Genomic DNA, 109286 nt, shown 5'->3' with positions numbered 1-109286 from the left:
GCCCCTCAGACTCAGGCCGAGGGTGTGGCCACTGCGTTGCGCAAGCGGATGTGCAGTTCGCGCAATTGCTTGTCGTCAACGTTTGACGGAGCGCCAGTCAACAAGCACTGGGCACGCTGGGTCTTGGGGAAAGCAATCACGTCACGGATCGACTCGGCCTTGGTCATCATGGTGACGATGCGGTCGAGGCCGAAGGCCAGGCCGCCGTGCGGCGGAGCGCCGTACTGCAGCGCTTCCAGCAGGAAGCCGAATTTGACCTGCGCGTCTTCCTTGCTGATCTTGAGCGCGTCGAAAACCTTGCTCTGTACCTCGGCGCGGTGGATACGGATCGAACCGCCACCCAGTTCCCAGCCGTTCAGCACCATGTCGTAGGCCTTGGCGATGCAGGCACCGGGGTCGGTGACCATCAGGTCCTCATGGCCATCCTTGGGCGCGGTGAAGGGATGGTGCACGGCCGCCCAGCGGTCGTTCTCTTCGTCGTGCTCGAACATCGGGAAGTCGACCACCCACAGCGGTGCCCAACGATCTTCGAACAAGCCATTGGCCTTGGCGAACTCGCTGTGACCCACCTTCAGACGCAGGGCGCCGATGGCGTCATTGACCACCTTGGCGCGGTCGGCGCCGAAGAAAATCAGGTCACCGTCTTGCGCGCCGGTGCGAGCCAGGATGTCGGCCACGGCCTTGTCGTGCAGGTTCTTGACGATCGGGCTTTGCAGGCCTTCACGGCCCTTGGCCACTTCATTGACCTTGATCCAGGCCAGACCCTTGGCGCCGTAGATCTTGACGAACTCGGTGTAGCTGTCGATCTCGCCACGGCTGATCGAAGCGCCACCGGGCACGCGCAGCGCGACCACGCGGCCGCCCTTGGTGGTGGCGGGGGTCGAGAAGACCTTGAAGTCCACATCGCCCATCACATCGGTCAGCTCGGTGAACTGAAGCTTGACGCGCAGATCGGGCTTGTCGGAACCGTACAGATGCATCGCATCGGCGTACTTCATCACCGGGTAGTCGCCCAGTTCCACGTTCAGCGCCTTGTTGAAGACGTGACGAATCATGCCTTCGAACATGGACCGAATCTCTTCTTCGCCCAGGAAGGAAGTTTCGATATCGATCTGGGTGAACTCGGGCTGACGGTCGGCGCGCAGGTCTTCGTCGCGGAAGCACTTGGTGATTTGGTAGTAACGGTCGAAACCGGCCACCATCAGCAACTGCTTGAACAACTGCGGCGATTGCGGCAGCGCGAAGAACATGCCGTCGTGCACACGCGAGGGCACCAGATAGTCGCGCGCGCCTTCCGGTGTGCTCTTGGTCAGCATCGGGGTTTCGATGTCGACGAAGCCGCGTTCATCCAAGTATTTGCGCACTTCCATCGCCACGCGGTAGCGCAGCATCAGGTTGTTCTGCATATAGGGGCGGCGCAGATCCAGCACGCGATGCGTCAGGCGCGTCGTCTCGCTGAGGTTCTCGTCGTCCATCTGGAACGGCGGCGTGACGCTGGGGTTCAGCACTTCCAACTCATGGCACAGCACTTCGATCTTGCCGCTGGTGAGGTTGGCGTTCTCGGTGCCGGCCGGGCGCAGGCGCACCTTGCCGACGATCTTCAGGCAGAACTCGTTGCGGACCTCTTCGGCCACCTTGAACATATCGGCGCGATCGGGGTCGCAGACGACTTGCACCAGACCTTCGCGGTCGCGCAGATCGATAAAGATCACACCACCGTGGTCACGGCGACGATGCGCCCAACCCATCAAGGTAACGACTTGGTCCTGCAGCTTCTCGCTGACTTGGCCGGCATAACAAGTTCTCATGGGATTACTCCAGTATTCGTTGCTTCTCAAGCGCGGCAATGCTGCGTCGCTTGCACAGGTTTTGGATTCTTGGTGAAGGCGCTGTGGCAGGCTGCTTTGAAAGCCTTCAGGGTTGAGCGCTTGCCGGGGCACTCAACCCGGCTGATTTCGTTGAGCCGCGGCAAGCTCATGGTGATCGCCTTCGGGCGCCACCACCCCCATCGAGATGATGTGCTTGAGCGCAGCATCCACACTCATCCTCAAGGGCCGCACACTGCTCTTGGGCATCATCAGGAAGAAGCCCGAGGTGGGGTTCGGCGTGGTCGGCACATACAGGCTGACATGCTCCTCACCCAAGGCCTCGGCCACCTCGCCGCTGGGCTTGCCGGTCACGAAGGCAATCGTCCAACTGCCCTGGTGCGGGTACTGCACCAACACGGCCTCACGAAAGGCATTGCCACTGCTGGAAAACAGTGTGTCGGAGACTTGCTTGACCGAGCTGTAAATGCTTTTGACGATCGGGATGTTGGAGAGCAGGCGGTCCCACTGCTTCAACCACCACTGGCCGAAGATATTGGCCACAAACATCCCGGTCAGGGCCATGCCGCCGACCAGAATCAAGACACCCAGGCCCGGCACATGGCGCAGATCGCCAATGCCTTGACTCATCGAGGCCGGCAACAGCGCCTGCGAGGCCGTCAACAAAGAGGCGAACACGCCGTCGATGATGCCCAACACCCACAGCAGCACCCAGATGGTGATGGCCAGCGGCAGCCAAACCAACAGGCCGGTGATGATGTACTTTTTCACAAGGGTCCTAGGCTGAGGGCGTCAATGACAGGCGCAGGAGCCGCCACAGGCCGTGGACGAAGAGCCTGAAGCACTTGACGAAGAGTCGCTGCTGCTGGCCGCCGGCGCTGCGGCGGCTGCATCCGCAGACGGTGCAGCAGCGGTTGCGCCCGTGGCCGCGCCGGTCGCGGCGCCTGCGGCGCCACCCTTGAAATCGGTGACATACCAGCCCGAGCCCTTGAGCTGGAAGCCAGCGGCGGTGATCTGCTTTTGAAACGCTTCGGCGCCACAAGCGGGGCATGTGCTCAGCGGTGCGTCAGACATTTTCTGAAGCACATCCTTGGCGTGACCGCATGTACTGCAGCGGTAGGCATAGATCGGCATGGTCTTAGAACCCGTTGATCAAAAAGGCGAAATTATAGGGGCGAGACCGCCGCAAGCCGCCTCGAGAGCTGAGGAAGCGCCCCCAAGCCGGTCCTGAGATCTGGGCATTTGTGCCCAATTCAAGCCGAAGCTTCATCCGGCAAGCCGGCGACATGGGCCTTGTGTTCGTGGCGATTTTTCAGCCACTGCGGCGCCAAACTGCCCAACACCATGCCCAGCACCGCGGCCAGCAAGCCCGCCAATTGCTCGGGGAAAACTTCGCCCAGCGGATTGATCTGAGGCATGAACGCGATCCAGGTGCCGATACCGGCCACCATCGACACGATGGCGCCTTGCGTGCTGGCGCGCTTCCAATACAGGCCAAACACCAGCGGCACAAAGGCGCCGACCAGGGTCACCTTGTAAGCGGAGGCGACCAATTCAAAAATCGAGGTGCCCTTCATTGCGATCGCATAAGCCAGCACCAGGCCGGCAAAGATCACGATGGTGATGCGCATGGCCTTGAGCTGTTCACGGTCGCGCATCTTGGGGCGCAGGTTTTTCAGAATGTTTTCCACAAAGCTGGTGGCTGGCGCCAACAAGGTGGCCGAAGAGGTGCTCTTGATGGCCGACAGCAAGGCGCCGAAGAACAAAATCTGCATAACCAAGGGCATCTTGGACAGCACATAGGCCGGCAATAGCTTTTGGTAATCATCCCGCGCGATGTCCAAGGCCTCCTGCCCCATCACGATCACCGAACTGGCGACGATGAACATGGGCACAAAGGCAAACAGGATGTAGCTGACGCCGCCGATGACAGCGCCGTTGCGGGCGGTTTTTTCGTCCTTGGCCGACATCACGCGTTGGAACACGTCCTGCTGCGGAATGCTGCCCAGCATCATGGTGACGGCGGCGCCAACAAACATGGCGACATCGGTGAACTTGGGCTCGGGCCAGAAGCGAAACAGATCGCGGCTCTGCGCCATCGCCCACACCTTGTCGGTGCCACCGGCCAAATCAGCGGAGAATATCGCGATGATGGACATGCCCACCACCAACACAATCATCTGAATGAAGTCGGTCCAGGCCACAGCCAAGAAGCCGCCGACCACCACATAAATCAGCACCGCCAGCGTACCGACAATCATGCCGGCGGTCTCGCTCATTGCACCTTGGGTCAGGACCGAGAACACCAGGCCCAAAGCGGTGATCTGCGCCGCCACCCAGCCCAGATAGCTGAGGATGATGGCCACCGAGCAGGCCACCTCGACGCCCTTGCCGTAACGCTGGCGGTAGAAGTCGCCAATCGTCAACAGGTTCTGGCGATAGAGCTTGGTCGCAAAAAACAGGCCGACCAGGATCAGGCAGGTCCCCGCACCGAAGGGGTCTTCCACGATCGCGCCCAAGCCGCTTTGCACAAACTTGGCCGGAATCCCCATCACCGTCTCGGCACCAAACCAGGTGGCAAAGGTGGTGGTGATCACCATGATCAGCGGCAGGCTGCGCCCGGCAATGGCGAAATCGCTGGTGTTCTTGATCCGGGTGCCGGCCCAAATGCCCAGGGCCAGGGTCCCCAGCAGGTAAATCACAACGAAGATGATCAGCGTGGTGTTCATGGCAAAGACTTCTACAGAGGGCCGGAGTCAAACAAGAGCATGAATGAAGACGCCGCAATGGCCGGCCGGCAAGAGCCGGGCACGGCATCGACAAGCATCTGGAGGACGGCGCGCATTATCTTCGAACGCCAAGCGTGCACACGGCGCTTCAATGCCCTTAGAAAAAGTGCACGCGCATCAAGACTTGCGCACCCAAAAGGCCCAGCGTGAAACCCACCGCTCCGTACAAGAGCGCCTGCAGCAAGCGATTGGTTCGGCGCTGTTCCGCGATCAAAAGGCTCAAGGCCTTGGCCTCATGTGGCGAGGCCTGGTTCTTCAAGGCGTCATGCAAGAGGCGCGGTAACTCGGGAAACAACTGCGCATAGCGCGGTGCTTCCTTCTTGATCTGATTCACAAAGGCGCGCCAACCGACCTGCTCATTCATCCAGCGCTCAAGGAAGGGCTTGGCGGTGGCCCACAAGTCCAGCTCCGGGTCCAGTTGCCGACCCAAGCCCTCGATATTCAGCAAGGTCTTTTGCAGCAACACCAGCTGCGGCTGAATCTCAACATTGAAGCGACGCGAGGTTTGGAACAAGCGCATCAGGACCTGCCCCAGGGAAATATCCTTCAGCGGACGGTCGAAATGCGGCTCACAGACCGCGCGCACAGCACTCTCCAACTCATCAACGCGGGTACCGGCAGGCACCCAGCCCGAGGCGATATGCAACTCGGCCACGCGTTTGTAATCACGCTGGAAAAAGGCAATGAAGTTTTGCGCCAGGTATTCCTTGTCGACCTCGGTCAGCGTCCCGATGATGCCGAAGTCCAGGGCGATATAGCGACCAAAGGTGGCGTGATTCAGGCTGACCTGAATATTGCCGGGGTGCATATCGGCATGAAAGAAACCATCACGGAACACCTGGGTAAAGAAGATCGTGACACCGTCGCGCGCCAGCTTGGGGATGTCGATGCCAGCATCCTTCAATCGATCCAACTGCGAGATCGGCACGCCGTGCATGCGCTCCATGACGATCACATCGGAACTGCACATATCCCACATCATCTCGGGCACCATGACCAAGTCCAGCCCGGTCATATTGCGACGCAGCTGCGCAGCATTGGCCGCCTCGCGTACCAGATCAAGTTCGTCGTGCAGATAGTTGCTGAACTCCGCCACCACTTCGCGGGGCTTCAAGCGCCTGCCGTCGGCCGACAAACGGTCCACCCAGACCGCAATGGTGCGCAGCAGGGCCAAGTCGTCGTCAATGGTGTCGAGCATGCCGGGACGCAAGACCTTGACCGCCACCTCGCGGCCATCCTTCAAGGTGGCAAAGTGAACCTGTGCGATCGAGGCACTGGCCACCGGCTCGGCATCGAAGCTGCCAAACAAGTCCTCGACCGGTCGGCCGAACGCTTTTTCTACCAAAGCGCGTGATTCCGCCGCGGGAAACGGCGGCACCCGGTCCTGCAATTTGGCCAGCTCTTCGACCATGTCTTCTGGCACCAGATCGCGCCGGGTGGACAAGACTTGACCGAACTTGACGAAGATCGGCCCCAGATGTTCCAGCGCCAAGCGCAAGCGCACCCCACGTGGCTGTTCCCAGCTGCGTCCGAAAGAAATGGCTCGCCGCAACAGGCGGAAACGCCGCCGCCGCAGGCCCGACAGAGCCAACTCATCGAGCCCGAAACGCAGAATCGTCCAGACGATGACGAACAGGCGCGCGAAGTACCTCATGCAGCGCCGCGTCCAGCCGTGCCGCGGGCGGCAATGCCACGCGCCAGGGTCGCCATCGCCGCAGCCGAGGCTCGCCCCCAAGCCGCTAACTGATGGGCAGCCGCCGGGCCAATCAAACTGGCCAGGTCGTCCTCGATATCCCAGCGCAAGTTTTCCATCAACCAGCTGATCTCGCCGGCAAAGGCCGCGTCGCCCTGCACCGCCACGCGCGGACGCTCGCCCAGCAGCGAGCCCAATGCCATCATGGCCGGATTGGACGCGTCGAGTTCGATCTTCAGTGCCTCGGCGCCCGCCAGGGTGCTGGGCTCAAGTCGCTCGAACAGGCCCGCGGGCGTCACCCCCAGCACCAGATCAGGCGCCGGCGGCAATATCGAGGGCCAGCCCTGCAGATGGAAAACAACAAGACGACCCGCAAAAGGCCGCAAACGACCCATCGCATGGGTTTCACGGGAAATGACATGATTGAGCAACAGGATCATGCGATCCTGTACAGCCGGCGTCATTGAGGCAATCCAAGTTTGAATCATGCCGGGATTGTAGGCAGTCGAGAGACTCCAACGAGCTAGGGGCGAGCACAGGGAAAGCCAAGCATCCTTTGAGCGAGAATCAGCGCCAAAATTCGGTGGAGAAGATGCAGGTGGCTGTCTCAGCACCACAAAGTCTGTTGTTGAGAAGAATTGTTTGCGCACAAGCCAAGCCGGCAGCAAGGAGCGAGGGGAACGATGTTCGAGGATAGAAGTTACAAAAGAACGTTTTACAGCGCACCACAGTCCATCGAGTCCCTGATCGCCGCTTTTTTGGAGCCCAGCATCATCGTGCTGTGCTACCTGGCTGTAAGCACCTTCTTTGGTGAACCCATCCTGCGCTCCAGCCTGACTTTGTGCCTGCTGGTCTTCGCACTAACCTTCCCCGGTCGCAACCGCTTTACCGAAAACAGAATCAGTGCGGTCATCGACGTGCTGGGCTCTTGGCTGGCCCTGCTGGTGATCCTGGCCCTGTGCGGCTATGCCACCAACAGCATGGGGTATTTTGAGGACCAGGTCCTGTACTGGTGGGCCGGACTGACGCCCGCCTTGCAAATCGTGGCCATTGAACTGGGGCGATTTGAACGTCGCCGGCGCGCCGAAGCGACCAGGCGTGGCGCGGTCATCGTCGGCGGCGGCCCGCTAGGCGCCAAGGTTGCGCGTGCGCTGCGCGACGGCCCCGACAAAGGCATCGACTTCCTGGGGTATTTCGATGACCGCCAAGATGAGCGCCTGCACCCGGAAGCGGCCAACCATTTGTTGGGTATGTTGAAGGACTTGAGCGACTACGTGCGCAAGCACAGCGTGCGTGAGGTCTATATCACCCTGCCACTGGGTTCACAACCCCGCATCGTGCAGTTGCTGGAGCAAATTCAAGGCACCACCGCTTCGCTGTTTTTTGTGCCGGATGTGTTTGGCATCAGCATTATTCAGGGCCGCCTGCAAGATATGAATGGCGTGCCGGTGGTGGGTATTTGTGAAACCCCCTTCACCGGCACCAATGATTTGGTCAAACGGATCAGTGACATTGTGCTGGCCAGCCTGATTCTGATTTTGATTTCCCCGATCCTGCTCTTGATCGCCATTGGTGTGAAACACAGTTCGCCGGGGCCGGTGATTTTCAAGCAGCGCCGCAATGGACTCGACGGTGAGGAAATCATCGTCTACAAATTCCGCTCGATGAAAACCCAGGACAATGGTTCTGTGGTCAAACAAGCGACCAAGGACGATGCGCGCATCACCAAATTTGGAGCCTTCATTCGCCGCACCTCGCTGGATGAATTACCGCAATTCATCAATGTGCTGCAAGGGCGCATGAGCATCGTCGGGCCGCGCCCGCATGCCGTGGCGCACAACGAGGAATATCGCAAACTGATCAAGGCCTATATGGTCAGGCACAAGGTCAAACCGGGCATCACGGGTTGGGCGCAGGTCAATGGTCTGCGCGGCGAAACCGATACCATCGATAAAATGAAGGCGCGCGTTGAATATGACCTGGAATACCTGCGCAACTGGTCGCTGGCACTTGATTTGCAGATTATTGTGCGCACCGCTCGCCTGATGCTCTTCGACCGAAACGCCTATTGATTGCTTTTTGCAGCCACTTTGGCGCAGAAAAACCTTACCGTCGCCCCTATTCCCTAGGAATTTCATGTCCCTCGTACAACGACGACTGATTCAACTGGCAGCCTCCTTGGCGTGCGGCCTGATGGCTCATGCCCCGGTGCATGCCGACGCTAACCCCTATTACTTTGGCGGGTCGCTGGCGCTGAACCATGTGTCGAATATCTATCGCACCTCGGCCGCGCCCAATGATGACAATGTCGCCACAGCCAGTTTGCTGGCTGGCATCAATCAGACCTTGGGCCGCCAGCGTTTGTTTGCCGATGCGTCTATCAACACCAATCGCTACAGCAAAAGCTCGGACCTGAACTATGTGGGCTACACGCTCAAGGGTGGCCTCGATTGGTCCACGGTAGAGCGCCTGTCCGGCACCATCAGCGTCAACAACAGCCGCAATCTGAGCACGTATAACGAACGCGGTACGACCCAGATTCGCAAGCAAAACATTGAAGACAACAAGCAATTGGACGGGGTCGTGCGACTCGGTCTGGTGACGCGTTTCTCGCTCGAGGCCGGTGCCGGCTATCGCACGCGCAGCTTCAGCGCCAGCGAATACGACGCCTACGAATTCAGCCAGAACCGCTACTCCCTGGGTTTGGTGTATCAGGCCAGTCCGGATCTTCGTCTGGGTGTGGCCGGCCGTCTGACCCGAGACCACTACCCGGCCTATAGCCGAGAAGGTTTGGTGCTCATCAACGGCAAGCCGGTCTTGGTCTCTATTCCGGTCGAAGCCCGCGAATTCGAACGCAAGGACCTGGACTTCACTGGTCGCTGGGTGCTGAGTGGCGCCAGCAGTTTGGATGGTCGCATCAGCACCGGCCGCTCGTACGCGAAGGCGGGCGGCGGCAATGACTTTTCCGGTGTCACCGGCGCGCTGACCTGGAACTGGCAGCCGACCGCCAAGTTGACCGTCTCTAGCACGATCAGCCGAGACACAGGCTTGGAGTCCTCCTTCATCAACGCCAACACCAGCGCCGACCGCGACCGCCTCAGCAATGCCCTGCAAGTCAACGCCAACTACGAATTGACCGGCAAGATCTTTCTCAATGCGGGCATCAGCATCGTCAATAGCGATGCGAGGAACAGCACCCAGACCAGTTCTGTCGACGAGTTCGACCGCGACAAGGCCTTCAACCTGGGCTTGCGCTGGCAATACTCGCGCGGCATCACCCTCGGCTGCCAATACAGCAAGTCCTCGCGCGACAGCGACAGCGCCCGACAAATTTATGCCTACGACGCCAGCAACTACGGTTGCTACGGCCAGATCATTCTTTATTGAGTCATGAGCGCACCCACCATATTGCTGACCGGTGCCACCGGCTATATCGCATCTCACACTTGGTTGGCGCTGCAGGCGGCCGGCTACCAGGTGGTCGGTCTCGATAATTTCATCAACAGCTCGCCCGAGGTGCTGAACCGCCTGGCTCGGCTGAGCGGCCAAACGCCGGTATTTGAGCAGGCAGACGTCTGCGATGCTTCGGCCCTGAATGGCGTTTTTGAGCGTCACAAGCCTGCGGCGGTCGTGCATTTCGCGGCTTTCAAGGCGGTGGGAGAGTCCACCAGTCAGCCCTTGATGTACTACCGCAACAACCTCGGCGGGCTGGTCAATACCTGCGAAACGATGCGCAAGCACGGTTGCCAGCGCATCGTCTTCAGCTCCAGCGCCACCGTCTACGGCGTGCCTGAATCTTTGCCACTGCGCGAAGATGCCGCCCTGTCCGCCGTCAATCCCTACGGCGCCACCAAGCTGATGGGCGAAACAATTCTGCGCGACCTCGGTGCAGCCGATCCCAGCTGGCAAACCGCGGCCTTGCGCTACTTCAACCCAGTCGGCGCACATGAAAGCGGCTTGATCGGCGAAGACCCGCGCGGCACGCCGAACAATTTGATGCCCTATGTGGCCCAGGTTGCCGTTGGCCGCCGCCCTCGCCTGCAGGTCTTTGGAAACGATTACGACACCCCCGACGGCACAGGTGTGCGCGACTACATCCATGTCCTCGATTTGGCGGCAGGGCATGTCGCCGCGCTGAACTTCCTGCTTGGCGGCACGCAGTCCATCACCAGCAACCTGGGCACCGGTCAAGGCTATAGCGTGCTGGATCTGGTGCGCGCCTATGAAGCAGCCAGTGGTCGCCCCGTCCCCTACGACATCGTCGCGCGTCGCCCGGGCGATGTGGCGGCCTGCTACGCCGACCCAACCTTGGCCAGCACCCACCTAGGCTGGCGAGCTCAACACGGGCTGGCCCGCATGTGCGAGGACAGTTGGCGTTGGCAGCGCATGAACCCCAACGGGTTCAGCGCAGTCTAACTTTTACATCCTTTTCCAAGCACTCCATGACACCCATCCAAGTTCAACCGGTCATCATGGCCGGGGGCAGCGGCACCCGACTCTGGCCCTTGTCGCGAGCCGGCTACCCGAAGCAGTTCCTGGTGCTGTCTGGCAATAGCAGCCTGTTCCAACAAGCGGCAAACCGTTTGGCCGCGCTGGGCTCAAACGACATACAACTCGCCGGACCGGCCATTGTGGGTAATGAAGAGCACCGTTTCCTGGTGCTGGATCAATTGCGTGAAACAGGAACGGACCCCAGCGGCGTGCTACTCGAGCCCATGGGGCGTAACACCGCACCCGCACTGACCCTGGCCGCACTGCATGCGCAGGAAAGCGGCGCCGACCCGGTGCTGGTGGTCACACCGGCGGATCAGACAGTCACCAATGGCGCCGCCTTCACAAGCGCCCTGCAGCAGGCCATCCGCCAAGCGGCAGATGGTGCCATCGTGATCTTGGGCATTACCCCCGACCGGGCCGAAACCGGCTATGGCTATATCCGCACCCAAGCGGACGGAAGCGAGCTATCGGTGGCCGAGTTTGTTGAAAAGCCCGATGCCGACACTGCTGCGCGCTATGTCGCAGCCGGCAACTATTTCTGGAACAGCGGCATGTTTGTGCTGCGCGCCAGTGTCTGGATGAAGGCTTTGGAGCGCTTCCGCCCCGATATCGCCGCCGCGACGCAAAGCGCTTGGGCTCAACGTCAGGTCGACGTCAAATTTATTCGACCAGGCAAAGCCGAATTCGCTGCAATTCCATCGGAATCGGTGGACTATGCAGTGATGGAGCGTTGCCCAGGCAGCGACATTCCCTTGCGTATGGTGGCGCTGGACGCGGGATGGAACGATCTAGGCGCCTGGGAGGCCGTTTGGCAAGTGGCGGACAAGGACGCCCAAGGCAATGCGGCCCAGGGCGATGCCATCTTCAGCGACTGCCAAAACACCTTGGTGCATGCCACCAGTCGCTTGGTCAGCGTGGTTGGACTGCAGGATGTCGTGGTGGTTGAAACACCTGATGCCGTGCTGGTCAGTGATCGCGCCCGCAGCCAGGAAGTGAAAAAAATCGTCGCCCGGCTCGACGCCGAAAAACGCGGCGAACAGACCTTGCACCGCAAGGTGCACCGTCCCTGGGGCTGGTATGACAGCATCGACTCCGGAGACCGCTTCCAGGTCAAGCGCATCATGGTCAAACCGGGTGCGACGCTGAGTCTGCAGATGCACCACCACCGCGCAGAGCATTGGATTGTGGTTTCCGGCACGGCTGAAATCACCAATGGCGACAAAGTTTTGCTGCTGAGCGAGAACCAAAGCACATATATCCCGCTGGGGCAGACTCACAGGCTGGCCAATCCGGGTAAGGTGCCGCTGGAAATCATCGAGGTACAGTCCGGCGCCTACTTGGGCGAGGACGATATCGTGCGTTTTGAAGATACATACGGCCGCAACTAAGGCCAGATCTCGTCACATTCATAAGGAATTGATTCATGAGCGTCATTGCCGTCGTCGGTTTGGGTTATGTTGGCCTGCCTCTGGTCATCGAATTTGGCAAGCATGGTCGCACCATCGGCTTTGATATCGCCAAGGACAAGGTCGCCAAGTGCCAAGCCGGCACCGACCCCTCGCGTGAATTGAGCGATGAGGAAATGAGCCACTCGCCCCACGCAATCTATAGCCATGACCCCGCCTGTTTGGCCGAGGCCGACGTCATCATCGTGGCCGTGCCGACACCGGTCGACGAGGCCCATATTCCGGATTTCAGGCCACTGATTGGCGCCAGCACCAGCGTTGGCCGCCATATGAAGAAGGGCGCCATCGTTGTCTATGAATCGACCGTCTACCCCGGCGCCACCGAAGAGGTCTGCATTCCGGTGCTGGAACGCGAGTCGGGTCTGAAGTGGAAGCAGGACTTCTTCATCGGTTATTCACCCGAGCGAATCAACCCGGGCGACAAAGAACACACGCTCACCAAGATCCTGAAGATTGTCTCGGGCGACACCCCCGCCACGCTGGACACCGTGGCCAAGGTTTATGAACGTATCATCGTTCCCGGCGTGCACCGCGCCGCTAGCATCAAGGTTGCCGAGGCCGCCAAGGTGATCGAAAACACCCAGCGCGACCTGAACATCGCCTTGATGAACGAGTTGTCCATCATCTTTGACAAGATCGGTATCGACACCTCCGAAGTCTTGGAGGCTGCTGGCACCAAGTGGAATTTCCTCAAATTCAAGCCGGGTCTGGTCGGCGGCCACTGCATCGGCGTCGACCCCTATTACCTGACGCACAAGGCCGACATGCTGGGCTACCACCCGCAGGTTATCTTGGCCGGCCGCCGCATCAACGACGGCATGGGCAAGTTCATCGCCGAGCAAACCATCAAGCAGATGATCGCGGCCGGCTCCCCCATCAAAGGCGCCAAGGTCAATGTGCTGGGACTGACCTTCAAGGAAGACTGTGCCGACCTGCGCAACTCCAAGGTCATCGACATCATCACCGAGTTGAAGAGCTACGGGGTCGAGGTGATCGTCACCGACCCGGATGCCGATGCGGATGAAGCGGTGCATGAGTACGGCGTGCGCCCAGTGACTTGGGAGCAACTGCCGAAGGCCGATGCCATCGTGGCAGCCGTCGCCCACAAGAGCTACAAACAACTGAGCGCGAGCGATCTCGCCGCGAAACTGGTTAACGGCGGCGCCTTCATCGACGTCAAGGCCGCATTCGATCAACAAGCGTTGCAAAATGCTGGCTTGCGCGTTTGGCGTCTTTGATCACTAGCCGAGTTTTTCCATGACCATCCTCGTCACTGGCGGTGCCGGCTTTATCGGCAGCAACTTCGTATTGGACTGGCTCAAGGTCTCTGACGAGCCGGTGGTCACGCTGGATTCATTGACGTACGCCGGCAATCTGGAAAACCTGGCCAGCCTGGCAGGTGACGCCCGGCACACCTTTGTTCAGGGCGATATTTGTGACGCTGCCCTGGTCGCAAAGCTGCTGACCGAGCACCGCCCGCGTGCGCTGATTCATTTCGCCGCCGAAAGTCACGTGGATCGCTCAATCAGCGGTCCCGGTGCTTTCATGCGTACCAATATCGAAGGCACCTACACCTTGCTTGAGGCGGCTCGCGCCTATTGGACCGATTTGGGCAGCGAGGCCAAGGCGGGCTTCCGTTTTCATCACGTCTCGACCGACGAGGTCTATGGTTCGCTATCGGCGGAGGACCCGCCGTTTGCAGAGACCAAGACTTACGAACCCAATAGCCCCTATTCGGCGAGCAAGGCGGCCAGCGACCATCTGGTGCGAGCTTGGCATCACACCTACGGCCTGCCGGTGCTGACCACCAATTGCTCGAACAACTACGGGCCCTATCACTTCCCCGAGAAGCTGATCCCGCTGATGATCGTCAATGCATTGGCAGGCAAGCCGTTGCCAATCTATGGCGACGGCAAGAATGTGCGGGACTGGCTCTATGTGACCGATCACGCCGCAGCCATCCGCGCCGTCTTGGCCGGCGGCCGGCTTGGCGAAACCTACAATATCGGCGGCTGGAACGAGATGACCAATCTGGACATCGTCCACACCGTTTGCGATTTGCTGGACGAACTGTGCCCAGACTCAAGCGGCAGCTACAAGCGCCTGATCACCTACGTGAAAGACCGCCCCGGCCACGATAGGCGTTATGCGATCGATGCACGCAAAGTGGAACGCGAACTCGGCTGGCGTCCCGCAGAAACTTTTGCCACCGGCATTCGAAAAACCGTCGAGTGGTATCTGGCAAATCCGGCTTGGGTGCAGCGGGTTCAGAGCGGAGCCTACCGAGACTGGGTCGCTCAGCAATACCAAACCTGAGCCGCGCATGAGAATTCTGCTGCTCGGCAAGAACGGCCAACTGGGCTGGGAACTACAACGTGCGCTGGCGCCCTTGGGAGACTTGATCTCCCTGGATCGAAGCGAGGGTGGTGATCTCGCTAACGACGAATTGCTGCGGGCCACCATCAGGCAAGTCGCCCCACAGATCATCGTCAATGCCGCCGCGTATACCGCCGTGGACAAGGCGGAGAGCGAACGCGAACAAGCCTTCCAGATCAATGCCACGGCACCCGCCCTGCTGGCGTCCGAAGCACGCACCATGGATGCGCTGCTGCTGCACTACAGCAGCGACTATGTGTTTGATGGCAGCGGCGATCATGCACGCGGCGAGGATGCCGTCACTGGTCCCTTGAGCGCCTATGGCAGCAGCAAGCTGGCCGGAGAAGAGGCCATCCGCACCAGTGGCTGCCAGCATTTGATCCTGCGCACCAGCTGGGTCTACGCGGCACGCGGCGGCAATTTCGCCAAGACCATGTTGCGCCTGGCGGCTGAAAAAGATCAGTTGAGAGTGATCTCAGACCAAATCGGCGCCCCAACCGGCGCGGATTTGCTCGCAGACTTGAGCGCCCACATGCTGAAGGCCACGCAAGCGAATTCAGATTTATCTGGCACCTACCATGCCGTGGCCGCGGGCGAGACCAACTGGCATGCCTATGCACGGCATGTGATTGAGTTTGCCGGCGCACGGGGACGAACCCTTCGCGTCGCGCCCGATCAAATTGAAGCGATCGCCAGCCGCGACTATCCAACGCCGGCCCAGCGCCCCTTGAACTCCCGTCTTTCAAGCCGGAAACTGCAGCACAACTTCGGGCTTTATTTGCCGCACTGGCAAGTTGGTGTCGACCGTATGCTGGACGAAATTCTCTGATCTGGAGGCTGATATGGCCATGAAGCAACGCAAGGGCATCATTCTGGCCGGAGGTTCCGGCACCCGCCTGCACCCCGCCACATTGGCGATGAGCAAGCAATTGCTGCCGGTCTATGACAAACCGATGGTCTATTACCCGCTTGCATCGTTGATGTTGGCCGGCATTCGTGACATTCTGCTGATCAGTACACCCCAAGATGTCCCCCGCTTCGAGGCCTTGCTGGGCGACGGCAAGCGCTGGGGTCTGAACATCAGCTACTGTGTGCAACCCAGCCCCGATGGCTTGGCGCAAGCCTTCATCCTTGGCAAAAGATTCATCGATGGCGCGCCAAGTGCCCTCGTTTTGGGCGACAACATCTTCTATGGTCACGACTTTCAGGGCCTGCTCGGTGATGCCAATAGCCGAAGCAGCGGCGCTTCGGTCTTTGCTTACCATGTGACCGACCCCGAGCGCTATGGCGTGGTCGAGTTCGATGCCAATAAAAACGCCCTGTCCATCGAAGAGAAGCCGCCCCAGCCGAAAAGCAATTACGCCGTCACTGGCCTCTACTTCTACGATGAGCAGGTCTGCGAGATCGCAGCCGCCATCAAGCCCAGCGCGCGCGGAGAACTGGAGATCACCGACGTCAATGCGCAATACCTGCGCCAAGGGCAATTGCAGGTTGAGATCATGGGCCGCGGCTACGCTTGGCTGGACACCGGCACCCACGACAGTCTGCTCGAGGCCGGCCAGTTCATCGCCACGCTTGAAAAGCGCCAAGGGCTGAAGGTCGCCTGCCCGGAAGAAATCGCCTTTCGCTCGGGCTGGATCAGCGCCGAACAATTGGCCGCGCTGGCCAAACCGCTGGCCAAGAATGGCTACGGCCAGTATTTGCAGCGCTTGCTGACGGAACAAGCTTTCTGATGAAGATTACCCCGACCTCCTTGCCCGAGGTACTGATCGTCGAACCACGTGTGTTCGGCGACGCCAGAGGCTTCTTCACCGAAAGCTGGAACGAGACCGCCTTCAATCAAGCGGTCGGCCAAGACGTCCGGTTTGTCCAAGACAACCACTCCCGCTCAGCGCGCGGTGTCTTGCGTGGCCTTCACTTCCAGCGGCCGCCGCATACCCAAGGCAAACTGGTCCGCGTGGTCAGTGGTGCGGTCTTCGATGTGGCCGTCGATATTCGCCGCTCCAGCCCTAATTTCGGCCGCTGGGAAGGCGTCGAACTCAGTGCTGAAAACCACCGGCAACTCTGGGTGCCGCCGGGTTTTGCGCACGGCTTCCTCGTCCTGAGTGAAACGGCTGACTTTTTCTACAAAACGACCGATTACTACGCCCCCCAGTGTGAAGGCGCGGTGCGTTGGGACGACCCCGCGATCGGCATCACATGGCCCAACACCGGTGTGCAGGCGCTGTTGGCAGACAAGGATGCCAAGGCCCCCTTGCTGGCCGATGGTCACGTCTTCGATTGATTCACCGCCTAGATAGCAAAGAATAAATCGGCGATAAGGTCACTGGCTTCGATCCCGGGGGCCTCATCATCCGCCTTACGAACGCTTCTTCATTGCGGGATCAAGCCCCGGCCAATGCCGTAGTGTTCAATGCCCAAGGCCTTCATCAGACTCGGCTCGTATTGATTGCGCCCATCGAACACGACAGGCTGTTTCAAGCTTGTTTTGATGAGGTCGAAGTCGGGGCTCTTGAATTCTTTCCATTCGGTCACCAGCAACAAGGCGTCGGCGCCCTCGAGGACCTGCTCGGCCCGCTCGCAAAAACGCAGTCCGTCCAAATCACCCAGAATGCGGCGCGCCTCAAGCATCGCGACCGGATCGTAAGCCGCCACCGTGGCGCCGCGACCGAGCAATTCCCGCACGATCACCAAGGCCGGCGCCTCGCGCATATCGTCGGTATTCGGTTTGAACGCCAAACCCCAAAGCGCAAAACAACGCCCGCTCAGGTCAGCACCAAATCGCGCCACCACCTTGTCGACCAAGAGCATTTTCTGCCGCTCATTGGCTTCCTCGACCGCGGTCAAAACACGCAAGGGAATGCCCTCGCCTTGTGCGGCTTGCACGAGGGCCTTGACGTCCTTGGGGAAGCAAGAGCCCCCATAGCCGGCACCGGCGTACAAAAAGCTGTAGCCGATGCGAGGGTCGGAGCCAATGCCGCGACGCACCAACTCGATGTCGGCTCCGACCTTCTCGGCCAGCAAAGCCATTTCATTCATGAAACTGATGCGCGTGGCCAACATGGCATTGGCCGCGTATTTGGTGAACTCGGCGCTGCGCAGGTCCATCACGATCATGCGGTCATGGTTACGCGTAAACGGTGAATACAGCGCGCGCATGAACAGGGTCGCCTGCTCATCATCGGAGCCCACGATGATTCGGTCCGGCTTTAGGAAGTCCTCGACGGCGGCGCCCTCCTTAAGGAACTCCGGATTCGACACGACAGCGAAGGCTAGATTCGAACCGCGCTTTGCCAGTTCCTCCGCCACCGCTTCCCTCACCCTATCCGCCGTACCTACCGGCACCGTACTCTTGTCAACGATGACCTTGTAGTCGGTCATACGTGAGCCGATCGAACGAGCCGCCGCCAACACATATTGCAAATCAGCCGAACCATCTTCGTCGGGCGGCGTACCCACACCGATGAACATGATGCTGCCGTGATGGACTGCCAAATCCACATCGGTAGTGAACTGCAAGCGACCTGCCGCCACATTGCGCCGAACGATCTCGAGCAAACCCGGCTCATGGATCGGAATCTCGCCAGCATTCAGCACGCGGATCTTCTCTTCGTTCACATCCAAGCACACCACATGGTTGCCCATTTCGGCCAGACACGCGCCGGTGACCAAACCCACATATCCAGTGCCAATGGCGGTAACCTTCATTGCTCAATTCCCTTTGCTGGATGACTTCATGTTAACCCCCGAGCATCTGCATCGACACATGGCGGAAGGTCAAGCGGTGACCAAATCGAAAAGCAATCACAGCCTAGCTGCACTCTGTGTAGCTGCGATGAAGCCGTAGTCGCCAGGTCCAGAGAAATTACTTCGACAATGGCGTCATGACTGCACCTATACCAGCATCACCGATAGACGGCCCCAATGAGTTAGCCATCGATCCCGCCAGCCTAGTCTCCAGTTGCTGCCCCAATTGCGGCAGCAAATTGACGTCGCCCCTGCCCAAATACTGTGGCGATTGTGGGCAGGAAACCAATCTTCGCGCGCCCAGCCTGTTGGAGTTCATTCAACAACTCGGCGGCGCCTATATTTCAACCGAAGGCGCGCTTTGGCGCACGCTTTGGCGCCTACTGCTCTTACCGGGCCAATTGACGAAAGAATACCTGGCCGGTCGGCGTAAGCGGTATGTTTTACCTCTGCGCCTTTACCTGACCATCAGCGTTCTGGCGCTCTTGTCACTGCGCATGGTGACCAGCGCAAAGATTGAAGCCGAAACACCCACCATTGACAAGACCTCGTCATCCCACGCCATTGGCCTGAAGAACGGCGACACCGCGAACATTCATATTGGTGGCCTGGGTGGCTACAAGGCCGGCCTGAAAGACGGCGTGTTCTTTTGCGAGAAGCTGCCTGCGGCCATGTGCAAGCGACTCGAACGCCGCCTGGCCGTTGATCATGCTTCCATGATCAAAGAATGGGTGCAGTTGTCCGAACGAGCGCTCAATAATCTAGGTGCCACCATGTTTGTGCTGCTGCCCTGTTTTGCAGTTTGGCTCAAGCTGCTGTTCTGGGACCGGCGCCTGCATTACACCGAACACATGATCTTCGCCCTGCATCTGCACGCATTTTGGTTTTCAATGCTGTTGCTGATGTTGACGCCCTGGGAAGCCCTGACGGTGCTGGCTGCGATAGCTGCGGCCTTGTATCCAGTGATTGCCCTGCACCGCGTCTACCAAACCCGCTGGTGGAGCACCTTGCTGCGAGCCTTTTTGCTGATGATTTTGAACGTCAGCAGCATTGCTTTCGTCCTGGCCTCATTTGCCCTGCTGACGCTGGTGACTTGAATAGATAGTCGCCCCTAACAAAACCGACACATGGGAAGGGTCGCCGAGCCGCACAATCGCCCTCGCTACTTGACCCTTCAACCTGGGCGCCACAGCGATGAATACTCCGACCCCGAAGAAGCGTTCACGGCACTTGCTGCCTTCTGACTTACGAGGCGTCGCCCTGCTAGCCACCCAGGCGACCGCCGGCGTGACGCGCATGGTTGAAGGTGTGCATCAATCGGTGTGGGACCGCTTAGGCGCACCTGGCGGGGCCCAACCCGGCCAAGCACGGGGACTGACCGGTCTCGCCTATCGCAGTGTGCACGGCGTCAACCATTGGGTCGGTAAAGGGCTGGACATGGCGCTGCGGCGTCTAGAGCCGCTGCTGGCCAAGGGCATGGATCCAGCGACCGAAGAAACCGCCCAACGCGCGGCCCTGTTGGCCGCCTTGAACGGGGTCATGGGCGACCACCTGCTGACCAGTCATAACCCATTGGCCACGCCCATGAGTTTTCGCTGGGACGGGCGCCCCTTGGACTGGCAGCAATTGCCCACCGATTTGCCGCGCAATGGCAAAGTCCTCCTGCTGATTCATGGTCTGTGCATGAATGACCTGCAATGGCACAGCCAGCACAAAGGGCACCCGATTGATCACGGCCAGGCCTTGGCTCAGGCATTGGGCTACTGCCCGGTTTATCTGCGCTACAACTCGGGGCTGCACACCTCGCAAAACGGTCGAGAGTTGGCGCAGCAACTGCAAGCCCTGCGTGAACAGTGGCCGGTCCCGCTCGAAGAAATAACCATCATCGCCCACAGCATGGGCGGGCTACTGGCCCGTAGCGCCTGCCAGATCGCCAACGAACAGAAACTGAGCTGGCTGCCACTGCTGAAAAACATCGTTTTCCTGGGGACACCCCATCACGGCGCACCGCTGGAGCGAGCCGGCAATTGGATCGATGTGCTCTTGGGCAGCACACCCTTCACCGCCCCCTTGGCCAAATTAGGCCATCTACGCAGTGCCGGCATCACCGATCTGCGCCACGGTTATGTGCGGGATGAGGACTGGTCGGGTGGCGACCGCTTTAAGCGCAAGCCCGATCGGCGCCTGATCACCCCATTACCCGAAGGCGTGAACTGTTTTGCCGTAGCTGCCACGCTGGCACCCAAGCGAGGCACCTTGGCCAACCGACTGATCGGCGACGGCTTGGTGCCATTGCACAGCGCACTGGGCGAACACGACGACCCCAGGCGCGACCTCGGTTTCCCGAAGTCAGCGCAACTGGTTTGTTATCGCATGAACCATATGGAACTTCTCAGCGATCCGCTGCTGACGCGCCAAATGCAGGACTGGTTGCAACACAACTTGCAAGCCGCCGCCACTTAGCACCAGGGATTCCGAGCTCAGAGCGAGCGCAGCAGCTTCTGCACCTCGGCCTGACCGCCATACTGCTTGCCCGCCTTGGCCAGTCGCTGCAGTTCGGCGTTCGCCTGCACCTTATCGCCGGCCTTCAGGTACAACTTGACCAAGCGCATGCGCATCTCATGATTCTCCGGCTGCAGGTCCAGCGCCTGTAGCTGAGCGCTGATGGCCTTGGGTATTTGCTGCTCGGACTCCAACACCATCGACAGCGTGTCCAAGAACTCAGGCTGCTTGGGATTCAACTGATTGGCCTTTTCGATCAGGGCCAAGGCGCCCGGCTTGCCCTGCTTCATCAGCAACCAAGCCATATTGTTCAGGGCCGGCGGGCTCTCGGGCTGCAGCTTCAAGACCACGGCAAAACGCGACTCGGCCGACGCCAATTGCTCCTGCCGCAACTCCTCGCTGCCCAGATAAAAATGGAACACCGCGTCCTTGGGGTGATCCTTGATCCAACTCGCTGCGAATTTTTCAGCCTCACCCTTGTTGGTCTGCACCAAGGCGTGATGCAGCTTGCTGGCCAAGCCCGCCGCAGCATCGGCATTGAACTCGGCACCACCGGCCGCCAGGCTTTGCCGGTAGAACGTTGCGGCAGCGGCCCAGTCCTTCTGGGCGGCGCGCACATCGCCCTCCAGGCTCAGACCGACGACCTTGCCCGCCTCTTGTTTTTGCATCAAGGCCGCAGTTGCCTGAGCCCCCTTGTAGTCCGCTGCGGCCAACTGCACCTCACCCAAGCGCTTGCGCGCCACCAGATAGTCGGGCGCCAACTCCAAGGCGCGCTTCAAGCTGGCCGCCGCGGATGGCAGGTTCTTCAAAGCGACATAGGCCTCGGCCACCCGCATATGCGGCATCGGCGAGCGAGGCATCACGCGCGCCAATGCATTGAAGGACTCTGTGGCTTGGTTGTACTCGCCGGCCAGCATGCGCACGCGCCCCTGCACCTCCAGCAACTCGGGCGCCTCGGGCAGCACTGCGATGCCCTTTTGGGCCGCAATCTGAGCCGCCTTCAGATCCTTGTATTTCAGATGATGATCGACCAAGGCCACCCGCGGCGCGGCATCATTGGGCTTCAGTGCGATGGCCTTTTCGATCAAGCCCGTCACTTCATCCTTGCTCGCGCCGCCCAATTCCTTCAATTCGGCCAGAGCCAGATGAGCCTTGACGTTATCGGGTGAGGACTTCAGCAAGGTCTCAAAGCGCGCCTTGGCGGCATCTGGCTTTTTATCGGCCATATCCAAGGAGGCCAGCAAGGCGGCCGCCGGGTAGAAGCCGGGATCCAGGCTCAGCGCCTTTTCGAAATTCTGCCGAGCGCCCGCCACATCCTTGCGCGCGAGTTGCACCAGTCCACGTAGATTGGCAGCAATCGGCCGCTTCGGTTGTTTGCGCTCCAGCACGTCGATGGCGGACAAGGCCTTGTCCAATTCACGCCGCTGCAGATGCGCACGGATGATGGCGATATCGGCCACCGAACTCGGGTCGCTGTCCGAGATCGCCTTCAAATCGGCAAACACCTCGTCGGACTTGGCATTGTTCGCCTTGCCCAAAATCAGCTGTGTGCGACTGCGGCTGTCTTTCGGATTCAGTTTGGCGGCCTGGGCAAAATAGCCTTCGGCCTTCTTGCTGTCGCCGTTCTGTAAATAGGCCTCACCGGCCAGCGAGTAGACCTGCGCATCGGGTGTGCCGTTCAGCAGCAGCGGCTGAATCGCGGCCACCGCCTTGGCCGGGCTGGAGTTGAGCAGATAGATCTGTGTCAGCATGCGTCGCGGCGCCGACAGATTGGGCGCCAGCTTCAAGGTCTTGGACAACCATTCCTCGGCCTGCGGAAAGTTCTTCAACTCATATTCAATGGCGCCGCCCAATTGCAAAGCCAAGGGGCTCTCGGGTGCCATCTGCAGCAGTTGATGCACAGGCGCTTTCGCGGCCGCATAGTCCTTGCGCGAGTAGGCCAGCAGGGCCTCAAAATAATAGGTCTGCGGGTCCTTGGGCAGAGCCTCTTTGAGTTTTGCGAGATCGGCGGCGGCAGTTTCCAGTTCGCCCGCCTCGATCCAATGATTCAGCAGGCCGGCATGGGCGGCCACATCGACCGAGTTCAGCGCCAGTGCCTGGCGATAGGCCGCAACCCCGTCTTTGGCGTCGAAGCCTGAGGCCCCCGACTTGATGCTGCCCAACACAATATCGCCCTTCAGGCGCCAAGCTTCGGCTTGCTTGGGATCGCGTTTCAGCAGGCCATCCAGACCCTGCAACGCGGCGGCCACATTGCCTTCACGCAACTTCATGCGCACCTGCAACAGGACGGCGGGCGTGTAGTCCGGCACCGCCTTGAACGCCACATCCAGCGCCGCATTGGCCTTGTCCTGTGCGCCGGTACTGACATAGGCGGTGGCCAGGGATGTCTGCAAATCGGCTCGCGCCTGCGCATCTTCGAGCTTGGTCTCGGCGAAGCTTTCAATCATCGGCTTGAAGGCCTGCAGGGCCAGTTGGGCCCGCGCCAGGGCGGGCGCCACACGGGTCATTTCATACTTGGCGGCCATGGCCTTGCGCAGTTCCACCTCGGCCGAGCGCGGATCACCAACATCCAAAAAGGCCTTGCCCAAGAGGAAACGCGCCTCGCCGGCCTCCGGGCTCTTTTGCAAGGCATTCTTCAACTGGATGATGGCGGCCTTGTTGTCGCCCTTGTCCAGCAAGGTCTTGGCCGAACCGATCAGCTTGTCATAACTCTCACCACCGCAGGCCGCCAAAAGGCTGACGGCAAGCAGGCTGGGGGCAATTTTCTTGAACAAGAAAGTGGTCATGTGGGGCGACAAAGGCAGAAACAAATGGAGAAGTCAGACCCGACTAGGCCGGTCCGACGGCAATGCCGCAAAAGTATAGGCGTCGCTAAACCGGCACAGCGCACCGGTTTTCCCACCCTGCGGCAACAATGCACGGCCAGGACCGCCCAGACCACCCAAACGGCCCCGATGCCCTCGCCGCCCCTGGCGTGGTCCGCGCAAATGCTGCGTTACCTCTCAGACCCCGGGCAGTCGGTAGGTTTTGAACTGATCACGCAACTTCAGCTTTTGCAACTTGCCGGTCGCCGTGTGCGGCAACTCAGGCACGAACACCACGTCATCCGGGACCTGCCATTTGGCAATGCGCCCTTCAAAGAACTCAAGCATCTGCTCGCGCGTCAACTCGGCGCCGGGTTTCTTGACCACCAGCAGCAAAGGCCGCTCGTCCCATTTCGGGTGAGCGCAAGCGATCACCGCCGCCTCATGCACGGCCGGGTGGGCCATTGCCACATTTTCCAAATCGATCGAGCTGATCCACTCACCGCCGGACTTGATCACGTCCTTGCTGCGGTCGGTGATCTGCATAAAGCCATCGGCATCGATCGTGGCCACATCGCCGGTCGGGAACCAGCCGGCCTCGCCATCAACGCTGACCAGCGGCGACTCCTCGTGGCCGAAATAACGGCTGATCACCCAGGGCCCGCGCACCACCAGATTGCCGGCGCTGGCTCCATCCCAGGGCAAGGACTTGCCGTCATCGTCGATGATGGCCATGTCAACGCCGAAAATCGCCTTGCCCTGCTTGGCCAGCAAGCGGCGCTGCTCCTGCAGCGGCAGGCGCAACTGCTTGGCCGACAGCTTCGACGCCGTGCCCAGCGGCGACATCTCGGTCATGCCCCAGGCATGAATCACATCGACCCCGTACTCATCCTGCAGCGTCGCCATCATGGCCGGCGGGCAAGCGGAACCACCGATCACCGTGCGCCGGAAGCTGCTGAACTTCAGCGCATTGGCTTTCACATAGGTCAGCAAGCCGAGCCAGATGGTCGGCACGCCGGCGCTGAAGGTCACGCCCTCACTCTCAAACAGCTCATACAGCGACTTGCCGTCCAGATGCGGGCCGGGCATGACCATTTTGCAGCCCACCACCGCACAGCTATAGGGCAAGCCCCAGGCGTTGACGTGGAACATCGGCACCACCGGCATCACCACATCGCTGGCCGAACAGCCCAGCCCATCCGGCAGTGATGCAGCATAGGCGTGCAGCACGCTGGAGCGATGGCTGTAAACCGCGCCCTTGGGGTTGCCGGTCGTGCCCGAGGTGTAGCAGATGCTGGAGGCGGCATTCTCATCAAACTCGGGCCAGCGGTAGTTGCCATCCTCCGCGGCGATCAAGTCCTCAAAACACAGCAAACCGGCCAAGCTCGTCTGGGCCGGCATGTGGGCCCGGTCCGTCATCAACACATAGTGCTTGACGCTGGGCAGATGCTCGGCCAGCTTTTCCACCAAGGGCAGAAAGTTCAGATCAAAGCACAGCACCGAGTCCTGCGCATCATTGGCAATCCAAGCAATTTGCTCAGGGAACAAGCGTGGGTTGATGGTGTGACAGACCAACTCAGAGCCGGAGCTGCCGTAATAGATTTCCAAATGCCGATGGCCATTCCAGGCCAACGTCGCCACCCGATCGCCAGGCCGGCAACCCAGCCGGGCAAAAGCCTGCGCCAACTTGCGCGAACGCAACTCGGCCTCGCGCCAGTTGTAGCGATGCAGATCGCCCTCGACCCGTTTGCTGACGATCTCGGTATCCCCCGCGTGCCGCGCCGCATGCTTGAGTAGCGAGGAAATCAGCAGCGGCATCGTCATCATTTGACCCATCATTGCCATTCGCTTGTCTCCAGTTGTTTTGGTCTGTTGGCGAGGCGGCCAGCACCTTGTGCAGGCATCAGCCTGGCGCTCGACTCAGTCTAAGTCGCCAGACCCCACCCACATAGTCTCCGGGCTGACACAAGAATGGCAACAGGGCTAGGGGTATTCACCGCCCCGCCCAGCAACAGGTCGGCCTCGGCGCCCCGGAATACCCCCTGGGCTGCCATGCCGGCGGCCGCTCGCTACACTGCCGCGATGTTGCCTGCCCCTCCCCTCGAAACAGCCCTCCACCCCGGCCTTGACTCCGCGTCCGGCGCCCCGCCAATGCCCTCACAGTGGCTGAACCGTTATGCCAGCCTGGGGTCCGACTTCTATACCGAACTGGCGCCCACCGGCATGCCCTCGCCCACCTGGGTGGCGCACAACCCTGACTACGCCGAGCAACTCGGTTGGCCCAGCGATTGGTGGCTGCGCGAAGACTGGCAGGCACTACAGGTCTTGAGCGGCAATGCCTCTTGGCCCGGCATGCGGCCGCTGGCCAGCGTCTACAGCGGCCATCAGTTTGGTGTTTGGGCCGGGCAGTTGGGTGATGGTCGCGCCCACTTGCTGGGCGAGTTCGAGACGCCCGCGGGCCCCATGGAGATCCAACTGAAGGGCGCCGGCATGACGCCCTACTCGCGCATGGGCGATGGCCGCGCGGTCTTGCGCTCGTCGATCCGCGAGTTCCTATGTTCCGAGGCGATGGCCGGCCTGGGCATCCCGACCACCCGGGCCTTGGCCATCACCGGTTCGACCGCCCTGCCGGTGCGGCGCGAGAGCGTCGAGACTGCCGCCATCGTCACCCGTGTGGCGCCCAGCTTTATTCGCTTCGGCCACTTCGAACATTTCGCCCACAGCGATCGGCCGGCCGAATTGCGCCGCTTGGCCGACTTCTTCATCCAGCATCACGCGCCCGAGTGCCTGGGCTCGGCCAATCCCTATGTGGCCCTGCTGGACAAAGTGACGCGCCAGACCGCCACGCTGCTGGCCGACTGGCAGGCGGTGGGCTTCTGCCACGGAGTGATGAATACCGACAATATGTCGATGCTGGGCCTGACGCTGGACTACGGTCCCTTTGGCTTTATGGACGGCTTTGACCCTGGCCACATTTGCAACCACTCCGATCACCAGGGCCGCTACGCCTTTGCACGCCAGCCAAATATGGCCTTCTGGAACTTGCACGCCCTGGCTCAGGCCCTGCTGCCGCTGATGGACGGGCCACGCGAAGCCGCCGGCGAGACCTTGCTGCAGGCGCTGGAAGCGTACAAGTCTGTCTTCCCTGCGGCCTTGCTGGCGCGCATGCGAGCCAAGCTGGGTCTGCAAACGGAGCAAGACGAGGACCGGACCTTGATCGACGACTGGCTGCGCTTGATGGCGGCCTCGCGTGCCGATTACACCCAGTCCTTCCGCCGACTGGCCTCGCTGACCCAGACCGACGACCCGGCGCGGCTGCGCGATCTTCTCATCGATCCGCAAACGCTGGCCGATTGGCTGCTGCGCTACCGCGCTAGGCTCCAAGCCGAGCACAGCATCGACGCTGATCGCACGCTGCGCATGAAGGCCGTCAACCCCGCCGTGGTGCTGCGCAACCATTTGGCCGAGGGCGCCATCCGCCTGGCCCAGCAAGGCGATTTCAGCGAAACCGAGCGACTGCTGAAAGTTTTGCAGCGCCCCTTCGACGAAGCCTTGCAGCCCAGCGATGCCGCGCTCCCGCCCGACTGGGCCCAAACTCTAGAGGTCAGCTGTTCATCATGAGTGAAAGCAACAAGAAATACCCGGTTCAGAAGACCGACGCCGAATGGCGCGCCGAACTGGACCCCATGCAATACCAAGTGGCCCGCCATGCCGCCACCGAACGCGCCTTCAGCGGCAAGTACTGGGACCATTTTGAAAAGAACGGCCTCTACAAATGCGTCGGCTGTGGCACGCCCCTGTTCGAGCCCGACACCAAGTTTGATGCCGGTTGCGGCTGGCCCAGCTACTGGGCACCGGTCAATGCCGAGGTGATCGAGCGGGTGGTTGATCAGTCGCACGGCATGGAGCGGGTCGAAGTGCGCTGCAATCAATGCGGCTCGCATCTGGGCCATGTCTTCCCGGACGGCCCGGAGCCCACCGGCGAGCGCTTTTGCATCAACTCGGCTGCGATAGACTTCGCCACCAAACCCTGAGGGCCTTGCGGGTCAGACCGCCCGAGCGCTACGGTGTGACGCTCCGACCCCGACTTTCTTTTTGATGCCCGCCCCGAATGAAGCTTTTTCTCGACTTTCTGCCGCTGATCCTGTTCTTCGGCACTTTCAAGTACGCCGAGTCGCACAAGGATTGGGCCTCGGCCTTCGCCAGTGAGCATTTCGGCTTCATGGTGTCGGGCGGCGTGGTCGGGCTGGAGGAAGGCCCGGTGCTGCTGGCCACCCTCGTGGTGATGCTGGCCACGCTGACTCAGGCGCTGATCATCAAGTTGCAGGGCAAAAAAATTGATCTGATGCTGTGGATCAGCCTGGGCCTGGTCGTCACCCTGGGCGGTGCCACCATCTGGTTCCACAACGAAACCTTCATCAAGTGGAAGCCGACCGGCCTGTACTGGGCCATGGCCCTGGTGTTCTGGGCCTCGCAGGCCTTCTTCGGCAAGAACCTGATCAAAACGATGTTGGGCGCCGAGCTTGAACTGCCCGGCTTCGTCTGGCAAACCTTGAACCGCGCCTGGGTGCTGTTCTTCGCCTTCATGGGTGTGCTCAACATCTATGTGGCCTACAGCTACTCGACCTCGGCCTGGGCCAACTTCAAGGCCTTCGGCACCACCGGCCTGATCCTGGTGTTCACACTGGCACAAGGCATTTACCTGAGCCGACACCTGCCCGAAGCCCCGGCCAAGGATGAGCCCGCCAACAAAGAAGAAGGGCTCAAGCCATGAACACCACCAGCCACGACACGCCTCCCAGCCCCCCCCGGGCCAGCATGGCCGAGATGGAAACAAGGCTGCGGGCCAGCCTTGCGCCCACCCAGTTCAAACTGCAGGATGACAGCCACCAACACGCCGGCCACGCCGGCGCCAAGGAAGGCGGCCACTACAGCCTATTCATCGTCAGTGCCGGCTTTACCGGGCTTAACAGAGTGGCCCGCCATAGGCTCGTATATCATTGCCTGGCAGAGTTGATGCAGCAAGGCATCCATGCGTTGGCGATCGATGCCCGCGCGCCGGAAGAAGCCTGAAACACCGACTCCGAAGACCGTCTTACCCTCAAGCGCCCTTCAAGGCGCCATTTTTTTAGCCCAATAAAGCGCCCATCTCCATGAAGAAGAATTTGTTCGCCGCTGTGGCCCTGTCCGCCGCCTTGCTGCCTCTGTCGGCCAGCGCGCAAAACATCGCCATCGTCAATGGCAAGCCGGTGCCCAAGGCCCGCGCCGAGCAGCTGATTGCCCAGGTCACCAAGACCGGCCAGCAGCAACGTAGCCCTGAACTGGAGGCCCAGGTCAAGGACGAAGTCGTGCTGCGCGAAATCTTCATCCAGGAAGCCGAGAAGCGCGGCATCCCGGCCAGCGCCGACTACAAGGCCCAGATGGAAATGGCCCGCCAGAGCATCCTGATCCGTGAGCTGTTTGCCGACTTCGCCAAGAAGAACCCAGTCAGCGACGCCGATGCCAAGGCCGAGTACGACAAGTTCAAGGCCCAGAACAGCGGCCAGGAATTCCGCGCCCGCCACATCCTGGTGGAAAAGGAAGACGAAGCCAAGGCCTTGATCGCCCAGATCAAGGGCGGCGCCAAGTTTGAAGATCTGGCCACCAAGAATTCCAAGGACCCCGGCTCGGCCGCCAATGGTGGCGATCTGGACTGGGCCAATGGCAACAGCTATGTGAAGGAATTCACCGAGGCGCTGAGCAAGCTGCAAAAGGGCGAGATGACCCAAGAGCCGGTCAAGTCGCAGTTCGGCTATCACATCATCAAGCTGGAAGACACCCGCGAAGCCCAATTCCCCGCCTTCGACGACGTCAAGGCGCAAATCGTGCAACGCCTGAACCAGCAAAAGGTCGGCGCCTACCAGCAAGAGCTGCGCAGCAAGGCCAAGACCGATTACAAGTTCGCCAACTAATGACCTTGCGGGACAGACCTTGCCGCAAGCAAGCTCTGTCCCCAACTGATTCAGTGCCCTCCCTGCGGCGAGGCCTTGCCAAACAAGACCTCGCCCTCAAGTGCTGCAACCCTGCCAACCCGCGCAGCGCCCTGATCGGCGGCGCGGGTTTTTTACTGTCCAAGACGACCTAGGAATATTTGCGTGTCTGCATCCCGTCTGGCTCGTCGAATACTGCCACACCCGGATACCCTGGCTCAAACCAAGGGGCTGAAGTGGCTGGGTCACTATCTTGCGCCCAGGCCTTGGCTGTGGGTGGCGCACCGCCGCCGCGTCGCACTCGGCGTGGCCGTGGGGCTGGCGGCCGGCGTGATTCCGCTGCCCACCCAGATGGTGCTGGCGGCCTTGCTGGCCATCGTCTGCCGCGCCAATGTGGCCGCGGCCATTGCCGCCACTTGGCTGACCAATCCCTTCACGCTGGTCCCGATCTGGAGCCTGGCCATCGCGCTGGGCCGGCTGGTTTCGGGCCACACCGGGCCGATTGCCACACCCGAAATGCTGGCCATCGACTGGGCACAGCCATCCAGTTGGTGGCCCTCGCTCTGGGCCGGCATCCAGTCGCTCGGCGAGCCCTTGTTGATTGGCCTGCCGCTGGCCGGCTTGGTGCTGGGCACGCTGGCCTATGTGGTCATCTACTTCGGCTGGTGGGCCGTCATCAAGGGTGAGCGCTGGCGGCGCCTGCGCAACCGCCGCTAGACGGCCATCGACTACGACTCAGACGCCGGTGGCGTCGGTGACCTCGGCGGCCAAGCCACCAGCCTCGATGCGCAATTGCCGCTGGCAGCGCTGGGCGATGGCGATGTCATGTGTCACCAGCACCAAGGTTGTGCCGACCTCGCGGTTCAACTCGAACATCAACTCCATCACCGCCGCGCCGGTGGCGAAGTCCAGGCTGCCGGTCGGCTCATCGGCCAAGAGCAGGGCCGGCCGCATCACAAAGGCCCGCGCCAGAGCCACCCGCTGCTGCTCGCCACCGGAGAGCACGCGCGGGTAATGGCCCAGACGCTGAGACAAGCCGACGCGCCCGAGCATCTGCGTGGCCAGCGCCCGCGCATCGCGGTCACCACGCAACTCCAGCGGCAGCATGACGTTTTCCAGTGCCGTCAAATTGGGCAGCAACTGAAAACTCTGAAACACAAAACCCAACTCGGCACCGCGCACCGCGGCACGCTGGTCTTCATTGAGGGCAAACAGGTCCTGCCCACGCAAACGCACGGTGCCGCTGCTGGGCGTATCCAGACCGGCCAGAATCGCCAGCAAGGTGCTCTTGCCGGAGCCAGATGCGCCCACGATGGCCACCGATTCCTGCGCCGCCAGGGTGAAAGAGATGTCGTGCAGAATCGTCAACTCGCCGCTGGCGTCTTGCACGCGCTTGCCGACCTGATCGACCTCAACAATATTGACTGCCATTGAACGGAAACCCTGGTGAAGACACTGAGACGACGAGATTGTTGCGCGTACTTTAGCGCCTTGGCCCTGACGGCCGTATTCACCAGCACGGGGTCAGGTCTTGCTCAGGCCGCAGCGGCCAAGGAAGCCCCCTTATTGCTCGTGGTCGGGGACAGTCTGTCGGCCGAGTACGGGCTGACGCGCGGCCAAGGCTGGGTGGCCCTGATGGAGCAACGCCTGCGCGAGCAAAAGCGGCCGCATCGGGTGCTGAATGCCAGCATCAGCGGCGACACCACGGCCGGTGGCCGGGCCCGTTTGGGCGCCCTGCTGCAACAACACAAGCCCTCCATCGTCGTGATCGAATTGGGCGGCAACGACGCCCTGCGCGGCCTGCCGCTGGCTTCGACGCGGGAGAATCTGCTGGCCATGAGCCAAGCCGCCAAGGCGGCCGGCGCCAAGGTCGTGATCGTCGGCATGCAGGTGCCGCCGAATTACGGCGCCAGCTATGGGCGCGAGTTTGCCGACCTGTTTGCCCAAGTGGCCAAGGCCGAAAAGGCGGCGTTGGTGCCCTTCTTGCTGAAAGGCGTGGCCGACCGGCCGGATGCCATGGATTGGTTCCAGGCCGATCGCATCCACCCGCTGGCCAAGGGCCACCCGCTGATGCTCGAGCAGGTCTGGCCGGTCTTGAAGCCTTTGCTCTAACAGGGCCGCTGAACTGCCGGCTCGCGCCGTTCAGCGCTCCGCCTCGCCTCGGCGGCGCTCACCGCCAGGCTTTTGCCCGTCTTCGGCGCGGCCGCGCCTCGGCCCAGCATCGTCTTGGCGCGGAGCTTGTGGCTGCGCCTGCACCGGCCTGGCGGGCTCCATCTGAGGGCGCGGCACCTGCGGCATGGCGGGCGCCTCCATGGCGCGCGGCCGCTCAACTTGGCGCTCGACTGGGCGCTCCGGGGGGCGCTCAAAAACGGGAGCACGACTGGGGCCGGCATTGCGATCAGGCTGCGCAGCTTCCGCCGCACGCTCGGTGGCGCGACGAGTCTGCTCGGCTCGCTCCAGGCGCTCGATACGGTCGGCGCGCTCGGCTCGCTCGAGGCGATCTGCTCGCTCAGCACGGTCAGCGCGCTCAATGCGATCAAGGCGATCACGCGACTCGTCCCGGTTCGGCTGCGGATTCTGCGGAACGGGCGCACGCTCGGCATCGCGGCCTCGCCAAGCCGAATCGGCCGGACGCGGGCCCTGCGCATCACCGCGCGTTTCTGGCCCGGGCCGGGGCGCGCTCACCGCGGGCGCGGTGCCCGGCAGCGTGGCTGCGGCCGGCGGCATCACCGCCAAGCCAGGGGCGCGTTGCGGTACGCCATCTTGCGTCGCCCTTTCGCGGTCTCGTTCACGTTCGCGCCGGCCGAGATTCTCGCTACGCCAAGCCATATCGGCCGGTGGACGTTGCACGTTCGACTCCACGACCGGGCGGGCAGGCATCACAGTCGCCAAGTCCTGGCGAGCCGGCGCTGAGGGCAGCGGTCGCACCGGGCCCAACTCCTTGGCTGGCATTGCTTGCACCCCAGCGCCCTGCCCCGGCAGATAGCTGACGGCGCCGCTCACTTCAAAATTGCTGCGCGGCTTCCTCACCGTCACCGGGTCCGGGTCGACATTGATGCGGTGCTTGTAGGCCGGGCTGTGCTGATAGTGCGGCACATAGACCTCACGCGGCGCCAAGGGGTACCAGCCATAGTGCGGCCGTGGCGGACGGCCCCCGCCGATATTGATGCCGATGCTGACCGAGGGGCCACCGACCCAAGCCACCAGGGCCGGCGCGTAGACCGGCCGACTCACATAGACGCCCGGCGACCAGCACCAGCGCCCACCCCAGCTGACCCAACGGCCATAGTGAAACGGTGCAAAACCCCAGGGCGCATCATCCACCCAGGTCCAGCCCCAATGGCGCGACCAGGCCCAGCGGCCATGGCGGTACGGCGCCCAGCCCACCGCGACCACGCTAGGAATCCAGACATTGCCATATTCTGGCGAAGACTCCCAGCGGCCATGCCGATCCAGGTCCTCGGCGCCAGTCATCTCGGGCGACACATAACGTTGACTGGCCCCGGAGGCAAAGCTATCGCCTTCGGCCCGGCTTTGCGCCAGCATCCAGTCACCAAAACCGTCGCCGCTCAGGCGCTGACGTTCGGTGCGCGGGCCACCGGCCCACCAGAATTCGGCCTGCTCGCCGTCTTGCAGCCAGACCGGCTGGGTGGACTCGCCTCGATTGAACTCAAAGCGATTGCGCCCCTGGAAGGTGTAGGCCCGGCTGCCGCGGTCAAGTTGCTCGACCCGGAACAAGCCCTCGCGCTCGGCGTAGAACATGCCCTCACGGGTCTGCACCTTGTACTCATTGACGGCCTCTTGCGAACGCAAGCGCAGGCCCAAATCGCCCTTGGCCAAGAGCAGCAAGACGCGGCCCTCGTCCAGCTGAGTGAACTCGAGGTCACTGCGCTCGTCCAGCCACAAGCTGCTGGAGCCGACGCGCAAGCTCACCCGAGCGCGCTCATCGGTGCGCAGGCGGTCGCCCTCGGCCACTGTTTGGTTGCGTGTGACCCGAACCCATTCCTTGGCCTCAGTGTCAAACAACCAAGCATCGCCAATCACCTCGGCCACGCGGCCGGCCCGTGTTGGCGGATCGGCCAGCGCCGGGGTGGCGGCAAACGCGACCCACATCAAGGCGAACAGACCCAGCACGGACAGGTACTTTTTCAAAGCGGCAGCAAACATGGCAAGCTCCTTCACTGGCCCTCAACGCTTGCCGAGCCTCCACCGCCGACCTGCTTTACAAACTATTGCAAAGCACCCACCCCGCGCCTCAATCGTCGGCGTTCGGGTCCAAGGCCGGGAACAGCACCGAGGTGTAGCCAAAGCGGCTGAAGTCCTTGATGCGCATCGGGTAGAGGATGCCTTGCAAGTGGTCGCATTCATGCTGCACCACCCGCGCATGAAAGCCCTCGGCTTCGCGCTCAAAAGGCTGGCCCTCGGCGTCCAGGCCGCTGTAATGAATGCGCTCGAAGCGATCCACCACGCCACGCAGGCCCGGCACCGACAGGCAGCCCTCCCAGCCTTCCACCTGCTGATCGGACAGCGGCGTGATGACCGGGTTGATCAAAATCGTCGGCGGCACCGGTGGCGCTTCCGGGTAGCGCTCATTGCTTTGAAAACCAAAGATCACCAACTGCAGATCCACGCCGATTTGCGGCGCAGCCAGACCCGCGCCATTGGCGGCCTTCATCGTCTCGAACATATCGGCGATCAAGGCCTTCAGGGCCGGGGTGCCAAATTCGGTCACCGGCTGGGCCACGCGCAACAGGCGTGGGTCGCCCATCTTCAGGATTTCATGTACGGCCATGCGGGTTCCTCTGAGCTATCGTTCGGATCATTCTAAGGAGCCGCCCCGTGACCGACACCGCCGCCGACTTTCTCGAGCCACTGGGCCAAGGCGTCTATGCCATTGACACCGGCTTCCAGCGCCCGCGCTTTGACGCGGCCTATTTGATCGTCGAAGCGGGCCGCGCGGCCTTCATCGACACCGGTACCAACCACGCCGTGCCGCGCCTGCTGGCGGCGCTGGCCTCCTTGGGCCTGGGGCCCGACTGCGTCGACTGGGTCATCCCCACCCATGTGCATCTGGATCACGCCGGAGGTGTGGGCCTGCTGATGCAATCGCTGCCGCAGGCGAAGCTCTTGGTGCACCCGCGCGGGCTGCGGCATTTGATCGACCCGAGCGCGCTCTACCTGGGCGCGCTGGCCGTCTATGGTGAGGCGGAAATGCAGCGTTCCTACGGTCGACTGGTTTCGGTGCCGGCCGAACGCGCTCAGGCCAGCCACGATGGTCAGACCATCGATCTGGCCGGTCGCCCCCTGCTGCTCTTGGACACACCCGGCCACGCCCGGCACCACCATTGCATTTGGGACGCACGCAGCCAAGCCTGGTTCACCGGCGACACCTTTGGTCTCAGCTACCGAGAATTCGACTCGGCGCAGGGCCGCCCTTGGCTGTTACCGACCAGCACCCCGGTGCAGTTCGACCCAAAGGCCTTGCGGGCCTCGGTGCAGCGGCTGCTGACCTACGCGCCGCGCTCCATGTATTTGACGCATTACGGCCGCATCGGCAGCTCTGCACAAGAGGTGGCGGCCTTGGCCGAACTGCTGTTAGGCCAGATTGATCAGATGGAGGCGCTCGGCCTGTCGCTGCGACAGTCACAGCCCGAAGCGGCAGCGCGCCACACCCAACTCAAGCAAGGCCTGCAGACGATCTATCTGCAAAGCCTGCGGGCGCATGGCTGCGACTTGCCCGAACAGCGTCAGCTGGAGCTGCTGGCCATGGACATCGAGCTGAATGCGCAGGGGCTGGCCGTGTGGCTGGACAAGCCGCCGGTCTGAATCAGGGCCTAGCCATCAGGCAAGCGCCGCTGAGCCGAGGCCGAGCGGCGGGCCGTCTCAGACCTTGTAGTAGTCCCGGTACCAGGCCACGAACTTGGCCACGCCATCCGGCACCGGCATGGCGGGACGGAAGCCCGTCCACGCAGCCAACTCTTCCACGTCTGCGTGGGTGGCAGGCACATCGCCGTCTTGCAGCGGCATGAAGTTTTTCTGCGCTTCTTGGCCCACGGCTTTCTCGATCGCTTCGATGAAGGCCATCAACTGGATCGGGTCGTGGTTGCCGATATTGAAGACGCGGTACGGCGCGTTGGAGTGCGCCGGGTCGCTCTTCACCGGGTCATAGCCGGGCTCAGGGGTGGCGACACGGTCCAAGACGCGCACCACACCTTCGGCGATGTCGTCGATGTAGGTGAAGTCGCGAATCATCTTGCCGTGGTTGAACACATTGATGGGCTTGCCCTCAATGATGGCCTTGGTGAACAAGAACAAGGCCATGTCCGGCCGCCCCCAGGGGCCATAGACGGTGAAGAAACGCAGGCCGGTGGTCGGCAGGCGGAACAAATGGCTGTAGGTGTGCGCCATCAGCTCATTAGCCTTCTTGGTGGCAGCGTACAGACTCACCGGATGGTCCACGCTGTGATGCTCAGAGAACGGCATCAAGGTATTGCCGCCATACACGCTGGAGCTGGAGGCGTAGGCCAGGTGCTCCACCTTGTTATGCCGGCAGCCTTCCAAGATATTGGTGAAGCCGACGATATTGCTCTCGATGTAGGCGTGCGGGTTCTCAATCGAATAACGCACACCGGCCTGGGCCGCCAAGTGCACCACGCGGTCGAACTTCTCGGTTGCAAACAGCTGGGCGATGCCGTCTTTATCGGCCACGTCCATCTTCACAAAGCTGAAGCCTGGCAGCGGCGTCAAGCGCGCCAGACGGTCATGCTTTAGCTGCGGGTCGTAGTAATCATTGAGATTGTCCAGGCCGACCACTTGGTCGCCACGGGCCAGCAAGAGCTGGCTGACATGCATGCCGATAAAGCCGGCCGCGCCGGTAACGAGAACTTTCACGCAATCTCCTGGTTCATGGGCTTGTGTTTTTTCGCCCGCCTGCCCTGTGCAACAGCCGCATTGGTGTCGCAGCCCGGCATTCTCGCCGAGAAGTATGACCACAACCCGTCATCAGCCGCGCAAGCCCGCCCCGGCGCCGTGAAGCCGATCACGCGAGCAGGCTTGTCTTTGCCATCAAGCCTACACAAGCCCCCCATAGAATGGCCGGCCAAGAGGAAAGAACCAACACACAACAACCGGATGCCCATGCAGGCATCTGCACCCAGCGAGAACAACAGCTCATGACCCAGCCTTGCATTCACCTGATCGCCGGCGCACGCCCCAACTTCATGAAGATCGCGCCCATCGTGCGGGCACTGCAGGCCGACGGGCGCCTGGCCTGGAAAATCATTCATACCGGTCAACACTACGACCGTGATATGAACGATGTGTTCTTTGAGGAACTCGGCATCCCCTCCCCCGATGTGCGCCTGGGTTGCGGTGGCGGCAGCCACGCTGAGCAAACCGGCAAGATCATGGTCGCCTACGAGGCCCTTGTGGCCGCCGACAAGCCCGCCGCCTGCCTGGTGGTGGGCGATGTGAACTCCACCGCCGCTTGCTCCATCGTCGCCAAAAAGGCCTGTATTCCCGTGGCCCACGTTGAAGCCGGCCTGCGCAGCGGCGACATGAGCATGCCCGAGGAAATCAACCGTTTGGTCACCGACGCCATCACCGACTGGTTCTTCGTCACCGAGCCCAGTGCCACCGAGCATCTGAAGCGCGAAGGCCGCGACATGAGTGTGGTGTACGACGTCGGCCATGTGATGGCCGACAACGTGCTCTACCAAGCCGACAAACTCAGCAAGACCGCCGACACCAGCAGTTATGAAACCGACGCCTACAAGCGTCAACACGCCCGCTACGGCGTCGTCACCCTGCACCGCCCCAGCAATGTGGACAGCGCCGAAGCGCTGGAGCGCATCGCCACCGTGCTGCGCGCCGTCTCGCCCGAACTGCCGCTGGTGTTCCCGGTGCACCCACGCACCCGCGCCAATATCGAGAAGTTTGGCGTTGACCTGGGCGACAACGTCACGCTGATGGGCCCGCAAGCGTATATGTCCTTTCTGCACCTGTGGAAAGACGCCGTCGTGGTGCTGACCGACAGCGGCGGCCTGCAAGAAGAAACCACCGCCCTGGGCGTGGCCTGCATCACCATGCGCGAGAACACCGAGCGCCCCATCACCGTGGACGAAGGCAGCAACGTCCTGGCCGGCACCGACCCCAATGTCATCATCCCGCTGGCAATGGACGCCATCAAAAACGGCGGCAAACGCGGCCGCCGCCCCGCCCTGTGGGACGGCAAGTCGGCCGAGCGGATTGTGAAGATATTGGCTGAGAAGCTAGCGGGCTGAGAGCGCGGGCCTCACCCCTCACACAATGGGCAGCCGGCGCCTTTCTGCTGCACCGTTTGAATCACCTTGTTGCTTTTTGATTCATCTCTAAAGGCCGAAACGCGACCTTTCTCACTCAAGAAAAAGCCCTGTTTGCCGACAATGGCCAACAGGGCTTCTTCTTTTGCCGGGCTGAGTTTCATGTCCTGGACGAGCACGCAGTTGGATGAGTCCCTCTCCTGCCAAATCTTGGCAAATTTCTCAGAGGTCCTACACCATGCAGTATCCAGTTCCAGGCCCCAAAGCGCCGTTCCCGCGCGTCACAACGTCGAGCATTCTGAGTGTCATTGCAGTATTGACCGCATGCGGCGGAGGGACTGGATCAGACAATGCCGACAAGTCATCGGCAATGATCCAACCTTTAGCTGAAACAGCTGCATCTGCGGCGTCGGCAGAGAGCCCCGCAAGTGCGGCAAGTGATTCACAGACAAGTGCAGCGGCATTACAAAGCCCGACTGACACCACAAGCAGCCCTAGCGCAACGATCCAAGCGGCCAAAGTGCCCTCTCCAGCCCCTTCGACTGCAACAGCCAAGGCAAGCGCACCCGCCAACGGCAGCCTGCTATCCGTCAAGCCAGAACAGACCATTTCGACAGCACTGCCAGCAATTGGCAAGAACACAAGCATTGCGCCAGCACCGACACCGACACCGACACCGACACCAGCACCAGCACCAGCACCAGCACCAGCCGGTAAGGTTGCAACTCCAGCGCCTGCCCCAAGTATTGGATTGCCGCCTATTCCGCCCACACTGCCCAACACTGGATCCGCAACGATCAATGCAATCCCAGTTGTTCCTGCTATTGCTAACACTCCTGCAGAAGCGGAAAACAAATCGCCAAGTAATACTCAGTTGCCTGCACTTGGAGTTGAACAACGCGCTCTGTCTGCAGCCAAGCCACTAGCCGCGGCTGACATCTTTGCGCAGATAGATCCGACCAACACCTTTCGAAGCTCCGGCTGGATCTGGAGCGTCGAATGTGCCGGGCTAGCAAAAGGGGCCATTGACGTCCCAGAAACAGGTATCCAAGGAAATGACTTGGGCAGTGGACTAGGAACGCTTCGCTTCGGAAAGACCTCAGATCCGGATGCACCCAATAGAAAAGTGTTGTTGTTCAGGGCCAATAAGAATGACCCACTTCAGGCCGGCGCACCAAGGTGCGAACTGGGCGTTTCGCCAACCCAAGCGGGTAAGCTTCAAATTGGCAAAGATTTTTGGTTTGGCTTTGGCGTTCGCCTTGACAAATGGGTGACTGGGCCAGAAGAGCAAATCATTGCGCAGATCCACCAGCCTGTAGGAGCGCTCGCGGGTAACCCGATCTTTGCCTTATCCGTTTTCGGAGACAAATTGGTCATCAATGCGAGATTCAATAACAACAAATCCTTCCTCAAAGAAACAACAACGGGCGTGACCCTCTGGAGCCAAGCCGCACTCCCCACCAAGGCTTGGACCTATTTCGTCATCAAGGCAAAGATCTCATCAGATACGGCAATAAACCCGTATCTTCAAGTCTGGAGAGATGGCCAAAAAATCGTGGACTACAAAGGCGCATTTGGCTACAACGCCCCAGAAGCCATTCCATTTGCAAAAATTGGCCACTATCAATGGGGAGGCAGCGGAAATATATGGCCAGATAACGCGGCCACCAAGACTGTTCTATTCCGAACACCAACCTTCGTGAATGAGCTAGCGACAAATCCAAAATATCAAGAAGTAGACATTCGCGAGCATGTGCGAGCTCGATAAGCCGCAACAAGAACAGAGGAATTCAACGACCAAACCAAATACACACTGCCGCACTGCAGCTTAAATACATAAACCCACACTATCCATTCCAACAAAAAAAGGCCGCTCAGCGGCCTTTTTTGCGCAACCGCACCTTCAAGCAGCATTATTGAGCCGAGATCAAGCGCCGAAATAAGTTCCTTAGCTCATATAGCTTTTTCTCAAAATACAAGCGAGCCAAATAGTGATTCGGAAGGGTTCCGCCGTAAACCTGAGGCCAATACTTCGCCCTCAATTCATAAGTAATGCGATTATTCAACTCGACCGAGGTCTTATTTCGACCTTTCGGATTAAATGTCACTTCGTAGACCGCATCAGGCACAACGCGAACCTGACTACCTGAAACCAAGCAGCGCAACCACAAATCCCAGTCCTCAAACATATCCAACTCACGGAATCCTCCGACCTGCAGGAACTTATCGCGCCTGACCAAAGTGGCGACTATCAAATAGTTTTGCTCCAAAATTGGGTATGGTGGCAATGGGGCAGGAGGAGCCTTCGGGGATCCGTTGACGACAAAACTGGTAGATGGTTGCAAAAGGCAATCCAAGCCGCCGTAAAGTCGGATTGCTTGTTGCATCGCGGCCAAATATCCCGGTGCAAGCGAATCATCGGCATCCAAGAAAAGAAGCCATTCGCCTTGCGCATTTTTTGCAGCTTCATTTCTTGCTGCGCAAAGCGTCGCCCCATGAATAAGTTGCAGGTCTTTGGGTTGTAGAGACTGCGCCAATACCGACCTTGCCGCAATTTTCGCCTTTTTCCGCCACTCTTCAGCGCCAAAGGTCGCAATCACAACTGAAATACTGCAATCGAGATTCATCTCCATGAGGACAAAAACTTTTCTGTTAACACCTACGCAAACACACAATTACCACAATCCGGCCTTCCGCCAGTAATTTCTAACGCCCTTGCAGGACAAGTTTCTACCTCTTTCTTCCATTAAGAAGGCAAGCGCCGAACTGGGGGCAAGCAACCCCGACTTGATAATTCTCTTCTCAACCTCGCTTTAGCACGCTCAAACAATTTCGCAAGCAAACCTAAACCAAAATACTTGGGAGAAAAATCAACAGTGCGTTTTTGCAACTCACCATACTGAGCTTGGATCCGCGTCAACTCTCCTTCAGGATTGACGCCATCCGCCTTGAGTTTTGCGTACCAGGCGCCGCCCGTGAGGTTGATTTCCTTGCAATGACTGACAGCCAAGGAATCAATGACAGTCAAACGCAAGCCGGCAATTTTTGCTTGAGCGCAATAGGCTAGATCAATACCCCAGGTGCTTTTTGAAAGAGCAAACGTCGGAAGCACCCGAGCCATTGCTTCTCGACTGAATACAGGGCACATCACTTCCACAAATCCGACCTCACGACTGGAACAGAGTGGATTTGTCAACAAAAACGGAAATGTGTGATAGGAACCCCAGGTTAATGATGGCTGCGCCACATCCAATGGCCCTTGAATCATTGCGTCCGCCAGATCCTCAAGAGGCCACTTAATATCAATATCGTCATCGACAAGAAAATAGTAACGATAATTCGACAATACTATCGAACCATCCTCCACCAAGTCCTTGAAGTGTGAGTACTTGTTGTACCCGCCAGCCACAACTCGGAACACCGATGGATCCTGAAGCCCATCGACATAGGAGCTGACCAGCACATCGACCCTGGCACGGTCATAAGCCCACTCCCGGTGCAAAGACTTATGACCGGCTCGCACAAATACCAAAAGATCCTTCATGTGCCGCCGCTCCGATTCACTCAGGCAAGGCTTGGCTGCTGGGCAGGCCAAGCTACATCAATCAACTGCTTGGTCTGGCGAATATTGCCACGACTGGATGCACCGAAGACCACCGATTCCATTTTTGGCAAGTTGCAAACATAGTCGATCGCCTCCTTAGGAGATATCGCTCCCGAGGCCAAAATTGACATGGCGACCGGGCGGAACTTCCGGGTAGCCAAAGTCTTTTCGTACAACTCAATGCCACCGCACATCCGGAAGCCGATTTTATTGATATTGGAGCAAATAATCGGATTCTCAATACCCAACTCATCCAGCACATCCAGCAGAGCCGGCGTATTCATGGTGATAAAGCCGGCTTCAGCTCCATATTTATTCTTGACGTGGTCATGGAAGATCTTGAATGCCTCCTTCATGCCAATGCCTAACAGCAGGTCAGTGATCACGTTCTGCATGAAAATAACCGGCGTTTTCAGGCCATGGAACATTTTCATTTCTGCATCGATCAGCAACTGCAGAATCGCCTCGATATCCTTATTGGCCAGTGCCAGGCCGCCCTTGAGCATTGCGCCCATCGCACCATCGTCCGGCAGAAATTTGCGCAATGCGTCGATCATGCCGTGCTCGGTCACTGCATTGGCATATTTATGCGCATATGGCATGCAGGGGTAAAACTGGTAGTCCGGATACTTGGCCTGATTAGCGCGGAAGTAGTCGCAGATTTGCTCCACTCGATCATGAGTCGTGCACATAAAGGTGCGAATGCCTTCTTGATAAGCCGAATCCAGCACATCAATAACGGCCTTCAAATCTTGAAAACGCATCTGCTGCGCTCTCGCCTTTTCTTCGGACATATGATTCACGCCGAAGAACTGGTTATCACCAAATAAAACGCGGTCCATAGCTTGCTGATTTCCTTGAATATCGCTCATATCTTGCTCAACCGAAAATGCGGGAGATCAAACCTTTGGGAGCAGCCGCTGTAGCGCTCACCAATGGCGCTCCGCCACTCACGGAGCCACGTTCGCTTTCAGCCAAGATCATGGCGACTACGCGGTCGGCATCCAAGGCCGACTTGAAGCTGTTTTGGCCATCAAGCCGCTTGGCCTCGCAACTCTTGACGAAGTAGTCGATCTGGGCCGAATACTCTTCACCGCGCAGGTAGTACCAAACCTCTTGGGTCAGGTCGGTGGTGTAACGCACGGTCCAACCCTGCTTGAGCTCTGGCAGGGCCGCACTGGGGTCGCGCAGATAGATCTGGCACTCCTGGCGATCTGCAGTCACCCGCCCATTCGTTCCCCACACCGAGATCTTGGTGCTCATCTTGCGAAAGCTCTCATCGCTCCAGTTGACACAGAGCTGGCCGCTGGCGCCGGATGCGTAGTTCAAGGAGCAATAGACCTCGTCCTCCACATCGCGGGAAAACACCCCATGGCGCACCACGCCGCTCACCGAGCTAGGCGTGCCGGCAATAAAGTTGACCAAATCGAGCGCATGGCAGGCGTAGTCATAGAGAGCGCCGCCGCCCTCATTCTTTGCCGAGCGCCAAGTGCCACCCTTGGCCTTCAACACCACTGGCCCATAGGCTTCCGCCCGGACGTGATGAATGGTGCCCAAGGCGCCCGAGTTCACGATACGTGCAGCCTCTTGGAAGGCTCCAACAAAACGGTAGTGGTAGCCCACTTGAGTGACCAGGCCCTTGGCTTCAGCCAATGCCACCAGTCGCTCACCGTCTTGCACGTCGAGAACGAAGGGCTTCTCGCAAAAAACATGCAGGCCCTTTTCGAGCGCCTTTTGCACCATGCTGGCGTGCAGCTTCGACGGGGTTGCGATCAGTACCGCATCGAGTTGCTCTTCAGCCAACATGCGGTCGAAGTCTGCATAGCACTTCAGGCCCGTATGTTTGGACAACACATCGGTCAAGTACGCCGTGCTGTCGCAAGCTGCTACCAAGTTCACCTGAGGGTGGGCTCGCACGATGGCCAAGTGAGACAGACCCATCTTGCCAAGACCAATCATTCCTATCCGAATCACGGTAATCCTTCCATTCTGTAAAAAGATGAACTCAAGTGGCGCTGTCAACCGATCAGGGTTTGCGAACGACCTGAGAGATGAATTGATTCAAACCCTGGATCAAGGGCTGAGAGGTTTGGTTCAATTTGCCCGGGCCGGCCATCTGTGCCGACTCCTCAATTCGATGGAGCAAGTCAGCCTCGTTTTCGACAATGCAAACCCCGGCCTTCTTCACCAGCCATTGCGCCGTGGCTTCTTGATGGTTGCTGGTGACCTCAGCGAGCGCCACCCGTCTGGGCATCATCAACAAGGGCCGGCCCATCTCAGATGCAGTGATCACCGTCCCCATGCCTACGTGAGAAACGATCAGATCACACCATTCAAAGCGCTCTCGGTAAGCACTGGGAGACAACATGCTGCTCCAAGGCATGTGTTTGGGCTCAAAGGCATCAGCACCAATCTGCGCAAAGAACTGATCCTTCGGTCTTTGCGCCGCCCATGCATCCATGGCCTTGACCAAGCGGTCAAAGGGCAGCATCGATCCCACGGTCACAAAGACCTTCATATCACGCTCCCCATGAACTGAGGGCCGCCTTCTTTGGCCAGGTGCTCCCATTGCGTCAGCCAAAGATCGGCGCTGCTGCCGGCCTTGCGGCCCGACAAAGACAACTCTTCGACATTGGCAACGCTATCAATCCAAACCGTGCACGATCCCACCAACAACTTTGCCAAACGCAAGGCCAACATGCCGGGCATGGACCCGGTCGTCACCACGACCTCTGGCCGGTACTTGAGCATGAGGTAGGCCAAGCCCAACAAAGTTCGCGGCAGGTTCCAGCGGTGCAAGCGACTGACGTCCGGCACCCATGCGAAATCATGGCCCGCCACATCCTCTTGGTAGTAAGGCTTCACGCCCACAAAGACGAGGCTGAACTCGGCAAAAGCCGGACGCAAACGCATCATTTGCGTCCAATGCCCCCCCCCTGAGGCCACCAGCATGACCTGGCGCCTGCTTTGCTTTCTTTTCATCAACCCACTCTCTAGTTTTCGACCACCGAGATCGCTATCCCAAACAAGACAAAGTCCGCACAAAATGCGTTGATGCTTCGCCGGATTCTCTCAAGCTCGTGTGACATCAATTTGTGCACGTGCTGCGTCACTTCATCGTTTCACCGCCATGCCTTGCTCCCGCCTACAGCGCACTAAAAGCGCATAGCAAGCAGAACTATGCCGCATGCCTCAGGTCCTCATAGACAGCGGACAACTTGGCCACCACCACCGGTACATCCATCGCCGCAACATCCAAACGAGCGAGGGCAATCATGCGCTGCCGTGCGACCTCGTCGGTCAGGCTTCTCAACAAGACTTGAGCCAAGGCTTCAACCTGTCCGGGTTCTACCAAAAGGCCGTTGATCTCGTGCTTCACGATGTCCGGAATGCCGCCCACTCGACTGGCCACTACCAACTTACCAGCGGCCATGGCCTCCAGGATGCAAACAGGCAGCCCTTCAAAATATGAGGGCAGGACCAAAGTGTCACAGGCAGCAATTGCGCGCGCTTTGGCCGCACCGTCGACCCACCCCAGCAACTCAATCGCGGAGCTCAACCCCAATTCTTCAGCCTGCTTCGCCACCTCTTCAAGATGGCCATCACCTGCCACAAGCAATCGAGCCCTTGGCAAGGCCTCCCGCACCTGCACCATGGCTTTCAAGAGATCAAAGATGCCTTTCTTCTTTCGCACCCGACTCAGAAACAAAATCGTCGGCACCGCAGCACGCTGCATACCTACCGTCGCCGGCACTTCCACCGGATTGGCCAAGACCAACAGCTTGAGCTGAGGCAATAGCGTCCGCAACTGCCGCTCCCAGCCCTCGGTCAGCACGATGACCTGAGTCGCCCTTTCCAGAACGCGGCGGGCCCACCATTTACGAAGAGAACCGCATTCGTCTGCGTAGTAATTTGCAAACTCGCCGCTGTGAATGTGAAAAAGATAAGGCACCCGAAACAGCCCCGCGCAAAAAGCCAGCACCGACTTGCGCCACAAACTGCCTCTAGCGGCGCTGTGCAAATGCACCAGCGCCACCCGGCCTCTCAACAAAAGCCAAAGCAAACGCCGAAGCGTGCCGCCGAAGCAGCGCAATTGAGTCAAAAACTTATGCGCACGAAAGCTGGACAAATAGGCCACATTCGCACGTTCAAACAAGCCTGCAGACTTGTAAGACTGAACAACCGCCGACATGCCTCCTTTGGCATCGAGGCCGGGACCAATCATGACGACAAGTTTTTCATCAGCGCGCATTGATTCCTCTTTCGCTAACTCCGAAAACCGGCGGCCCAGCGTTTGTGCCAGTTTGCGAACATGACCACACACCAAAGCCGCTCAGCGAAACCCGGGCTGCCCTGCATATGCTTTTGCCAGACCGCTTCGACGGCCTCGCAATTCAGTACGTCTCGCAGTTCTTTCTGGGTATACCGAATCGCTTCATCCACCATGCCGCGCAATTCCTGCCGCATCCAAGGCCCAACCGGCACCGAGAAGCCTTGCTTGGGCAAATCGACCAATTCTTTCGGCACATACTTGAACAAAAGTTCTCTGAGCACGGCCTTGAGCTGCTCTGGCCCGGCCTTCAGATCGGGGTCAAGTTGCCAAGCCAACTCAACCACCCTGTGATCAAGCAAAGGACTGCGTGCTTCCAAGGAGGCGGCCATCGTGGCCCGGTCCATCTTGACCAATAAATCCCCGGGCAAGTAATGCAAAGTTTCCCAAAACTGCATGCGCTCCGAAGGCTCCAAGCCCAATTCGGCCGCCGCCTCGAAGGCCTGGTCGCTGCGTACAACAGGCAATAAGTTGGCAGCCAGCGGTGGCTTGTCCCAGTAGGTCAAGAACATGCGCTCGCGCTCCTGATGAGTCACGCTGCTCAGCGCCCGCGCCAACTTCTGAACCTTGGAGCCGATCAGACGGGGTCGGCGTTTGTGCGGGATTAACTGGGTCAACCCGTGCCAAAGGGGGTCAGGACTGTTCTTCAGTGCAAGACTCAACGCTCGCCGAACCGCGATCGGCAAAGCATACAAATGCCGCATCGCCCCCTGCTCACTACGGTAACGCACATAACCGCCAAAAGCCTCGTCACCGCCATCGCCGGTCAAGGCAACAGTCACGTGCTTACGCGCCAGCGCCGCCAACAAGGTGGTCGGGATCTGTGACGCATCGGCAAATGGTTCGTCGAAAACCTCGGGCATGCGCTCCACCACGTTCAGCGCATCACGTTGGGACACGTACAACTCGGTATGCTGGGTGCCCAGATGTTCAGCCACCCGGCGCGCCACGGGCGCCTCATCGTGCGAGCTTTCCTCAAAGCCGATCGAGAAGGTTCGCGTCGGCTGCTGCGCATGCTCCTGCATCAGTGAGACCACCAAGCCGGAGTCGATCCCGCCCGAGAGAAAGGCGCCCAAAGGCACATCGGCCAACATGCGTTCCTGGGTCGCCGTACGCAGCACGCTCAAAAGGCGTTCCTGCGCCTCGACGGGGTCGCTGATGCGGGCTTGCCCAGGCTGGTTGATGCAGCCCGCCAGAGTCCAGAAGGCTTCGCTGTGCGACTCGCCTTGCGCATTCAAGGTCAGCAACTCTCCGGGGCTGACCTTGATGACCTCTTTGAAGATGCAGAGGTTTTCCGCCACATAGCCGTAGCGGAAAAAGCCCTCAACCCCTTCCGGCGACAGTGTGGGCCTAAACCCTGGCAAGGCACTGAAGGCCTTCAACTCCGAAGCGAAAGCCAGGCCTTGAGGCGTGCGCAGCAAGTACAGCGGCTTCTTGCCCAAACGGTCGCGGCATAAATGCAAGGCCTGCTCTTGCCGATCCCACAAGGCAAAAGCAAACATGCCTGCAAAACGCTTCACCGCAGCCGCTACGCCCCATTGCATGAAAGCGCTCAGCATCACCTCGGTATCGCCAGTCGAGCGGAACTGATGGCCCAAGGCCAGCAACTCTTCACGCAGGCTGCGGAAGTTGTAGATCTCGCCGTTGAAGACGATCACATAACGGTGATTGCCTGAGGCCATGGGCTGATGACCCAAGGGCGACAGGTCAACAATCGCCAAACGCCGATGCGCCAGTGCCAACTGGGCCGACTCCTCCGACCAAACGCCCGCATCATCAGGGCCGCGATGCGCCAATTGCTGCGCCATGGCCAAGGCCAATGTCTGCAAGCCCTGCTTCTCTTGGCTTGGACCCCAGCGCCAAAAACCTGCGATTCCACACATAACAGTCCTCCCAGACTCACTGACCGGCTAGGCCGGCATCCCTCGGTCCCGCGCCGCTGTCTCGCAGTGTCAGGCCCAATTCCATATACAAGCCGCTCAACCGATCGACCACACGGTGCATGTCATGCACCTTCAGCACGCGCGCTCGCCCGGCTCGGCCAAGCGATTGGGCCAGTTCTGGGTTCTCCAAAACCTGCGACATGGCCAGCACCAAACTCGGCACATCGCCCGGCGCACAGAGCAAGCCGGCCTCACCATTCAAAGCCTCAGCCACGCCGCCCACATCACTGGCCACCACCGGCACACTCCAGGCCATCGCTTCCAGAATGCCGATCGGCACCCCCTCAAAATAGGACGGCAAGACAAACAAACTGGCCCGCGCCAACTCTTGGTTCTTCTGCTGCTCATCCAACCAGCCCGTCAAACGTACCCGTCCCTGCAAGCCCAAGGTTTGTATACGCGCTTGCACTGCCGCCAAGTCGCCATCACCGGCACAGACCAATTCCAACTGAGGCCAGCGCCTGAGCAACTGCGCCATAGCCTCCAGCAACTCGTAAATGCCCTTCTCTGGCCACAGCCGGCCCAGAAACAAAATTCGCCCAGACTCGGCGTGGGCGAGCTCGGCGGCCGGAATCATCACCGGGTTTTGAATCGGGTGGATCCGCGCGGCGGGCTCAATGCGCCGCAGCGCTTCGCCCCAGCCCTCACTCAAAACCACCACCCGATCGGCGGAACGCAAGACCCAGCGCACGGCCGCCTGCGACTTGGGCGACAGTTCTTGCTCATACCAAGCCGGGAAGGAACCATCGTGCAAATGGAACACCGTCGGCACGCCACGCCAACGCGCCAGGCACACAAACATGGCCTTGCGCCACAAGCTGCCGCGCGCCGCCGCATGCACATGCAAGCCCGCCACCCGATTCATCAACAACCAGGCGCTGAATCGCAGCAGGGCCTGAGCAGCCATCCAGAGTTTGTTCGCCGTCTTCTTGCGGTAAAAGCTGGGCAAATAGCGGATATCCCAGCGCTCAAACAAGCCAGCCGCCTGGTAGGACTGAACACAGGCCGTCATGCCCCCAGGGGCACGCATATCCGTGCCCATCATGACGATAAATCGCTTCGCTGCATTCATAGAGTTGGGTCGACCCGCCTGTCGTTCAAAGATCGCTCAAAAATCGAAATAGTCCGGAATATCTTCCGGCCGATTGATACGCACCACCCGAGCTGGCACCCCCACCGCCACCGCATAGTCCGGCACATCGCTCAGCACCACCGCGTTCGCACCAATCGAGGCATAACGACCAATTCGAACCGGCCCCATGATCTTGGCCCCGGAACCGATCATCACATGGTCTTCAATCACCGGCACCTGGGCATGGCCCGAGCGCCCACCGATAGTCACGCCGGTACCGATGGCCACGCGCTCACCAATCCGCGCCTGCTTGTGGATCACAACCCCCAGCCCCTGGTAGCCCAGCAACACACCGCGGCCCAAATCAGCCGAGGGCGGCAGCACCACGCCCCAGAGCACACGGTTCAAGCCTTTCAACAGCTGAGGCAGCAAGGGCACGCCTCGCAAGAAGAGCCAACGCGCCAGGCGATAGATCTGAATCGGCATGAGGTCAATCCTGAGCAAAAGGGGTTGAAGAAGTTGGGCGATGCCGTGCTGGCCGAAACACAGGCCGGGGTGAAGAAATGCTGACTGAGGTGCGCGCCAAGATGCCCGTGCGGGCGCGCGGCCTGGCAGGCCCTTGGGCCAAATCAGCAAAGCAAGCGGTCAAGAGCGTCGGCAAGCGCATTTGCCCTGAGCCTCAGGCCAGCAAGCGCCGGTAAGTCTGCGCCAAACGCTCGGCCAAAGCCGCATAGCTGCGCTGCGCGGCGATATAGCGTTGCCCTGCCAGGCCCTGCTGCCGCGCCTGCTCGGGCGAGTTCAGCAAGGCCAGGGCCGCTTCGGCCAGGGCTCGCGGCTCAAACGGCACGCACACACCGGCTTCGCTCTCCCGCATCACCAAGGCTTGGTCGGGCAGGTCATTCGCCACCACCGGCAGGCCCAGGGCAAAGTACTCGGCCAATTTGGTGGGGCTGGACACGTCGTACAGCGGCCCGCGTGGAATGGTGGACAAGCCCAGCTCACCCAGCCTCATGCAGGCCAATGCCTGGGCCGGGCTGACCCAGCCGGTGAACTGCACCCAAGGCTGCAGCGCTAGGTCCTCGGCGCTTTGCTGCAATTGCTGCAAATCAGCCGGGTCCAGGGCGCCGCCCACCATCAGGAGTAGGGAATCGGGCATCGCAGCCTTCACATGAACCATGGCCTCCAGCATCAAGCGCGGCTGGCGCACCCGGTCCAGCGCGCCGGCATAGACCAAGACGCGGCGACCTTGCACCCGCGCCAACACCTCCGGCGGCGCCGGCTCCTGAGCCTGCGCTTCCTCCAGATCCACGCCCATGGGCACCGCGCTCATGCGCTCAGTCGGCAGGCCACGGGCGGCGAAGGCCGCCAGCATGGCTTCGCTCTGCACAAACACATGGTCGGCGCGCCGCAGCACCCAGCGATACAGCAAAGCATCGCTGAGCCGAGCACGCAGCTGATGCACAAAGAAATGCAGCGGGCGGCAAGTCCATTGCAGATGATCGGCAGCTTCCTTACGAGATTCCGGCTTTGGGTATGACGCCCAATAGAAAAATGGCAAACCGGCACGGCGGGCCGCGCTCAGTCCGAGTGCACCCGCAAAGATGCGATCTCGCACCTGCACCGCAGCATAGTCACCGCTGCGCGCCGCGGTGAACAGACGCAGGTCATGCCGCAACAGTTGCAAAGGTCGCAGCCAAGACTTGGCGCTGCTGGGCGCTAACAAGAGCGCACCCGCAGCCCAAGGCGTAGACGCTTGGCCATACTCGGCCTGGGTGAACAGATCGCTGGCAATGCCCATGCGCGGCAGGTACTTGCCAAACAAGACCCGAACATCGGCCCGAAAGCTCGGGTGGGTTTCCTTTGTGACGAACAGGAGGCGTGCCAGGGGCTGTTGATCTGAAATTAGCTTAGGCGTCATGACTGCGTCCTCGCCGGCAAGAGATGCGCGGCAACGGCACCAAGAAAGACCGGCTTGATTACATCCCAGCGGAACCTCTGCGCAGAGTCGATCGCATGGCGGCTCCACCCAGGAATGTCGGCGCGCTGCGCTTGCAAACGCACCAGAACGTCGGCAAAGCCCTCGGCGCTGTAGTCGAAAACCAGACCGTTGTGTCCGGAGCGGACGTAGTCGGTATGGGTACGGATGTCACTGACCAGAACCGGCAAACCAGCCACCAGATACTCGAAAAGCTTGGTGGGCGGATTGAATCGCCACCAAAAGCGATCTTCCCAAAGGCAGACGCCTACGTCTGCTTGGGCGAGAAATTCGGGAATTTTTTCGCCGGGCACGCGGCCATGCAAGTGCACATGGTCTTGAATGCCCAGCGCAAGCACTCGCTCTCGACAATAGTCGAGCGCCTGGGCGGAGCACCCGACAATGCTGAGTTGGAAGGCATGACCTCGCGCCACAGCAAGGGCTAGACCCTCCAGCATCACATCACGGCCTCGGTCCTTGGCCACTGAACCGGTATAGACCACACGCAGCGGCGCCGACGACAGAGTTTCCTCACCCATAGGCCGGGCAAAGTCACCAGCCACACCCATGTAAACCAATTGCACCCGCTCAGGCGAAACCCCGTGGGCAAGCAGGTCGTCTCGGTGGGCTTCGCCGATCGGCATGAGCAGTTGGGCCCGCCTCGCCGACCAGTAGCTGGCCCACACCAGTGCGCGGCTCACGATAGCCTTGAGGCTGCTGCCTGACCGGTGACCAAAGAAATGGGTGGGATGCTCATTCCAGTACAACAAACAAGGCAAGCGCTTGGGCAGCAGTGCAGCCGCCAAGGCCAACTGCGAGCCCAGTAGCAGCAATTGATCCGGCTGTTGCTGGCGCGCCAGCCGGGCCAGTTCCCAGCAATAGCTCAGGAGCGGGCGTTTGTCCGTGCTGGGGCGGTGCAGAACCTCAAAGTCCAAGCCCATGTTCTGAAACTCAGACTTGAAGTGCTCAGCACGAAGTACCAAGGTCACAGCATATTGCTCAGCCAAGGCCTGGATTCGGTACTTGAAATCAAGAAAACCAGGCTGCTCATCGTAAAACCAGGTGGCAACCATGATGCGCCGACGCTGCAGCTGGGGCTCAGCTGGCCGGCGCTTGATCTCTGAGACTGATTGCAAGGACGTGGACATCTTGACAGGGTCGAGCGGCGTTGGAATGGGGCTAGTGTTTCAATGTCGCCAGGAGCGCAGGCAATCGCTGCTTGAACAGCGAATAGCACACGCCCAGGCCCAAAAGTCCTGCGGCCGCAGCCTTGAGCAGAGCGACAGCTATCGTCCAAGCCTTGTCGCCCTGCAGTTGCCAATCTCCGAGCAGGAAAAAGGAGCTAGCCACAATGAACAGCAACACCAAGTTTGGTAGCAGAGCGTTCCCATAGGCCCGCAAAGAAAAACCCAGGTGATGCCGGGCGCGAAGCCACCAGACCAAGCCCATGAAGATCGTCTTCAAGACCTGCGCACTCACAACCGCCAACAAGCCATAGGGCGCTGCCAACAGAATCGAAGTCACCGTCAGCAAGAAATCAAGCAGGCACAGGCCCAGGACCCATTTGTTGTCCTGCATCACAAAGCTGATGAACGGCGCAAGGATGATCTGGGTCGCAGCGGCAAACAGACCGCCCAACATCATCACTTTCATGATGCCGATGCTTTGCGTCCACTTGCTCCCAAACACGACCACGATCAACTCATCGGACAACAAGTAGGCATACAGGTAGACCAGCGAAGTCAGCAGGGCAGCCACCATCACGGCACGCACAAAAAAGTCCCGGAACGCCTCTCCTTGCCCGCGGAGTCGGCCAAACTTTGGATTGAGCACACCATTGATGGCGCCGGACATGCTGCCTTGAAGAACCAGGAACAGTTTCTGCGCCACGGAGTACACCCCCAACGAATGCATGCCGAGCAGGTTGCCCACCAGCAAAACGTCGGCGCGCTGCGATGCAATATCTAACAAACGACTGCCCATCAAACCCCAACTACCGGCGAGTACTTTACGGACTTCCGTCATGCCCCAAGTCCAACTGGGACGCCATCCACTCCCGACAAACAAGCAAATAAGGGTGACGATGACCTCAACCCACTGCTTGGCGATCAGACTCCATATGCCAGCACCAAACCAAGCCATCGGTAAAGCAACCAAAGCGCCAGCCGACATAGAAAAGAAGCCATAGACCGCTAGCTGACGGAATCCGCTGCTCTCGCGCCGCAACAAAGCCTCCGGAACTCGAGCGGCCGCCATCAGTGGCATAGAGAGCGCACTGATCCACATAACCGCCGCCTGAACATCATTGGGCACAGAAATACCCGGCGCCAACCAAAAAGCCAAGCACAGAGCCAGAGTCAGCACCAAACTGGCACCAACTTGCAAACACCAAATAGCCGAAGAAAACTCAGCGCCGGCATCTTGCTGATAAATCAGATACTCGGCGAGCGCAAAATCAGCCAAGATCAAGAAAATACCGAGCAAACCCAGTACATAGTTAACGGTGCCGAGTGCGGAGGGATCCAACAGTCGCGCCAGCAATGCAAAAATCAGCAAACTGCCAATCCGGGTGCCCCAGTTTCCACACAATTGCCACAAAAAGCTGGAAAGCAAACTACCCTTAGCCATGATTATTTAACTGATTCATGACATGCCAATGGCAAGCTGTCTGTTAAAAAAAGAAAAGGCAGCACCATGCTGCCTTTCAAACTTCTCCGCCAAGCCTGCCTCGCCCAATCATCTGAGCGGAACAGCTGCTATCTGAACGTCAGCCTTTGCTGCTTAGCTTGGGCAAACCGTGCTGCATAAGCACAGACCCCCAAGGTTAGCGCAAACACCGCGCCATGGGATCCAAAGGAAACAAGGCTATTGTTGTAGAACATCGAGAGGATACAAATCATCAGTGAAATTTTGGCGTACACGAATAATTCACTCATCTCGCCTCCGGCATCGGCGGCAATCCCACGATTCAAGCCCCCCCAAGCCGCCACCAGCAGAAACACAAACATCAAAATTCCAACGATGCCAAAATCCCAAAGAATCGTAGAGACAGTCGTTAGATTGATATTCATGAATGGAAACTGGAAAAACAAGTGTCCGGGTGCAAACGAATTTTCAGCAAAGTACGATGAACCCATACCATGACCGAAAAACATCTCAAGCGGCGCATGTGCGCCATTTTTCTCCCACCAAAACTGGAGAACTGTCGATCGATTCAGGCCAAAGTTGCCACCGTCATAGGCCTTCGAACCAAAATTATAGGCTAGCGTGTCTTCGAGAGCCTTGCCAAAGTCTGCGCCATTGACCTCATTGAGCACGATGTAGCGAACCGCCAAAGCGACGGTCATCAGCCCAAAAAACCCGAGCATTGCCAATGACCTCGATTCGGTTAAATAGCCTCTGGCTGCAACCAAAAGGGCGAAAGGCAGCACCACCACGACCACCTTGGTTTCCCCAAGCGCCAAGGGTCCGGCAAATACCACCATGGCTGTCAAAAACATGCCGAAACCAATTTGCTTGCGAATCCACATGCGAGCGAAAATTGCCACCATCATGACAAGGTAAAGCGCCAAAACGCCGCTGGCTCCGCCCTGCGCCCCACCTTCAAACAGGCCTACGATGGCGTCATACTTGCCCGGTCCTGCACTGCCCGACTTCGGCATCACGATGAAAAACTGGTACAGACTGAGTGGGAAATGCAAAACTCCAATCAACAACCCCAGCTTTGCAATTTGGCGGCAATCTTTCAAAGCAAATGGCAAAACTGCCATCGCAAAGAAAATACCAAAGGTTTGGTAATAGCGCTTAAAACCCGCCAACAACTCTCCGACTCGTCCCGAGATCAAGACGGAACTTAGAGTTGAGTAAATCAGCAAAGCTAATACCAGCCACGCCAACCCAGTCACAGGCAGGTCTTCCGATTTTCGAAAGCCTGACAAGTGCACCACTGCGAGCGCCAGCATGAGCAAACTAACGGCCGAGAATGCCCACGTGACCTTACCCAGCGATGGCGCGAACTGCTGAATAGGTCCGTTCAAAATCAAAAAACCAAGGACGACGATCCAAAAACAAATTCTCCAGTGACTCAGCAGCAGCAACCCAAAAAGCGGCCCCGCAATGGCTGCGATAAGCACTGGGTTGTTAGTGGTAACCACCATGCCAGAAAGCACCGCCATTCCGACCATGGCTAAGGAAATCAAGACCACAATTGCTGGAATGTCCCACCTGCGAACCCAGGCCTTACCTTCAGCAGGAATGGCAGCAAGATGCACTGTATTGAACATGGTCAAGGCTCAAACACCAAATACGCGGCGACGATCGGGCAATTTTATGGCGTCAAACATCTGACGGACAAAAACGTCATGCACCGGGTAATCCAACTCTGGCCTGGTATTAATGGATGAGACACGCACCAACATGCCGTCGGCTATTTCTCCTTTGACGCCAAACTCCAGTTGCGCCAATTTATTTTGCAAACTGCTGAGGGCCACTTTCTCACCGACAATCATCCAATACGAAATTGGCTCAACACGACTGTTCATTCTTGCAATCAATCGCCTGACCGGCAGATCGCGGGCGGTCACTTTGATGGAATCAACCTGGTTAGCCAATATCGTAAAGCCTTGTCCGGGATAGCAGTTCTCCGGCCTATGAATCTTAGTGCCGTCCGACTGATCTCCACCATAGGCCACGCTCAACATGATTCGCTGACCCGAACGATTCACATAGGTCCTCGACAACACTTGGTTGTAAACCGCATTCAGTGCGGCTTGCACATCGGGAGAGGGCAAGATGACAGGTGTACTCGGATCGATCTGCCAGTCTCCAAAACTATTGGGAAAGAGCGTTTCAAGATCCATTTTTGGCAATAAATCCGAAACGTGCACCCGGGGTTCCATTTTGTACGCCGCAAACGAACCGGAAGCCATCAAGGCCAAGGCAGATAAAGACAATCGACGCTGCATTTGTCAGGCCACCTTTTTGATTCGTTCGTACAAGTGGATACTGAGCGCGATCAATTTATCGACCACGAACATCAGGGTCAGCGCCACGATAAAAAGCACCATTCCGGCAAAATCATGAACAAAGCCCTGCCCGGCTTCATCGCCAAAATGATAGGTTACCAAAATCAAAATAATTACTCGGGTGATATTGGCAATAATGGAGATCGGCACCAGTACAACAGCCAAAGTGATATTCCGCAAAGCTGAGGTGTAGTTCATGATATTCATGTACACCAAACCCAAGGCCTCCAAGGTGAACATCGAATTCAAGCCAGCACAGGCGTCAGCCACCAGCAATTGATACTGGCCCACGGTAATCATGACCCCAGATCGCCCAACTGGGTAGCCCGCCCAAGCCAAGGCATTGCTCGCCACATAGGAAACCAGGGTTTTCAATGGCGTTGTGATGGTCGAGACCAACACATCGGGCAATGGCACCATAAACAGCAAGAAGAACAAGGGAAACCAAATCACGCGAAGCGCCGGAACTCCCTTATAAAGAAAGGCCGCACTGCCCAAAACCACAATCTGCGCGCTGACCTCGAACATCAAGATCGCCTGCGAGCGACCAAAGGCATACAGCAATACGCCAAAAATCAAAGCCAACAGACCAATTGCGACATTGGGGCCTGACTCTAATGCCTGCAATTTGCTTTTTGCCCTGAACAAAAACCACCACGACAAGGCCAAAATAATCGGGCCATGCCCTTGTTCAGTCAGATGCCATTGCGTAAGCGCCAAGTCATAGTACGTTGGCAAGAAAAGCAACAAAAAACCGGCAACAAAGAAGATCCAACCCAGTAAGTCTTCCCTGACAATTTTTGTATCTGATGCATTGCCATGATCAGTCATGGCGGTGGGCTGTACCATAAATCAGATTCAATCAATATTCGTTCAGCACCACGCCCGCAAGTTTGGCGGGGCCTGTACTCAGGGTAGCGACCAAATCCTGGAGCGATCCAATTTTGGAGGCGTTCTTTCGTGCCAGCACCAATGCAGCACCACAACGCGCAGCGATCACTGCGGCATCAGACCCATGTATCGCTGCAGGCGTATCTACAATGACGTGATCAAATTTGGTGACCAATTCGCGCATCAACAAGCCAAATGCTGGCCGCTCCACCAATTCGACGGGATTGGGCGGGCGATTACCGCAAGGCAGAACAAAGAGAGAAGGTACGGATTCAACTTGCTGAATCACCTTAGCTTCAGCTCTGCCAGACAAAACACTCGACAGGCCTACGTTATTGCCTATCTTGAAAACCTCATGCTGACGCGGGTTTCGCATATCAGCGTCAACCAACAGACAACGCCCTCCCAGTTGAGCCAATACGACAGCCAAATTAGCAGCAAAAAATGTTTTACCGTCTGACTGATCGGCACTGACGATGGCCAAGGCATGTCGCGCGTCGCCCTCGCCACACAGACGCATCACAATTTGGCTGCGCAGCGCTCGGAAGGTTTCAGCCTGCTTTGAAAACGGTTGATTTAATGCAACCAGTTCAGGGTTGAACTCTCGCTTCTCTACTGATGCATAGGGATAGTGAAACTGTTGGGAGAGCGCGAATAGAACATCATCAACATTCGCAAAGCCCAGCGCAATTGCAGCCTCGCCAAAACGGCTGCCGCTTCGTCGCTGCTCCGCGAGAATTGCTTCTACCTGCTCGGCAGACAGATTCCGTGTGTCCCGGATAATGTCACCAATAGAACGATCGCGTGCGTTGGATTCGGTGCCAATTGTTTCAGCTGTAGCGCTAGTCAGAATTGCTTGTGTAGATTCCATATCTCTTCTTGCTTAGCCTTTATTGCCCAACGACGCGCTGCTGAATTAGCACAGATTGCACTTGCCCTTTGATGGTCTTGGCAGAAGGTTTCGGCAAAGTGCCAAGTACAGGCAATCCCAATGCCACGATCAAGTCCTGCTGAACGCGAACTCGGCGGTCCACCATTTCAATCACCAATGCCGCACCTATCGCCAACATGAAGCCCAAAACCGCAGAGAGCATCACATTCAGCATGACGCGAGGTGATGAATGCACCAAGGGGGGTTCGGCAAGGGTCAAGACAGAGACATTGCTTTGAGTGGACTGGCTTTCGAGATTGGTTTGGCTAAGACGGGCCAAGACTTGTTCATAGGTCCGCTGCGCGCCTTCTGCATCTCGAGAAAGTACAGAACCTTGATCACGGACCGCCTTCAGTTGCAGAACCTTGGCTCGCTGAGTTTCCAGTGCAGTTCGAATCTCCGCTTCGCGTTGGCGATTGATGGAGTTGGAAACCACGACCCCGCCCGTCACCTTCGCAATTTCAGAATTCATCTTGAGGCGCAACTCGGCAATATTGGCCTTCGCCTCCAACACCGAAGGGTGGTTATCCCCATACTTGGAGTTCATTTCTTGAAGACGCGCTTCCATCCGCCCGACATCACCCTTCAAGGAACTGATCAAGGGGTTGTTTAAAACCTCCTGCATGCGTTCTGCATCAGCTCCACGCGCCTGTGTCTGGCGGCTTCCGGATTCAGCAGATATCGCCTGCACAACCACCAATTGCGAGGACAACTCGTTCAGACGAGAATTCTCAATATCAAGCCGCTCGTCGTTGGCGATGATGCCGCTTTCCTTTTGAAAGTCTGAAAGACGGGCCTGGGCCTTTTCCAGTGCATCACGGGCATCCTTCACCCGTTGATCAAAAAAGGACGAGTACTGCTTCGCCGGATCGACTCGCATTTCAATCGCCACATCCAAGAATGCCTGGACATACGCGTTTGCTACGCCGGCGGCAAATTTGGGATCGGGGGCACGATAAGAGATCGTGATCACATTCGATTCACGAGACGGCTTGACATCCATGCTCTTTTGAAACGTGCTCGCAAGCCAGCCTTCAACGGTGCCCTTGCCGCCTGTTTCTTGTTGCCACTGCTCCCGAATCTGCGGGTTCTGCGCCAATTTAAGATTGCGAACAACCCTCTGAGCGACTCGATCGCTTTGAATAATGTCAATCTGAGTTGCCATCACTGCTGGACTGACCATTCCTTGATACATCACGGCAGACACCGGATCAGGCTTTGCATCAATCACAACAGAGGCGGAAGCGGAATACTGCTTGGCCATAGAAAGACTGATGGCCAAGGCTGTAAGCACGGTCAACAGAAAGACCACGGTCACGATTTTCCATCGTGCCGCGATCACCGCGAAAAACTGGCTGATATTCATAAATGATGGTCCGACTCAGAACAAGCTCTCTTTGACATACACCACGTCGCCGTCTTTCAAACTCTCGTCCATCGGGAGTTGAATGATTTCGACCTTGCCTTCGGCGTTTTTGCGGTGCACGCGGATGCCTTTTTCGGTACCGCGTTGAGTGATGCCGCCGCCGGTAGCCAGGGTCTGCATCAGCGTCATGCCGCGCTCCAGGCGCATTGGGCCGGGGCGCTGCACTTCACCGTAGATGTAGACCATGGGGCCACGGTCGACCCAGACGACGTCGCCGTTCTGGATGAACACATCGTTGTCACTACCGCCGGGGGCGAAGATGCCAGGCAGGTCGATTTCAACGCGGTAGGGCTTGCCATTGCGCTTGCCGGTCAGGACCAAGACCTCGGCACCGCCGGGGGCGACACCGCCGGCATTCGAGATCAGGTCCGTCAAGCGCATGTCTGCGGTTTCGATCGGATAGCGACCAGGGCGATTGACCTGCCCCAGCACATTGGCCTGGTTGCCCTTGACCTGCAAGACGACGATGGTGACCTGCGGGTTCTTGACGAAGTTGCCGGTCTTCAGGCCGTTGGCAATGAATTGCTCGGCCTGGGTGACGCTCAAACCACCAATGCGGATATTGCCCAGCAAGGGGTAGGACACCACGCCCACTTCGGAGACGCGGGTCTCCAGGGTCAGGTCTGGGTTTTGATAGACCGAGATGCGAACCACATCGCCAGAACCGAGTCGATACTCGGCCGTGGGCGCGCTGGCTGCGGCTGCCGCGGCGGCAGGTGCCTGCGCGACAGCGGGCGTCAGCGCCTGCGCCGACAGCAGGCCGCAAGCCATTGCCACCATGGCCAGAACGGGTCGGCTCACCATTCCTTGGCTTCGATTCGTCGTCATCTTCAGTCCGATCATTTTGCTCATTACTTCAGGCCCATGCCCTTGGAGATGGCGCTGGCATCCAAGCCGCTGGCGGCGGGTGCCACAGCAGCAGGCGCTTCTTGCGTTGCGACAGCAGGGACCGCGGGGGTCGCTGCAGCGGCCGGAGCGGAGGCAGCAGCCCCCGGCGCGCCTTCAGCAAACTTGCCGACGTATTCGATCTTGGCGGCGGCGCGCAGCGCCTTGATGTCTTTTTGCACCTGCTCAGACTTGCGCTGATTGTTCAGGAAGGCTTCAATGGCCGGGCGGGCACGCGCCTCGTCCACCGGCTGGCTGCGCGAGCCGACCAGGAACAGCACGGTCAGGCCGTTAGGCGTTTGGGTGACGGCCGAGTCGCCATCCTTCATGCGAGCGATGGCATCGAGGCCGGCCAGCGGCAGCTGTTCAGCGGCGCGCACGGCTTGGTTGCCTTGGAAGCGGATTTCACTGGACTTCAAGAAATCAGCAAACTCAGCCATGTTCTTGGAGGACTGCAGCTTGTCGCGAATGGCGGCAAATTGCTCCGGCTTGGCTTCAATGGCCAGCTCTTGCAGGCTGAAGATGCGGCGATCTTTGAACAGAGCCGGCTTCTCGTTGTAGTACTTGCTGACTTCTTCTGCGGTGGGCTTGGCCACCGACTCACCGATGCGCTCCACATAGGCGCGGGCGATGATTTCACGCTTGGCAGCTTCGATCTGCTGGACCACCTTGGGGTCGCGGTCGATCTTCAGCTCCTGGCCCTTTTGCACAGCCAACTCTTGTTCGATCAAACGCTCCAGCACTTGCTTGCTGGCAGCCTCGGCCTGCTCGGGCTTCAAGCCCTGCTGACGCTGCAGCACGAAGTTGATCTGGTGAACGGTGATTTCTTCCTTGTTGACCTTGGCCGCGGTTTGCGAGGCCTTTTCGGTCTTGGAGCCGCCTCCGCAACCGGCCAACAACACCGTCACGGCGGCAGCCGCGATGGCCGCGACGCGCAAGCTGGTGAATGCGCTAGAGCCGTTGGTGGACAGGAATTCTTGCTGATTCTTCACAACATTCATGGCGTGTCTTTCCTTCTTCTTCGAGAGGCGCCAACCTTGGCGCCTCAGAACATTTGCTGCGATGCAGCAGGCATCCTCACCCTTTCAGGACGAGCGAGTGTAACTTTCGAAAATGACAATTCTCCCCTTCAATACAGCCCTTGCCTGCACTGGTTTGCTGCGGTTTACCCGCGGTTTTTGCATCAAACTAAAACGTTTGTCACAAAGCTGGAGTGTGAATTCCACGGCACCCCGGCTTTAGGCAATTGGCCCCCTCCAAAGACCACCCCAATAACGCAAAAGCCCGGCACGGGCCGGGCTTTTGTGACAGCTTGAGCACCCCTTGAATCAGGGGACCTCAACGATGGAGTGCGGGGGAACTCTCAACACTTGATGCCGGCATGCAAGGCCACGACCCCTCCACTGAGGTTGTGGACGTCAACATGGCCAAAGCCTGCTGTTTTCATCATCGCCTTCAATTCTTGCTGGCCCGGGTGCATACGAATCGATTCGGCCAGATAGCGGTAACTTTCCGCATCACCGGCAATCATCTGCCCCAGCTTGGGCAAGACCTTGAAGGAATACCAGTCGTAAGGCTTTTGCAGCGGCGCGGCCACCTTGGAGAACTCCAGCACCAGCAAACGCCCGCCCGGCTTCAACACGCGGCACATTTCAGACAGAGCCTGATCCTTGTGGGTCATATTGCGCAGACCGAAGGCCACGCTGACCAGGTCGAAACTGCCGCTCTTGAATGGCAGTTTTTCGGCGTCGCACAGATTGGTCGGCAGGATCAAACCTTCATCGAGCAAGCGATTCCGGCCTTGGCGCAGCATGGCCTCATTGATGTCGGTGTGCACCACCATGCCGCTCTCGCCCACCTTCTTGGCAAAGGCACGTGACAAATCACCCGTGCCACCCGCGATGTCGAGCACCCGCTCACCCGGCTTCAGATTGGCCACCGCCACGGTGTAAGCCTTCCAGGCCCGGTGCATGCCCATGGACATCAGGTCGTTCATGATGTCGTACTTGGAAGCGACGGAATCAAACACGCCGCGCACGCGGCTGGCCTTTTCGCGTTCGTCAACAGTTTGGTAGCCGAAGTGGGTGCTGCTCATGGTCGTCTCACAAATCTTGGGTTGGGCTCAGTGGCTGGCGCAGGCGCTGCCGCCCTTGCTGGGCATGGGGTCGTCACGGCCGACACCAGCCGCCACCAATCGGGCCTCGTAGTCACGCCACAACTCTGCCTCATTGGCACCGAGGTGGTACAGATAGCTCCAGTCGAACAGGCCACTGTCATGGCCATCCGAAAACACCGGGCGCACCGCGTAATGACCAACCGGCTCCAGGCCCGTCATCTCAACCAGGCGCTTGCCGGTCTGCAGCGTTTCCTGGCCCGGGCCATGGCCCTTGACCTCGGCCGAAGGGCTGTAGACCCGCATCAGCTCAAACGGAATGCGAAAACGCGCGCCATCGGAAAACGCCACCTCCAGCATGCGTGACTGTTGGTGCACGGTGATCTCGGTGGGGCTGGGGGTCGTTGCGGAAAGTCCGGCCATGGTGTGGGGAGCTTGCTGTTTGTCTGGGCGCAGGGCCGTCAGTGTAGCCGGGCCGTTTCGCGCCATGGCGGGGGCACACCGACTGGTTGAATGACTCACCCCCGCCCCAAGCGCCCAACAAACCCCAGATTGACCCCGTTTTTTGACACAGCAAAATTCGCCGCAATGCCTACCATGCTGAGTTCGAAGTTAATTTGTAGCGCCCAAGGCGGACAGGACACTCATCATGATTGCTGCAATTCAAAGCTGGCGCCTACGCGCCCGCGTCTTGGCCGGCTTTGCGCTGGTGATGAGCTTGATGCTGGTGGCCTCCCTGGTCGGCGTCATGCGGGTTCAACAACTCAACGCACGCATCGAACACCTGGTGTCGGTTGAAATGCAGGCCTTGGACCTGTCCCGTATCTGGGCTGGCCTGACCGAATCCAATATTCAGCGCCGCATTGTCACGCTGGCGGTGGACGACGCCAACTTCGTCAAGGCCTTTACCCGCAAGTCCAAAGAAACCTCGGCGCGCGTCGACAAGGTGCAAGAAGAACTCGACAAACTGAGCAAAACGCCTGAGACCGACCGCTTGAGCGACAAGATAGGCCTGACCCGAAAGCAATACCAGACCCTGCGCGACGAACTGGCCAAACTCAAGAGCGACGGCCAAGACATCAAACCCAGAGTGGTGGCCGAGCTGATTCCGGCGATGGAAACCTATCTGGACGCCATCAACGCCTACGCCGAACACACCCGTGATCGCCTGCAGGAGGCCCGCAAGGACGCCAGCGAACAAGCCGTCTTCGCCAGCAATCTGGTGCTGGGCCTGTCTACTTTGGCGGCCGCCCTGGGCGTGATGATTGCGCTGGCGATCACCCGCTCGGTGACCGGCCCGGTGCAACAGGCCCAAGAACTTTCACAGAGCATTGCCAACAGCGACCTGACCCTGCGCGTTCAAAGCCAGGGCAGCGACGAGTTGGCCGAACTGACCCAGTCACTGCAGCGCATGCAGCAGCAGTTGGCCGGCACCATCACCGGCGTGCGCAGCGCGGCCGAACAGGTGCGCATCGCATCGACCGAGATTGCCTCCGGCAATATGGACCTGTCCAACCGCACCGAGCAAGCCGCCAGCAGCCTGGAGCAAACCGGCGCCGCCATGCAGCAACTGGGCGACGGCGTGCGCAGCAATGCCGAGGCCGCTCGCCAAGCCGACAGCATGGCGCAGACGGCGGCCGAGGTGGCCGACCGCGGAGGCGCCATGGTCAGCCGCGTGGTCGAGACGATGAACGAGATCCAGCAGTCCTCGAACAAGATCTCCGACATCATCGGCGTGATCGATGGCATCGCTTTCCAGACCAATATCCTGGCCCTGAACGCAGCGGTCGAAGCGGCCCGCGCCGGCGAACAGGGGCGCGGCTTCGCGGTGGTGGCCAGCGAAGTGCGCAGCCTGGCCCAGCGCAGCGCCCAGGCCGCGCGCGAAATCAAGACCTTGATCTCGGCCTCGGTTGAGCGCGTGGAAAGTGGCGTGCGCCTGGTGCAAGACACCGGTGGCACGATCGGCGAGGTCGTGCAAAGCGTGCAACGCGTGACCCGCATCGTCGGCGAGATCTCCACCTCGACCTCGGCCCAGGCGCTGACCCTGAGCGAGATCAGTCAGGCGGTAAATCAACTCGACAAGATGACGCAGCAAAACGCCTCACTGGTGGAAGAGTCTGCCGCAGCGGCGGAAAGCCTGCGCGATCAGGCAACTCAATTGGTCGATTCGGTCTCTGCATTCCGACTACCCAACTGAGCGGACTCCAACAATCTCGAATGCACTTGCAGTGCTGCACTGCAGCGCCGCGACAACACCGGCGCATTCAAAAGTTAGCTTGCGCTCGAACTTGAGCGCCATGTCTGTGAACAGCGTCACGCCAACCCCTTTGAGCCCTTCGCTCAGGGGGAGGCGGGATGGGGGTCGGCCCCCTACAGTCCGACTCATCAGCCCACAGCTCACACAGGACGAGGCCACCCGCCTCGAATCGAAGACATGAACAAGCGCCATTTCTCGTTGATCGCAGCCGCCGTTCTCGCACTCTCCGGCGCAGCACAAGCTGCCGGCACCTTGACCATCAAGCAAAACGGCTTCAGCGGCGGTAGCGTCGACGTGAACATCGAGCAGCTGGGCGTCAATATGGACGGCGTCGGCGCCGGCCTGCTGAACTTCGACATCAAGAACGGCGCGAGCTTTGGCGCCTATTGCGTGGAGCTAGGGCAATACACCTCCAGCAGCTACACCGACTACACGGTCGGCAGCTTCAGCACGCCGCAAGCGAGCCAATTGCAAAACCTGTTTTCGGCCAACTATGCGGGCGTAGACACCACCACCGAACGCGCCGCCTTCCAGCTGGCCGTGTGGGAGTTGACGCATGAAAAGCTGAGCGGCCCCGCCAGCGTGACCGAGTTGAGCGGCGACCTGCAAAGCTTCAACCTGAACAACAGCACCAGCAACTATGACAGCCTGAAGAATTTGGCCAACAGCTACCTCAGCGCCGGCGCCGCCTACTCGGGCAACACGCTGTACCAGATCGAAAAGCTCAGCAGCACGACGAACCAAGATCTGCTGCGCTTCAACGCCGTCACCGCCGTGCCGGAACCCAGCAGCTACGCGCTGCTGCTGGCAGGCTTGGCTGCCGTTGGCTTCATGAGCAAGCGCCGCGGCCGCTCGATCTAAGACCGCCGATCACCAAAAGAAAACGGGCCCGATGAAACGGGCCCGTTTTTTTATGCCAAAAGCTTATTTGGCCTTCTTGCTGCGATCAGGCACCACGGTCACCCGAGTCGGCATCACCGGCTCACCGGACATGGGTTTCGGAGGCGAACTGTCCTTCTTGGGCTTCTTGGCTTCCTTATTGCTTTTCTGCTGTCCTTTGGCCATGAGCTTCTCCTGTTCTGTGTGCTGGCTCAGCACCTGTTGTTGAAATAGAAACGAATCTGCCGGCGCAAGTTTGACATGATCCGCGCCCGCTCAAGGCGAGGATCAATACACGCCCATATAGTCCTTCTTGCCCAGCTCCACCCCGTTGTGCCGCAAGATGGCATAGGCGGTGGAGACATGGAAGAAGAACTGCGGCAGGCCGTAATGCAGCAGATAGTCTTGGCCGGTGAAGTGGCGTTCCTTGGGCGTGCCGGGCCGGGTGACGATGTCGCGCGTGGCGGCGGCTTCGAATTGACCCAATTCCAGGCCCTCGATGAAGCTCAGTGTCTTTTTGATGCGGGCCTGCAGATCGGCAAAGCTCTGCTCATGGTCCTCAGCGCTGGGCACTTCCACGCCCGCCAGACGCGCGCACACGCCCTTGGCAAAGTCGCAAGCCACTTGCACCTGCTTGGTCAGCGCAAACATATCGGGGAACAAGCGCGCCTGCAGCAAGGCGGCGGCATCGATATTGCGGGCGACCGCGTGTGACTCGGCCTTAGCCAGCACCTCGGCCAGACCACCCAGCATTTGTTTGAAGACCGGCACAGAGCCCTGATACATGACGTTGCTCATTATTGAATTCCCACAAGGACTAAGAAGTGGGCCATTCTGGCAGGCCGAGGCGACAGGTGTGTGGACTTCGCTGTCGCGCACCCTGTGACGCTCTCAGTGAGCACCCTTTACGGCCCTAAACTGCGCCCCATGCAATTCGCCCCACTGATCAAAGAAATCGGCCGCGGCACCAAGGGTGCGCGCGATATGGACATGGCCACGGCCGAAGCGCTGTTTGGCGCCATCCTGGACCGCCAGGTGCCCGATATGGAGCTGGGCGCCATCCTGCTTTCGCTGCGCATCAAGGGCGAAAGCGAGGCTGAGCTGGCCGGCTTTGAGCGTGCCATGCAGGCCCGAACTGCCCATCTGGACGTGCCGGCAGGTCCACGCTGCGTGCTGCTGCCCACCTTCAACGGCGCCCGCAAACAGGCCAATCTGCTGCCGCTGGTGGCCCTGCTCCTGGCCCGCGAAGGCGTGCCGGTGCTGATTCACGGCCGGCATGATTTCGACAGCCGCGAGAGCCCTTTTGCGCTGCTGGAGGCCCTCGACCTGCCGCTGGCCGACTCGGTGCAAGAAGCCTCGCAGCAATTGGCGAGCCGCCGGCTCGCTTGTCTGCCCTTGGCGCGCTTGAACCCGGGGCTCGACGCGCTGATGGCCCTGCGCCCGCGCCTGGGCGTGCGCAATAGCGGCCACAGTGTGGCCAAGCTGCTGGACGCAGCGCCGGGCCGCAGTGTGCGGGTGGTGGCGGTCACGCACCCCGAATACCTGATCAGCATGGGCGAGGCCCTGGGGGGCTTGACCGCCAAGGACGGTCGCGCCCTGCTGATGCGCGCCAGCGAAGGCGAGGCCTATGCCCATCTGCGCCGCAAGGCCCAGTTGTATGGCTACATCAATGGCGAGCGCCGCGATCTCCATGCAGCCGATACCGAAGACATCGACTGGCCGCTGTCCGATGCCTGCGAGGCGGGCGCCAACGCAGCGCTGATTCAAGCAATGCTGGCCGGTCAGGAGCCGATTCCGCCCCGCATCATCGAGCAGGTGCAGGTGCTGGCGCAGCTGGCGCGCAGCTGAACCGGCGCCGGCACTCGCTCAGCTCATTCGGCGTCGCTCGGATCGGTGGCCGCATTGGGTTGCCCCACCGGTTGGTCGGCGAAGGCCACATGGCCGCCGCTGATCGCATCCACTTCGACCACCAGTTCCGGGAACCGGTGCAAGAACTCGGAGAAGTTGTTGCAGCCCAGCGCCTGCTCGTCGAAGGACGGCAATAAGCGCTTGATGAACACCTTCAAGGCGCTGCGCGACACATAGTTCTCGCCATTGCGATCGACCAACTGTTTGAGCGCGCGCTGCAGCGCCTGGCGCGCCTCATCCAGCGACGGCGAGCCCACAGCCTCAGCCTCCTCGCTGGCGGGCGCCAACTCGGCCGGCGCGGCCTCGAGCGGCAGACCGAGCAGGTTTTGATAGAACTTGAACTCGTTGCAGCTGGCGGTCCAGAAACGATTGCTATAGCCCGCCACGCCGACGCCGGCAATGAAGCGGCCCGCCTGCTTGACCTTTTGCGCCAGGCTGATGAAGTCACTGTCGCTGGAAATCACCACCACATGGGTCAGGTGCGGGTGGTTATGCACATCGCTGAGCGCGTCCAGCGCCATGCGAATGTCGGCGCTGTTCTTCATGTTCGAGCCGCGCGGGAACATCTGGATCAAATCCACCCCGGCCTCGTTCAAGGCGTGGCGGTAGTTGGCGAAGAACTGCCAGTTGCCATAGGCGCGATTGATGATGATGTCGCCCAGCGAGGCGGCGTACTCCAGAATCGGCTTCAAATCGACAAAGACCGGCTGCAATTTCAGTCGGTTGTCACGGTAGGCACCGTCACCATGGGCCACATTGGCCAACACGGCATGTAGATTTTCAAAATCCCAGTAAATCGCCACTTTGGTGGCTTCGGCGCGAGAACTATTGAACAGGGGCATGGGCAAGGGTCAAGGTGGCAAAAGGTGGAATCGGGCTGGCAAATTCAGACGGGACCATTGCAAGCCACGGCAGAAGCTTAACGCTTTCGAGCGGCAGGCCCGCAAACACCCACTTATGCCAATTTCAATATAAGCAACTTACGACTCTATGGTTTGAATATCTATAGAGCCCCCCTACAGTCCAGCCCCTAGAGTGGCCATGGTGGCCCCTCGACAAGGAGTTCCATGGACTGGATCGCGGTTGCAAGCGGCTTGGGTGTCGGCATCATCGTCGGAGTGACCGGCGTGGGTGGCGGCTCGCTGATGACGCCGCTGCTCTTGTCGGTCTTCAAACTGAACCCGGCGGTAGCCATCGGCACCGACCTCTGGTTTGCGGCCCTGACCAAGGTCTCCGGCTCGGTCGCCCATGCCCGCCACGGCCATGTGAAATGGGGCCTGACCGGGCTCTTGCTGCTGGGCAGCATTCCGGCCTCGATCGGCACCGTGGCGCTGATGCATGCCACCGAAATCACCAAGGGCTGGGCCAGCACCTTGACCTTCTCGCTCGGCATCGCGCTGCTGTTGACCGCTGTGGTGGTGGCCTTCAAGAAATCTTGGCAAGCGGTTGGCTTGCGCCTGGAGCGCTACATCCCCGCCTCCCGCAAGCCCGCGCTGACGGTGGCCTGCGGCGTGCTGCTGGGCGTGCTGGTGTCGCTGTCCTCCATCGGCGCCGGCGCCATCGGTGCGACGCTGATCCTTTTGCTCTACCCGCGCCTGGAAGCGCGCTACATCGTCGGCAGCGACATCGCCCACGCCGTTCCCCTGACGCTCGTCGCGGGTATTGGTCACGCAACCCTGGGCCATGTAAATTGGTCGCTGCTGGTGCCGCTGCTGCTGGGTTCCATGCCCGGCATCTGGCTGGGCGCCCAACTGACGCGCCGCCTGCCCGATGGCGTGGTGCGCGCCCTGCTGTGCGGCTCGCTGGTGCTGGCCGGCTGGAAAGTCATTCACTGAATCCCCTCTCGTAGAACTATGTACGCCTACACCGACTTCGACCGCCAATTCGTCCATGCGCGCGCCGCGCAATTCCGCGATCAGCTGGAGCGCCATCTGGCCGGCAATCTGCCCGACGAGGACTTCCGCCCGCTGCGCCTGCAAAACGGCTGGTATGTGCAACGCCATGCGCCGATGCTGCGCGTGGCCGTGCCCTACGGCGCCTTGAGCAGCCGCCAGCTGCGTGCCTTGGCTGGCATCGCCCGCGACTTTGACCGCGGCTACGGCCACTTCACGACCCGTCAGAATCTGCAGTACAACTGGATTCCGCTGACGGCCTCGGCCGATGTGATGGACCGCCTGGCCGCTGTGGACATGCACGGCATCCAGACCAGCGGCAACTGCATCCGCAACATCACCAGCGACTGCTTCGCCGGTGTGGCCCACGACGAAATCGTCGACCCCCGCCCCTACGCCGAAGTGCTGCGCCAGTGGAGCACGCTGCACCCCGAGTTCGCCTTTTTGCCGCGCAAGTTCAAGATCGCCATCTCGGGCACGGTGGAAGACCGCGCCGCCATCGCCTGGCACGACATTGGCCTACAGCTGCTGAAGAACGCGGCCGGCGAGGTCGGCTTCAAGGTGCTGGTGGGCGGCGGCATGGGCCGCACCCCGATCGTGGGCCAGGTGATCAATGAGTTCTTGCCCTGGCAGCAGATCCTCGTCTACATCGAGGCCATCGTGCGCGTCTACAACCGCTACGGTCGCCGCGACAACGCCTACAAGGCCCGCATCAAGATCTTGGTGAAGGCCGAAGGACAGAAGTTCTTTGACGACGTGAACGCCGAGTTCAAGCAGATTCTGGAACTGGACGCCGGCGGCCGCGAGCACCTGATTCCTCAGGCCGAGCTGGACCGCGTGGCCGCCTGCTTCGTGCGCCCTGCGGGCGTGCAAGCCGGCACCAGCAGTGACATCCTGGCTGGCGTGGAAGCCGGCGCCTACAAACGCTGGTTGGAGCGCAATGTGCATCGCCACAATGTGCCGGGCTACCGCGCCGTGACCTTGTCGCTGAAGCGCGCCGGCATTGCCCCCGGTGACGCCACCGACGGCCAGATGGACGCTGCCGCCGACTTGGCCGACCGCTACAGCGCGTCCGAGTTGCGCGTCAGCCATGACCAAAACTTGGTCTTGCCCTGGGTGCGCGAAGCCGATTTGCCGGCCGTGTTCGAAGCCGCACGCGGCCTCGGTCTGGCGACGCCCAATATCGGCCTCTTGACCGACATGATTGCCTGCCCCGGCGGCGACTTCTGCGCCCTGGCCAATGCCCGCTCGATTCCCGTAGCCGCGGCCATCACCGAGCGCTTTGAGGACCTGGACGAGCAGTACGACATCGGCGATATCGACCTGCACATCAGCGGCTGCATCAACTCTTGCGGTCACCACCACAGCGGCCATATCGGCATCCTCGGCGTCGACAAGGACGGCAAGGAGTGGTACCAGGTCTCGCTAGGCGGCTCGGACGGCTCCACGCTGTCGGGTGCCTCGGTGGCCGGCCGCGTCATCGGCCCCTCTTTTGCTGCCGACGAAGTGGCGGACGTGATCGAGTCGCTGATCGACACCTACCGCAGCCAGCGCAGCAGCAGCGCCGAGCGCTTCATCGACACCGTGCGCCGCATTGGCCTGGAGCCTTTCAAGGCCCCCGCTAACGCAGTCCGCACGCTGACCGGAACCAACGCTGCCTCTGCCAACTGATTCAGGCCCCGACATCATGAAGTTTATTGACACCCACCATCAGCAATGGCATCACGTGGTCGGCGAAGACGGCCCGATGCCTCATCCCGATCCGGCCCCAAATCTGCTGCTGACGATTGAACAGTGGCACGCAGTCCGTGACCACTGGCCAGCTGGTTTGGCCACTGCCGTCGAGTTGCCGAATGACTTTGCGGTTGAAGACCTGGCCGCCGATCTGCCGCGCTTGAGCCTGGTCGTGCTGCGCTTCCCCAAGTGGGTGGATGGCCGCGCCTACAGCCAGGCCCGCCTCTTGCGTTCGCGCTACCGCTTTGCCGGCGAGATCCGCGCCACCGGCGAGGTCTTGGTTGACATGCTGCCGCTGCTGGCCCGCACCGGCTTCGACGCGGTGCAGCTGCGCGCCGACCAATCAAAGGCCGCCGCAGAGCGCGCTCTGGGCTTTTTCCCCGCCCATTACCAGGGCGATGTGGACGCTACGCAGCCGGTCTTTGCCCGAGGTGCAGCATGAGCGGAGAAGTCTCCAGCTTGCCCGAAGTGTCGGTGCTGCCCGGCGCGGCAGCCGCCGCTTCGGCCTCGGCCATCCAGCTCTATGCCCGCGAGACCGCCGGCTTTGCCGAACGTCTGGCCAAGACGGTCGAAATCCTGCAGGACGCCGTGTATGCCCATGGCGCCGGCCTGGTGCAATCCAGCAGCCTGGGCGCCGAAGACATGGTGATCACCGACCTGATCGCCCGCCACAAGCTGCCGATTGCCATCGCCACGCTGGACACCGGCCGCTTGCATGCCGAAACCCTCGCCCTGCTGCCGCAGATCGAAGCCCAGTACGGACTGAGGGTCGAAGTCTTCAGCCCCGTGCATGACGCCGTGATCAACTTCGTGCGGGTGCGCGGCGAGCGCGCCATGTACGAGAGCCTGGCCCTGCGCAAGGAATGCTGCGGCATCCGCAAGCTGGAGCCGCTCGGCCGCATGCTGGACGGCCGCACCGGCTGGATCACCGGCCTGCGCCGCGAGCAATCGAGCAACCGCGCCGATGTGCCCTTCACCGAGTTGGACAACAACGGCCGCAGCAAGATCAATGCGCTGGCCGAGTGGAGTTGGGCCGATGTTTGGCATTACATCGCCACCTACAAGGTGCCTTTCAACGCGCTGCATGACCAGTTCATGCCCAGCATCGGCTGCGCACCCTGCACCCGCGCCATTGCCGTCGGCGAGGACTTCCGCGCCGGCCGTTGGTGGTGGGAAAACGACGATGCCAAGGAGTGCGGCTTGCACAAGACGCACTCGTCGGCGCCAGCCGATTCCGCACAAAGTGAGGAACTTGGCAGCGACGTTTCGGCGCAGGCTAACTTCGGCAAAGCCGAAGTTAAGGACGCGCAAGCGGCCGGCCGCAGCCAAGACGAAAACGCCAAGGAATGTGGCTTGCACAAGGCCCATTCGAACGAAGAATTGAAGTCAGGAGCCACGGCATGAACGCCCCCGTCAATCTGCAAGCACTGGCCGCCACGGTGGACCAGCGCCATCTAGACCACTTGGAAGAAGAGGCCATCTTCATCCTGCGCGAAGTGGCCGCTGCATTCGAGCGCCCGGGCCTGCTGTTCTCCAGCGGCAAGGATTCTTGCGTGGTGCTGCGCCTAGCCGAGAAGGCCTTCAAACAACGCATCGCTGGCAATGAATTCAAGGGCAAGCTGCCCTTCCCGCTGGTGCATGTGGACACCGGTCACAACTTCCCTGAAGTGATCGAGTTCCGCGAAAAACGCGTGGCCGAGATGGGCGAGCGCCTGATCGTCGCGCACATGGACGAGTCGATCAAAAAAGGGACTGTGCGTCTGGCCCACCCGCTGGAATCGCGCAACGGCCACCAGACCGTGACCTTGCTGGAAGCGATTGAAGAGCACCGCTTTGACGTGCTGATCGGCGGCGCCCGTCGCGACGAAGAAAAGGCCCGCGCCAAGGAACGCATCTTCAGCCACCGAGACAGCTTCGGCCAATGGCAGCCCAAGGAGCAGCGCCCTGAGCTGTGGAATCTGTTCAACACCCGCATCCGCCCGGGCGAGCATTTCCGCGCCTTCCCGATCAGCAACTGGACCGAGCTGGATGTCTGGCTGTACCTGGCCCGCGAGAACATCCCTCTGCCCAGCCTGTACTACAAGCATGAGCGTCAGGTGATCCGTCGCAAGGGTCTGCTGGTGCCGCTGACCGAGGTGACCCCGCCGGAGGCTGGCGAGACGGTGGAAACCGCCACCGTGCGTTTCCGCACCGTCGGCGACATGACCTGCACCTGCCCGGTGGAAAGCACGGCCGCTTCGGCCGCCGACATCGTGGCCGAGACGCTGACCGTGACCGTGAGCGAGCGCGGCGCCACCCGCATGGACGATAGAACTTCAGAGGCCTCAATGGAGCGCCGCAAGAAGGAAGGGTATTTCTGATCATGAACGCAGTTGCTGAAAACATCGTCCAAGACCAAGACGTGGACACCCACCATCGCGCGCTGCGCTTCCTGACCGCAGGCAGCGTGGACGATGGCAAGAGCACCTTGATCGGCCGCCTGCTGTTCGACAGCCGCGCCATCCTGGCCGACCAACTCGACACGCTGGAAAAGCGTGCCGCCGGTCAACCCATCGACCTGAGCCTGTTGACCGACGGCCTGGAGGCCGAACGCGAGCAAGGCATCACCATCGATGTGGCCTACCGCTATTTCGCCACCAAGACGCGCAAATTCATCATTGCCGACGCGCCCGGCCATGAGCAGTACACCCGCAATATGGTGACCGCCGCTGCCGGCAGCGATGCCGCCGTGGTGCTGGTGGACATCACCAAGCTGGACACCTCGGTGGACGAAGTGGTGCTGCTGCCGCAAACCCGTCGACACAGCCTGTTAGCGCATTTGCTGCGCGTGCCCAGCATCGTCTTTGCCGTCAACAAGCTGGATGCGCTGGCGCAACCCGGCCCAGCCTTTGCCGCGGTGAGCAAGGCGCTGCGAGCCTTCGCCGAACAGGCCGGCATCGCGGTGACCGCCATCGTGCCGGTGTCGGCACTGCGAGGCGACAACGTCACCCAGCCGCTGGACGGCGAATGGGCCACTTGGTACCAAGGTCCTTCGCTGCTGCAGGTTTTGGAAGGCCTGCCGGGCGTGCAAGAAAAGGTGGAAGGCCAGCTCTCGATCCCGGTGCAATACGTGGCCCGCGACTCCGGCGAGCAAGGCGAAGGCACGGGTTATCAGCCGCGCGCGCTGTGGGGTCGTATTGCCCATGGCCAAGTGAAGGCTGGCGACCCAGTGCAGATTCTGCCCAGCGGCCAGACCGCCATCGTGGCCGAAGTGCGCCGCGCAGGTGAAACGGTCGCGCATTGCGTGGCCGGCGAATCGGCCGGCGTGGTGCTGGACCGCCAGCTCGACGTCTCGCGCGGCGACTGGATCGTCACCCCTGGTTCGGCCACCTCGACCCAATCCTTTGAAGCCACCTTGGCTTGGCTGGACACCGAACCCGCCGTGCCCGGCCGCAAATATTGGCTGCGCCACGGCAATCGCTGGGTACAGGCCCGCATCAGCGCGATTGAGCACCGCCTGGACATCCACAGCCTGGCCGAGCAAGACGCCGAGGCCCTGCAGGTCAATGAAATCGGCCATGTGCGCATCGAAACGCAAAGCGCGCTGCCGGTGGAGCCCTATGCGGTCAACCGCATCGGCGGCGCCTTGATCGTGGTCGACCCAACCAGCAACCGCACCAGCGGCGCCTTGCTGGTGCGCGCCGCGACGGAGCAGGCGAGCTGATCATGAGCCGCGTTGTCTTCGTCAGCGCCGGTCCGGGCGCAGCCGATCTGATCACCGTCCGCGGTGCCCGCGCCCTGGCCTCCGCCGACGTGGTGCTGTTCGATGCCTTGACCGACCCGGCGCTGCGCGAACTGGCCCCACATGCGCTTTGGCTCGACGTGGGCAAACGCGGTTTTTGCCGGTCGACCGAACAAACCGCCATCAACGCAGCCCTGGTCAAACAGGCGCAAAACCATGCTGTGGTGGTGCGCTTGAAGGGCGGCGACGCCAGCATCTTCGGCCGACTGGAAGAAGAATTGCAGGCGCTGGCCGAGGCCGGCATTGCCAGCGAAGTGGTACCGGGCGTGACGGCGGCGATCGCCGCGGCCGCGCAGACGCAGCGCCCGCTGACGCGCCGCGGTGTTGGCCGCAGCGTCAGCCTGACCACCGCCATGACGCAAGTGGGCGAGTTGCACGCAGCTCGCTCGGCCGATACGGAAGTGTTTTACATGGCCGGTCGTCAACTGGGCGCCCTGGCCCGCAAGCTGAGCGAGGCCGGTTGGCCGGCCGACACGGCCGTCAGCGTGGTCTCCAAGGCCGGTTGCGTCGATGCCTTGTGCAGCGAGCATCGCGTCGACGGCTTGGCCGCCGCGTCGCTGCTGCACAAGGGCCGCCCGACCGTGGTGACCGTTGGCGCGGGAGCCAAACCGGTACAGCCGCTGCAGCCACGAAGCGACGCCCAGCCAACTATTTCCAGCATTGCCACGGGTCTTGCTTCGCATCAAACCCGTTTAGAGAGCTTGAACGATTAAAATCCGCTTTTTGCCGATATTTTGCGCACCCGCGTAAAACGAGGCGATTCAGCCCCAACAACAACAGAGTTGCACCATGACCCACGTCGTCCTCGAAAACTGCATCCGCTGCAAGTACACCGACTGCGTCGATGTCTGCCCCGTCGATTGCTTCCGCGAAGGCCAGAACTTCCTGACCATTGACCCCGATGAGTGCATCGACTGCGCCGTTTGCATCCCCGAGTGCCCGGTCAATGCGATCGTGCCGGAAGAAGATGTGCCCGGGAATATGCAGCACATGATCAAGCTGAACGCTGACTTGGCCAAGAAGTGGCCCAGCATCACCAAGCGCAAGGCAGCCCTGCCCGACGCTGACGAGTGGAAAGACCGCACCGACAAGCTCGATCAGCTGATCCGCTGAAGTGCTGGATTATTGAAGTGACGCTTGGGCTCGAAAGCGCCTAGGCCCGAAAGAGAATGGAAGATCAATTGAACGCAGAGATTGCCACGCCGGCCGGCGCCCTACCCGTCCCCGGACCCGACGCGATTGAAACCGATGCCGTCATCGTCGGCGCCGGTCCGGTCGGCCTGTTCCAGGTGTTCGAGCTCGGCTTGCTCGAAGTCAAAGCCCACATCATTGATTCGCTCGCCTACCCTGGCGGTCAGTGCATTGAGCTGTATCCGGACAAGCCGATCTACGACATCCCGGCCGTGCCGATCTGCACCGGCAAGGAACTGACCGACAACCTGCTCAAGCAGATCGAACCGTTCGGCGCAACCTTCCATCTGGGCCAAGAAGTCACCACCGTCCTCAAGCAGGAAGATGGCCGCTTCTTCGTCGAGACCTCCAAGGGCACCCAGTTCCTGACCAAGACCATCTTCATCGCCGGCGGCGTGGGCTCTTTCCAGCCGCGTACGCTGAAGGTCGACGGTATCGAGAAGTACGAAGGTACGCAGCTGCACTACCGTGTACGCAACCCCGAAAAGTTTGCCGGCAAGAATCTGGTGATCGTCGGCGGCGGTGACTCGGCGCTGGACTGGGCCTTGAACTTCTGCGCCGGCAATGCCGACGGCAGCGCCAACAAGGCCGAAAGCGTGATCCTCTTGCACCGTCGTGATGGCTTCAAGGCCGCACCGGCCAGCGTGGCCAAGATGCGCGAGCTCTGCGACGCCTACGAGATGCAGTTCATGGTCGGCCAGGTGACCGACATCGTCGAATCAGACGGTGTGCTGACCGACATCAAGGTGACCGGCGGTGACGGCGTCACTCGCGTGATGCCTTGCGAACAGCTGCTGGTGTTCTTCGGTCTGAGCCCCAAGCTGGGCCCGATCGCCGAATGGGGCCTGGACCTCGAGCGCAAGCAAATCGTGGTCGACACCGAAAAGTTCCAGACCAGCGTGCCCGGCATCTTCGCCGTGGGCGATGTGAACACCTATCCGGGCAAGAAGAAGCTGATCCTGTCGGGCTTCCATGAATGCGCCTTGGCCGCCTTCGGCGCCATGCCTTACATCAACCCGGAAAAGCGCGTCCATTTGCAATACACCACGACCAGCCCCAAGCTGCACAAGGTGCTGGGCGTGGAATCACCCGTGTTTGACTGATCGCAAATCCCGGCGCTTGCGCGCCCGGCAATGCCCTTACAGCCCGCTGCCCGCGGGCTGTTTTCATTGGCCGAGCCGATACAATGCCAAGCGCGGCAGATCCAAGGATCTGCCGCATTCGCTAGGGGTGCTGGATTGGGGAAACCCGTTCGGCTGAGAAAGTCCCTTTGAACCTGATTGAGGCCGAGCGGCGCAATGCGAGTCATTGCCCGTCCGGTCCCGAGGTAATGCTCGCGCAGGGAAGCAAGCCTTCATCGGCCACGTCATTTTTGGATCTCTTTCTCCTGACGTTTCGGCCTTGCTGTTTGCAGCCCTGTCATCGCCTTGAACCACGATGACCACCTACGTTCCTACCAAGAAACTCTCTTTACTCGCCAGCGCCGCTGGCCTGCTCTGCAGCATCAGCGCCGCCGCGCAAACCCTGCCCACGGTTTCGGTCAGTGGCCGTTCGGCCGACACGCCGGTCTTGGTCGGCGGCTTCGGCGAAACGCCGATCGCCAAACTGCCCATGCAAGCCAATATCCTGAACAGCGAACGACTGCAGGACCTGGGCCTGCACTCGCTGGCGGCCATCACCAGCTTGGACGCCAGCCTGAGCGATGCCTACAACTCGACCGGCTATGTGTCTTATCTGAAGATCCGTGGCTTCGATCTGGACAACCGCTTCAACTACCGCCGCGACGGCCTGCCCATCAACGCCGAAACCGCCATCAGCCTGGGTAACAAGAGCAGCATCGAAGTGCTGAAAGGCACCAGCGGCATTCAAGCCGGCACCAGTTCGCCGGGCGGTTTGGTCAACACCGTGGTGAAGCGCCCCACGACAAATCTGACCTCGGTCAGCTTAGGTCTTAGCGAGCGCGGCACGACCGAAGCCGCACTGGATTGGAGTCAACGATTTGGAGCCGGTGAAGCTTTTGGCCTGCGCGTCAACGCAGGTGCTAGCCAAATGAAGCCCGAATTACGTGACGCTGAAGGTCAGCGTTACCTGCTGGCCGTGGCCGGTGATTGGCGCCTCAGCCCGGACACCTTGATAGAGACTGAGTTCGAGTGGAACAAGCAGCGCCAGCCCAGCCAGCCGGGCTTCAGCCTCTTGGGCAACAAGCTGCCCGATGCCAAGGCGATTGATCCACGCATCAACCTGAACAACCAGCCTTGGTCGCAGCCGGTGGTGTTCGACAACACCCACGCCTCGATCCGACTGCAGCAAAAGCTGAGCGCCGACTGGCGCGCGCAAGCGCACCTGGGCATTCAGCGCCTGAAGACCGATGACCGCTTGGCCTATGCCTATGGCTGCACCGCGGCCGACGGCAGTTACTACGCCGACCGTTACTGCCCGGATGGCACGTTTGATATGTACGACTTCCGCAGCGAGAACGAGCGCCGCAACAGCGACGCCCTGGATCTTTCGCTGGCCGGCAAGTTTGCAACGGGCAGCCTGCAGCATCAGATCAGCACCGGCGTCTTGTTCACCCGCTTCAACAGCCGTTTTCAAAAGCAGGCGTACAACTGGGCCGGCACGGGCGCGATCGATGGCAAATCGATCACCACAGCCGACCCCAGCCTGACCGACGAGAACACCAATCGCGACGAGAGCAGCACCGAGTTGTATCTGCGCGATGCCATCCAACTCAGCAGCGAATGGCAAGCGTGGGTGGGCCTGCGTGCCACCCATCTGAAGCGCGAAAGTGTGCGCACCAACGGCTCCCGCGCCACCAGCTACAGCCAAAACCTCACAACGCCTTGGTTGGGCCTGAGCTATGCCCTGAGCCCGCAACTGATGGCCTATGCCAGCTGGGGCGAAGGCATGGAATCTGAGGTAACACCCAACCGAAAGCGCTATGGCGATCAAGCCGGCCGCGCCTTGAACGCGCTAAAGAGCCAGCAGTATGAGATTGGCTTGAAGGCCGGCTCCAACACGGTGGACTGGTCAGTCAACTGGTTTGACGTGAACCGCCCCAAGTGGCGCGACATCGGCGAATGCTCGGACAGCAAGCCGGGCAGTTGCGTGCGGCAAGCTGATGGCCAAGCCCATCACCAAGGTCTGGAGGCCCAGGCCGATTTGAAATGGGGCAGCGGCGGCGTGATCGCCAGCGCCATGAAGCTGAAGGCGCGCCGCACCGGCAGCGCGGAAGGCAGCCTCAACGGACTCAAGCCCGAGAACGTGCCAGAGACTACGCTGCGCCTGCAGGGCCGCCAAAGCATCGCCGCCCTGCCCGGCCTGCAATTGCAAGCCGGACTGAGCTATGAAGGCCCGCGCGCCGTCTTGCCGGACAACAGCATCAGCATTCCCGGCTGGACACGGCTGGATGCCGGCGCTCGTTTTGACCAAAACCTGGGCCGGCAATTGCTGATCTGGCGCGTCGGCGTGGACAACCTGACAAACAAACGCGCTTGGAAAGAATCGCCCTTCCAGTTCGACCATGTCTATCTGTATCCGATGGCGCCAAGAACTTTCAGAGCAAGTTTGGAAATTAGCTTGTAAGACTCGCAAAATCCGGTCTATAATGCGAGGCTCTGTTCCTCGATAGCTCAGTCGGTAGAGCGCCGGACTGTTAATCCGTAGGTCCCTGGTTCGAGCCCAGGTCGAGGAGCCACAGAAAAAAGCGAAAGCCGCTTGATCGCAAGGTCAAGCGGCTTTTCCCTTTTTATGTAGGCCTACTCTTTTGAGAAGAGCCATGCACACCGAATAATTCCTCGATAGCTCAGTCGGTAGAGCGCCGGACTGTTAATCCGTAGGTCCCTGGTTCGAGCCCAGGTCGAGGAGCCAAATGAAGAAGCCCTGATGCGCAAGCATCGGGGCTTTTTTCATGGCGCCAGCCACCTAGCCTACCCCCGTTGACCCATGAAGCCACTCATTCGATTGTTCTTTCGCACGCTGCGCCTGCTGCTTGGCCCCGTGATGCTTTTGAAAGAGCGCCTGACGCGCCCTCAGGGCCTGCAACGTCAGCCCGCAGAACAAGCCCGTATTGATCGCGAGTGCGAAGACCTAGCCTTGTATCAATTCAAGACTTGCCCTTTTTGCATCAAGGTCAGGCAAGAAATCCATCGTTTGTCTTTGCCTATCGCATTGATGGACGCACAACACGATGCGCAACACCGCGCGGAGCTGCTGCAGGCCACAGGCGCGAGCAAAGTCCCTTGCTTGCGGATCCGCGATGCAAATGGTCAGTCACAGTGGCTGAGCGAATCCAAGACTATCAATGCCTATTTGCAAGGACGCTTCGCCAATTGAAGTTGATCGCGTCAAGTCGATGCTGCTGCCGTCGGCAATAGCACCGCGCAAGTACAAACAAAAATGCCCTGCTCGCTGATTGCGACCAGGGCATTTGCATTTCTAGCGCTGCGAGAACAACTGCGGCATCAAGTTCCGAAAATGGCGATTGGACTCACCGTTGGGGCTGCACAAGCCCCAGGACAAGCCGAACAAACCGATTGCTTCAGCATGGCCTCATCAAAGACCTCACGCGCGCAGTCGTGGCAGCAACCACAGGCCGAGGCCACGCCGGTTTCATCCTGCAGCAAATCAAAATTGTGAACACCACCCTCGACCTGGCGGCGAATGTCGCGATCTGAAACTCGGCGGCAAAGACAAACAATCATGTTCGGGCAGATGCAAACGTGCTCTTCTTGAGCACGTTCACACTCTATCGCAAACGAGAATGTTTCTCAATACTGTTCGCAACAAGCCCTTAGACCGTCGCAGGACATCTACAGCCCCGGAAAGCCTTCACCAAGCGATCAAGAAGCTGAATCGCCCATCTGCGATTGCAACCAGTTCTGCTCACCCACCTGGGTGACCAAGCCGATCTGCGTTTCCAAGTGGTCGATATGGTCTTCGGTGTCTTTCAAGATGCTGCCCAGCACATCGCGAGAGACATAGTCCCGCACGCTTTCGCAATAGGCGATGGCCTCCTTCAAACCCGGCTGGGAGCCCGCCTCGAGCTTCAGGTCGCAATGCAACACTTCCACTGCGGATTCGCCGATGTAGAGCTTACCCAAATCCTGCAGATTCGGCAGGCCCTCGAGCATCAGGATGCGATCCATCAGCTTGTCCGCATGCTTCATCTCTTCGATGGATTCATCATGCTCATGCTTGGCCAACTTCTCGAAGCCCCAGCTCTTCAGCATGCGGTAGTGCAGGAAGTACTGGTTGATGGCGGTCAGTTCAACCTTCAATTGGGCATTCAGGTACTCCAGAACCTTGGCGTCGCCTTGCATGGATATCTCCTTGTTGTCGTTCGAAGCCGATTGTGAATCGACACAGCCGCGACCGGAACAAATCCGCAAAATTTCAGACGATATGCGAAGCGTTCGCATGCTCAAACATGGTCTCTCACCCAAAAGGACGAGGCTCATCCACAGCAGCACCATTGCTATCGGGAATCATTCTCATTTAAGATGTGGGTATGCACAATTCCAACGAACTTTCGTCGAGCCCGCTCGCGGCCCAGCAGGCCACGGTCGGCGGCACGACACATACTGTGCCGCAGAGCCCCCTGACCCGGAAGCGGATCCCCAGTCAAACGCTGCTAGGGGATGCGCGCGAAATTGAGATCGATCATGCCGGCCAGGTCTATCGGCTCCGGGTGACAGCGCTCGGCAAGCTGATCCTGACCAAATAGCGCCAGACGCCTACGCAGCTCTGCCAACAGACTCTGAACCTGTCAACTGGGGCAAGAAAACCTGCAGAAGACTGGCCTCGCAAAAAAGAAGGCCCACCTTTCGACCGCTGATCCAGTTTCTGTAGCCTCGGTTTCCGTGTATTTCACACAAACCAAACAGATACCACTTTGATCGAGGTATTCCCTTGCGATCGCTATTCCCTAAGAATTGCTGCAGCGCGGAAGAACAAGCTTTCGCGGCCAAGCAGGATCAACAAACTTAGGGCAAAAAGGGATTCAAGTGAAGCACAAGATGATCAGCCGCAAGAATGGTATTAAATTGGTTTCATTGGTTGCAACCATGCTGGGAGCAAGCCTCGCCCAAGCGGTTCCCGTGCTCGACCTGGGAGCCGCCAGTGCCTATAGCGGCTTCTTTTTCGGCAATGTGACGCAGCATTCGGATATTGAAGGCCGTATGGCCGTCAAAGGCAACCTGACCATCGACAGCATTTCGGTCGGCTACCGCAACCCCTATGGCAGCACCGGCCCCTCGGTGGTGGTTGGCGGCAACGTGAACGTCAAGGACGGCGCCATTTACAACGGCCCCAAGGATTCGTCCATCAACACCAACCTGTCGATCGGCCCCGATTCAGCGCATTGGGTCGGGGCAGGCACCGTGACTGGCACCGGCATCTACGGCGGCAGCAATCTGGGAAACACGTCACTGGGATTCAGCAAAGGTGACACCGCGGCGATCAACAAGCTGTTTGCAGACAGCGCCAACTACTTCACCAGCTTCCAGCAAAGCCTTGCAAGTCAAGCCAGCACCGGCAAGATCAGCACCACCAACTGGGACATAACGCTGTCAGGTGCCACCAAGTCCACCACACCGCAGGTGCACTTCTTCAACATCAGCGACAACAACCTTAAGCAACTGACGCTGGACAAAAACAGCTTTGGCTCCAAGGATTGGATTGTTGTGAACTTGACAGCCAGCGGCACCATCAAGTTTGCAAGCGACTACGCGGGCAGCAATCTCGACTCGTTCAAAGACCGCCTGCTGTTCAACGTCGTCAATGCCCAAAGCATTGAATTGCAATACGGCCATGGCAGTCTGGTCGCCCCCAAGGCCGACATCCTGGCCGCCAGCAGCGGCCACTGGGAAGGCAATGTGGTCGCCAACAACAACTACTCGACGATCGAGATCGGCTACGAGCCCTTCGTGCCCACCTCGCCCGTCCCCGAGCCCGAGACCTACGCCATGCTATTGGCTGGCCTGGGCGCAATCAGTTTCGTCGCGCGTCGCCGCAAGGCAAGCTGATTCCTCGCCACACCAAGCAAACAAGCATTGGGCTCCTTCGGGGGCCCTTTTTCTTTGCTGTGACCCGTCCTGATCTGCGTTGACACATTGACCGTCAATAAAGGGCAGCCGCGGCTGACGAAGCCTCTGCTCGTTGACCAACTTCACCACCACCTCGGCGCGCTGGCCGCGCGCGGCATTTCGCTGCTGCCCCTGGTAGAACGCCTGGCGGCTCATGCCCATGTATTGACAAGCCCTGCTCACGCTCAACCCTTTGACGAGGTCTTGCGAGAGAACTTGCCCGCAGGCTTTTTTACGACACGCACGCCGTAATCCTTCTTCAGCACGTCCACAACGGCTTCGAAGAACTTGGCTCGTTCCTGCGCTTGCGCGAGTTCGACTTGCAGCGCCTTGATTTGCTGCTCCGGTGTCAGGGGTTTGGGGGTCTTGTTTATCGGCATCGCCGCCAATGATGCCGCACGACCCCAACCCTGGCGACCGTGTTTGCGCATCCACGTCAACACCGTCGTGCGGCCCTGGATGCCGTACTTCGCTTGCGCCTGTTTGTAGGTCAGCTCGCCCTTTTCGACCTGCTCGACGACCGACAGCTTAAAAGCCATCGTGTAGTCGCGCTGCGTTCGTTTAACGCCTGTATCCATCACACATGCCCTTTCTTGAAGGCAAATGTGTCAACGCAGATCAGGATGGGTCAAACCAAGAAAAAAGGGCACCCCTTGGGTGCCCCTTCTATGCAAGTACAGATTCAACAGCAAGCTGGATGAATCAACGCAAGCCTCACACCGATTGTTTCAGGCGACGACGTGCAATCAAACCAAATCCCAGCAAGCCAGCCGCCATCAGCGCGAAGCTACTGGGCTCAGGCACTGCGGTGACCGTCAGCAAGTCTTGGTAATCAGCATTGCTGAGCTTGGTAATGGTGTAGAGATCAGGGCCGGTATAGGCTGCCGCCGCTTCCAAATAGCCGTTGACGTTAGCGATAAAGGCGCTGTTGTCAGCAGCGCTGCTACCACCCAAACCCTTGACGAAAAAAGCCCCTTGGCCTGCCGACACACTGAGCGGGTTGCCTGAAGTTTCGTGCGTGATTTCCCACACCGCCGTTTGAAAGGCCGCTTGTTGGGCCGGATTCAAGGAGTTACTGAAACTCGTGGAGAAAAGTCCTTGCAGAAGCTTGTTCTCAGTCGCACCGAAGCTACCTTCCGTGTAAGTCTGGAAGTCACGCCGGCGGCTGGCATAGTCTTGCGCCAACTCCACGCAATAGGCGTAGAAGCTGGCACCTGCACGGTTCTCAAACTGCAATACGCCGGTGGAGTAGCCCACCGAGTCCAACTGTTGGCCTTGCGTGCTGCGGTATGAGGTATCTAGGGTCAGTTCGCCCCAGTTATTAACAAAAAGGAGATCAACCTGGGCGGCCGAAGAGGCCCCGGCGAGTAGCGTCAAAGAGGCAGCAGCGAGGGTCTTTTTGAAAAATTTCGACATAGCAAGGCTCCGATTCAAATGTTCAACGTCCGCGTGAGCCCAACGGGCTCAGGCCTTCTTTTGACGGCGGCTCAGGCCAGCCATCGCTGCCAGCGCGAGCAAGCTCAAAGCAAGACTCTCAGGCTCAGGCACGTTGTTGCTGGTCTTCAACTGGCCCGAGAACGAGGCGCCATGTTTGGCCCCTTCCACGTATCCATTGGCCTGCAAACCCCAAGTCCCCGCACTCAAAGTCTGAGGCTTAAAGCTCCACTGTTCGGCGCCGTTACCCGGTTTAGTCCAATCAAACCTGAGAGTCTCGACAAAGTTGAAGCGCGCGACCTCGTCCTTTTTAGGGTTGAGCTTGAAAAGGAAAACCTCGAGCACATCGACGGCCATGAGATCGGTAGTGAACAAACTGCCGCTAACGAGCGTAGGGCTATTGAGAATGAGCGTATTGAAGGTAGTCTTGAATTCCACGCCCCCCTTGCTGCTGACTTGCGTATTGGCAAATGCGCCGTCAGCCCCCAAGGTCAGTTGCTGAATCACTGGCATCGGCATCGGGCCCGCCTGGACTTGCGAAGCGAGACCCAACAAGGCCGAAGCCATGCTCATCGCAATGACTGCTCTTTTTGTGTTCATCTAACTCACCCTCCGGTTCGTAAACTTGAATTGACGGACCGGCTTACGCAGGCCATCAAAGACTGTTCAATCTAGGGATGCATGCTACGAAAGGCCAAGCTGGGTGTCGCCCCCCTGGGCAGGTGCCAAAGTCCGGCGCTCGTGTGAAAAGCACGGGAAAAGCAGGCTTTTAGTCCGCCAGCGCTAAACCTAGAGCGCTCGGCGAAGCGCATGCAAGGCTTGCAAGGCGTCAAACAAAAAAGGCCCCGAGAAATCTCTCGGGGCCTTTCCTTGGCCTTAGCGCTCTAGCGAGCGATCAACTCAGCTTACCGTGGCAAGCCTTGAACTTCTTCCCGCTGCCGCATGGGCAGGGATCATTGCGCCCCACATGGCCGTACTGAGTGGCGGGGTCGGTCTCTTGAGAAACAGAACCGTCTTCGTTCGGGTGCGTGTAGGTGACGTTGCTCACATGCTCGGCGCGCTCCTCGATGGCCTGGGCGGCACGGTCGGCCTCGTCTTGCGACTGGATACGCACATTCATCAAGGTGCGGGTGACTTCCATCTTCACCACGTCCAAGAGCTGCGAGAACAACTCAAAGGCTTCGCGCTTGTATTCCTGCTTGGGGTTCTTCTGCGCATAGCCGCGCAGATGGATGCCTTGGCGCAGATAGTCCAGCGAAGACAGGTGTTCGCGCCAGTGCTGGTCAATGCTTTGCAGCAAGACCATGCGCATGAAAGGCGTCAGCTGCTCAAGGCCAACCCGCTCGACCTTGTCATCAAATGCGGCATCCGCGGCCTTGACCACGGCTTCAAGAACTTCGTCATCGGTGATGGAGTCACTCTTCTCCACCAAGGCAGAGAGGGAAATCTCCAGCTGCCATTCGTCGCGCAACACGCGCTCCAAACCAGCCAGATCCCATTGCTCTTCGACGCTTTCGGCCGGCACAAAAGTGCGCACCACGTCAGCCATGGTGCTGGAGCGCAGATTGGCGATCTGAGCCACCAAGCTCTGCGCTTCAAGGATGTCGTTGCGCTGCTGATAGATGACCTTGCGCTGGTCATTGGACACATCGTCGTACTCGAGCAGTTGCTTACGCACATCGAAGTTGCGCGCCTCAACCTTGCGCTGCGCGCTCTCAATCGAGCGCGACACAATACCCGCCTCAATCGCCTCGCCTTCCGGCATCTTTAGGCGATCCATGATGGCGCGAACGCGGTCACCCGCAAAGATGCGCATCAACTGATCGTCCAGTGACAAGTAGAAGCGCGATGCGCCTGGGTCGCCCTGACGACCAGCGCGACCCCGCAACTGGTTGTCGATACGGCGACTCTCGTGACGCTCGGTGGCGATGATGCGCAATCCACCTGCGGCCTTGACGGCATCGTGCAGGCCTTGCCATTCATCCTTCAGCTTTTGAATCCGCACGGCGCGATCGGCTTCGGCGATGGACGCATCGGCCTCCAAGAGCTTGACCTGGTTCTCGACATTGCCGCCCAGCACTATGTCGGTACCGCGTCCGGCCATATTGGTGGCAATAGTGATCACACCCGGGCGGCCGGCCTGCGCCACGATCTCGGCTTCCTTGGCGTGCTGCTTGGCGTTCAGCACGGCGTGCGGCAGCTTCTCGGCCTCAAGCAGCTTGGAGATGTATTCGGAGTTTTCGATCGAGGTCGTACCTACCAGCACCGGCTGGCCACGCTCGTGGCATTCCTTGATGTCGGCCACCACGGCGAAGAACTTCTCGCGGGTCGTCTTGTAGACCAGATCCTGCTCATCCTTGCGCTGACGCTGACGGTTAGGCGGGATCACCACGGTCTCCAGACCGTAGATCTCCTGGAATTCGTAGGCTTCGGTATCGGCGGTACCGGTCATGCCGGCCAACTTGCCGTACATACGGAAGTAGTTCTGGAAAGTGATCGAAGCCAGAGTCTGGTTCTCGCTTTGCACCGCCACGCCTTCCTTGGCTTCGACCGCTTGGTGCAGGCCATCGCTCCAGCGCCGGCCAGTCATCAGGCGACCGGTGAACTCGTCAACGATGGTGACCTCGCCGTTTTGCACCACGTAATGCTGATCGCGGTGATACACATGGTGCGCGCGCAAAGCGGCATACAAATGGTGCATCAAGGTGATGTTGGCGGCATCGTAGAGGCTGGCGCCTTCCAGCAGCAAGCCCGCTTCGGCCAGCAGGCGCTCGGCGTTATCGTGGCCGTCTTCGGTCAAATAGATTTGATGCGACTTTTCATCGACGGTGAAGTCGCCCGGCTCGATCACGCCTTCACCGGTGCGGAGGTCCAACTCTCCGATTTGCTTCTTCAGCAGCGGTGCTACCTTGTTGATGGCCAGATAGACATCGGTTTGGTCATCGGCTTGGCCCGAGATGATCAGCGGTGTTCGTGCCTCGTCGATCAGGATCGAGTCCACCTCGTCGACGATGGCATAAGCCAGCGGACGTTGCACACGGTCCGCCACATCGTGAACCATATTGTCTCGAAGGTAGTCGAAGCCGTATTCGTTGTTGGTGCCATAGGTGACGTCTGCAGCATAGGCCGCTTGCTTTTGCTCGCGCGGCATCTGCGGCAGGTTCACGCCGACGCTCAGGCCGAGGAAGTTATAGAGCTGAGACATCCACTCGGCATCACGCTGCACCAGGTAGTCGTTGACGGTCACCAAATGCACGCCCTTGCCGGTCAGCGCATTCAGGTAGACAGGCAATGTAGCAGTCAGAGTCTTGCCCTCGCCGGTGCCCATTTCGGGGATCTTGCCGTCGTGCAAGACCATGCCACCAATCAGCTGCACATCAAAGTGGCGCATCTTGAAGACGCGCTTGCCAGCTTCGCGCACGACTGCAAAAGCCTCGGGCAGCAGCGCATCGAGCGATTCGCCTTTAGCGACGCGCGCCTTGAATTCGTCGGTCTTGGCCTTCAGCGCTGCGTCGTCGAGCTGCTCAAACTGAGGCTCCATCGCATTGATCTGTTGGACAACGCGACGATAGCCCTTAAGCAAGCGCTCATTACGGCTACCGAAAATCTGGGTGAGAAGCTTGGGCAACATGCAGCGTGATGGTTTTATCTTGGGATCAGGCGCCAACCCAGGTTGGCACCGTTGAATCGGCGGTCGCTGCCGGCAGATTGATTTGCCTGGAGCTTGGCCCTCGATGAATTTCTATTTACGAACGCTCGGTGCATGTGGGGCGGGCAAGGCCGGCTGCAAGAGCCCGACGCCTATATTTCTGCCATTGATACGCCCGAGCGCAAAACCTTGGCAGTTTAGCATCCGGTCGCTTCGGCGCCTCTTTCGTGCGGCCCTTCTTGGCCAGGGAAGCTGCTTGCAGCGGCCCACTACACTGCATCCCATGAACTCCGCGCCACGTTACAAACCCGCCCCCACCCCGAAGCGGCAAGTTCCGGATCCCTTGCCAATTGCTCAAGCTTTGCGCCAGCACGATGGGCTGGCACGGCTGGGTATGTTGCTGATGGAGTCGAATCGGCGCATGGATTTGATCAAGCCCTGTCTGCCGGGCGCTTTGGCGCGTTTTGTTCGCCCGGGCCCGGTCGACGAGGAAGGCTGGAGCTTGCTGGCCGACAACGCTGCGGTTGCGGCCAAACTACGGCAATTGCAACCCCGCCTAGAGGCCTCGCTAGAGGAGTCCGGCTTACAGCCCGCCAAGGTCCGAATCAAGGTGCAAACGAGGTAGTCGCTCCCGACCCCGCGCTTCTTCACGCCGCACAGGCCAATGCAAAAACAAGGCAGGAAAGAAACGGGCAAAAAAATACCGCCTGGAGGCGGTATTTTCAAACTTTGGTGCCGGCTATCGGATTCGAACTGATGACCTACCGCTTACAAGGCGGTTGCTCTACCAACTGAGCTAAGCCGGCGACACTAGTCCGCTAGTATAGCCTGAAATTTTCAACAATCCAGACTACTTGACCCGTTTTAATGTCGGGCGACCTGTTCCAGGCGCCGGACCTTCGGGTTCATCGTCCCCTGCTGGGGTGTTCGACTCGCCTGAAGCGCCGCTTGGCGACTGCGGCACAGCAGTTGGAGACGCGGTCTCACCCGCCTCAGATGCTGGCGCCAAACGAAGCGCCCGCAATGGATTGGCCCGCGCTTCAACCGCAGGGCTTGCACCCTCGATCGAAGCGGCCGCAGAGCCCGACGTGGCGGCCTCAGTTGCAGGCTTGTCACCCAACGTTTGAGCCTCAGGCGCAGGAAACGCCATGCCCTGGCCATTCTCGCGGGCATAGATCGCCACGACATGATCGACGGGCACGATGATTTCACGCGCCGTGCCGCCAAATCTAGCCTTGAACTGGATCAGTTCATTGCCAAGATCAAGGCTGCTGGTCGCGTCAAAGCCAACATTCAGAACGATTTCGTTATTGCTGACGTATTCCATCGGCACTTGAACGAAACGATCCACATGCACCGCGATATAGGGCGTGAAGCCATTGTCCGTGCACCAATCGTGCAAGGCGCGAATCAGATAAGGCCGGGTCGACGGGCTGCCTGCCCCGGTCTTGTCGCTGCTTTGTTCCATGCTGGAGCTTGCCTACTACTGCTATCGCGAACGCTTACTTGCGCATGACCTTTTCGGACGGCGTCAACGCTTCGATATAGGCCGGGCGCGAGAAGATGCGCTCAGCGTACTTCAGCAGCGGCAAGGCGTTCTTCGACATGTCAATGCCGTAGTAATCCAAACGCCACAGCAGCGGAGCAATCGCCACGTCCAGCATCGAGAAGTCGTCGCCGAGCATGTACTTGTTCTTCAAGAAGATCGGTGCCAATTGAGTCAGGCGGTCGCGAATTTGCGAGCGAGCCTTTTCCAATTGCTTGTCGGTCGCCTTGACGCTCTGGCTACGGCCTTCCAGCACGTTCACATGAGCGAACAATTCCTTCTCGAAATTGAGCAGGAACAGGCGCACGCGTGCACGCGCTACCGGGTCGCCGGGCATCAGTTGCGGGTGCGGGAAGCGCTCATCGATGTATTCGTTGATGATGTGCGACTCATACAGAATCAGGTCGCGTTCGACCAGAATCGGCACTTCGTTGTACGGGTTCATCAGGGCGATGTCTTCGGGCTTGGCGAACAAGTCCACATCGCGGATTTCAAAATCCATACCCTTTTCGAACAGCACGAAGCGGCAGCGATGCGAGTAAGGGCAGGTGGTTCCAGAATAAAGCACCATCATGGCGGCAGGCTCCCGAAGGGGTGAGAAAAAACGGCTGCGTCCCAAGCTCAGTGTCGGAACGCTCAAAACGCAAACGCAGCGGGAGGCTTTTCAAGCATCCCACTGCGTTCTGGGCCCGGCCGAAACCGGGTCTCCGAAGTGCTTACTTCACGTCTTTCCAATAAGACGCATTCAAGCGCCAAGCAAACACGGTGAACACGAGCAAGAACAGCAGAACCATCACGCCAAGGCGGAAGCGCTGCGCTTGGGCGGGCTCGCCCATCCACTGCAGGTAAGCCACCAAGTCGGCCACGGCGCTGTCATATTGGCGCGCATCCAGCGAGCCAGGGGTCAACTGCTCGTAACCCTTGAAGACATGGACCGTCTTGCTGTGGTCATGCGGGTCGGTTTCCTCAGCAAACTTGGCAGCGCGCTGACCTTGCAATTCCCACAGCACATGTGGCATGGCCACACTTGGGAAAGCCAGGTTGTTCCAGCCGGTCGCCTTGGTTTCGTCGCGGTAGTAGCTGCGCAGATAGGTGTACAGATAATCCGCACCCGAACCCTTGGAACCATCGGCACGCGAGCGTGCGATCACGGTCAGATCAGGCGGCGTTGCCCCAAACCAGTCCTTGGCCTGCTTAGGATCAAGCGACACCTTCATCGTGTCGCCAACCTTCTCGGCGGCAAACATCAGGTTGTTCTTGATCTGAATGTCGGTCAAGCCCAAGTCGCGCATGCGGTTGTAGCGCATGAAGGCGGCCGAGTGGCAGTTCAGGCAGTAATTGACGAACAGCTTGGCGCCATTCTGCAAGGCCGCCATGTCCTGCATCTTTTCCTTGGGGAACTTGTCCCACTCGATGCCACCTCCGGAAGCTTGCGCTCCGGAAGCCAGACTCAAGCCGATCAGCAAGCTGGCCAGCACCTTAGAGATCAGTTTTTTCATTCTGTTGACTCCCGGCTTCAGTGGGCGTGGAAGGTCACGCGGTCAGGCACGGCCTTGGGCGTACCCAGCTTGCTCCACCAAGGCATCAGGAGGAAGAAGCCGAAATAGAACAGGGTTCCAACCTGCGACACCAGGGTGCCAGCATCGGTCGGCGGCTGAATGCCCAGATAGCCCAGCACCAGGAAGAACACCACGAAGACGGTGTAGACATACTTGTGCCAGTCCGGGCGATAGCGGATCGACTTGACCGGGCTGTGATCCAGCCATGGCAAGAAGAACAGAATCACGACCGCACCACCCATCACCACCACGCCCCAGAACTTCGCGTCGAAGATCTTCAGCATGAAGCAAGCAGCAGCAGCAATCACCAGCACCGCCAACTTGGCCTTGCCGTTGAAGCTACCTTTCAGAGCCGTCAACACAGCACCCAGACCAACGATGACCACCAACACATTGACCATGGTGTCGGTCGTGGCGCGCAGCATCGAATAGAACGGCGTGAAGTACCAGACCGGCGCAATGTGCGCAGGCGTCTTCAGCGGGTCGGCCGGGATGAAGTTGTTGTACTCGAGGAAGTAACCACCCAACTCAGGTGCAAAGAAGATGATGGAGGTGAACACCATCAGGAACAGGCAGACACCATAGATGTCGTGCACCGTGTAGTAGGGGTGGAAAGGCACGCCGTCGAGCGGGTGGCCGGCAGCATCCTTGGGAGCCTTGGGGCCCTTGATTTCAACGCCATCGGGGTTGTTCGAACCCACTTCGTGCAAGGCGATGATGTGCGCAACGACCAGACCCAAAAGCACCAGCGGCACAGCGATCACGTGGAAGCTGAAGAAGCGATTCAGCGTGGCATCACCCACAACGAAGTCACCGCGGATCAGCAGAGCCAGGTCAGGACCGACGAAAGGCACGGCAGCAAACAGGTTCACGATCACCTGGGCGCCCCAGTAGGACATTTGGCCCCAAGGCAGCAGATAGCCCATGAAGGCTTCGGCCATCAGGCACAAGAAAATGCCGCAACCAAACACCCAAACCAGCTCACGCGGCTTGCGATAAGAACCGTAGAGCAGACCACGGAACATGTGCAGATACACCACCACGAAGAAGGCCGAAGCGCCCGTCGAGTGCATGTAGCGGATCAGCCAGCCCCAGGGCACATCACGCATGATGTACTCAACCGAAGCAAAAGCCAGCGCTGCGTCCGGCTTGTAGTGCATCACCAGGAAGATGCCGGTGACGATTTGGATCACCAGCACCAACAGCGCCAGCGAACCGAAGATGTACCACCAGTTGAAGTTCTTCGGAGCGTAGTACTCCGACAGATGTTCTTTGTAGAGCTTGCTCGCCGGGAAGCGGCTGTCCACCCAAGTCAGGAGCTTTTCGCCCAAGGGTGCGCCTGCGGGAGCTTCTTTGAATTCAGCAGCCATATTGACCTCTGTCCTTTAGCCTTGTTGGGTCTGATTGTTGAAAATCAGGCCTTCTTGTCTTCACCAATGATGAGCTTGGTGTCGGACAGATACATATGCGGAGGCACTTCCAGGTTATCGGGCGCCGGCTTGTTCTTGAACACGCGGCCCGCCAGGTCGAAGGTCGAACCATGGCAAGGGCACAGGAAGCCGCCATGCCAGTCGTCCGGCAGCGAAGGCTGCGGGCCGGCCTGGAATTTGTCGCTCGGCGAGCAACCCAGGTGCGAGCAGATGCCCACACCAACAAAATACTCGGGCTTGATCGAACGGTTTTCGTTCTTGGCGTATTCCGGTGTCGGATAAGCCTTGCGGTCGGACATCGGGTCGGCCAATTGGCCTTCCGTGCCCTTCATGGCTGCCAATTGCTCGGGCGTGCGACGCACGATCCAAACAGGCTTACCGCGCCATTCCACGGTCAATTTCTCGCCGGGCTTGATGGTACTGATATCGACTTCCACCGCGGCACCGGCGGCTTTAGCGCGTTCGGATGGCGAAAAAGTACTGACGAAAGGTACGGCGGTGGCAACGCCGCCAACGGCACCTGCGCATCCTGTGGCGATGAGCCAGGTACGCTTGCCGTGGTCCACTTGCTGGTCACTCATGAGCATCCTCAAACGAGACTTCTGATCGGGGGCAACCCGGGATTCTAACGGACGACACCGACTCTTCTGACCGGCTTCATCCTGCCGGCGCATTTTGACACCACAATATCGGCGTTTTACTCACCTTCTGGTGCCCGGCATCATTGAATGCATGCTTTTATCGGGTGACTTGAAAACAAACCACCGGCCACGAGCCAAAATTCGGAGCGATAAATGTCTGTTTTGTCAGAATTCAAGGAATTTGCCGTCAAAGGTAATGTGGTCGACTTGGCGGTCGGCGTCATCATTGGCGGCGCATTTGGCAAGATCGTTGACTCGGTTGTCAAAGACCTGATCATGCCCCTGGTTGGCAAGGTGGTGGGCGGCCTGGACTTTTCGAACTACTTCGTGCTGCTGTCCAACCCGCCGGCAGACTTCAAGGGCCCGATGACCTATGAAGCCCTGACCAAGGCCGGCGTGCCGCTGTTTGCCTATGGCAGCTTCCTCACCGTGCTGCTCAATTTCATCATTCTGGCCTTCATCATTTTCATGATGATCAAGCAGATCAACCGCCTCAAGCGCAGCGAACCGGCGCCGGTCGCTGAAGCGCCAGCCACGCCCGAAGACATCGTGCTGCTGCGTGAAATCCGCGATTCGCTGAAGCGCTAAACGAACCAGACCGACCCCGCCGAAGCCAGCAAGGGACTCACGGGGTCGGCTGTAAGCAAAAGTTACGCTTTGGCAAGTCGTTAGCTATTTGGCGGCCCTGAGGACTGGCCGCGGGTTTGCTCGCAAGCGGTCGGCCGCTTTGGCCTGATACTAGAGGCTGTATAGACTGTGGTAATCAAGCTACAGCGCTGTGTTTTGCGACCATGAATTCGCCCGATATCAAACTAAACCCTCACCTGGACGCCGCCGTCCAGCGCATTCGTACGGCAGCCGAACAGGCGGCCGAGCGCTGCGCCGAGGGTTTGGGCTTGTCGGCCTTGTCCGCCGGTCAAGCCAAGCGCAGAGACGCCTTGCTCGCCGCGCAGTTTTTGTTTCGCAAGCAACAGGCCTTGTTCGGCCAACAGTTTCACCAGCATCTGCGCAGCCATTTGCTGCAAGAACAAGCCGACAAGACGACTGAAACAGCCGGTGCCAAGAAAAAAGACTGGGGCGAGTTGTCGCTGATGGAAGACGACCAAGTCGATGCGCTGGTCGTGGCAGACCGGATCGGCTTGGCGATTGGCCACCAAAGCGAATGGGAATTGCGCGAGGTCGAGTCTTATATCTTTGGCCTCAGCAGCGGTGAGCGCAACCCGCTGCGACCCGAGTTGATCGGCCAAGCGCTGCTGGCCGCGGTGCACGCGGTCAGCGAAGACACCGAAACGCGACAAATCCTGATCGACGAGTTGACCCGCGCGCTCGCGCTGGAAATGCGCGCCTGTTACGCCGACATCGCCGAGCTCTTTCGCAACCGCGGCCTGCGCCCGCAAGACCTGCGTGTACGTGCGCACGACTCGGGCTCCGGCGCTCATGGCTACTCCACCCGCTCGCAAGCGCTATCCGGTCACAGCATGGCCGGAGAGTTGGCCGACCACGGCCCACGTAGCGCCGCCATGGGTGGGCGCTTTGCCGGCGGCTCCGCCGGCGCAAGTGGCGCATTCGGACACCCACCGGGTGGCCACGCATCTGGCTGGGGCTCACTACAAGGCCCTGAACAGGGCGGCCATGGAAGTCATGGCGGCTATGGTCAACAAGCAGCCGGCGGCATGGGCGCGGTCGATGCGCAACTGATGGACCTGCTGCGCCGCTTGGCCCATCAAGCACCCGGCCAGGGCTTCGCGCCGAATACCTCGCCCGAAGGCGGATTTGGGGCGGGCGCGCAGGCGCATGGCGACTTCGGCTATTCACAGCCCGGCGCTTTGTCTGGCGCTGCGACCGAGTGGGTCGAAGATTTCAGTGCACCGCACTGGCATGGCGTCGCCCCACCCAATCTGATTCACCAGCACCGTGATGAGTTGCGTCAGGCCGCCACCGGCCGGCTCGACCACATGGTGATCGACGTCGTCAGCAGCCTGTTTGATCAGGTCCTGTCCGACCCGAAGGTGCCCCCGCAAATGGCGCGCCTGCTGGCCCGCCTGCAGTTGCCGGTCTTGCGTGCGGCGCTGGGCGACCCGACCTTCTTCTCCTCGCGGCGCCACCCGGTGCGCAGCTTCATCAACCGCATGGCCTCGCTGGCCTGCGCCTTTGAGGATTTCAGCGAGGACCCCGGTCGCGCCTTCCTGGCCCATGTGCGCGATCTGGTGCAAGACGTGGCCAACGGCGACTTCGATCGCATGGATGTGTACGAGGGCAAGTTGGATGCCCTCGAGGCCTTCATCAACGAGCAGGTCGCCCGCACACTGAGCGCCAATGCCTTGGCCAACCAGGTCGACGCCGCCAGCCTCTTGGCCCGCAAGGAGGTCGACCTGCGCTTGCAGCAACGCTATGCGCAGCAAATGCAAGCGGCGCTGGCTCCGGTGCCAATGCCGGACTTCATTCGCGACTTCCTCGCCCAGGTCTGGAGCCAGGCCATCGTGCTGGTTACGCGCGACACCAGCGGCGCCGAGGAGCGTACCCAGCGCATCCGCGAGTTCGGCCGTGATCTGGTAATGAGCGTGCAACCGAAGGCCGGCAGCGCCCAAAGGCAAGCCTTTTTGGGCCAATTGCCGACGCTGATGCGCACTCTCAATGAAGGGCTGGACCTGATTGCCTGGCCCGAGCCGGCACGCAAGAAATTCTTTGCCCTGCTGTTGCCGGCGCACGCCGAATCACTGAAAGGCCAGGCCCTCAGCGCCTTGGAAACCAATCTGTTGATCAAGCAGTTGGAAGGTGTCTTTGGCTGCGCACCGCCTACCGAACAAGACCTGGGCAGCGAGGCCGCCACCAGCCTGCCGCCGGACCTCGACTTGGGCGAGCGCCTCTCGGCCGCCGAGGCCAAGAGCCTCGGGCTGATCAACGAATCGGGCGTGAACTGGAACGGCGAGATCGACATCGACCTGAGTGCCGAAGCACCGCTGCAAGCGGTGGACATCAGCATCGAAGGATTGCCCGCCGCGACCGAGGCCCCCGAGCCCAGTGAAGGCGAGTTGCTGATCGAGCACCTGCAACTCGGCTTCGCCTACCAGATGTACACCGGCAACAAGGGGGAAGAGGCTTGGCACAAGGTGCGTCTGGCCCATATCAGCGCCGGCCGCAGCTTCTTCATCTTCACCCAGGGCGCCAAGCATCAGGAAACCGTCACCATGACGGCGCGCATGCTCAAGCGTCTGTGTGAATCCAAGCGCATGCGCGCCTTTGAGAATGCCTACCTGATGGAGCGCGCCATTGCGCGCGCCCGCAAGCAGTTGGCGGCGCTGGGCAGCAAGGCCGGCTGACTCGGGCCGATTTAGCCCAATAAACGCCGCGCCATGCGAATGGCGGCGCGCAGGCTGGACGGATCGGCGCGGCCGCTGCCCGCCAGATCAAAGGCCGTGCCGTGGTCCGGGCTGGTGCGCACAAAAGGCAGGCCCAGCGTCACATTGACGCCCTGCTCAACGCCCAAATACTTGACCGGGATCAGCCCGTGATCATGGGTCATGGCCACCACCAGATCGAACTCGCCGGGGTGGCCCGGCGCGTGCCGCGCGCGCATGAACACCGTGTCCGGCGCGAACGGCCCGCGGACATCGATGCCCTCGGCGCGCGCCAGGGCGATGGCCGGCGCAATATGCAAGATCTCTTCATCGCCGAACAAGCCGCCCTCCCCCGCATGCGGGTTCAGCCCGGCCACCGCGATGCGCGGCTTGGCGATGCCGAAGCGCTGCAGCGCCGCCGCGGCGATGCGCAACGTCTCCAGCACATTGGCGCAACTGATTTGCTCGATGGCCTGTCGCAAGGAACAATGAATCGTCACCAACACCGTGCGCAACTCCTCGTTGGCCAGCATCATGCGCACCGGCAGCGGCTCTCCCTCGCCCGCCGCCAGCGCCTGCAGCATCTCGGTGTGGCCCGGGAAATCGACCCCGGCCGCATGCAGCGCCTCTTTGTGGATGGGCGCCGTCACCACGCCAGCCGCACCGCCGGTTTGAATCAAGCGTACCGCCGCGGCAATGCAATGGGCCGCAGCCGCACCGGCTCGAGCGTCGATCTGGCCGATCGGGCAATCCAACAAATCCGGCGCCAGGCCCTCGGGCTGCCAGACCGGCAGACAGCGCGGTGGCAAATTGTTCATAGCGTCCAAGTCGCTGGGCAAGTCCAAGCGCAGCACCGGCAGTTGTAAGCCCGCCAGACGAACGGCACGCCGCATCACCGCTACGTCTCCGACCACGCACAGCCGCCGGTCGCCCTCGACCGCCAAAGCTGCCGCCAGAATTTCGGGGCCGATGCCGCAGACATCGCCCATCGTCAACAACAGCAGACCCGGCTCGAGGTGACTCATGCGGGATTCTCGATTTCGATGAACTGCTGGCTGACGCCCAGATCGCGCGCCAAGGCCTGCGCCAAGGCCTGCACGCCATAGCGCTCGGTGGCATGGTGGCCGGCAGCAATGAAGGCGACGCCGGTCTCGGCTGCCAAATGAGCCTGCGGTTCAGACACCTCGCCGGTCACGAAGACATCGGCACCGGCCGCAATCGCAGCCTCGAAATAACCTTGCGCACCGCCGGTGCACCAGGCGACTCGCTTTAGTTCACGGCCATCACCGGGCAGCAAGACCGGGCTGCGCCCCAGCTGCGACTCGATATGCGCACCCAGCCCGGCCAGGCTCAGCGCCGCAGGCAAGTCCCCAATAAAGCCCAGCTCCTGCTCGCCGAAGCGTGCCTCGGCCCGCCAACCCAGCTTGCGCGCAAGTTGCGCGTTATTGCCCAACTCGGCATGCGCATCCAAAGGCAAGTGGTAGGCAAACAAATTCACGTCCGCCTGCAGCAGGCGCGCCAAGCGCTGCTTCATCCAACCGGTGACACGACCATCCTGACCACGCCAGAACAGGCCGTGGTGCACCAGAATGGCGTCGGCCCCGGCCTCAATGGCCGCCTCGATCAGGGCGAGGCTGGCCGTCACCCCACAAACGACATGTTTGATCTCGGCTCGACCCTCTACCTGCAAACCGTTCGGCCCATAATCCTTGAACCGATCCACCTCCAGCAATTGACTCAGGTGGCGTTGGATGTCTTGACGATGGGTCATGAGGCTCGGCTTAAAGAAGGAATAGGAAGTGCGCAGACTTTGGTTGATTTTCGCTCAGGCCACGACGGTCAGCTTGGCTGTGCTGTTTGTGATCAGCACCTTGAAACCGCATTGGCTGCAGCATTCTGACGCCCGGGTCGGCCTGGCCGCACCACTGCCCTTGCTGGCCCCGGCCGAGACGGTGCTTGCGGGCAACGGCAGTGCCGCCAGCTCGACACGCGTCGGCTACAGCCTGGCCGCCAAGCGCGCCACGCCCGCGGTGGTCAGCATCACCGCCAGCAAGGCGCCGGCACGCAATGCCGGCGGCAATGACCCCTGGTACAAATTTCACTTCGGCAAGCGCGGCCGCAGCGAAGACAGCAGCCCGCAAACCGGTCTGGGTTCGGGCGTGATCGTCTCCGCCGACGGCTACCTGCTGACCAACAACCACGTGATCGAAGGTGCGTCGGACATCGAGGTCATGCTCAGTGATGGCCGCCAGGCCCGGGCTGCCGTCGTCGGCACCGACCCCGAAAGCGATGTGGCCGTCCTCAAGATTGATCTCGACCGCCTGCCGGTCATACGTCTGGGCAACGTCGATAACCTGGCCGTTGGTGATGTGGTGCTGGCGATAGGCAACCCCTTCAATGTCGGCCAAACCGTCACCTCCGGCATTGTCAGCGCCCTGGGGCGCAGCCAATTGGGCATCAACACCTTTGAGAATTTCATCCAGACCGATGCGGCCATCAACCCCGGCAACTCGGGCGGCGCGCTGGTCGATGCCGACGGCAATCTGGTCGGCATCAACACCGCCATCTACTCACGCAGCGGCGGCAGCCTGGGCATTGGATTTGCGATTCCGATCAGCTCGGCCCGCCAGGTGATGGAAGCGCTGGTGCAGAACGGCCAGGTCGCACGCGGCTGGATCGGGGTGCAAACCCGCGAGCTGACGCCCGAGTTCGCCGAGGCCTTCAAGCTGCCGGTCAGCGAAGGCGTGCTGATCAGCGGCGTCTTGGCCAATGCGCCGGCCGCCAAGGCCGGCGTCAAACCAGGCGATGTGCTGACCCAGGTGGGCACTCAGACGATTCAATCACCGGCGCAATTGCTCAGCGCGGTCGCTGCGCTGAAGCCGGACACGGCAACCACCGTGGCGGTCTTGCGGGGTGCGCAAAAGATGGAGTTGGCCATCACCGTGGCACAGCGCCCCAAGCCGCAAGCGGAGCGCAACTAAGGCGCCGCGGCACCAGTGGCGGACAAACAAACGGCGCCTCGGGGCGCCGTTTGTTTTGTCTGACTCAGGTCGATTCGGCGCCCTCGTCCGGCGCCTTGGAGTAGCGGATGAAGTAGCCCGCGGCGAACACTCCGAGCTCGTACAAGATGCACATCGGAATCGCCAGCGCCAGCTGCGACACCACATCCGGGGGTGTGATCACCGCGGCGATGATGAAGGCCACAACGATGAAGTAACCGCGGAAATCGCGCAGCTTCTCGACCGTCACCAAGCCCATGCGCGCCAGCACCACCACCACCACCGGCACTTCAAAGGCAGCACCGAAAGCAATGAACATCGACATCACAAAGCTCAGATAGGCCTCAATATCGGGCGCCGCGGTGATGCTCTTGGGCGCAAAACTCTGGATGAACTTGAAGACCTGGCCGAACACAAAGAAGTAGCAAAAAGCCACACCGACGAAAAACAGCAAGGTGCTGGACACCACCAGGGGCAAGATCAGGCGCTTTTCGTGCGAGTACAGGCCCGGCGCCACAAAGGCCCAGACCTGATACAGCACCACCGGCAAGGCGATCAAAAAAGCCGCCAACAAAGTGATCTTCAGCGGCACCATAAAGGGCGAGATCACGTTGGTGGCGATCAGCGTCGAGCCCTGTGGCAGCTGCGCCACCAGCGGCGCGGCCAACAGGTCATAGAGCGCCGATGGCCCCGGATAAATGGCTAGCACACCGAAGCAGATGCCAATGGCGATGGCGGCGCGCACCAAGCGGTCGCGCAACTCGATCAGATGAGAGACAAAAGGCTGTTCGGTACCGGCGAGTTCATCGTCGGGCTTGGGGGTTTGACTCATGACTCAGAGCGTTCGGCCGGGCCGAAGTGATGGAGGGCGAAAACGCGCCACACGGGCCGCACCGGACTGAGCATGACGGCGCACACCCTCGCGTTGCTTGTACCAACGCGGCGTTGCCCCCCGTTTCAAGCGCCAGTTTTTCTTGGGCGGCTTGTAGACCGGCGGATGCAACGCACTGCTGTCATAGCTGTAGCCACTCAAACTGGTTTCGCTGCTGGCAGCATTGCTGACATCGGCCCAGGTTTGATCAAAGGCCTTGCTTGCAGTGTCGACCTCTTGCTGAACCGTCGACGCCATGTTCTGCGCCGCCGACTCCATCTCGGTCTTCATCTTCTGCAACTCTTCCAGCTCGATCGAGCGGCTGACCTCGGCCTTCACATCCGACACATAGCGCTGCGCCTTGCCGAGCAAATGCCCGACCGTGCGCGCCACGCGCGGCAGACGCTCAGGCCCGATGACGACCAGCGCCACCGCGCCGATCAGCGCGAGTTTGTCAAAACCAAAATCAATCATGCAGCGTCAGACTGGCAATCCATCAGGACTTGGTCTTGGCCTCAACGTCAACCGTGTTGGCGTCACTCGCCTTGTTGCTGACCTGCTGAGTCGGTGCAGCCGCATCGGCGCTGCCGTCCTTCATGCCGTCCTTGAAACCCTTGACGGCACCACCCAGGTCACTGCCGATGTTCTTGAGCTTCTTCGTGCCAAAGACCAGCACCACAATCACCAGCACGATCAGCCAGTGCCAAATGCTCAACGAACCCATGTTTTCTCTCCTGCAATCGAAGCGTTCATTCTAGTGCTGCCACATGACAATTGCCGGCCCCGGCATCTTGTCGCAGATCAACCCTTCAGCCAGGGGCGCGGCCCGCCCATCACGTGCATATGCAGGTGATAGACCTCTTGGCCTCCGTCCGGCCCGGTATTGATGACGGTGCGAAAGCCATTCGTCACGCCCAACTCACGCATCAAGCGCGGCGCCAGCACGGCCATTTGCCCCAAGATGGGGGCGTGCGCTTCGGTCAGGTCAACCATGCTGGCGATGTGCAGCTTGGGGATGATCAAGACATGCACCGGCGCCCAAGGGTGGATATCGTGGAAGGCCAGCAGATGCTCATCCTCATAGACCTTGCGGCTGGGAATCTGGCCGGCAACGATTTTGCAAAACAGGCAATTGGGATCGTGTGACATGTCCGCACTCAAAACAAGAATAAGCCCATCAAACCGGCATCGCGCGGCCGGCGTTCATGGCGCTCCAGCCGCGCAGCACGCGGTAGAGGAACCAGATTGAAATCAAGCCCCAGGCGATCCAGCCCGGCACCAAAAACAGCAGCCACAGTGGTGCAGTCAGCAAATACAAGACTCCGGCCCAGCCCACCGACCTGAGGCGCCAACTGAAATGCGTGGCCTGCCAGCTGCCATCGGCCTCGCTGCGCTTGACCAAGTCGATCAACACCGCCACCAACAACAGCAAGACGCTGGCCTGCACGCCCGGCAGCACCGCACCGATGGCCACCACCGCATGCAAGATGTAGCTGAGCATGCCGACCGAGCGCAAGTGTTGCTGGCGCTGCGGATCGGCCAACTCAGCGGCCTCGATCACCTCACCGCGTGGATCAGTCATTCGGCTCTTCCTGCGCGGTTTTGTCTTTGCCCTGCGCGCGCTGCGCGAACTCTTGCAAGCCCGACAAGCCCTCGCGCCGGGCCAACTCGGCCAACACTTGCTCGGGCTTGAGGCCGAAATGGCTCAGGGCAATCAGGCTGTGAAACCACAGATCCGCCACTTCGTAGAGCACTTTTTGAGGCTCACCGTCCTTGGCGGCCATCACCGTTTCGGTGGCTTCTTCGCCCACCTTCTTCAAGATCGCATCGAGCCCCTTGTCAAACAATTTGGCCACATAGCTGGTGGCAGGGTCGCCGCCATTGGCGGGCTTGCGCGATTCGATCACGGCGGCCACACGGGCCAGGATGTCATTGCTGGGCATGGTCTGAATGCTGCTCATTTGTAGATCTGGTCGGGGTCTTTCAAGACCGCATCGACGGCCACCCAGGCGCCATTTTCAAGGCCCTGATAGAAACAGGAATGCCGCCCGGTGTGGCAGGCAATGCCCGGTGAATGGCCGTTCTGAGTGATCTTCAGCAGCAAGACATCGTTGTCACAGTCGAGCCGCATTTCATGCACCGTCTGCGTGTGGCCCGACTCCTCGCCCTTGTGCCAGAGCTTGGCACGCGAGCGGCTCCAGTACACGGCTTCGCCCAGTGCCATGGTGCGCGCCAATGCGTCCCGGTTCATCCAGGCGAACATGACCACATCGCCGCTGTCGCGCTCCTGCGCAATCACCGGCAGCAGGCCATCGGCGTCCCATTTGATTTGATCCAAGCAGTCCATGGCCGTCAGTGTAGTGGCCTCAGCCACAGTGGGTGGCGCCAACAAAGCCACGTTCGGCGGCAAACCAATCCAGCACCGGGATCGTCCCCGGCAACACCGGCTGCACCTGGACCGGCAAGCTCTGCCAAGCCATGGCCTGCTGCTCGCGCATCTCGAATTCGCCGGTCCACTCAAAGACCTTGCAGAAGTGCAGACGCACGCGGGCATGGGGATAGTCCATCACCAGTTGCTGCCAAGGGTGCGCCGCGCCAATCGTGATGCCCAACTCCTCATGCAACTCGCGGCGCAGCGCCTGCTCGACCGTTTCACCGGCCTCCAATTTGCCACCGGGGTATTCCCAATAACCGGCGTAGACCTTGCCCACGGGACGCGAGGTCAGCAGGAAACGCCCCTCTTGGCCCTGCGCATCGCGCTCCACCAAGACACCCACGGCCACATCGACCGGCACGCGCTCATCGCCAGGGCTGGCGGCAGCATGAGCCTCAGACATGATCCAAGCCCTCCGGCGGCAGGCTGTCCGGCACAGCCACAGGCAAGGCTTCCAGCGCACCGCGGCCGGCCAGATCGCGAGCAAACTGATAGGCGACGCGACCTGAGCGCGAGCCGCGCTCCAAGGCCCAGACCAGGGCGGGCTGCCGCGCCGCGACGATCAGTTCCTCGGCCAGGCCGAAGTAACGCAACCACTGAGCGGCAATGGCCAGGTATTCGTCCTGACTGAAGGGGTAAAAACTCAGCCACAGACCAAAGCGTTCGGACAGGGAGATCTTCTCCTCCACCGCCTCGCCCGGATGGACCTCGCCATCGGGCTGGTGCTTATAGCCCAGGTTGTCCTTCATCTGTTCAGGCAGCAAGTGACGACGGTTGCTGGTGGCATAGACCAAGACGTTGTCACTGGCGGCCGCAATCGAACCATCCAGCATCGACTTCAGCGCCTTGTAGCCCAACTCCCCCTCATCAAAGCTGAGGTCATCACAGAAAATCACAAAGCGTTCGGGCCGCTCAGCCACCAGGTCAACCAGATCGGGTAAGTCGACCAAATCGGTCTTATCAACTTCGATCAGGCGCAGGCCGCGCGCAGCGAACTCGTTCAGACAGGCCTTGATCAGCGAGCTCTTGCCGGTACCGCGGGCGCCGGTCAGCAGCACATTGTTGGCCGGCCGGCCACTGACAAATTGCTCGGTGTTTTGCAAGAGCCGCTGCTTTTGCGCCTCGACCTCGAGCAACTCGTTCAAGCGAATCGCGGCCGCATGCCGCACCGGTTCCAGCACCGGCACGCCGCGGCGGCGGCGATAGCGAAAGGCCACACTGGCCTGCCAATCGGGCGCGCTCAATTGCGGCGGCAACAAGGCCTCCACCCGGGCCAGCAGGCCCTCGGCCCGCTGAAGAAATGCATGCAAGGAATCACTCATGGTCGCGCTGCCAAACAGGGTCGGCCAGTGTAGCGGCCGAGGCAAAGACCCGCGCGGCACCGTCACTCCGCACAACTGCGGAGCATCCGCGATTCAAGGATTCAGGGATTCAGCAGCATGCGCAGCGCGGCTTCCATCTGCTCGATCGGGCTGCGCTTGAAGCCCGAGCGCGCATAGCGCTGCAAGCGGCCGATGATGAAACTGACCAGCACCGAAGCCTGCGCATTGGCATCCACCGTTGGCGTCGTGGAGCCATTGTCTTCGGCCGCCTTGCGCAAAACCTGGCGCAAAGCCGCCTCGACGCGGTCAAAAAATTGATTCATACGCGCCACCAGGCGCTCGTTCTCGTAGACCAGCGCATCGCCGACCATGACCCGTGTCATGCCGGGGTTGCGCTCGCCAAACTGCAAGAGCACCGAGACGATTTTTTGCGCCTGCACCGCACCGGACACGCCTTCGCGCTCAATGATCTGATTCAAGAGCGTGAAGACACTGCCCTCGATGAATTCAATCAAGCCCTCAAACATCTGCGCCTTGCTGGCGAAATGCCGGTACAGAGCGGCCTCACTAACCTCCAGCTTGGCCGCCAACGCGGCCGTGGTGACCCGATCAGCGCCGGGCTGCTCCAACATGCTGGCCAGAGTTTGCAGGATTTGGACCCGACGCTCCCCGGGCCGAGGTCGCTTGCGGGTGCTGACCGCCGCTTCTGGTGCGCTGACCACGGCTGCTGCTTCAAGGTTCAGTTCGGACTCTGGGGCTGGCATTGGGCTTGCGGCTTGGAGGGTTGAGGCGGGGCTGCGCCGGTTTACTGCCACAGCACTTTTGCCGATCCGGCCGCAGATTCTGGCACAGCCGCGCGGGGTCTTTGTCGCCGCGTCGGATCAAGCTATCGCGGCAGGAGAACCGCAGGCCTGAACGGGCCGGCACTCCCCATCAGAAGCGCAGCTGCGTCAAGGCTCTGATGCGCTGATCCACATAAACAGGGCGCCGCCGCAGGCCAATGCCAGCCTCGGGGCCATGCTTGGCGGCAGCCTTGTGGACCCAACGCTGCATCCAGACGGTCTGCATGCCGACACGGCGCGCAGACTTTTGATGCACCAAGGTGTCCTCCACCAAGACGCATTTGCTTGCTCGCAAGCGCAGGCGAGCCAACATGGCCCTGAACATGCGCGCATCCGGCTTGGGCCGTAACTGCCCAAACATGCGCATCTGCTCGCAAGGGATGATGGCTTCGAAACAATGCTGCATGCCCAGCGTGAGCACCACCCGCTGGGCATAGGCCAGCGGCGCGTTGGTCAACAAGAACTTGCGGCCGCTCAAACGCTTCAGCGCCGCCAGGTCGTGCGCATGGGTGTGCAGCAAGGGCTCGATACCGTCGAGCCGGTGGGTTTGGTGCAAGAAGTGCTCGGCGCGTACGCCGTGGTGCCGCACCAGGCCCAGCAAGGTGGCGCCGTAGCGCTGCCAGTACAAGGCCCGCAAGCGGCTGGCCTCTTCTGCGGACACGCCCAGATGCTCCTCGATGTAGTCGCCCATCGATTGATGCAGGGCGCCAAACACATGGGCCGAGGCGTTATGCAAGGTGTTGTCGAGGTCGAAGAACCAGACCCGGTCCTTCGCCCCCTCGCGCGCCAGCCCCTTAGCCATAGGGCCGGTTCAGTGAGACCGAATCATTGCAAGTCATCACTGCGTTCAGACGCGGAACAAGCCTTCGGTCTCAGTGAGACCGAATCATCGTTCCGTAAGCCTGATCGCTGAGGATCTCCAGCAGCATCGCATGCGGCACCCGGCCGTCGATGATGTGCACCGCGTTGACACCGCTCTTGGCGGCGTCGATCGCACCCGCGATCTTGGGAATCATGCCGCCGCTGATGGTGCCATCCAACACCAGCTCATCAATGCGACGCGGGGTCAGTTCGGTCAGCAGTTGGCCTTCCTTGTCCAGCACGCCGCGAATATTCGTCAGCATCAAGAGCTTTTCCGCCTTCAACACGGTAGCCAGCTTGGCCGCCACCACATCGGCATTGATGTTGTAGCTCTCGTTATGTTCGCCAAAACCGATGGGGCTGACCACCGGGATGAACTGGTCATCCTGCAGCGCCTTCACCACGCTAGGGTCGATGGAGACGATATCGCCTACCTGACCAATGTCGTGCTCTTTGTTCGGATCGTCCTTGTCCTGCACCTTGAGCTTCTTGGCGCGGATCATGCCGCCGTCACGCCCGGTCAGGCCCACGGCCTTGCCGCCGGCCGCGTTGATCAGGCCCACCACGTCTTGCTGCACCTCGCCGGCCAGCACCCACTCGACCACGTCCATGGTCTCGGCGTCGGTGACGCGCATGCCCTGGATGAATTCGCCCTTCTTGCCCAGTTTGGTGAGCAGGCCCTCGATCTGCGGGCCGCCGCCATGCACCACCACCGGATTCAAGCCCACCAGCTTGAGCAGCACCACGTCTTCGGCAAAGTCCTTTTGCAATTCAGGATCGGTCATCGCGTTGCCGCCGTACTTGATGACGATGGTCTTGCCATGGAACTTGCGGATATAGGGCAGCGCTTGCGAGAGGATCTCGGCCTTCTCGCGCGGGGCGATATGGGAGACATCGGTGCTGTGGGCGGAGCTGGCTTCGTTCTTCATGGCGTATCCGGGCAAGAAACTAGGAGAGATCACAAATCTGCCAGGATTGTAGGTGGCTGCACCCCGTGCGCACCCTGCTTGCGGCCACAATGCCAGCCGCTGCTTGAGCGGCATCTTCCACAGCCACCAAGGGAACCGTTTTGATCGCGATTTTGCAAAGAGTGCGCCACGCCCAGGTCGAAGTCGATGGGCATGTGATCGGGGCGATTGGCCAGGGCCTGCTGATGCTGGTCTGCGCCGAGCCGAGCGACACCGAGCTGCAGGCCGAAAAGCTGATCGCCAAGGTCTTGAAGCTGCGCATCTTCAGCGACGAAGCTGGCAAGATGAACCGCAGCGTGCAAGACATCGGCGGCGGTCTCTTGATCGTTTCTCAATTCACCCTGGCTGCGGACTGCAGCAGCGGCAACCGGCCCAGCTTCACCGGCGCCGCCGGCGCCGAACAGGGGCGCCGGCTTTATGAAGCCTGCTTGCGTTTGGCGCGTGAGAAGCACCCCAAGGTCGAAGCCGGCGAGTTCGGCGCCGATATGCAGGTGAGCCTGCTCAACGACGGGCCGGTGACCATCCCGCTGAGGATCAACTGATCACCGGCTGAAGGGCAACAGGATCAGTTGCCCTGCTGCAAGCGCGCGATGCGCTGCTCCATCGGTGGGTGGCTTGAGAACAAGGCCATCCAGCCACTCGGGCGAGCGCTGATGCCCATCGCTTGCATGGCCTTGGGCATCTCACCGGGGTCCAGACCGCCCAGGCGTGCCAAGGCATTCACCATTGGCTGCTTGCGACCCATCAGCTGCGCTGCACCGGCATCGGCGCGGAACTCACGCTGACGCGAGAACCAGGCCACGATGATGGCGGCCACCACACCCAAGACGATGTCCAAAACGATGGTGGTGACGTAGTAGCCGATGCCCGGCCCATCGTTCTGATTGCGCAGCACGATCTTGTCGACCACATAGCCGATCACCCGCGAGAGGAAGACCACAAAGGTGTTCATCACGCCCTGGATCAGCGCCATGGTGACCATATCGCCGTTGGCGACGTGGGCCACTTCATGGCCGATGACGGCCTCCACCTCTTCACGGCTCATCGACTGCAAGAGGCCGGTTGACACCGCCACCAGGGCCGAGTTCTTGAAAGCGCCTGTGGCAAAGGCGTTGGGCGCGCCTTCGTAAATGCCAACCTCGGGCGTCTTGATGCCGGCCTTCTCGGAAAAGCGCTCCACCGTGGTCACCAACCAGATGTGGGTGGCGTCGCCCGAATCATTGATGACTTGCACACCGGTGGTCCACTTGGCCATCGGCTTGCTGATCAGCAGCGAAATAAAGGCGCCGCCAAAACCCATTACCAGCGCAAAACCCAAGAGGCTGGTGAGGTTGAGCCCATTCGAGGTCAGGAAGCGATTCAGGCCCAAGAGATGCACGGCCAGGCCCAGCACCAGCATCACGCCCAAATTGGTCAATAAAAACAAGGCAATGCGTTTCATGAACAGCCTCTCAGTCTCAAGGAAAAACTACAGGAAAGAAGAATCCGCTCGCATGATGGCGGCTTAATTACTTCCAATAAAGCAGGCAAATCATCAAAGAAGCTCTTGTTTTCACGAAGCTTCTTGATTCGCGCGCTGCCGGCTTCGAGCGGCCATCGGCGGCAACTCCAGCTCCAGACAACGCCCTTGCTGCCACTGGGTCTGCAAGTTATTCATCAAGGCGACGGTTTCTTGGCGCTGCTGGCTCAAGCTGGCCTGCATCGCATCGATCTCGCTCAATCGGTCTTGCAGGCTTTGCAAGATCAGATCATGCGGCAGATCGCCCGAGCCGCCGCCTTCATGAGCCATCAAGCGGCGCAAGGTGTCGAGCGAGAAACCCAGTCGCTGCGCGGTTTGAATCACCAACAAACGCTGCAGAGTTTCTTCGTCGTAGACCCGGTAGCCATTGCTGCCCCGTTTGGCGGCGGGCAAAAGGCCGCTGGACTCGTAGAAACGAATCGCCGAAGCGGCCATGCCGGTGCGTTGTGCCAAGTCGCCGATCTTCATCCACCCACCTTTGTCCTGCCCAGGGCCCCGCGAAAAAGCGCTTGACCTTCAAGTCAGCTTAAAGCTTAGCATGCCGACCATGCACAAAGCCTCCGCTTCTTTTTCCACCCTGTTTCAAACCCTGCAACTGCCGAACGGCCAGGTGCTGCCCAATCGCCTAGCCAAGGCTGCGATGGAAGAAAGCCTGGCCGAATTCGGTCAGCTGCCGGGGGCGGCCATCACCCGGCTCTACCAACGCTGGGCCGAAGGCGGCGTCGGCCTGATGATCACCGGCAATGTGATGGTGGACAGCCGCGCCATGACGGGCCCGGCCAGCATTGCCTTGGAAGCCAACACGCCCTTGGACGGATTCAAGCCCTGGGCGGCCGCCGCAAAATCCAAGGGCGGCAAGATTTGGATGCAGATCAGCCACCCCGGTCGCCAAGTCTTTGCGGCCTTGGGCGGCACGGTCTGGGCGCCCTCCGAGGTGGGGCTGCAGCTGGGCAAACATTCCAAGCTGTTTGGGCAGCCCTGCGCAA

The 109286-nt window shown here is 60.1% G+C and carries 107 protein-coding genes, 3 tRNA genes and 2 pseudogenes (1 of these 112 cut by a window edge); 45 read left to right on the top strand and 67 right to left on the bottom strand.

The window, feature by feature from the left end; translation table 11 throughout:
* Positions 1-11 precede the first annotated feature (11 nt).
* The 6 genes from aspS to WG899_RS14040 form a co-directional block, all read right to left on the bottom strand.
* Positions 12-1808: an aspartate--tRNA ligase gene (gene aspS / locus WG899_RS14065; RefSeq protein ID WP_339596276.1), complete on the bottom strand. Its 1797-nt coding sequence runs from the start codon at positions 1806-1808 to the stop codon at positions 12-14.
* A 132-nt stretch (positions 1809-1940) separates the two neighbouring features.
* Positions 1941-2597, bottom strand: coding sequence for a DUF502 domain-containing protein (locus WG899_RS14060; protein ID WP_339596275.1), 657 nt, complete (start codon positions 2595-2597; stop codon positions 1941-1943).
* A 21-nt stretch (positions 2598-2618) separates the two neighbouring features.
* Positions 2619-2960, bottom strand: coding sequence for an FmdB family zinc ribbon protein (locus tag WG899_RS14055; RefSeq protein ID WP_339596274.1), 342 nt, complete (start codon positions 2958-2960; stop codon positions 2619-2621).
* 119 nt (positions 2961-3079) lie between these two features.
* Positions 3080-4555, bottom strand: coding sequence for a high affinity choline transporter 1 (locus tag WG899_RS14050; RefSeq protein WP_339596273.1), 1476 nt, complete (start codon positions 4553-4555; stop codon positions 3080-3082).
* A 157-nt stretch (positions 4556-4712) separates the two neighbouring features.
* Positions 4713-6269: a ubiquinone biosynthesis regulatory protein kinase UbiB gene (ubiB, locus tag WG899_RS14045; protein ID WP_339596272.1), complete on the bottom strand. Its 1557-nt coding sequence runs from the start codon at positions 6267-6269 to the stop codon at positions 4713-4715.
* Complete coding sequence (locus WG899_RS14040) at positions 6266-6796, bottom strand: hypothetical protein (protein ID WP_339596271.1); 531 nt, start codon at positions 6794-6796, stop codon at positions 6266-6268. Before WG899_RS14040 ends, ubiB begins: the two co-directional genes overlap by 4 nt.
* A 195-nt stretch (positions 6797-6991) precedes the next feature.
* On the opposite strand from WG899_RS14040, the gene WG899_RS14035 reads away from it, so the two are divergent.
* The 9 genes from WG899_RS14035 (at position 6992) to rfbC (ending at position 16928) form a co-directional block, all read left to right on the top strand.
* Positions 6992-8380, top strand: a complete 1389-nt coding sequence (locus WG899_RS14035; protein WP_339596270.1) for an undecaprenyl-phosphate glucose phosphotransferase — start codon at positions 6992-6994, stop codon at positions 8378-8380.
* 64 nt (positions 8381-8444) lie between these two features.
* Positions 8445-9695, top strand: a complete 1251-nt coding sequence (locus tag WG899_RS14030) for a porin family protein (protein ID WP_339596269.1) — start codon at positions 8445-8447, stop codon at positions 9693-9695.
* Positions 9696-9698: 3 nt separating this feature from the next.
* Complete coding sequence (gene galE / locus WG899_RS14025; RefSeq protein WP_339596268.1) at positions 9699-10724, top strand: UDP-glucose 4-epimerase GalE; 1026 nt, start codon at positions 9699-9701, stop codon at positions 10722-10724.
* A gap of 26 nt (positions 10725-10750) precedes the next feature.
* A complete protein-coding gene (locus WG899_RS14020; RefSeq protein WP_339596267.1) occupies positions 10751-12190 on the top strand; it encodes a mannose-1-phosphate guanylyltransferase/mannose-6-phosphate isomerase in 1440 nt (479 codons plus the stop codon).
* A 35-nt stretch (positions 12191-12225) separates the two neighbouring features.
* Positions 12226-13506, top strand: coding sequence for a nucleotide sugar dehydrogenase (locus WG899_RS14015; RefSeq protein WP_339596266.1), 1281 nt, complete (start codon positions 12226-12228; stop codon positions 13504-13506).
* 19 nt (positions 13507-13525) lie between these two features.
* On the top strand, positions 13526-14584 hold the full coding sequence (rfbB, locus tag WG899_RS14010; protein ID WP_339596265.1) for a dTDP-glucose 4,6-dehydratase: 1059 nt from the start codon (positions 13526-13528) through the stop codon (positions 14582-14584).
* Between the two features lie 7 nt (positions 14585-14591).
* Positions 14592-15473 (top strand): dTDP-4-dehydrorhamnose reductase, encoded by an 882-nt coding sequence (gene rfbD / locus WG899_RS14005; protein ID WP_339596264.1) that lies wholly within the window; start codon positions 14592-14594, stop codon positions 15471-15473.
* Between the two features lie 19 nt (positions 15474-15492).
* Positions 15493-16377 (top strand): glucose-1-phosphate thymidylyltransferase RfbA, encoded by an 885-nt coding sequence (gene rfbA / locus WG899_RS14000; protein WP_339596282.1) that lies wholly within the window; start codon positions 15493-15495, stop codon positions 16375-16377.
* A complete protein-coding gene (gene rfbC, locus WG899_RS13995; RefSeq protein ID WP_339596263.1) occupies positions 16377-16928 on the top strand; it encodes a dTDP-4-dehydrorhamnose 3,5-epimerase in 552 nt (183 codons plus the stop codon). Before rfbA ends, rfbC begins: the two co-directional genes overlap by 1 nt.
* Before the next feature lie 89 nt (positions 16929-17017).
* Here the strand turns inward: rfbC and WG899_RS13990 are convergent, their stop codons facing one another.
* A complete protein-coding gene (locus tag WG899_RS13990) occupies positions 17018-18352 on the bottom strand; it encodes a UDP-glucose dehydrogenase family protein (protein ID WP_339596262.1) in 1335 nt (444 codons plus the stop codon).
* 176 nt (positions 18353-18528) lie between these two features.
* Here WG899_RS13990 and WG899_RS13985 point away from each other — a divergent pair, with 176 nt between their 5' ends.
* Together WG899_RS13985 and WG899_RS13980 are read left to right on the top strand one after the other, a co-directional pair.
* Entirely contained in the window at positions 18529-19488 is a 960-nt protein-coding gene (locus tag WG899_RS13985; protein WP_339596261.1) for a DUF3667 domain-containing protein, read from the top strand.
* 97 nt (positions 19489-19585) lie between these two features.
* On the top strand, positions 19586-20854 hold the full coding sequence (locus WG899_RS13980) for an esterase/lipase family protein (RefSeq protein ID WP_339596260.1): 1269 nt from the start codon (positions 19586-19588) through the stop codon (positions 20852-20854).
* Positions 20855-20871: 17 nt separating this feature from the next.
* On the opposite strand, the gene prsT is transcribed toward WG899_RS13980, so the two are convergent.
* Together prsT and WG899_RS13970 are read right to left on the bottom strand one after the other, a co-directional pair.
* Positions 20872-23679, bottom strand: coding sequence for an XrtA/PEP-CTERM system TPR-repeat protein PrsT (gene prsT, locus WG899_RS13975; RefSeq protein ID WP_339596259.1), 2808 nt, complete (start codon positions 23677-23679; stop codon positions 20872-20874).
* A 216-nt stretch (positions 23680-23895) separates the two neighbouring features.
* On the bottom strand, positions 23896-25542 hold the full coding sequence (locus WG899_RS13970; RefSeq protein ID WP_339596258.1) for a 3-(methylthio)propionyl-CoA ligase: 1647 nt from the start codon (positions 25540-25542) through the stop codon (positions 23896-23898).
* A 306-nt stretch (positions 25543-25848) separates the two neighbouring features.
* On the opposite strand from WG899_RS13970, the gene WG899_RS13965 reads away from it, so the two are divergent.
* The 6 genes from WG899_RS13965 to WG899_RS13940 all read left to right on the top strand — a co-directional run bounded on the left by WG899_RS13965 (position 25849) and on the right by WG899_RS13940 (position 30383).
* The gene (locus WG899_RS13965) at positions 25849-27318 is read left to right on the top strand and encodes a protein adenylyltransferase SelO (RefSeq protein ID WP_339596257.1); all 1470 of its coding nucleotides are present in this window, start codon (positions 25849-25851) and stop codon (positions 27316-27318) included.
* Positions 27315-27731, top strand: coding sequence for a peptide-methionine (R)-S-oxide reductase MsrB (gene msrB, locus WG899_RS13960; protein WP_339596256.1), 417 nt, complete (start codon positions 27315-27317; stop codon positions 27729-27731). The genes WG899_RS13965 and msrB overlap by 4 nt, the downstream gene beginning before the upstream one ends.
* Before the next feature lie 77 nt (positions 27732-27808).
* Positions 27809-28471 carry a septation protein A gene (locus WG899_RS13955; RefSeq protein WP_339596255.1) on the top strand — a complete coding sequence of 221 codons (663 nt, stop codon included), beginning with the start codon at positions 27809-27811 and terminating at the stop codon, positions 28469-28471.
* On the top strand, positions 28468-28770 hold the full coding sequence (locus WG899_RS13950; RefSeq protein ID WP_339596254.1) for a BolA family protein: 303 nt from the start codon (positions 28468-28470) through the stop codon (positions 28768-28770). The genes WG899_RS13955 and WG899_RS13950 overlap by 4 nt, the downstream gene beginning before the upstream one ends.
* Positions 28771-28850: 80 nt before the next feature.
* Positions 28851-29648 carry a peptidylprolyl isomerase gene (locus tag WG899_RS13945; RefSeq protein WP_339596253.1) on the top strand — a complete coding sequence of 266 codons (798 nt, stop codon included), beginning with the start codon at positions 28851-28853 and terminating at the stop codon, positions 29646-29648.
* A 183-nt stretch (positions 29649-29831) separates the two neighbouring features.
* Entirely contained in the window at positions 29832-30383 is a 552-nt protein-coding gene (locus tag WG899_RS13940) for a DUF2062 domain-containing protein (RefSeq protein ID WP_339596252.1), read from the top strand.
* Positions 30384-30401: 18 nt separating this feature from the next.
* On the opposite strand, the gene WG899_RS13935 is transcribed toward WG899_RS13940, so the two are convergent.
* Positions 30402-31097 carry an ABC transporter ATP-binding protein gene (locus tag WG899_RS13935; RefSeq protein WP_339596251.1) on the bottom strand — a complete coding sequence of 232 codons (696 nt, stop codon included), beginning with the start codon at positions 31095-31097 and terminating at the stop codon, positions 30402-30404.
* A 60-nt stretch (positions 31098-31157) separates the two neighbouring features.
* Here WG899_RS13935 and WG899_RS13930 point away from each other — a divergent pair, with 60 nt between their 5' ends.
* Positions 31158-31778 (top strand): arylesterase, encoded by a 621-nt coding sequence (locus WG899_RS13930; RefSeq protein WP_444718850.1) that lies wholly within the window; start codon positions 31158-31160, stop codon positions 31776-31778.
* 30 nt (positions 31779-31808) lie between these two features.
* Here WG899_RS13930 and WG899_RS13925 read toward each other — a convergent pair whose 3' ends face one another.
* Entirely contained in the window at positions 31809-33833 is a 2025-nt protein-coding gene (locus WG899_RS13925) for a DUF6600 domain-containing protein (RefSeq protein ID WP_339596250.1), read from the bottom strand.
* Positions 33834-33921: 88 nt separating this feature from the next.
* Complete coding sequence (gene def, locus WG899_RS13920; RefSeq protein ID WP_339596249.1) at positions 33922-34458, bottom strand: peptide deformylase; 537 nt, start codon at positions 34456-34458, stop codon at positions 33922-33924.
* A gap of 47 nt (positions 34459-34505) precedes the next feature.
* Here def and WG899_RS13915 point away from each other — a divergent pair, with 47 nt between their 5' ends.
* The gene (locus WG899_RS13915; RefSeq protein ID WP_339596248.1) at positions 34506-35492 is read left to right on the top strand and encodes an MBL fold metallo-hydrolase; all 987 of its coding nucleotides are present in this window, start codon (positions 34506-34508) and stop codon (positions 35490-35492) included.
* 57 nt (positions 35493-35549) lie between these two features.
* On the opposite strand, the gene WG899_RS13910 is transcribed toward WG899_RS13915, so the two are convergent.
* A complete protein-coding gene (locus WG899_RS13910; RefSeq protein ID WP_339596247.1) occupies positions 35550-36557 on the bottom strand; it encodes an NAD-dependent epimerase in 1008 nt (335 codons plus the stop codon).
* 281 nt (positions 36558-36838) lie between these two features.
* On the opposite strand from WG899_RS13910, the gene wecB reads away from it, so the two are divergent.
* Positions 36839-37948 carry a non-hydrolyzing UDP-N-acetylglucosamine 2-epimerase gene (gene wecB / locus WG899_RS13905; protein WP_339596246.1) on the top strand — a complete coding sequence of 370 codons (1110 nt, stop codon included), beginning with the start codon at positions 36839-36841 and terminating at the stop codon, positions 37946-37948.
* A gap of 11 nt (positions 37949-37959) precedes the next feature.
* Here the strand turns inward: wecB and WG899_RS13900 are convergent, their stop codons facing one another.
* On the bottom strand, positions 37960-38130 hold the full coding sequence (locus WG899_RS13900; RefSeq protein ID WP_339596245.1) for a hypothetical protein: 171 nt from the start codon (positions 38128-38130) through the stop codon (positions 37960-37962).
* 23 nt (positions 38131-38153) lie between these two features.
* On the opposite strand from WG899_RS13900, the gene WG899_RS13895 reads away from it, so the two are divergent.
* The gene (locus WG899_RS13895; RefSeq protein WP_339596244.1) at positions 38154-39734 is read left to right on the top strand and encodes a polysaccharide lyase family 20 protein; all 1581 of its coding nucleotides are present in this window, start codon (positions 38154-38156) and stop codon (positions 39732-39734) included.
* Positions 39735-39879: 145 nt separating this feature from the next.
* Here WG899_RS13895 and WG899_RS13890 read toward each other — a convergent pair whose 3' ends face one another.
* The 22 genes from WG899_RS13890 to WG899_RS13785 all read right to left on the bottom strand — a co-directional run bounded on the left by WG899_RS13890 (position 39880) and on the right by WG899_RS13785 (position 62583).
* Entirely contained in the window at positions 39880-40599 is a 720-nt protein-coding gene (locus WG899_RS13890; protein ID WP_339596243.1) for a glycosyltransferase family 2 protein, read from the bottom strand.
* A gap of 113 nt (positions 40600-40712) precedes the next feature.
* Positions 40713-41510: a DUF707 domain-containing protein gene (locus WG899_RS13885; RefSeq protein ID WP_339596242.1), complete on the bottom strand. Its 798-nt coding sequence runs from the start codon at positions 41508-41510 to the stop codon at positions 40713-40715.
* A 20-nt stretch (positions 41511-41530) separates the two neighbouring features.
* On the bottom strand, positions 41531-42442 hold the full coding sequence (locus WG899_RS13880) for a hypothetical protein (protein WP_339596241.1): 912 nt from the start codon (positions 42440-42442) through the stop codon (positions 41531-41533).
* Positions 42443-42449: 7 nt separating this feature from the next.
* Complete coding sequence (locus WG899_RS13875; protein WP_339596280.1) at positions 42450-43529, bottom strand: Gfo/Idh/MocA family protein; 1080 nt, start codon at positions 43527-43529, stop codon at positions 42450-42452.
* A gap of 67 nt (positions 43530-43596) precedes the next feature.
* Positions 43597-44088, bottom strand: a complete 492-nt coding sequence (locus WG899_RS13870; RefSeq protein ID WP_339596240.1) for a glycosyltransferase — start codon at positions 44086-44088, stop codon at positions 43597-43599.
* Complete coding sequence (locus tag WG899_RS13865) at positions 44085-44552, bottom strand: hypothetical protein (protein ID WP_339596239.1); 468 nt, start codon at positions 44550-44552, stop codon at positions 44085-44087. The genes WG899_RS13870 and WG899_RS13865 overlap by 4 nt, the downstream gene beginning before the upstream one ends.
* A gap of 196 nt (positions 44553-44748) precedes the next feature.
* A complete protein-coding gene (locus WG899_RS13860; protein WP_339596238.1) occupies positions 44749-45822 on the bottom strand; it encodes a glycosyltransferase family 4 protein in 1074 nt (357 codons plus the stop codon).
* A gap of 14 nt (positions 45823-45836) precedes the next feature.
* Positions 45837-47783: an asparagine synthase (glutamine-hydrolyzing) gene (gene asnB, locus WG899_RS13855; RefSeq protein WP_339596237.1), complete on the bottom strand. Its 1947-nt coding sequence runs from the start codon at positions 47781-47783 to the stop codon at positions 45837-45839.
* Positions 47784-47799: 16 nt separating this feature from the next.
* Positions 47800-48915 carry a glycosyltransferase family 4 protein gene (locus WG899_RS13850; RefSeq protein WP_339596236.1) on the bottom strand — a complete coding sequence of 372 codons (1116 nt, stop codon included), beginning with the start codon at positions 48913-48915 and terminating at the stop codon, positions 47800-47802.
* A gap of 36 nt (positions 48916-48951) precedes the next feature.
* Complete coding sequence (locus tag WG899_RS13845; RefSeq protein WP_339596235.1) at positions 48952-49401, bottom strand: serine O-acetyltransferase; 450 nt, start codon at positions 49399-49401, stop codon at positions 48952-48954.
* Between the two features lie 193 nt (positions 49402-49594).
* Positions 49595-50833, bottom strand: coding sequence for a glycosyltransferase (locus WG899_RS13840; RefSeq protein WP_339596234.1), 1239 nt, complete (start codon positions 50831-50833; stop codon positions 49595-49597).
* The gene (locus tag WG899_RS13835; RefSeq protein ID WP_339596233.1) at positions 50830-52026 is read right to left on the bottom strand and encodes a glycosyltransferase family 4 protein; all 1197 of its coding nucleotides are present in this window, start codon (positions 52024-52026) and stop codon (positions 50830-50832) included. The genes WG899_RS13840 and WG899_RS13835 overlap by 4 nt, the downstream gene beginning before the upstream one ends.
* Positions 52027-52069: 43 nt before the next feature.
* On the bottom strand, positions 52070-53518 hold the full coding sequence (locus WG899_RS13830; RefSeq protein WP_339596232.1) for an oligosaccharide flippase family protein: 1449 nt from the start codon (positions 53516-53518) through the stop codon (positions 52070-52072).
* A 128-nt stretch (positions 53519-53646) separates the two neighbouring features.
* On the bottom strand, positions 53647-55173 hold the full coding sequence (locus WG899_RS13825; RefSeq protein WP_339596231.1) for a hypothetical protein: 1527 nt from the start codon (positions 55171-55173) through the stop codon (positions 53647-53649).
* Between the two features lie 9 nt (positions 55174-55182).
* On the bottom strand, positions 55183-55854 hold the full coding sequence (epsI, locus tag WG899_RS13820; protein ID WP_339596230.1) for an exosortase-associated protein EpsI, B-type: 672 nt from the start codon (positions 55852-55854) through the stop codon (positions 55183-55185).
* A 3-nt stretch (positions 55855-55857) separates the two neighbouring features.
* The gene (xrtB, locus tag WG899_RS13815) at positions 55858-56763 is read right to left on the bottom strand and encodes an exosortase B (protein WP_339596229.1); all 906 of its coding nucleotides are present in this window, start codon (positions 56761-56763) and stop codon (positions 55858-55860) included.
* A 13-nt stretch (positions 56764-56776) separates the two neighbouring features.
* A complete protein-coding gene (locus WG899_RS13810) occupies positions 56777-57676 on the bottom strand; it encodes a polysaccharide biosynthesis tyrosine autokinase (protein ID WP_339596228.1) in 900 nt (299 codons plus the stop codon).
* A gap of 19 nt (positions 57677-57695) precedes the next feature.
* The gene (gene epsF, locus WG899_RS13805) at positions 57696-59102 is read right to left on the bottom strand and encodes a chain length determinant protein EpsF (protein ID WP_339596227.1); all 1407 of its coding nucleotides are present in this window, start codon (positions 59100-59102) and stop codon (positions 57696-57698) included.
* Between the two features lie 15 nt (positions 59103-59117).
* Complete coding sequence (gene epsE / locus WG899_RS13800) at positions 59118-59963, bottom strand: polysaccharide export protein EpsE (RefSeq protein ID WP_339596226.1); 846 nt, start codon at positions 59961-59963, stop codon at positions 59118-59120.
* A 50-nt stretch (positions 59964-60013) separates the two neighbouring features.
* Positions 60014-61048: an EpsD family peptidyl-prolyl cis-trans isomerase gene (locus tag WG899_RS13795; protein WP_339596225.1), complete on the bottom strand. Its 1035-nt coding sequence runs from the start codon at positions 61046-61048 to the stop codon at positions 60014-60016.
* Between the two features lie 362 nt (positions 61049-61410).
* On the bottom strand, positions 61411-62142 hold the full coding sequence (ubiE, locus tag WG899_RS13790) for a bifunctional demethylmenaquinone methyltransferase/2-methoxy-6-polyprenyl-1,4-benzoquinol methylase UbiE (RefSeq protein ID WP_339596224.1): 732 nt from the start codon (positions 62140-62142) through the stop codon (positions 61411-61413).
* Between the two features lie 27 nt (positions 62143-62169).
* Positions 62170-62583 carry a gamma-butyrobetaine hydroxylase family protein gene (locus tag WG899_RS13785; protein ID WP_339596223.1) on the bottom strand — a complete coding sequence of 138 codons (414 nt, stop codon included), beginning with the start codon at positions 62581-62583 and terminating at the stop codon, positions 62170-62172.
* 226 nt (positions 62584-62809) lie between these two features.
* Here WG899_RS13785 and WG899_RS13780 point away from each other — a divergent pair, with 226 nt between their 5' ends.
* Together WG899_RS13780 and WG899_RS13775 are read left to right on the top strand one after the other, a co-directional pair.
* Positions 62810-64357 carry a methyl-accepting chemotaxis protein gene (locus tag WG899_RS13780; protein ID WP_339596222.1) on the top strand — a complete coding sequence of 516 codons (1548 nt, stop codon included), beginning with the start codon at positions 62810-62812 and terminating at the stop codon, positions 64355-64357.
* Positions 64358-64594: 237 nt separating this feature from the next.
* Positions 64595-65278 (top strand): PEP-CTERM sorting domain-containing protein, encoded by a 684-nt coding sequence (locus tag WG899_RS13775; protein WP_339596221.1) that lies wholly within the window; start codon positions 64595-64597, stop codon positions 65276-65278.
* A 63-nt stretch (positions 65279-65341) separates the two neighbouring features.
* On the opposite strand, the gene WG899_RS13770 is transcribed toward WG899_RS13775, so the two are convergent.
* A complete protein-coding gene (locus WG899_RS13770; RefSeq protein ID WP_263537265.1) occupies positions 65342-65482 on the bottom strand; it encodes a hypothetical protein in 141 nt (46 codons plus the stop codon).
* Between the two features lie 102 nt (positions 65483-65584).
* Positions 65585-66094: a DUF1993 domain-containing protein gene (locus tag WG899_RS13765; RefSeq protein ID WP_339596220.1), complete on the bottom strand. Its 510-nt coding sequence runs from the start codon at positions 66092-66094 to the stop codon at positions 65585-65587.
* A 129-nt stretch (positions 66095-66223) separates the two neighbouring features.
* Between WG899_RS13765 and ybiB the strand changes: the two genes are divergently transcribed.
* A complete protein-coding gene (ybiB, locus tag WG899_RS13760; protein WP_339596219.1) occupies positions 66224-67144 on the top strand; it encodes a DNA-binding protein YbiB in 921 nt (306 codons plus the stop codon).
* A gap of 23 nt (positions 67145-67167) precedes the next feature.
* Here the strand turns inward: ybiB and WG899_RS13755 are convergent, their stop codons facing one another.
* Entirely contained in the window at positions 67168-68046 is an 879-nt protein-coding gene (locus WG899_RS13755; protein ID WP_339596218.1) for an NYN domain-containing protein, read from the bottom strand.
* A gap of 225 nt (positions 68047-68271) precedes the next feature.
* Here WG899_RS13755 and WG899_RS13750 point away from each other — a divergent pair, with 225 nt between their 5' ends.
* The 13 genes and pseudogenes from WG899_RS13750 to WG899_RS13690 all read left to right on the top strand — a co-directional run bounded on the left by WG899_RS13750 (position 68272) and on the right by WG899_RS13690 (position 80137).
* Positions 68272-69039: a sulfite exporter TauE/SafE family protein gene (locus WG899_RS13750; RefSeq protein WP_339596217.1), complete on the top strand. Its 768-nt coding sequence runs from the start codon at positions 68272-68274 to the stop codon at positions 69037-69039.
* Positions 69040-69057: 18 nt separating this feature from the next.
* Positions 69058-70767, top strand: a complete 1710-nt coding sequence (locus WG899_RS13745; protein ID WP_339596216.1) for a nitrite/sulfite reductase — start codon at positions 69058-69060, stop codon at positions 70765-70767.
* A 16-nt stretch (positions 70768-70783) separates the two neighbouring features.
* The gene (locus tag WG899_RS13740; RefSeq protein WP_339596215.1) at positions 70784-71272 is read left to right on the top strand and encodes a DUF934 domain-containing protein; all 489 of its coding nucleotides are present in this window, start codon (positions 70784-70786) and stop codon (positions 71270-71272) included.
* Positions 71269-72045: pseudogene (locus WG899_RS13735) on the top strand (phosphoadenylyl-sulfate reductase); the annotation flags it as partial. The gene WG899_RS13740 and the pseudogene WG899_RS13735, both read left to right, overlap by 4 nt.
* Positions 72046-72230: 185 nt before the next feature.
* Entirely contained in the window at positions 72231-73190 is a 960-nt protein-coding gene (cysD, locus tag WG899_RS13730; protein ID WP_339596214.1) for a sulfate adenylyltransferase subunit CysD, read from the top strand.
* Between the two features lie 2 nt (positions 73191-73192).
* Entirely contained in the window at positions 73193-74533 is a 1341-nt protein-coding gene (locus tag WG899_RS13725; protein WP_339596213.1) for a sulfate adenylyltransferase subunit 1, read from the top strand.
* Positions 74534-74535: 2 nt separating this feature from the next.
* Positions 74536-75324: a uroporphyrinogen-III C-methyltransferase gene (gene cobA, locus WG899_RS13720; RefSeq protein ID WP_339596212.1), complete on the top strand. Its 789-nt coding sequence runs from the start codon at positions 74536-74538 to the stop codon at positions 75322-75324.
* A gap of 76 nt (positions 75325-75400) precedes the next feature.
* Positions 75401-75724, top strand: a complete 324-nt coding sequence (gene fdxA / locus WG899_RS13715) for a ferredoxin FdxA (protein WP_263537276.1) — start codon at positions 75401-75403, stop codon at positions 75722-75724.
* A 56-nt stretch (positions 75725-75780) separates the two neighbouring features.
* A complete protein-coding gene (locus WG899_RS13710) occupies positions 75781-76905 on the top strand; it encodes an NAD(P)/FAD-dependent oxidoreductase (RefSeq protein WP_444718849.1) in 1125 nt (374 codons plus the stop codon).
* 334 nt (positions 76906-77239) lie between these two features.
* Positions 77240-79387, top strand: coding sequence for a TonB-dependent siderophore receptor (locus tag WG899_RS13705; protein ID WP_339596210.1), 2148 nt, complete (start codon positions 77240-77242; stop codon positions 79385-79387).
* 36 nt (positions 79388-79423) lie between these two features.
* Positions 79424-79499, top strand: a tRNA-Asn gene (locus WG899_RS13700).
* Between the two features lie 97 nt (positions 79500-79596).
* Positions 79597-79672, top strand: a tRNA-Asn gene (locus tag WG899_RS13695).
* Between the two features lie 75 nt (positions 79673-79747).
* Positions 79748-80137 carry a glutaredoxin family protein gene (locus WG899_RS13690; protein WP_339596209.1) on the top strand — a complete coding sequence of 130 codons (390 nt, stop codon included), beginning with the start codon at positions 79748-79750 and terminating at the stop codon, positions 80135-80137.
* A gap of 128 nt (positions 80138-80265) precedes the next feature.
* Here the strand turns inward: WG899_RS13690 and WG899_RS13685 are convergent, their stop codons facing one another.
* Both WG899_RS13685 and bfr read right to left on the bottom strand, forming a co-directional pair.
* Entirely contained in the window at positions 80266-80505 is a 240-nt protein-coding gene (locus WG899_RS13685; RefSeq protein ID WP_339596208.1) for a (2Fe-2S)-binding protein, read from the bottom strand.
* A gap of 138 nt (positions 80506-80643) precedes the next feature.
* Positions 80644-81123 (bottom strand): bacterioferritin, encoded by a 480-nt coding sequence (gene bfr, locus WG899_RS13680; protein WP_339596207.1) that lies wholly within the window; start codon positions 81121-81123, stop codon positions 80644-80646.
* 188 nt (positions 81124-81311) lie between these two features.
* Between bfr and hemP the strand changes: the two genes are divergently transcribed.
* Positions 81312-81527 (top strand): hemin uptake protein HemP, encoded by a 216-nt coding sequence (gene hemP / locus WG899_RS13675; RefSeq protein WP_339596206.1) that lies wholly within the window; start codon positions 81312-81314, stop codon positions 81525-81527.
* Between the two features lie 208 nt (positions 81528-81735).
* Positions 81736-82827 (top strand): collagen-binding domain-containing protein, encoded by a 1092-nt coding sequence (locus WG899_RS13670; protein WP_339596205.1) that lies wholly within the window; start codon positions 81736-81738, stop codon positions 82825-82827.
* A 105-nt stretch (positions 82828-82932) separates the two neighbouring features.
* Here the strand turns inward: WG899_RS13670 and WG899_RS13665 are convergent.
* The 4 genes and pseudogenes from WG899_RS13665 to secA form a co-directional block, all read right to left on the bottom strand.
* A pseudogene (locus WG899_RS13665) lies at positions 82933-83465 on the bottom strand (helix-turn-helix domain-containing protein); the annotation flags it as partial.
* 136 nt (positions 83466-83601) lie between these two features.
* Positions 83602-84303 carry a PEP-CTERM sorting domain-containing protein gene (locus tag WG899_RS13660; RefSeq protein WP_339596204.1) on the bottom strand — a complete coding sequence of 234 codons (702 nt, stop codon included), beginning with the start codon at positions 84301-84303 and terminating at the stop codon, positions 83602-83604.
* Positions 84304-84351: 48 nt separating this feature from the next.
* Positions 84352-84894, bottom strand: a complete 543-nt coding sequence (locus WG899_RS13655; protein ID WP_339596203.1) for an FxDxF family PEP-CTERM protein — start codon at positions 84892-84894, stop codon at positions 84352-84354.
* Positions 84895-85216: 322 nt separating this feature from the next.
* On the bottom strand, positions 85217-87952 hold the full coding sequence (gene secA, locus WG899_RS13650; RefSeq protein WP_339596202.1) for a preprotein translocase subunit SecA: 2736 nt from the start codon (positions 87950-87952) through the stop codon (positions 85217-85219).
* Between the two features lie 301 nt (positions 87953-88253).
* Between secA and WG899_RS13645 the strand changes: the two genes are divergently transcribed.
* Positions 88254-88595 (top strand): hypothetical protein, encoded by a 342-nt coding sequence (locus WG899_RS13645; RefSeq protein ID WP_339596201.1) that lies wholly within the window; start codon positions 88254-88256, stop codon positions 88593-88595.
* A 105-nt stretch (positions 88596-88700) separates the two neighbouring features.
* Here WG899_RS13645 and WG899_RS13640 read toward each other — a convergent pair.
* From WG899_RS13640 to petA, 6 genes are all read right to left on the bottom strand, one after another.
* Positions 88701-88776: transfer RNA gene (locus WG899_RS13640), tRNA-Thr, on the bottom strand.
* 44 nt (positions 88777-88820) lie between these two features.
* Entirely contained in the window at positions 88821-89438 is a 618-nt protein-coding gene (locus WG899_RS13635) for a ClpXP protease specificity-enhancing factor (protein ID WP_339596200.1), read from the bottom strand.
* A 34-nt stretch (positions 89439-89472) separates the two neighbouring features.
* Positions 89473-90090, bottom strand: a complete 618-nt coding sequence (locus WG899_RS13630) for a glutathione S-transferase N-terminal domain-containing protein (RefSeq protein WP_263537350.1) — start codon at positions 90088-90090, stop codon at positions 89473-89475.
* 142 nt (positions 90091-90232) lie between these two features.
* Positions 90233-91015, bottom strand: a complete 783-nt coding sequence (locus WG899_RS13625) for a cytochrome c1 (RefSeq protein WP_339596199.1) — start codon at positions 91013-91015, stop codon at positions 90233-90235.
* Positions 91016-91032: 17 nt separating this feature from the next.
* Positions 91033-92445 (bottom strand): cytochrome b, encoded by a 1413-nt coding sequence (locus WG899_RS13620; RefSeq protein ID WP_339596198.1) that lies wholly within the window; start codon positions 92443-92445, stop codon positions 91033-91035.
* Positions 92446-92489: 44 nt separating this feature from the next.
* Complete coding sequence (petA, locus tag WG899_RS13615) at positions 92490-93086, bottom strand: ubiquinol-cytochrome c reductase iron-sulfur subunit (protein WP_339596197.1); 597 nt, start codon at positions 93084-93086, stop codon at positions 92490-92492.
* A gap of 213 nt (positions 93087-93299) precedes the next feature.
* On the opposite strand from petA, the gene mscL reads away from it, so the two are divergent.
* Entirely contained in the window at positions 93300-93734 is a 435-nt protein-coding gene (gene mscL, locus WG899_RS13610) for a large conductance mechanosensitive channel protein MscL (protein ID WP_339596196.1), read from the top strand.
* A 203-nt stretch (positions 93735-93937) separates the two neighbouring features.
* Complete coding sequence (locus WG899_RS13605) at positions 93938-96466, top strand: DUF1631 family protein (protein WP_339596195.1); 2529 nt, start codon at positions 93938-93940, stop codon at positions 96464-96466.
* 11 nt (positions 96467-96477) lie between these two features.
* Here the strand turns inward: WG899_RS13605 and pdxA are convergent, their stop codons facing one another.
* Positions 96478-97509: a 4-hydroxythreonine-4-phosphate dehydrogenase PdxA gene (pdxA, locus tag WG899_RS13600; RefSeq protein WP_339596194.1), complete on the bottom strand. Its 1032-nt coding sequence runs from the start codon at positions 97507-97509 to the stop codon at positions 96478-96480.
* The gene (locus WG899_RS13595) at positions 97506-98255 is read right to left on the bottom strand and encodes a Nif3-like dinuclear metal center hexameric protein (RefSeq protein ID WP_339596193.1); all 750 of its coding nucleotides are present in this window, start codon (positions 98253-98255) and stop codon (positions 97506-97508) included. The genes pdxA and WG899_RS13595 overlap by 4 nt, the downstream gene beginning before the upstream one ends.
* Positions 98256-98283: 28 nt before the next feature.
* On the opposite strand from WG899_RS13595, the gene WG899_RS13590 reads away from it, so the two are divergent.
* Complete coding sequence (locus tag WG899_RS13590) at positions 98284-99465, top strand: trypsin-like peptidase domain-containing protein (RefSeq protein WP_339596192.1); 1182 nt, start codon at positions 98284-98286, stop codon at positions 99463-99465.
* 64 nt (positions 99466-99529) lie between these two features.
* Here the strand turns inward: WG899_RS13590 and tatC are convergent, their stop codons facing one another.
* From tatC to argB, 12 genes are all read right to left on the bottom strand, one after another.
* Positions 99530-100315 (bottom strand): twin-arginine translocase subunit TatC, encoded by a 786-nt coding sequence (gene tatC / locus WG899_RS13585; protein WP_339596191.1) that lies wholly within the window; start codon positions 100313-100315, stop codon positions 99530-99532.
* Positions 100316-100318: 3 nt separating this feature from the next.
* Positions 100319-100828 carry a Sec-independent protein translocase protein TatB gene (gene tatB, locus WG899_RS13580; protein ID WP_339596190.1) on the bottom strand — a complete coding sequence of 170 codons (510 nt, stop codon included), beginning with the start codon at positions 100826-100828 and terminating at the stop codon, positions 100319-100321.
* Between the two features lie 22 nt (positions 100829-100850).
* Positions 100851-101078 carry a Sec-independent protein translocase subunit TatA gene (gene tatA / locus WG899_RS13575; RefSeq protein WP_339596189.1) on the bottom strand — a complete coding sequence of 76 codons (228 nt, stop codon included), beginning with the start codon at positions 101076-101078 and terminating at the stop codon, positions 100851-100853.
* A 77-nt stretch (positions 101079-101155) separates the two neighbouring features.
* The gene (locus WG899_RS13570; protein ID WP_339596188.1) at positions 101156-101503 is read right to left on the bottom strand and encodes a histidine triad nucleotide-binding protein; all 348 of its coding nucleotides are present in this window, start codon (positions 101501-101503) and stop codon (positions 101156-101158) included.
* Between the two features lie 28 nt (positions 101504-101531).
* Entirely contained in the window at positions 101532-101936 is a 405-nt protein-coding gene (locus WG899_RS13565) for a DUF4870 family protein (RefSeq protein WP_339596187.1), read from the bottom strand.
* The gene (locus WG899_RS13560) at positions 101929-102315 is read right to left on the bottom strand and encodes a phosphoribosyl-ATP diphosphatase (RefSeq protein ID WP_339596186.1); all 387 of its coding nucleotides are present in this window, start codon (positions 102313-102315) and stop codon (positions 101929-101931) included. Before WG899_RS13560 ends, WG899_RS13565 begins: the two co-directional genes overlap by 8 nt.
* The gene (gene hisI / locus WG899_RS13555) at positions 102312-102701 is read right to left on the bottom strand and encodes a phosphoribosyl-AMP cyclohydrolase (protein ID WP_444718848.1); all 390 of its coding nucleotides are present in this window, start codon (positions 102699-102701) and stop codon (positions 102312-102314) included. Before hisI ends, WG899_RS13560 begins: the two co-directional genes overlap by 4 nt.
* Before the next feature lie 19 nt (positions 102702-102720).
* Positions 102721-103191: an NUDIX domain-containing protein gene (locus WG899_RS13550; RefSeq protein ID WP_339596185.1), complete on the bottom strand. Its 471-nt coding sequence runs from the start codon at positions 103189-103191 to the stop codon at positions 102721-102723.
* Complete coding sequence (locus tag WG899_RS13545) at positions 103184-104110, bottom strand: ATP-binding protein (protein ID WP_339596184.1); 927 nt, start codon at positions 104108-104110, stop codon at positions 103184-103186. The genes WG899_RS13550 and WG899_RS13545 overlap by 8 nt, the downstream gene beginning before the upstream one ends.
* Positions 104111-104211: 101 nt before the next feature.
* A complete protein-coding gene (gene slmA, locus WG899_RS13540) occupies positions 104212-104874 on the bottom strand; it encodes a nucleoid occlusion factor SlmA (RefSeq protein WP_339596183.1) in 663 nt (220 codons plus the stop codon).
* 169 nt (positions 104875-105043) lie between these two features.
* The gene (locus WG899_RS13535) at positions 105044-105754 is read right to left on the bottom strand and encodes a pyrimidine 5'-nucleotidase (RefSeq protein ID WP_339596182.1); all 711 of its coding nucleotides are present in this window, start codon (positions 105752-105754) and stop codon (positions 105044-105046) included.
* A 70-nt stretch (positions 105755-105824) separates the two neighbouring features.
* Positions 105825-106742, bottom strand: coding sequence for an acetylglutamate kinase (argB, locus tag WG899_RS13530; protein WP_339596181.1), 918 nt, complete (start codon positions 106740-106742; stop codon positions 105825-105827).
* A 140-nt stretch (positions 106743-106882) separates the two neighbouring features.
* Between argB and dtd the strand changes: the two genes are divergently transcribed.
* On the top strand, positions 106883-107323 hold the full coding sequence (gene dtd / locus WG899_RS13525; protein ID WP_339596180.1) for a D-aminoacyl-tRNA deacylase: 441 nt from the start codon (positions 106883-106885) through the stop codon (positions 107321-107323).
* A gap of 23 nt (positions 107324-107346) precedes the next feature.
* On the opposite strand, the gene htpX is transcribed toward dtd, so the two are convergent.
* Positions 107347-108222: a protease HtpX gene (gene htpX, locus WG899_RS13520; RefSeq protein ID WP_339596179.1), complete on the bottom strand. Its 876-nt coding sequence runs from the start codon at positions 108220-108222 to the stop codon at positions 107347-107349.
* Positions 108223-108333: 111 nt separating this feature from the next.
* Positions 108334-108768: a MerR family transcriptional regulator gene (locus WG899_RS13515; protein WP_339596178.1), complete on the bottom strand. Its 435-nt coding sequence runs from the start codon at positions 108766-108768 to the stop codon at positions 108334-108336.
* 79 nt (positions 108769-108847) lie between these two features.
* Between WG899_RS13515 and WG899_RS13510 the strand changes: the two genes are divergently transcribed.
* A protein-coding gene (locus WG899_RS13510; RefSeq protein WP_339596177.1) for an NADH:flavin oxidoreductase/NADH oxidase family protein crosses the window boundary here: on the top strand, positions 108848-109286 show its 5' portion. It continues 818 nt past the right edge of the window; the window shows 439 of its 1257 coding nt (coding positions 1-439); it begins with the start codon at positions 108848-108850; its stop codon lies beyond the right edge, outside the window.

The organism is Paucibacter hankyongi (genome assembly GCF_037482915.1).
Classification (GTDB): domain Bacteria; phylum Pseudomonadota; class Gammaproteobacteria; order Burkholderiales; family Burkholderiaceae_C; genus Paucibacter_A; species Paucibacter_A hankyongi.
The sequence above is the reverse complement of the archived record's forward strand: the minus strand, read 5'-3'. Positions and strand labels throughout refer to the sequence as shown.

Coding starts and splice junctions, on each gene's coding strand:
- tatA (WP_339596189.1), bottom strand. CDS start 101,078: ATGGGTTCGTTGAGCATTTGGCACTGGCTGATCGTGCTGGTGATTGTG.
- WG899_RS13770 (WP_263537265.1), bottom strand. CDS start 65,482: ATGGCCAAAGGACAGCAGAAAAGCAATAAGGAAGCCAAGAAGCCCAAG.
- galE (WP_339596268.1), top strand. CDS start 9,699: ATGAGCGCACCCACCATATTGCTGACCGGTGCCACCGGCTATATCGCA.
- WG899_RS13870 (WP_339596240.1), bottom strand. CDS start 44,088: ATGAAGGTCTTTGTGACCGTGGGATCGATGCTGCCCTTTGACCGCTTG.
- WG899_RS13745 (WP_339596216.1), top strand. CDS start 69,058: ATGTACGCCTACACCGACTTCGACCGCCAATTCGTCCATGCGCGCGCC.
- asnB (WP_339596237.1), bottom strand. CDS start 47,783: ATGTGTGGAATCGCAGGTTTTTGGCGCTGGGGTCCAAGCCAAGAGAAG.
- WG899_RS13945 (WP_339596253.1), top strand. CDS start 28,851: ATGAAGAAGAATTTGTTCGCCGCTGTGGCCCTGTCCGCCGCCTTGCTG.
- WG899_RS13535 (WP_339596182.1), bottom strand. CDS start 105,754: ATGGCTAAGGGGCTGGCGCGCGAGGGGGCGAAGGACCGGGTCTGGTTC.
- WG899_RS13965 (WP_339596257.1), top strand. CDS start 25,849: ATGCCCTCACAGTGGCTGAACCGTTATGCCAGCCTGGGGTCCGACTTC.
- WG899_RS13895 (WP_339596244.1), top strand. CDS start 38,154: ATGAGTCCCTCTCCTGCCAAATCTTGGCAAATTTCTCAGAGGTCCTAC.
- WG899_RS13515 (WP_339596178.1), bottom strand. CDS start 108,768: ATGAAGATCGGCGACTTGGCACAACGCACCGGCATGGCCGCTTCGGCG.
- WG899_RS13560 (WP_339596186.1), bottom strand. CDS start 102,315: ATGAGCAGCATTCAGACCATGCCCAGCAATGACATCCTGGCCCGTGTG.
- WG899_RS13840 (WP_339596234.1), bottom strand. CDS start 50,833: ATGACGCCTAAGCTAATTTCAGATCAACAGCCCCTGGCACGCCTCCTG.
- slmA (WP_339596183.1), bottom strand. CDS start 104,874: ATGCCAGCCCCAGAGTCCGAACTGAACCTTGAAGCAGCAGCCGTGGTC.
- WG899_RS14050 (WP_339596273.1), bottom strand. CDS start 4,555: ATGAACACCACGCTGATCATCTTCGTTGTGATTTACCTGCTGGGGACC.
- WG899_RS14030 (WP_339596269.1), top strand. CDS start 8,445: ATGTCCCTCGTACAACGACGACTGATTCAACTGGCAGCCTCCTTGGCG.
- WG899_RS13630 (WP_263537350.1), bottom strand. CDS start 90,090: ATGATGGTGCTTTATTCTGGAACCACCTGCCCTTACTCGCATCGCTGC.
- WG899_RS13570 (WP_339596188.1), bottom strand. CDS start 101,503: ATGTCACACGATCCCAATTGCCTGTTTTGCAAAATCGTTGCCGGCCAG.
- WG899_RS14055 (WP_339596274.1), bottom strand. CDS start 2,960: ATGCCGATCTATGCCTACCGCTGCAGTACATGCGGTCACGCCAAGGAT.
- WG899_RS13860 (WP_339596238.1), bottom strand. CDS start 45,822: ATGCGCGCTGATGAAAAACTTGTCGTCATGATTGGTCCCGGCCTCGAT.
- rfbB (WP_339596265.1), top strand. CDS start 13,526: ATGACCATCCTCGTCACTGGCGGTGCCGGCTTTATCGGCAGCAACTTC.
- ybiB (WP_339596219.1), top strand. CDS start 66,224: ATGCAATTCGCCCCACTGATCAAAGAAATCGGCCGCGGCACCAAGGGT.
- cysD (WP_339596214.1), top strand. CDS start 72,231: ATGAACGCCCCCGTCAATCTGCAAGCACTGGCCGCCACGGTGGACCAG.
- WG899_RS13565 (WP_339596187.1), bottom strand. CDS start 101,936: ATGACTGATCCACGCGGTGAGGTGATCGAGGCCGCTGAGTTGGCCGAT.
- ubiE (WP_339596224.1), bottom strand. CDS start 62,142: ATGAGCAGCACCCACTTCGGCTACCAAACTGTTGACGAACGCGAAAAG.
- msrB (WP_339596256.1), top strand. CDS start 27,315: ATGAGTGAAAGCAACAAGAAATACCCGGTTCAGAAGACCGACGCCGAA.
- WG899_RS13660 (WP_339596204.1), bottom strand. CDS start 84,303: ATGTCGAAATTTTTCAAAAAGACCCTCGCTGCTGCCTCTTTGACGCTA.
- pdxA (WP_339596194.1), bottom strand. CDS start 97,509: ATGAGTCACCTCGAGCCGGGTCTGCTGTTGTTGACGATGGGCGATGTC.
- WG899_RS13850 (WP_339596236.1), bottom strand. CDS start 48,915: ATGAATGCAGCGAAGCGATTTATCGTCATGATGGGCACGGATATGCGT.
- WG899_RS13810 (WP_339596228.1), bottom strand. CDS start 57,676: ATGGAATCTACACAAGCAATTCTGACTAGCGCTACAGCTGAAACAATT.
- WG899_RS13550 (WP_339596185.1), bottom strand. CDS start 103,191: ATGTCTGAGGCTCATGCTGCCGCCAGCCCTGGCGATGAGCGCGTGCCG.
- WG899_RS13655 (WP_339596203.1), bottom strand. CDS start 84,894: ATGAGCATGGCTTCGGCCTTGTTGGGTCTCGCTTCGCAAGTCCAGGCG.
- hemP (WP_339596206.1), top strand. CDS start 81,312: ATGCACAATTCCAACGAACTTTCGTCGAGCCCGCTCGCGGCCCAGCAG.
- wecB (WP_339596246.1), top strand. CDS start 36,839: ATGACCCAGCCTTGCATTCACCTGATCGCCGGCGCACGCCCCAACTTC.
- WG899_RS13545 (WP_339596184.1), bottom strand. CDS start 104,110: ATGAGTGATTCCTTGCATGCATTTCTTCAGCGGGCCGAGGGCCTGCTG.
- def (WP_339596249.1), bottom strand. CDS start 34,458: ATGGCCGTACATGAAATCCTGAAGATGGGCGACCCACGCCTGTTGCGC.
- WG899_RS13795 (WP_339596225.1), bottom strand. CDS start 61,048: ATGAATGTTGTGAAGAATCAGCAAGAATTCCTGTCCACCAACGGCTCT.
- WG899_RS13970 (WP_339596258.1), bottom strand. CDS start 25,542: ATGGCAATGATGGGTCAAATGATGACGATGCCGCTGCTGATTTCCTCG.
- WG899_RS13755 (WP_339596218.1), bottom strand. CDS start 68,046: ATGCCCCTGTTCAATAGTTCTCGCGCCGAAGCCACCAAAGTGGCGATT.
- WG899_RS13765 (WP_339596220.1), bottom strand. CDS start 66,094: ATGAGCAACGTCATGTATCAGGGCTCTGTGCCGGTCTTCAAACAAATG.
- bfr (WP_339596207.1), bottom strand. CDS start 81,123: ATGCAAGGCGACGCCAAGGTTCTGGAGTACCTGAATGCCCAATTGAAG.
- tatC (WP_339596191.1), bottom strand. CDS start 100,315: ATGAGTCAAACCCCCAAGCCCGACGATGAACTCGCCGGTACCGAACAG.
- WG899_RS13785 (WP_339596223.1), bottom strand. CDS start 62,583: ATGGCCGGACTTTCCGCAACGACCCCCAGCCCCACCGAGATCACCGTG.
- cobA (WP_339596212.1), top strand. CDS start 74,536: ATGAGCCGCGTTGTCTTCGTCAGCGCCGGTCCGGGCGCAGCCGATCTG.
- argB (WP_339596181.1), bottom strand. CDS start 106,742: ATGAAGAACGAAGCCAGCTCCGCCCACAGCACCGATGTCTCCCATATC.
- rfbC (WP_339596263.1), top strand. CDS start 16,377: ATGAAGATTACCCCGACCTCCTTGCCCGAGGTACTGATCGTCGAACCA.
- fdxA (WP_263537276.1), top strand. CDS start 75,401: ATGACCCACGTCGTCCTCGAAAACTGCATCCGCTGCAAGTACACCGAC.
- WG899_RS13690 (WP_339596209.1), top strand. CDS start 79,748: ATGAAGCCACTCATTCGATTGTTCTTTCGCACGCTGCGCCTGCTGCTT.
- mscL (WP_339596196.1), top strand. CDS start 93,300: ATGTCTGTTTTGTCAGAATTCAAGGAATTTGCCGTCAAAGGTAATGTG.
- WG899_RS13900 (WP_339596245.1), bottom strand. CDS start 38,130: ATGAAACTCAGCCCGGCAAAAGAAGAAGCCCTGTTGGCCATTGTCGGC.
- WG899_RS13705 (WP_339596210.1), top strand. CDS start 77,240: ATGACCACCTACGTTCCTACCAAGAAACTCTCTTTACTCGCCAGCGCC.
- WG899_RS13625 (WP_339596199.1), bottom strand. CDS start 91,015: ATGAAAAAACTGATCTCTAAGGTGCTGGCCAGCTTGCTGATCGGCTTG.
- WG899_RS13740 (WP_339596215.1), top strand. CDS start 70,784: ATGAAGTTTATTGACACCCACCATCAGCAATGGCATCACGTGGTCGGC.
- WG899_RS13980 (WP_339596260.1), top strand. CDS start 19,586: ATGAATACTCCGACCCCGAAGAAGCGTTCACGGCACTTGCTGCCTTCT.
- WG899_RS13845 (WP_339596235.1), bottom strand. CDS start 49,401: ATGCCGATTCAGATCTATCGCCTGGCGCGTTGGCTCTTCTTGCGAGGC.
- WG899_RS13725 (WP_339596213.1), top strand. CDS start 73,193: ATGAACGCAGTTGCTGAAAACATCGTCCAAGACCAAGACGTGGACACC.
- WG899_RS13780 (WP_339596222.1), top strand. CDS start 62,810: ATGATTGCTGCAATTCAAAGCTGGCGCCTACGCGCCCGCGTCTTGGCC.
- WG899_RS13830 (WP_339596232.1), bottom strand. CDS start 53,518: ATGGCTAAGGGTAGTTTGCTTTCCAGCTTTTTGTGGCAATTGTGTGGA.
- hisI (WP_444718848.1), bottom strand. CDS start 102,701: ATGGACTGCTTGGATCAAATCAAATGGGACGCCGATGGCCTGCTGCCG.
- rfbD (WP_339596264.1), top strand. CDS start 14,592: ATGAGAATTCTGCTGCTCGGCAAGAACGGCCAACTGGGCTGGGAACTA.
- petA (WP_339596197.1), bottom strand. CDS start 93,086: ATGAGTGACCAGCAAGTGGACCACGGCAAGCGTACCTGGCTCATCGCC.
- WG899_RS13950 (WP_339596254.1), top strand. CDS start 28,468: ATGAACACCACCAGCCACGACACGCCTCCCAGCCCCCCCCGGGCCAGC.
- epsF (WP_339596227.1), bottom strand. CDS start 59,102: ATGAATATCAGCCAGTTTTTCGCGGTGATCGCGGCACGATGGAAAATC.
- WG899_RS13955 (WP_339596255.1), top strand. CDS start 27,809: ATGAAGCTTTTTCTCGACTTTCTGCCGCTGATCCTGTTCTTCGGCACT.
- WG899_RS13990 (WP_339596262.1), bottom strand. CDS start 18,352: ATGAAGGTTACCGCCATTGGCACTGGATATGTGGGTTTGGTCACCGGC.
- WG899_RS14040 (WP_339596271.1), bottom strand. CDS start 6,796: ATGATTCAAACTTGGATTGCCTCAATGACGCCGGCTGTACAGGATCGC.
- WG899_RS13985 (WP_339596261.1), top strand. CDS start 18,529: ATGACTGCACCTATACCAGCATCACCGATAGACGGCCCCAATGAGTTA.
- WG899_RS14035 (WP_339596270.1), top strand. CDS start 6,992: ATGTTCGAGGATAGAAGTTACAAAAGAACGTTTTACAGCGCACCACAG.
- rfbA (WP_339596282.1), top strand. CDS start 15,493: ATGAAGCAACGCAAGGGCATCATTCTGGCCGGAGGTTCCGGCACCCGC.
- WG899_RS13775 (WP_339596221.1), top strand. CDS start 64,595: ATGAACAAGCGCCATTTCTCGTTGATCGCAGCCGCCGTTCTCGCACTC.
- WG899_RS13620 (WP_339596198.1), bottom strand. CDS start 92,445: ATGGCTGCTGAATTCAAAGAAGCTCCCGCAGGCGCACCCTTGGGCGAA.
- prsT (WP_339596259.1), bottom strand. CDS start 23,679: ATGACCACTTTCTTGTTCAAGAAAATTGCCCCCAGCCTGCTTGCCGTC.
- aspS (WP_339596276.1), bottom strand. CDS start 1,808: ATGAGAACTTGTTATGCCGGCCAAGTCAGCGAGAAGCTGCAGGACCAA.
- WG899_RS13865 (WP_339596239.1), bottom strand. CDS start 44,552: ATGAAAAGAAAGCAAAGCAGGCGCCAGGTCATGCTGGTGGCCTCAGGG.
- tatB (WP_339596190.1), bottom strand. CDS start 100,828: ATGATTGATTTTGGTTTTGACAAACTCGCGCTGATCGGCGCGGTGGCG.
- WG899_RS13880 (WP_339596241.1), bottom strand. CDS start 42,442: ATGAGCGATATTCAAGGAAATCAGCAAGCTATGGACCGCGTTTTATTT.
- WG899_RS13890 (WP_339596243.1), bottom strand. CDS start 40,599: ATGGAGATGAATCTCGATTGCAGTATTTCAGTTGTGATTGCGACCTTT.
- WG899_RS13925 (WP_339596250.1), bottom strand. CDS start 33,833: ATGTTTGCTGCCGCTTTGAAAAAGTACCTGTCCGTGCTGGGTCTGTTC.
- WG899_RS13875 (WP_339596280.1), bottom strand. CDS start 43,529: ATGATTGGTCTTGGCAAGATGGGTCTGTCTCACTTGGCCATCGTGCGA.
- WG899_RS13645 (WP_339596201.1), top strand. CDS start 88,254: ATGAACTCCGCGCCACGTTACAAACCCGCCCCCACCCCGAAGCGGCAA.
- xrtB (WP_339596229.1), bottom strand. CDS start 56,763: ATGGTACAGCCCACCGCCATGACTGATCATGGCAATGCATCAGATACA.
- epsI (WP_339596230.1), bottom strand. CDS start 55,854: ATGCAGCGTCGATTGTCTTTATCTGCCTTGGCCTTGATGGCTTCCGGT.
- htpX (WP_339596179.1), bottom strand. CDS start 108,222: ATGAAACGCATTGCCTTGTTTTTATTGACCAATTTGGGCGTGATGCTG.
- WG899_RS14015 (WP_339596266.1), top strand. CDS start 12,226: ATGAGCGTCATTGCCGTCGTCGGTTTGGGTTATGTTGGCCTGCCTCTG.
- WG899_RS13605 (WP_339596195.1), top strand. CDS start 93,938: ATGAATTCGCCCGATATCAAACTAAACCCTCACCTGGACGCCGCCGTC.
- WG899_RS13595 (WP_339596193.1), bottom strand. CDS start 98,255: ATGACCCATCGTCAAGACATCCAACGCCACCTGAGTCAATTGCTGGAG.
- WG899_RS14020 (WP_339596267.1), top strand. CDS start 10,751: ATGACACCCATCCAAGTTCAACCGGTCATCATGGCCGGGGGCAGCGGC.
- WG899_RS13935 (WP_339596251.1), bottom strand. CDS start 31,097: ATGGCAGTCAATATTGTTGAGGTCGATCAGGTCGGCAAGCGCGTGCAA.
- WG899_RS13885 (WP_339596242.1), bottom strand. CDS start 41,510: ATGAAGGATCTTTTGGTATTTGTGCGAGCCGGTCATAAGTCTTTGCAC.
- WG899_RS13710 (WP_444718849.1), top strand. CDS start 75,781: ATGGAAGATCAATTGAACGCAGAGATTGCCACGCCGGCCGGCGCCCTA.
- WG899_RS13825 (WP_339596231.1), bottom strand. CDS start 55,173: ATGTTCAATACAGTGCATCTTGCTGCCATTCCTGCTGAAGGTAAGGCC.
- ubiB (WP_339596272.1), bottom strand. CDS start 6,269: ATGAGGTACTTCGCGCGCCTGTTCGTCATCGTCTGGACGATTCTGCGT.
- WG899_RS13685 (WP_339596208.1), bottom strand. CDS start 80,505: ATGATTGTTTGTCTTTGCCGCCGAGTTTCAGATCGCGACATTCGCCGC.
- WG899_RS13635 (WP_339596200.1), bottom strand. CDS start 89,438: ATGGAACAAAGCAGCGACAAGACCGGGGCAGGCAGCCCGTCGACCCGG.
- secA (WP_339596202.1), bottom strand. CDS start 87,952: ATGTTGCCCAAGCTTCTCACCCAGATTTTCGGTAGCCGTAATGAGCGC.
- WG899_RS13750 (WP_339596217.1), top strand. CDS start 68,272: ATGGACTGGATCGCGGTTGCAAGCGGCTTGGGTGTCGGCATCATCGTC.